Source organism: Pantoea sp. 1B4 (genome assembly GCF_016925765.1).
Classification (GTDB): Bacteria; Pseudomonadota; Gammaproteobacteria; order Enterobacterales; family Enterobacteriaceae; genus Pantoea; species Pantoea agglomerans.
Genome location: NZ_JAEUWZ010000005.1, coordinates 1 through 115,343 on the forward strand (window position 1 = coordinate 1; position 115,343 = coordinate 115,343).

Consider the following 115,343-nt stretch of genomic DNA (forward strand, 5'->3'; position numbering starts at 1 on the left):
TTTGAGACGGAAGATCTCGACCTGGTGAAACGCGCGCTGGTGAAGGGTGAAATTGCCTTTCAGGAGCAGCCCGAGGCGATTGTGGTGGAGTCGGCAGAAGGTTTTAACCTGGCACTGCGTTTTACCTGAGTGCAGATTCAGGAGGTGATGAAAAACGCCTCAAGTGAGGCGTTTCTTCAGAGCACGGACCGATAAAATATAAAGACTTATCGAATCTTAATAGTCCATCGCAGCACGCTTAAATCAGAAAAACAGAGATGGCGACAGGCCAAACCGGGCGCATAATGCCCGGATATGCGACACAGTCAACTGACGTTCACCGCTGAGGATTCGGCTAACCAGCGATTTTTTACCGATCTCATTTTCGAAGTCGCTCAGGCTAAGATTGTGTTGCTCAATAAGCACGCGCAGAATGCCGGGGCCTGTGCTGATTTCATTTTGACGTGCATTAAATTCGGCCAGCTCCGGATCTTTATCTTCATAGTGAGCAATGCGCGCGCAAAGCAGGTCAACCAGCGGATTATCCGGCTCATGTTCAATCAGATATTCGACCAGTTTCAGTGCTTCTTCATAATCCTCGCGCTGGCTGCTGCCAGCCAGCAGCGGTACCGCTTCAGCGAGCTCATTTGACAGCCTGATAGCTTCAGTATTCATTCGGTAACCTCCCGATATTTCGCGGACAACTGTTGATCGCTCTGCACATGCTGTGAAGCCTTTCAGCCGATCGTTTCAGCAGACAAAGGCCATAAAATTAAACTCTCCGATCTTAATATAAAAAAACGCCTCAACTGAGGCGTTTTTCACAGGCTTTACAACGACACAAATCAGAAGGTGTAGCTGGCAGTCACTGAGAAATTACGCGGTTCGCCGTAGACTACGGAGCTGGCCACGTTAGTGTCATACTCTTTGTCGAACAGGTTATTGAGGTTGCCCTGCAGCGACAGATTTTTGTTCACCTGATAACGGGCGAAGAGATCAACCAGCGCATAGCTGCCCTGGCGGGCACGCCAGGTGCCATTGCCTTCCGGGCCACCGACGTCATTCCAGATATGTGTCTGCCAGTTCACACCGCCACCCAGCGTCAGCTGCTGCAACGTCGGCAGGCGATAACTGCTGAACAGGTTAAAGCTGGTCTGCGGCAGTTGCGGGTTAAAGGTGCTGCCATCGCGGTTTTCCGCAATGTAGCGCGTGCCGCCCAGGGTCATCTGCCAGTTGTCGGTCAATGCGCCGTTGACTTCAAACTCCACGCCACGACTCACCACGCCTTTACGGCCAATGTACGCGACATCACCTGACCCCTGAACCGTCTGAGTGGTTGCTTCACCGACATTATCCAGCTCGGTGCGGAACACCGAAATCGAGGTGGTGAAGCGACTATCCATCCAGTCAGATTTCAGGCCTGCCTCGTAGTTTTTACCGATGATCGGCGACAGGTAATCGCTGTTTCGGTCGCGATAGCCCTGTGGCTGGAACACCGAGGTATAGCTGGCGTAAGCCGACCAGTTTTCAGCGAAGTCATAAATCAATCCGCCGTAAGGGGTGGTGTTATTTTCTTCCATTTCACCACCAGGCGTTTCACGGTTCCAGTTGGTGTAACGGGCACCGATAATCAGGTGCAGCGGATCGGCGAGCGACAGACGGGTCGCCATATAAGTCGATTTCTGGCGAACCAGTTGGGTATCGCTGGCTGGCAGACGCGGCGTCCAGGCTGATTCCGGATACTGACCGTTAAACTCGTTGTAGTTGCCCAGCGACTCTGATGAGATATTCTCAAAGGTACTGAAGTACTTGTTATCCTGGCGGGTGTAATTGACGCCGACCATCAGCTCATGCTGACGACCCAGCAGTTCATAAGGACCGCTGGCGAAGGCATCAACGGCATCCACTTTGCGTTTACCGGTGTTGTAACCAGTCCCGCCTACCACCGGATAGTTGGCATAGGAAGAGACGCCCGCCCCGGTGTTACGATCGAAATAGCCATCAAGATAGATCTGCTTACTGTCGAGGCGCATCTCGTTGTGCGCGCCGTTCAGTGTGATGTTCCAGCCGTTGTCGAAGTCCTGTTTCAGGTTCACAAAGACTTTACGGTTCTCTTTATCGTTGTAGGCCCAGTCAGGTGCGGTGTTGTAGCCGCGTCGGGTATGTATCTGCGTGCCGTCTGTGTACCAGCGCGGTGCGCCACCCCACATAGTGGAATCCGTATTGACCTGGCTGAATTCATAGCCGACCGAAAGCGTGGCAGAGTCGGTCAGGTCAGCGTCAACCACGCCATAGATAAACTGTTTTTTGGCGCCGTAGCGCTCTATGAAGCTGTTGTTATCCTGCCAGCCCGCGATCAGCCGGCCACGAACATTGCCGGAGTCACTGAGCGGAGCCGAGAGATCGGCCACGTAACGCTGCTTATTCCAGCTGCCGTAACTGGCGGAGACAGTGCCGCCGAACTCTTTGCTGTCGGCGTGTTTGCGCACCATATTGATGGCAGCTGATGGATTGCCCGGTCCGGTTAACAGACCGGTCGCTCCGCGCACCACTTCAACGCGCTCATACATTGCCATATCGGTCTGCGCATCGCCCAGGTTCCAGCGAGCGGCAAAGGCAGTAGGAATACCATCGACCATGTAGTTGTCGATCATAAAGCCGCGCGCATAGTAGTTGGTGCGATCCATATCACCACTGATACCGCGAATACCGGTGGTATTTGCGAGCACATCATTCAGAGACTGGAGTTGCTGATCGGCCATACGCTGCTTACTGACGATGCTGACTGACTGCGGGACATCACGTACGGTGCCCAGCATTTTAGTGCCCGCACGGGTAACCGGTACGCTGTAATCAGTGGCGGGCGAAGCGGCTACGGCATCATCGGCTGACGCGCTGACCGTCATAGTCTGGTTATCGCTGGCAGCGGGTGCGCCGGTCTCTGCGGCATGAGCAGCGTTATGCGCCAGCGACGAGGCGACGATGACAGCCAGCAAGGAGAAGCGGAATGGACGTTGCAGAGCAGAAGTGTCCGTTGCCCTGGGGTGTTGAAGATCGAAAGCGTTCATTAATTCCTCAATTATCTTTATGTTTTTATGCTGCCACTGTCACGACCATGCTTCCTGCGGACATCGCTGCCCTGCTTTATGGTTTGAGGAACCAGAAACCTTTCCCTGAGCGCCTGCGCGCGGGTGTGATGAACTTCTAAAACAAATGAGAAATATACGCATTGCGATTATCATTGCAAGATTTTGTTAGCAAACAATACGAATTTTTTCAGGGAATTGTCTGCGTGTGAAAGACGGCTGGAAGATGATAAAGACAGGGAGGCGTTTATAGGGTCAGCACGCCTGCTGACTTGTCAGAGCAACAGGGCTGCTGCATCATTATTTGTTAAAGATAAAATCCTGTAATGGCCGTTCATTGAACTGTAGTTGTCACTCCTGATGCCACAATATCTGCCTTAAATCTTTTATCACCTTATTAAACACCAGATATTGCAGGAATTCGTACGTGCGCAAAATTTCAATGCTTAAAGCGCTGATAACGACCACCGTTTTCAGTGTTTTTTCAGCCCACTCCGCCACACTTGTGGAGACCGTGAGTGCGGGCTGGGATAATTTCAGTGATAAAGTCGCCACAACCTAGCAGCAGCCTGAAGGTTACGACTTTTATCTGCCCGCGATTACCTGGCACAACCGTGCCACTTACGATCGTGAACATATCAATAAATATAATGAAAGACCCTGGGGCGCGGGCGGAGGTATCTCCCGCTACGATGAAAAAGGGAACTGGAACGGCATCTACTTAATGGCGTTTAAGGACTCCTTTAATAAATGGGAACCCTTTGGTGGCTATGGCTGGGTGGCAACCTGGCGTCCGCTGGCCGACCAGAATTTTCACTGGGGTGCGGGTTACACGGCGGGCTTTACCGCACGGCACAACTGGGATTATATTCCGGTGCCTGCGCTACTGCCGCTGGCCTCTGTCGGCTATGGCGATCTCGATTTCCAGATGACCTATATTCCCGGCACCCATAACAACGGTAACGTCTATTTTGCCTGGCTGCGCTACCACTTCTGACAGTTGCCGATATAAGCGTTAGCGTGACATCGCCATGAGCGAGAGATCGTCCAGCGTGAGGGTTTCGCCATCATAGCGATGACGCAGCAGATGGTAGCTTTCGCATTCAATAATCTGCTCTACCGCGTCCGAAAAGATAGTCATGGCGCTGCGCATCTGGCTCAGATAGTCATGGGTGTCATAGACCCGATCGATGCCTTCCAGCGCATGGTTCATGATTTTTCGGGCGACGTCATTAGGCGTGTCGAGCGCTGAGAGTTTTGAACGCGCAGTCCTGCGCAGATCGCGCGGGGTAAACGCCTCCAGTCCCAGCCCACGGGGAGCGCGGATCATCCGGCGAAGTGCCTGATTCAAAGCGCCTTTTGACAGCGGCTGTTGCGGATCGCGTGGCGCGGGCACCAGCCAGGGTGAAGCCGGGTCGGCGGCGCGCAGCAACGCTTCGATGCACTGACGCATCAGCGGTGAAATGGGCAGCACATGCTCACGCTGCGACTTATTGCGCGTACCCTGCATCCACAATCCTAATTGCAGATCGAACTCCGCTTTCTGCGCCTGCACAATTTCATCCGGCCGCCGGGCGCTGACCAGGCATAAACGCAGCGCCCAGCGCGCCTGTTCCGAGAGTGCCCAGTTATCCAGCCCGTGCCAGAACACCCAGATTTCTGCATCGGTAAGTTGCCGACTGCGCGGCGGCGTAGCGCGACCCGCGACATCACGCTTTTTCATTGAAGCGATGGGTGAATGATCGAGATAGCCCTGCATCTCGGCCCAGGCAAGAAATTGTTTGGTCAGCGCGAACACCCGCCGCGCCTCCTCTTTTTTACCGTCGGCGATCAGAATGTTATAGAGCCGGTTAAGGCGTAAGCGGTTCAGCGTTTTGAGTGGCTGCGAACCGATGTTCGGCAGGACATGTTTCAGCAATGAGGAGATGGCGATCTCAGGACGACGCCGACTGATCAGCAGCGAGAGTTTTACCCAGACCTTCATCACCTGCTCCACCGTGCCTTCATCGCCAAAATTATCCAGCTCGCTGAGTGAAGCCTTTTTAACCTGCTCCAGCCAGATCAATACATGGCGCCCTACGTGGGCTGAACGCGCAGGGATCTGTGTCAGATCTGGGGTCACATTTATACCTGTTAGACATGAAGAGCGGGCCATTCTATCCATTGTTTATCTATGACTCCAGACCTAATAAGTCTGGAGTCATAAAGACGCGTTCTGATGAAATCTGAGGAAGTTTTCGGGTGATTACCAACAAGTAAAACTAACGTCACTTCTCCCTTCTGGTCACGGTTATGGCGAATAAATAGCCCATTGTTATGGAATGTAAAGGTGGCTTACCGCGATATACAATGATAACTATTATCATTATCATACGCATTTGCTTACATGCCTTAATACTTCAGGGAGATTTTCTAAGTGAATGTAACCATGCGTGTCCATAAGCGCCCTGTTGCGCTACTGCTGGCCGGTTTATTGAGTACCTCTGCTAACGGCGCTAATCAGGAAGAGACAGAAAAGCTGGCTGATGATGAGACGATGCTGGTCACTGCTGAACAGGAGCTGAAACAGCAGCCTGGCGTTTCGGTGATCACCTCGCAGGACATTGAGAAAAACCCGCCGGTCAACGACCTTTCCGACATTATCCGTAAAATGCCAGGCGTTAACCTTACCGGCAACAGCGCCAACGGCGTACGCGGTAACAATCGTCAGATCGATATTCGCGGCATGGGGCCGGAAAATACGCTGATTCTGATCGATGGTGTGCCGACCACCTCGCGCAATTCGGTGCGTTATAGCTGGCGCGGCGAGCGCGATTCCCGCGGTGACTCAAACTGGGTACCACCAGAAATGGTTGAACGGATTGAAGTGATTCGTGGACCGGCGGCAGCGCGTTACGGTTCCGGCGCGGCCGGTGGCGTGGTTAATATCATTACCAAACGCCCGACCAATGACTGGAGCGGATCGCTGTCGCTTTATACCAATCAGCCGGAAGATGATAAAGAAGGCGCAACCCGCCGCGCTAACTTTAACCTGAGTGGTCCGCTGGCGGGCGATGCTCTGACCATGCGGCTCTATGGCAACATCAACAAAACCGACAGCGATGCTTTCGACATTAACCAGTCGCACAATGGCTCCGGCGCCGCCGGTCGCGAAGGCGTTCGCAATAAAGACATCAACAGCGTGCTGTCGTGGAAGATCACGCCATTACAGGTGCTGGATTTCAGCTACGGATACAGCCGTCAGGGCAACATTTACACCGGGGATACCCAGTACAGCAACGGTGCCGGTAATGCCTTGATCGAATCTCTCGATGGTTCAGAAACCAACCGTCTGTATCGTCAGACCTGGGGCCTTGCGCATAATGGCATCTGGGACTGGGGACAATCTAAGCTCACCTTTAACTATGAAAAGACCAATAACACCCGCCTTAATGAAGGCACGGCGGGTGCGGGTGAAGGCCGGATCAACAGCAACACGTTCTCAACCAGTCGCTTTGAAAGTTACCGGGCAGGAGGCGAAGTCAGCTTCCCGCTGGAACTCCTGCGTGAACAGACCGTTACGCTGGGAGCCGAGTGGAACCGTGATGAGCTGAACGATCCAAATTCAATGAACGGCACCAGTGCGCCTGGCGTATCCATCGACGGTGTCAGTGGTGATGCTGGCAGCCGCAACAGTAAAAACAGCGCAACGCTGAGCTCACTCTATTTTGAAGATAATATTGCTGCGACCGATAGCACTGAAGTGATCCCCGGTCTGCGCTTTGATTATCACGACACCTTTGGTGCGAACTGGAGTCCGTCGCTCAATATTTCTCAGGCTCTGGGAGAAAGTTTTACCCTGAAAGCGGGTATCGCCCGTGCGTTTAAAGCCCCTAACCTTTATCAGTCCAGCGAAGGCTATTTACTGGCGACGCGGGGAAATGGCTGTCCGATCAACGTTACCCGTGGCAGTTGCTATCTGCTGGGCAATGAAAATCTCGATCCTGAAGTCAGCGTAAATAAAGAGCTGGGTATCGAGTTCAGCCAGGATGGCTATGTTGCGGGTATCACCTGGTTCCGCAATGACTATAAAAACAAAATCGTCTCCGGGACGGAGGTGCTGGGTTACGCCTCTAATGGTAACAATATCCTGCAATGGAGTAACGGCGGCAAAGCGGTAGTGGAAGGTCTGGAAGGCAATTTCACTATCCCGCTGGTCAGTGACGAGCTGGAGTGGCGGACTAACGCAACTTATATGATTGAGTCGAAGGATAAAAAAGACCGGCAATCCGCTGTCGATTATTCCTGAATACACGATCAATACGATGCTGGACTGGCAGGTGACGCAGGATTTCTCCACTAATCTGAACTGGACAATGTATGGTCGTCAGAAACCACGCCAGTATGCGGAATCCCGCACAGAAAACAATTCTATGTCGAATCGCGAAGTCGGCGCTTATTCAGTATTTGGGGTCAATTTTAATTATGACATCACCAAAAATCTGCGTGCCAATGCCGGGATTAATAACCTGCTGGATAAACAGCTATATCGCGAAGCTGATGGCGCATCAACCTATAACGAACCGGGACGCGCTTATTATGCCGGGCTGACAATGTCCTTCTGATCTGCAGCAGCGCTTCCCGGTGGAAGCGCTGTTTTTTCGTCTTCGTCGAAAAACCTCCTGTTTACACTCCCCCCCGATTTATCTTCTCAGTGCTGATCTCTGGCTGCCGCTTATCGAGCCGGAAAGTATCTGGCTCACGGGTATGGCATTAAATACTTACATTCCCTCTGGAAAGCGTAACGACAGGTAACTAATGTCGTGATTCCTGTATCCCGGCCAGCGAAACACCCCAGAGTACGGCTATGCTCTGTCGGGTTCAACCTGCAACTATAACTAACTATCAGGATATTAAGTGATGAAAAAATCATCAGTTATCGTTATTGCTACCGGACTGTTTTTGTCGGTGAATTTACAGGCTAATGCCCAGGGCTGTCTTAAGGGTGCCGCAGTAGGCGGCGTCGCAGGTCATGTTGCTCATCATGGTGTGGCCGGTGCCGCAGCGGGCTGCGCAGTCGGTCATCATATGGCAAAGAAAAAACAGAAAGAGGCTGAGCAAAATCAGCAGTCTCAAAAATAAGCAGAGGTTGTAGCATCGATGTAAATCAGCCGATTACCGGGCAATGATGATGTCCGGTGATCGCTGAGTGATGAGTGATGAGTGATGAGTGATGAGTGATGAGTGATGAGCATCCTGAGTCTGTTGACTCACAAAAGCACGGCGAATTAAGGGCAGCCGGTTATGCTAATTATATTTATTTGAACCAGATGTCTTTAAAGGTGCAATGATTTAGGTGAGTGACCAGAAATTTGAATAAGGCACGCCTATTTTTAATTCAGACAGTGGAAAACGCCTTTTGAAAAAACGTCCTTTATCGACCCAGCCGCACAATGCCATGCCATCTGAATATTCAATTACCACCATTATTCTTCTTCTTTTTTTCGCCGAACAATGGTGCCCACTTCAATCATGCGGATGCCTTAACCGCACTATTGCCGGTTACGTCATGAGTATCTGTAAGTATCGTTCTGACAATGAAGTCATTACTTTTTCTCAGATCTCCAATCGCTGGCTGGAGTTTTCCATATATCCGCATACCTTCCATCATCATGAAAATGCTTTGAGCCATGACTCGCGCATCTTCATCCTGGCGAAATACCCGCTGATCCTGGCCTCTTTTTTAAGATATTCTCTAACTCGTTAATTAAACGGCTAAATTTAAAGGAAACTTTGCCTTTAACCTCTTCGTCTCCGGGTAAAAGCTCGCTGGCTGCCGCAATAGTAAAGCACCCTTTCTCTCCGGCAGGAGCAGATGATAACTGAGCCACAAATTCGAGCGTTTCTCGCAATGCAGCTTCTGGCGACAATTCTGCATTTCGTTTCACTGACCTTGAAATGCCTTCATCCATGTATCGCTGCAAAGCAGCCAGGTAGATAGCGCGCTTATCGGGATAAAGTTTATAGATGCTGGCACTTGCCAGACCCGATGCTTTCATAAGATCAGCCATAGATGTTGCCTGATATCCCTTCTGCCAGAAGCATTCGAGTGCGGTGTTGAGGAACGCCTCTGGATCGAATTCTCTGGGTCTGCCTGCTGATGCTTTCATAAGGTTCTCCTGTGCTGACGATTGATTGTAGATCGATCAATCTACAATTAAAAGGCTTTATCTAAACCTTGCGTTATAAGTCATGCTTTTTGCCTGGTAAAATTTTATGCTGAGTCAGCGGACAGGTTCAGGTGAGTCATTGGCCGCCTTCTGGCGGCGGCAGGCAAATACTTATAATGGGATTACAGTCTGGACCTGATGCTGAAAAACGTAGGGATCTGATAGCAACTCATATTCTTCATCGTCCGGATAGGTAACAGCAATTTGATACTGTTCGCCTGCAAAGACTTTGATGGCTTCTAAATCTTCCCAGTACGTCGCAAGGAAGAAATGTTACTCACCCTGCGTTTCTCTGCGTACATACGCTCCCAGATTCCCTGGCGTCGCTTCTGAATGTTCAACACCAGTCTTCTGCAAGTGAGTTGCAAAACCTTCGGCGTGCCTGGCCGGTACGCATCCGTGCCATGTTCTGACAATCATGTTGCTATCCTCATGTTGTTGAAGGGTTTTAACCATAACATGACAATGCAGGAACAACGATTCGTTTTCTGGGGTGGAGAATGGGATGTTATGTTACTGCGCACCTGCCAGTTAAGGATTCTCATGCAACAAAAAATGCCGGAGCTCAGTTGTCACTTCTTCTGGTGCTTCTTCAGCCATATGGTGACCGCTGGCTATCGCTTTACTCCGAACATGTGGTGCCCAGGATTTCCAGATGCCCAATAGGTCGCCGTAAATATCTTCCAGATCATCATATTTTGACCATAAACAGAGCGTCGGGCATTCAATCAATCGCCCATTCTGACGATCATAAAGCTCATGCTCTTTGTCTATAGTAAGACCGGCACGATAATCCTCGATCATTCCATGCACAGTCTCCGGATCGTGTATAGCTCGCCTGAATTCAATGTATTCATCATTCCCCATTGTCTCGGGCTGGCCTCCATACCACTTATCTGGATCGGCTAAAATTGCCAGCTCGGGTTTTTCAGGCTGAGCGAAGAAGAACCAGTGATACCACTGTCGGGCAAACTTCTCATTACACCGGTTGAGCGCTTCAAGTATGGGTATACAATCCATTACAGCAAGTCGTGTAATTCGCTCAGGATAATCAAGTGCAGCCCTATATGCTGTATAACTACCTCTGTCATGTCCCACCAGCGCGAATTGATCAAAACCTAACTGGCTCATCAACTCAATACAATCTTTCGCTTTAGCTCGCTTAGAAGAACCAGCATGATTGGGCTCATCTGCAGGTTTAGATGAGCGGCCAAATCCCCTTAAATCGGGACAAACTACGGTAAAAGATTCGGCAAGTTGCGGTGCCACCTTTGACCAGGTTACATGGGTGCGGGGGGTGTCCATGCAACAGCAAAACCGGAGGACCATTACCTCCATAGCGAACATTTAGCACTGCTTCAGAAAGTCTGATTTGTGTATGAGTAAATCCCTCAAACATTTTTTATACCCGCGCCATGAATTTATAAAAATTATAGGCTGATGTCAGCTGATGTATCTTTATTGCAACGGCTGAATACTGTGATGACTGAATCAATTCACTTAAACCAGGGATACTCGTTTGTGTTAAAACAATGTTTCAAGGCAACCAGGCCTGAAACATGACGGAGCAGAAATGAGAACGCAGAAGCGATGTATGGGATATGTGGCCATCGTGGTTGATGACTATGATCGGGCAATTGAGTATTACACCGAAAAGCTGGGTTTTACCCTTGTTGAGGATACACCGCAGCCAGGTAAACGCTGGGTTGTAGTTACACCTGACCCTGAAAGCGACTGCAATCTTCTTCTGGCTCGCGCTTCAAATAACAGACAGGAAGGTTTTATTGGCAATCAGTGCGGCGGAAGAGTATTCCTTTTTCTGCAGACGGATGACTTCTGGCGAGACTACAAAGCCATGAAATTGAAAGGCGTTACATTCTCCCAGGAGCCTCGTGAAGAGGAGTACGGAACCGTGGTGGTTTTTGAAGATCTGTACGGCAACCGCTGGGACCTTTATCAGAACAGGCAGAATTAAACACCAAAGCCAGTTGTGTATCAGGCATCCAGATGAACAATCAAAGCACGAACCCTGCCGGGATATTTCAGATTCAGCGGGGGAGTTTTTTGCAGCATCCCCTGAGCACTCTGCTATCAGTTAAGCGCTCGCGAGCAACAGAGCGCCGTCTGATAGCAGACTTACTTTACTGACAAGTTATAAGCTTCAGATCCGCCAATCAGTATCACTAATCCAGCGATCTATCCGATATTTTTAGCTGCGCCCTGGCATTATAAAAACGACGATAGGATAAATAGACAGCAATGATCGTTGACAGACTGGCAGTTCCTATCAGCATAAACGTAACCATAATCTGATACTTAATCGCCTTAAGCGGATCTATTCCGGCGAAAATCAGTCCGGACATCATCCCTGGCAGGCTTACCAGTCCGACAGTTTTGGCAGCGTCCACCGTCGGCATCATGGCTGTACGAATGCTGTCGGCAATGATGCGGCCCGATGCCAGCTTCACCGATGCGCCAAGGCTCAGCATCTCCATAATTTTCTGCTGGTTGTCGCTGAAGCGCTGGTTCAGGTTGCTGTAACAGAGCCCTACTGCGACCATGGCATTACCGGCGATCATGCCCGTGATGGGGATGACCTGCATCGGAACAAACGCTATCGCCCCGCTCAGCACCAGAATCGTCAGCGTGATAACGGTGCCACTAAAAATAGCGACAAACGATATCGTAAAGGCGTTATCAATATTTCGACCGCGTTTACGGGTGTTGATCGCGGCATTAACGCAGATAAACAGCACCATCAGTACCGTCAGCCAGCTGTTATTAACATCGAAGATCGACTTCAATACAAAGCCGACAATCACCAGCTGAATTATCGCCCGGAATACACTCCAGAGAATATCTTTGCTCATGCCGAGCTTTTCTTTCTGGCTGATAAGCAGCGCTATAGCCACCAGCGTCAGTGACAGTAACAGCGAGGTGTCACTGATATTATGCTGATTCACGCTTATTCTCCTTTTCTGGCGGCTCAAGCCGAAGCACCTGCTCAGCCTGCTGGATATCGTTAACGTCATGGCTAATCCGCACCACGGCTACCTTTTCTTCAGCTGCGATCCGGTTAATCAGTGAAAGTACTGATAGTCTGTTCTCTTCATCAAGGGCGCTGGTGACTTCATCCAGCAACAGCACCTCAGGCATAAACTGCAGATTGCGCAGTAGTCCGACACGCTGTTTTTCTCCGCCTGAAAGTTGTTCAACAGGTTTATTCAGCACATCCCCTGAGAGATTTACGCTTTCCAGCGCAGCAACAAGTTTGTCCCGCTGAGGTTTCTGACGGCGAATCTGCCATGGCAGCGCCAGGTTGTCATATACCGTCTGACCAAACAGTTGCGGCGTCTGAAAACAGTACGACACCTGCTGTCGATAGGCCTCTGCTCTCAGCGTGGTGATATCACTGTTCCTTAAGAAAAGTTGCCCGGAGGTGGGGGTAATCAGCGAAGCAAGGATTTTGAGGAAGGTGCTTTTTCCGCTTCCGGATGGACCGGTCAGCAAGACGAAATCACCCTGATATAACTGCAGGGAGACCGGTTTCAGTAGCTGACGATCCCCGACTGAAAAAGCGACGTCCTGCACATCCAGCAGGAGTGAAACTCTGTCCATATTTACGCCTCAGGACCTGACAAATTGAGTGTTGTCAGTATCAAAAAAAGCAGGAGTTACCCTTCACAGGCACATTACCGGTACTGCATGTTGCAGCGCGATCGCACTGCTGTCGTGGGCGCGGCAAATGTACATCAGACTAGGAAATATAAGGCATTTAATTGCGGCTATGCATCTTCTGAGTAAAAAATCAGTGTGTAAAGGTGTCCGCCAGCCAAAATTAAATATGATCCTGCGCGAGGAAGTGACAGGCACCGGGTTTGAATCAGAGTGGCAGACACGCTGCCACCCGACAATTATTTGTTTTTCCAGCTGGTTGAAACCGGGTTGGTTACGGTGTTTTTTTCCTGAGTATAGGTGCCGTTCTGCTGCGCAATGGCTTCACCGGTATCCACAATGGCATTCTGAATAAAGACGTTTTGCTTGTCACCTTTGATGAAAGTTAACTGATGAAAAGCCGTTTTATTGCCCCAGTCAGCAGAAGGCAGAGAGATAAAACGCACGGTGAAAGTTTCATCATCAAACTTGCCCTGCATAACGTAAACGCCGTAGTGGTTTTCGCCCTGAGAAATGATTTTATAGGTACCGTTGTCGTAATAATAAATCTCCGCATCCGGAAACGGCTTTTTGTCATACATTTTTCGGTAGTGCAGCACCTGTTTGATGGTGGGCTGGCCGAAGCTGACGGCGAGGTTTTTACCATCTGCTGACGTCGTCAGACCTTCAGCGTGAACACTGCTCATCAGCATTAACAGACTTGTAGCGGCCATTGCGGTTGCTTTCACTCTCTTTCTCCTCAGCGGATTACGGGGACAACAAGCGTATGAGACCCCAGAACTTACACGGTGGTGAGTATGTGTTGAAGAGGCAGATAACACATTATTACACAATGTTATAATCACGCCCTGCAACCTGGCGACTTGAGCCGTAGTTGACCGGGTTGCCCGATATCGAAAGCGCTCGGATGCAGAAGGAAGCGGTTATCGCATTGAAAATAAAAAATAATATTCAGGCTGGCGTTTAAAGTTCGCCAGTGACGCTTAATGCCGCAACGCGGTGGAAAGCTGTTTAACTGCTTAAACGAATATCGGTCTGCTGCCGGCCGCTATAACAAAACGGCGCAGACCGATCTTTCGCGGGTAAATCCGGGCTGTATCCTGCTCTTTTACAGAAAGTCAGGCACTAAAAGAGACAGCCAAGGGTAAGGGGACTGTTTATTTCAACGATTCCGGCAGCGTTACGATCCATAACTCGCTGTCCGACTCCGGTTTCTTCAGCGGCTTCACGCCGATCGTCGTTGCAACCGGCTTACCCTCTACAGTAAGTTCCCCCCTTTTCGTTCAGCCGATAATCCTTGCGCTTCTTACCTTCCACCGGATTTTGCATGACCGTTTTCACGCCGAAGTCATTGTCATTGGCGACCGCCAGCGTTTTACTGTCGATCAGCGCCAGTCCTTCGGCCTTCTCCTGCTGCCAGCCGAGTTGACGTAAATCGACCACCAGCGTTTTAGCTGCGAGCTTAATTCCTCGCTGCGCCAGCGCTTTCTCGTCGTCAGACTCCGGATAATCACCAGGCTTATCGAATGCGGCAAGATCGGTAGCCGCACTCAGATCCACCTTATAGATAAGGTTGCGCATCGCGTCATTTTTATCGCTGCCTTGTTCAATCAAGAGAATATGCTGATTATCGAGCGCCACGATATCGCCAATTTTGGCGTCGCTGTTTTTACTATAAGCCTCGCTGTCGATAGGGTATCCATACATCGCGGTTTTCCCGGTCGCCGGATCGAAGCTCACCAGCCGGGTAAAGCGCGCCTGCTTTTTACTTTTACCGTTGATATCCAGCGTACTCTGCACCGCGGCGATGATGCGCCCGTCCGGCATACGGGTAAGCCCTTCAAAACCACGATTAGGCTGACGCCACTTAAGAATATTAGGCAGTCCGCCCGCAATGGATTTTTCCCCTGCCATGGCCTGCGGCCCGTGAATCGCCAGAATCTTTCCGCGTTGATCAACGTTAATCAGAAACGGGCCATATTCGTCGCACAACCAGTACCCGCCCTTCCCGTCCGGCGTAATGCCTTCCGTATCCAGACCACGGTTATCGCCCTTCAGCACTTTCAGTGTGTCGCTTAACGCGACTTCATTGGTTGAGCCGATGACACCATCCTGTAGCGGCAATCCGTTAATATTGCCCTTGTCGTCATGCAGCGGTCGGGCATCCGTGGCTTCTGCTTTGCCGTTCTGCACCCGAATATTCATCAGCAGCGGAGCGAAGTCTGGCGTGACGAAAATTTTTGACTCATGTTTGCCCACATCGGGTGAGTCGGCATTCGGCCCACGATCGGTGACGGTCGCGAAGGTGAGCGCATCCCCCCTGCTTACCGGTAAAAAGCAAACCGGAGCCGATTCCCACCGGCAAACCATCCGGAAACGCACTGGCGAACGCGCCGCTGTAGCTGACGCGCGCACCTTCCGGAAAACTGACGATATAGTGCTCAGCCTGAGGTTGCGCCGCAAGACCAGAAAAAGAGAGCACACAACTGATAATCAAAGAAATCGTTTTTATTTTCATAATATTAAAATCCATGAGGGAAAGCTGACAGCGTAAAGGCAATAAATGACAGGAAAATGATATTTGCGGTAAAAACGGACTGCTAACAGATTGATTTTTCCGCCGTTAGGGCGCCGGTTGATGAGGTGGTGAACGTAGAGTGTACGTTGCCTTGTGCACAACGCTGTCTCCTCAGTGCCAGGAGCTGACAATGGCAGAAAAATGATTGTTATTCATCACCATATTGCTATCGTTATGCACTTCCGGATGTGAACCACAGATGAGAAAGCTTGCGGGCTACTCACTTTTCAAAAAAAGGATTTGATATGTTTATGCGCCATGCTTCTCTGTTTTTAATGTCAATGATGGCTATATCCCAGGCACAGGCTGCTAACCTGCGGGCTGTCGATGTAATCACCTTTGATGTTGCCGGGGTAAAAACCGGTATGGATTATGATGAAGCCGTAAAAGCCATGACTGAGCACTTTCATGTGCCAGCATCATCGTTAGACGTTGATAAATACCCGGCTCTAAATGTGGTAACAGGGGATAAGCAGCCACAGTATATCGCTTACGAAAAAAACGGCGTCAAACTGCTTGTACATTTTGAAGGCCGTGTTCCTGCAGATCCGAAACATGCGCTGGCTGTGTCTCAGATTTCTTACGAGCTCCCATACTCCACTGAGAATAAAAATGCCATGGCCAAAGCCGCCGTTGAAAAATATGGTGTCCAGTCAAATGCACCTTATACACCAATGGTTTGGTGTAAAGCGCCCGGAAAAATGGCAACCATGGCATGCGGCCCGGATCCTGAGCAGCCGGTACTGAAATTATCAGGCACATCCCTGGAGATGAATGACCCATCGTGGACAAATGCCCGTATTAAACTGATGGACAGTAAACAAACCCGCACACCTGGTTTCTAAAGTGACTGATGCCGCCAGATGATCTTCTGGCGGCTAAGTGCCAGACGCTGATCATGGTTTTATGACAAAGGCTGAAGAGCAGCAGGTGATATTCAGGCGAGATGATTATCAAACGTGATGCGGGACAGATCTGCACAAAGCCAGCTCAGATAAGCTTTCAGTCCTTATTGAAAATTTTCATAAACACACACAGAGCCTCAGCCACCAGCAGGCTGACATTCTCTAATGACTTTAACCTGACTCAACGTATGCCTTGCGCCCTTAACAAACCTCTATCAGACACATGATTTCTTAAAGCCCAGGCTGATAAAAGATGACAAGGCCATACTCTCTGCTCTGAGGTGGTGAGTAACTCCCAGAGCAAGTTTGCATACGGAAATGTGTACTCGCTCCGGGAGAATTTTCATAGGGTGAAACTGCGAACTGAACTGATGTTCTGGTTACAGTAAATCAAAGACAGGCTGTACATCCCTGTATTTACCTGTGGTAAGTGTTCATCAATGTGTGATGTTTATTATTCAGGCGATTTTTCTATGCCGCTAGCCGAATTACTTATTCGCATCTGAAGACGAGAAATGTGTCCGGTGATATCTGCCGTCCTTTCTGCTAATCCCCGGATAGCACTGGCGATGACAGAAAACCCACGGCCATGTACACCTGCTCTCGCGGCTTCGATACTGGCGTTCAGTGAAATGAGTTTGATCTGCGCAGCAATAATCCCGTTTTCAGAGACGAGTTCGGCAATTTCTTTTGCGGTTTCGGCGGTCTGAATGTTTCGCCTGACTTCGCTTTCCTCATGTCTGCCACGGTCTTTACGGCCCTGAATATCAATAAGCGCGCCGACGGCACGCAAAGGGGTTCCATCAGGTGCACGTTTAGTCTGCCCGCGGGCCTGAAACCACCGGTACTCACCACTTCGCAGTTTAAGACGATATTCAATATCAAAACCGGTTTTACCACTGAAGTCCATCAGGTGGTTGACGAAAGCATCGAGTGCGTTCTGTTTGTCATCCGGGTGAAGGCGTGATGCCCAGTTGTCCATCACATCAGGAAACTCTTCAATGGTTTCAAAACCCAGCAGCTTCCTGAACTGCGGTGACCACCAGAATACGTTGTCGGGATTCAGGGGATTTCCGCCAATAATATCCAGATCCCAGAGGCCGTCATTAAGCATTTCGCGCGACAGGTCAAAACGGGTGGAGACAATATCAAACTGGCGGGACTGGGACGTTTCTTCTTCTGTATTCTCTATAACGGCAACCAGGCGCGGCGGCGTAAATTCACGACTGTATGATGCACGGATGCAAAACCACTGAAAGGTATTTGCGCCAGTTTTTATCAGACAGCGTAACAGCTTTTCATCACCGCTATGTTTGAGTGTATGACTTATCAAACCTTTGAACGCTTCCCGGAAATCCGCATGGATCATCTGGATCAGCGAAGAGAGCCCGACCTCCTTCTGCAGAGGCAATCCCATAAGCTGGCGTGCTTCAGGTGAAACAAATGCAGGCGCGTCACTTTTAAGATCGGTCGTCTCAACATACCAGTAACCTTTCTGGCTGAGGTTCATAATACATTTCAGCAGAGTGGCATCACTATGATCCACATCCAGCGTTTCATCGATAAATTTCTCAGCGATATCCATCGTTGTCGGCTCTTTGGCGGACTGTTTCCGGAATAAATTCAGCATTATTTCTCCTGGTGAGCATATACAGGCATAAAAATATGCCTGAAAGGGTTATCGGCAGAACTTTCTGGATATTCAGTTAAAGGTCGCTGGTTTGAATTAATACTGTAACAAGATGCTATAGATAGCTCGCCAGCGACAACTACCGGAGCTGAGGTGATGGATGAGCCTCACCGCCAGCGGGCTAAATTTATTTTTTTGAAATCATGTGGCGCGAAATTATCTTTGGTCTATGATATCTGGAAAATTTCAGGCCTTATAATCCCGACGCTCTGACTCCCAACGAAATTTACGTTGAAATGTTACTCTTAGTTTTGATACGCGGTTGTGGATTGATACTAGCTGGCTATCGCGGATATTAAATGAGTGGTTTAGCTGTGGCATGTCACTTCTGCTGACAGGCGAAAACCCGCACATTACTTATTGATATCCATGGGTATACTTCAGAAATTCATAAGAGAAACTGGCTGCTGATCATATTGGATGTATTAACAGGGTTTAATATTTAACTTAAGCGATATTTTTATGAGATTGGTTTCACTTTGTTTCTGGCTTACCATACCAGATACCATCAGCCTCATGCAGACCCGTGAGTTAAATAAGTATGGCATTTTATGTTCATGAACTTTCCCCGCTCACTGACATCATAGCTATGTGTATCGCACTTAATAACCATAGACAATTTAAGGCCTCCGCAAAATGACGTTTGCAAAAGATTAATTTTTCCGCCGCAAACAAAACAGGGTTTTAAAAAAAGGTTTTCTATTCCATTCCCGCTCAGGTCATCAATGCCTTACAGAAATACGTTTCAGGATATTTAAATGAATGAAAAATTGAAAGATGCTGATGCTCGTGCAACTTATCAGCAGCTAATTAAATCGGGCGAGTTTAAACCTTTTTTTCAGCCGATAGTCTCACTTGAGGATCAGCGCGTAGTAGGTTTTGAATTGCTGGCACGGCGTATTTTGCCCGAAGGGATTATCGTATCTCCGGCTGAGTTCATTCCGGCTATGGAACATCATGGGTTACTCAATGAGCTGATGACAAGTCTGGCCGCTCAGGGATTCATGACAGCGAGCACCTGGCCAGAACACCAGTTTCTGTCTTTAAACGTTTCTCCTTCACAACTGAACGGTAAGCACCTTCCCGAAATTTTAAGAAAACTGGCTGAACGTTATCAGTTCAGCCTTTCACGGCTCAGGATAGAAATCACCGAGACAGCATTGATCGATGATATAGAGACGGCTCATGCAGAACTCGAAGCATTGTCTGAAATGGGTTGTATGATTGCTATGGATGACTTTGGCACCGGCTGTTCAAGCCTTGCCTGGCTTATCCAGCTTCCCGCCAGCACGATTAAGATTGATGGCAGTTTTATTCGTTCAATGCTTCAGAAAAAGGATAGCCGGAAAATTATCTCCAGCGTAGTCGGTTTGGGCCGCAGCCTGGATATGGACGTCATTGCTGAGGGTGTTGAAACAGAGGAACAAGCTGAGATGTTGCGGGGTATCGGCTGCGCTTATGCACAAGGCTACTTATTCAGCAGGCCGATCCCGGCTGAAGAAACACATAATTTTCTCACCGCTGGCTCTGGCCGCAAATTTCATAGTCGTGTGGCACGAATGTCTCTTGAGCAGCGCGCGCATCAGATTTCATCGATGTATGCTGCGCCTGACACCTCTATCTGTTTTCTCAGCCCTGAACTGATGATTGTTGACGCAAGTGATACCTTTGCAGCGCGGGTTGGCTGGCCAATGCAGGACATTACCCATCGCCATATTTTTGAAGTGATACCGTCTCAAGCTGAGAAGCTGCTTTGGTTGCAGGATTTCAGGACAAAAGGTCTTCCTTACCCTCCATTTGAGGTAAAGCTGCCCGGCGGTAGCACCGATTTGGTTATGATTACGCGGGTGGAGGATGAGGCAAAAGATTTACTGGGGTTTTGTGTGTTTGGCTTTAACATTGACCGTCAGAACAGCCTTGTTCAGCCTTAGTGCCAGTTTATGACATCAGATGATACTTCCCTGTCGCTAAAATAACCTTAACGGTGCAGGCTTCAGTTTCAGGTTGTTAGCTGAAGATGGGGATAAGTCCGCCTGGTGCCAGAAGCGGACATTACGCATATAGATTTTCAGTTATGTATCGGGTAAAGCCAGACAGATAAAACTGCTGTTATTTTAAGGCAAATACAAAATTTAGTCAGTTAGAGTAAAGTGGCGCGCGAGTTTGTCGAAGTGAGATTTGAATTCTGAATATAATGACCTGGTGGCCGGATTTAGCTGACTACGGTGTGGGCAGATAAAGCTCAGAGGATTACTTTCTCCTTTAAAATGCGGAAGAACCGGAACGAGGGCTTTTCGATCAATGTCTGCATGAACGTCCAGCCAGGACTTGTACCCAATCCCCACTCCCTCAAGAGCAAGCCTGCGTGTGGTTTCGGAGTCATTACAGACAAAACGGCTTTTTACTGATATGGAATGTTTTTTTACCCTTATCATAAAAAGACCATGTCCCATAAGGATGACCATTCAGGGTAAACAGAATGCAGTCCCTGCTGGGGACCTCCTCGAGCGAATGCGGTTCTCCATGACGTTCAAGATAATCGGGGGGATGCGACCAGGATACGTCTGTTGTAATCAGCCAGTGGCAAGGCGACATAACTCTTGTCCGGAAGAATACCGTAGCGCACAGCAACATCAACAGGGTCCCGGTGTATATCACTCACAGCGTCGGTGAATATAAGCTGTACAGAAATACCGGTATGCTTTTTACAAAACGATGAAATTATCGGTAGAAGTGTACTTCTGCCGATATCGGACGGCATCGAAATCTTTATTAGCCCCTTCAGAACACCTGAATGACTATCAAGGCTTTCTCTACCCGCCTTAATCACCTCAAGCATTTCATTGGCATAGGGAAGATACGTGTTTCCTTCCTTTGTTAATCTTATCGTTCGGGTAGTGCGCACAAAAAAGGCTGACGCCGAGCTCTTTTTCCAGTCTCGATATAGCCGCACTGACCTGTGCAGGTAGTAAACCGGCCTCTCTGGCTACACTGGAGAAGCTTTCCAGTTGCGTGGCTCGCACAAACATTCTGACATCCTCAATCCTTAACATTGCGCATACCTTCTTCAACCTTTAACCACGTATAACGAAAAACCACGAGCGGATTTACACTCCTGGAGTGTAAATCTTACTCTATTAAGTCTCTTTTTGTGTAGGAAAGGTTCATTTAAGATTTGCCTGTCAGATAAGCAATCAATACAACTAAATACCCGGAAAGGCGATATGAAAGCAATTGTATATAAAGATAATCAATTACCTATCAGTAACACTGACTCACTTTACGAAACCATTCTTCCAAAACCCGAGCCGGGCAGGTCTGATCTTCTTGTCAGAATTCAGGCAATCGCTGTAAACCCTGTAGATACGAAAGTTCGCCGTAACGTCTCCGTGACAGAACCGCGGATCCTTGGCTGGGATGCTGCTGGTATCGTGGAGGCTGTTGGTGAAGATGTGACCATGTTCAAACCGGGTGACGAAGTTTACTATGCGGGTTCCATCCTGCGAGCCGGATCATATGCTGAGTATGGGCTGGTTGATGAAAAGATTGCTGGCCCTAAAGCTGCCTCTCTTTCAATGGCCGCTGCGGCAGCGTTACCCCTGACCTCACTCACAGCCTGGGAATTGCTGTTTGATCGCCTTGAAGTAAAAACAGGCATAAACGACGTATTGCTTATTATCGGAGCCGGGGGCGGCGTCGGCTCAATCCTTACTCAGCTTGCCACTAGTCTGACCCAGCTTACGGTAGTAGGCACCAGCTCTCGCAGCGAAACAGCTGAATGGATTAAGTCACTTGGCGCCCATCATATTATCGACCATACCAAACCGTTTGGTCCGCAGCTGAAAGCTTTGGGTATTTTGGACGTGCGTTATGTAGCCAGCCTGACGCACACCGATACGCATTATGAACAGATAATCGACGTAATGGCTCCTCAGGGCAGACTCGCTGTCATTGATGATCCTGATATGCTTGATGCCATGCCACTTAAAAACAAATCAATCTCCCTCCACTGGGAGCTGATGTTTACCCGCTCCATGTTCAATACAGCCGATATGCAGCGTCAGAATGAAATATTGTCGGATGTAAGTAATCTTCTGGATAAAGGCATTATCAGCTCAACGCTGGGCGAAAATTATGGAACTATCAACGCTGAAAATTTACGCAGGGCTCATGCAGTTATTGAGGCTGGAACAGCAAAAGGGAAAATTGTTCTGGAAGGATTCTAACTGAATTAAAGATTAAAAAAAAGAATTTAACCTTAACTATTTAAGGTTAAAAAAACTGACTGAGATTTTCTGCCGGGCAGAAAAATTTAGTTAACCGTACCATGCAAACCATAAAGGTAAAAAAATGTTATATCTGGTCTTTAGTGGAAAAATTAAAGAGAATAAAGTTACTGAGTTTTATGAAAAAGTAGCGAAAGTCAGCCAGGATGCGACGCTTCAGCAGGATAAACCCGTTGTCTATCAGTGGCATAAGAACGTTCACGACCCCAGATTGTTCTTCCTGAACGAACAGTGGAAAAGCGTGGAAGACTTACATGCTCACTTCGAAACTCTGTACAAGATTTTTGGAGCAGCTAAGCCAACTGAACGACTGCCTGCTGCAATTCTGGAGTATCTTGATGAAGCAAGTGTAGCCTATTACGATCCTGTTTCTTGATCAAAAAAGCCCCTCTATGAGGGGCATTCAATCCATTATTTAAATCTACAGAATATATGTTACGGGAGTTATGGTTTGCTACTGAATAAAAAAATAGTACTCACTAGCGTTATTTTACTCAGCTGCTTCTGCGCGGCCACTTCGGCCGGACAGTCGGATCTGGCAAAAAAAAACATTCAGCTTACGAGAGATAAATCTACAGGCAAAGCAGAAGTAGTCGCAACGTTTTGGCATGCTATGCCTACAGGCGTGACGGTGACCGAAACCGGCCGTATTTTTGTAAGTTTTCCGCGATGGGGAGATGATGTCCCTTTTACTGTCGCAGAGATTAACAGAGGGGCCGTTGTTCCTTATCCGAATTCGGTTATCAATATCGCGGATATAAATAACCCTGGTAAAAGCTTTCTGAGCGTTCAAAGCGTTGTTGCTGATGGCAGAGGAAAACTCTGGGTGTTAGACACAGCATCGCCAGGGTTCTCAAAACCTATTGCTGGCGGAGCTAAACTTGTTGCAATTGACCTGAACACAAACAAAGTCGTTAAAACCATCGTTTTATCTGAAAACGTTGTGTTACCAGCAACCTATGTTAACGACGTTCGCATTGATTATCGCGCTGGTAAATCCGGTATAGCCTACATCACCGACTCATCGCTTTCCGGAACGGGTGGCATCATAGTAGTTGATCTTTACTCAGGAAGCGCGGTACGTCGTCTGACCGGCGATCTAACCACTTCTCCTGAGAAAGGTTTTGTGCCTGTTGTTGAAGGTGAAACCCTTTTACAACGTCATGCGGACGGTTCAACCACTCCTTTTAGCGTTGCATCTGACGGTATTGCATTGTCTTCAGACGGTAAAACACTTTATTACAGCCCTCTGTCAGGGCGTCACCTGTATTCGGTGGACACAGCGAAACTTAGAGATCCGGATATCAGTGAGAAGGAGCTGTCTGCTTCTGTCAGGGATTTGGGCGAAAAAGGTGCCTCCGATGGTCTTGAATCCGATGCCGCAGGAAATATCTACGCTGGTGATTATGAGCGAAACTCAGTCAGGAAAATGGATAAAAATGGAGTATGGTCAACTATTGTTCATGGGCCTGATATTTTATGGCCGGACACACTTTCTGTCGGCCATGATGGCTATCTGTACTTTATTGTAAATCAGCTGCATCGCCAGCCGGTGTTTCATATGAATAAAGATATGCGCCAGAAACCCTATGCACTTATGCGTGTAAAAATAGATGAAAAGCCGATCATTACCAGATAAAATCGAAATAAAATATCCAGAAAACCAGCAACCTCCATTGCCATTAACCTGTATCTGGTGTGTCAAATTAAACGTTAATTAATCATATTAATGGAATATTTATGAAAAAACTGATTCTTGCTTCACTGCTCCTCTGGCCAGTATCTCAGGTCTGGGCAGCAGACTGTAACAATGCAGATACCCAGCTTGAAATGAACCAGTGCGCAAGTGCAGATTACAAGAAAGCTGATAAGGAATTGAATTCAACCTACCAGCAGGTACTGAAATCCACCGCTGGAGAACAGACAGCACTTTTTCGGAAAGCCCAGAGAAAATGGATTGAATATCGTGATGCTGATTGTCAGTCTCAGACTTTTGCATCGCGTGACGGTTCCATTAGTTCAATGAATTTCGGGCTATGCCTCAAGGCAAAAACCGAACAACGTACCAAAGAACTGAAAGACATGCTTAACTGTCCTGAAGGTGATGTGAGCTGTCCGTTATGAAAAAATTCGCACTGTTCATTGAGTGATATTCGAATTCGACCCGGACAGAGTTAGTGCAATTATGAGTTCCTGTCTTGAAAGTTATGTCCGCCTTTCGCTCTGGCGGACATATTAAACCTTTAGCGTGTCTGCTTCGTCCCAGATGCAAAAATCAGAACATTGCATAACCAGAAAACCGCGCGCGAGCCTCAGAAGTTTGCGGTTCTGGAGCTATAAAAGCTTTACACTTAATGGTCTTTAAGGCGATTATTAATTCTCTATTAACCACACTTGTATGACAAGCGCGACTCAGGAAGACTACAAGGAAGGAGTAATTATTTCTTTGAAAAAATCGCATTGACTATTCTTGCGCACCTATTAATAATTAATAAAATTAACAGATTTGATGGATTATCATGACTAACTCATCTTTTAACAGGCCCGGTGCTATTGCACTTATGCAATTTGATGATGGCAGAACTATCGAGTTCATAATGGGTGTTGAAGATATACTGACGGGTGTGGCTATCAATAAAAATAGCATATTCGATCTTGCTTCAGTATCAAAGCAGTTTACAGCATTCAGCATTCTTCTCCTGGAGAAATACGGATTACTGCATTTAAATGACTATCTCCTCGATTTCATTCCAGAAGTTAAACTCTCCCAAAAAAATATAACACTTGAGAACTTAATTTATCACACCTCTGGACTTCCTTGTCTTTTTGATATTGCTGAAGATAATGGCATTGATTATTATTCAACATTTAAAAATGAGGATATAATTAAAGGAATTAGCAAAAGGAAAAATTTAAATTTCTATCCCGGAACCAGGCACGAGTATAGTAACACTGGATATATTTTACTTGCCCAAATAGTTGAAAAGGCCTCAGGATTAAGCTATCCGGATTTTGTTAAAAGGGAAATATTTTTACCCCTGGATATGCATGATTCCTTTGTTTCTGATGGAGTCTCTATGGAGAAGGAATCTGTAAGCGGATATCAAGAAAAAGATAACAATATATTTTTTCCTGTTCGCAGCCCATGGGGCGTTACCGGAGCAGGCCTTGTGCACTCATCCGCTAATGATTTAATGAAATGGGGCCTGAACTTTTCTTCGGGCCTGGTCGGAGGAAAGGAGTTGATAAGAAAAATGCTTACCCCACTCCCCCCTGATTACTGACACCAACATTATGATTGAAGATCATATTTCATACTGCTTTGGCATTGAACTGGACGAGGATAAATCAGGACAATTTTATTGTCATCAGGGTTCTACATTTGGAAGAGAAACATATTTTGTGCGCTCACAGGAAGCAGCCTATACTCTGGCAGTATTATCAAACATAGAAGGTTATGATGTCTGTTCAATGGCCGTAAGATTGTTTAATGGCATGACTTCAATAACCACATAAAAAATTCTTTCCTTATTTGGCACAATGATAAGGGCATAAGCAGGATGTCCGCTTTTCGCTCATAGCGGACGTGCTCATATAACATTTGCATTTTTGATACTAAGCCACATGAGACATCTACTATTCGCTGACAAGAGTGAATATTTTCTCTTCCAGGCGTTTTGCACTGTCAAAATCGTGGGCGAACTGGGTAATTGTTGGTTTACGTTTACATAATTCGCGCATTCTGCGCGTTGAGTCATGATGTAACGTTGCATCAACTGCAACACCATCAATGCGGCCTTCCAGCATATAGCTTTCCCGGTATGAAGCATCCCCGGCAATCATTATATAGTGAGAGCCAGCATCGACCACTACGGACTGGTGCCCAAGAGTATGTCCCGGGGTTGGAACGATTCTCACCGCGCCGTCTTTCGTTACCGCCATGCTTCTGTCAAAGCTTTCAAACGGACCGTCATCATGGGTAGTGATGGTCGGTTTAAGCCATTTGGGGTAATGCATGTTAAGGAAACCCTGCACTGGCCCATTCCATGCAAGGGCGTCATGCGCCTCTTTTTTTGCTCAGGATTATCTCGCTACCAGGAAAATGCCCGATCCCTCCAGCATGATCGCCGTGCATATGCGTCATTATTACCCATCTCACATCCCGGGGATTAAATCCCAGGGACTGAATTCTCGCGTTAACTTCTTCTTCAGGTTTGACCCACCTTCTCTCACATCTCTGCATAAATGGGTGCCACCAGGGTTGATAGCCAGGATCATTCGCATGTGAGCTTTCACCAGTATCCACTAAGATAAGCCCTTCCGGGTGTTCAATAAGCCAGCATCCAATCGGGAGACGAGGACTCCACTCTTTGTCTATCAGAATATCTACAACCCGGGCAGGACGAGCCTCGTAACGTGCGAGTTGATGACGGTATTTAATCTGAACATCTCCGGTTTGCAGGCAGTGTATTTTCATGTCATCCTATTAAAGCAACAGGTGTTGCGTTAAATCTTAGGCTTTGATCGCGATGAGAGCAACAACTAAAGAAAATGAATCACTCGACGCAGTAACAGAGAGAACAGGTGGGCGTAGTGCAAAAGTCAGAGAGGCAGTGCTGCAGGCTGCCAGACAAGTACTGCTGGAAGAAGGAGCAAATGCCTTAACGCACCGCAACGTGGCGCAAATTGCCGGGGTAAATGCTTCGACGGTCTATCGCCGGTGGCCTGACAGAGCAAGACTAATTGCCGAGGTATTCAGAACTACCGCTGAAAGCATGGTTACAATTCCAGATAGTGGCAGCCTGCATTCTGATTTGTACGAATTTTTAAAGATGATAACCAGTATGCTTTCTTCATCAGAGGGAAGGAAATTGATACAAGCCGCGATCAGCGCCAGCTCGTCAGGTGACGACATGGTTGATACTGCGATTCGGGATGTCTGGGAGCAAAGGTTTCAGCAGGCCGAGGTGATGTTTGAACAGGCAGTCCTTCGTGGCGAAGCTGGCTATAAGGGACAACGCAGAATCATACTTGAGACGCTGATTGCACCTGTCTGGTTCAGAATTTTGATTACTCAGCAGCCTGTGGATGAGAAATATCTGGCTGCCAACATCAACCGAATTTTAAAGCAGATGTCATGAAACCGAGTTCTATTAAGGCTCAATCCCCTGGGGGTCTTAATTGTCTTTTTTCAAAGACACACTTTCTGAGATCTGAGAGCGGATGGAAGTCCGCTCCTCACTCATAGCGGAAAGTCCCTCAGTGGCTGGCGGTCAGGTGCCAGAATTGCCCGAAGCTGTTCAATTCTTTCCAGCGGCTAACGACCACTATTGCCTTATTTTTTCAGGTTATTCGTGTACGCAGCGTCATGTGTCTGGCCTGCCGGGGGATTCCACTGAAAACCTGTCTTTGCCTCGATACCCGGGCGTAGCCGTTGCTCGTCGCTGTAATCTTCCCGCGGATGAAAGAACAATGACGCTTTCTGCTCAATGTGCCGCAACCGGGTAGCCCACTGCTCCAGACAGGCCTCTCTGTTTTCCTGCGACGTATTATCTGCCATCCACGCCATAAAATTGTCTTTACAGCGGTATTTTTAAGTACGCCGTAAAACGACTGCGATTCCGGGTGGGCAAAAACGATTAGAACTTTCAAGGATTTCTCTTCTTTGACCGACGACGACGCGCAGCAGACCGGTCCATCTTAGTGATTAACCACGGCCAACCGCTGACAATAACGATTCCACTCAGGATAAGCAGCGTGCCCCAGATGAAGCCAGGCTGAGGCTGCTCGTCGAGAAACAGCATTCCCGCAAGGACACCGAAAATCGGCGTCATAAACGACAATACGCCGAGCTGTGAGGCCAGATAGGTTTTCATCAGGCTGAACCAGGTCAGGTAGCTGGCAAACCCGACAATAAAAATCTGGAAAAGCAGGCTCAGGCTTCCGGTGACTCCAGGCCTGAAATGAAGCTGTCCGCTGAACAATGCGTATAGAAAGAGTAAAACGCAGGCACCTGCGAGCTGATAAAACAGCGTATGTGTTGCCGGTGCCTGGCTCAGCGCAGTACAGCGCACCACGACAGTGGTGGCTCCCCATGCCAGTCCAGCCAGCAGGCCCATCACATCTCCGGTCAGCATTCTCACTGTGTCGTTGGTGCTGCTGCTCCCGGACAGAAACGCCACCGCAATGCCGAGGAACGCAACAACGATGCCTCCCCATTGTGCAGGCATGAGCCGCTCATCAGGATGAAAAAGCTGCAGACCGACAGCGGCAAAGGCAGGCGCAGTATAGAGAAAAACCGCCATATGGGAGGCAGAGGTATAGCGGAGCCCCTCAGCAACAAACAGGAACTCCAGTGCAAACAGCTGCCCGACCACACATCCAGCCATCAGATAAGGGCGGGACTGACGCAGCGACTCTTTTTTGCAGGTCATTACGAACAGCACAAGCAGAGCGGCAATGCCGGAGCGGAGAGCTACCTGTAACACGGGCGAAATTTCTTCTGCCACGCCTTTGATAGCGACCTGCTGTACTCCCCATATGATGCAGAGCACCGTCATTATTGCGCTTGCGCGCAGATCCGCATTTTTTCGCCTGAACGTCATCTCTGCCTCCTGAAAAAATTCAGTATGGCAGTGACGCGGATAGAGCATATAGTGTGAAAAGGACATCCTGTAGTGTAAAACAGCAGGAAAATACAGGAATCAATCGGGTTCAGTCATGCTAAACAAAAAAGCTTATTTCTCCCCCCTTCACACGTGAACTACCCGGCCCGGCATGGTTCAGGGTAGCTGACATGCCCGCCGGGGCTACCTATCCCGTGCACTCGCACCCCTGGGGTGAGTTTGTCTTTTCCTTCAGCGGAGTTATGGAAGTCAGGCTGGAAGGCGATCACCTCACTGCCCCGGCTAACTATGGTATCTGGCTGCCGCCGGGCGTCGTACATGAAGGGCTGAACCGCTACTCTGCTACCCACTGTTCACTTTACCTGATGCCTGAACTCTGCCTGGGCATGCCTGAAGTGCCCTGCACACTGCAGGTAAATCCTCTTACGATTGCCCTGCTTGAACATCTCCGGCTGCATCCTCTTCTGTCGCCGCTTTCTGAGGAAAACCATCGGCTCCTCGACGTGCTCCGTGACCAGTTGAAAAGCGCACAGCGCTATAAAAATTTTCTGCCCTACACTGATGATCCACTGCTCAAGGGGATTCTGGAAAAACTCGAAAAAACTCTGGCGGATGATACTCCGCTGGCAGAACTGGCTTCTTCATCAGGGACGACAATAAGAACGCTTAACCGGAAATGTCAGGAGGCACTGGGTATGCCGCTGAACGAGTGGCGTCAGCGGATGCGCGTGGTAAAAGCCATGCACCTGCTGGAAAAAGGTGGAAAAGTGGAAAGTGTAGCCTTCGAAGTTGGCTATAACAGCGCGTCGTCGTTTATTGCCATGTTTCAAAGGCAGACGGGGATCACACCCGGGCAGGCGATATGTTCACGATCTTCATTTTGAATGCAGCGTTGTTGCCTGTGAGAAAATAACGGATCCTGATTCGGGTGATGTAATCATATGGGGGCTTCTATTTGCGCTCACAACAGATGCAACAGCCTTGTTGTTTGTCGGCTTTGTGCCAGACGCAGATATTTATTACAACGCGGTGTATTCATCGATTAATTGCAGCCACTTCACTTTCAATCTTTATGCATCAGCCTGATCAGCATCTCGCAGAAGGCTTCGCTTGCTGGATTAACGCGGTGTTTATTCAGGCGTAGCAGGCAATCAACCGACGGCAGAGGCATCAATTTCTCAAGTTCAGGCATGCTAAAAATCGCTTTATCAACGCTGTATTGATTGAGTATTCCCACACCCAGCCCGGTGGTTATCGCCGCAAGCATACCTGTTACTGAAGGACACTCCAGCATCACAGCAAATGGAATGTTTGCCTGGCGAAGTTTCTCCTCAGCCAGGTTACGGTAATAGCAATCCGGTCCCCAGGTAATAAGCTTCAGGCTCTTATCCGAGTCATGTCGCCAGGCAGGCGTTGCATACCAGTATAATTTTTCACTCCACAATACCTTATCTTCCGTCGATGCCGTGCCCGTGAAATCCTGATGTAAAATGATCTCCAGACTTCCTTCAGAAAAATGCTGACGCAGGAGATGACTTTGCTCCACCACCAGTTGTATATCCACCTCTGGATGGTGGTGAGTGAAGGTTGAAATCACCCCGCATATTTCAGTCATTGAGATGTGTTCAGTGACCCCGATTCGCAGCTTGCCACGCAGCGCCGAAGGTGAAAAATAGGCCACGGCATGATCGTGTTCAGTAAGTATTTTTTCCGCATGTTGCAGCAGAACGCTGCCCTTTTCTGTCGGAACAGCTTTTCCGGCGATACGCGTTAGTAGCTGGCATTGAAGTTGATCCTCAAGCCGTCTGAGCTTCCAGCTTACAGCGGACTGGCTCAGGTTGAGGAATAATGCGGCCTTACTCATATTGCCCGTTTGCAGCACGGTCCGGAACACTCTGAGTGAGTCAACGGAGAGTCGTTTATTCATTTTTGTATGACAAAAGTAGGATTGCAGCGGGAAATAATGTCACTGGTGTCATATTCAGTCAACGGATAGCCTGACTGAAACAAACACAACGGAGAAAGCCGATGCCCGCTAATAACCCATTACTGAATGACGACGTTCTGATAAATGGTTGTCGCATTGCGACCGGAGTCCATGGTTCAGGAACACCTCTGGTGCTGGTTCATGGCACGCCCGCACACTCCATAATCTGGCAGTCACTGGTGCCGGTATTTGTCGATGCGGGTTTTCACGTTCATCTGTATGACCTGGCTGGGTTTGGCGCGTCAGAGCGCCCTTTGACGGCTGATACCTCGGTTGCTGGACAAGTGGGTTATCTGATAAAGCTGCTTGAACACTGGCAGCTCGAAAAACAGATCTTTTTGGTCACGATATCGGCGGGGCCATTTCACTCAGACTGGCGTTCGACAACCCATCCCTTCTGAAGACGCTTACGATTGCCGATATTCCCAGCTACGATTCCTGGCCTTCGCCCACATGGAGAGATATGCGGGATAACTATGCGGATTATGCGCTGATTCCCGCCACTGAGCATTACCGCGCGATGAGTCGCCAGTTAAAGATGGCTGTTTTTAATAAGCATCTTATGACAGAGCAGCGGCTGGAAAATTATCTTGCACCGCTTTGTGGTGTGGTAGGGCAGCCTTCATTTTATCAGCATCAGGTTGCGCACTATAATGAATGTTACACCAGTGACTTTGCAGAAAAATTGCCGCAACTCCGGCTGCCAGTACAGATTTTATGGGGCGCCGAAGATGAATGGCAACCCGTTGAGTATGCAAGGCGTTTGCAGCGCGACATCGTCTCTTCCACGCTGCATATCTTTGAACAGGCCGGACACTTTTTTAATGGAAGATGCCCCCCTTGCCAGTCGCCGCACAGGTAATTGATTTTGTTAATCAACATAATATGAGGTAGAGCCATGATCCTGATCGGAATGCTGGATTCACCCTATGTCAGACGGGTTGCTATTTACATGAAAGTATTGGGTATTCAATTCGAGCATCGCCCGCTTTCGGTATTCGGCGATTTTGATGCCTTAACGAAAATTAACCCGGCCGTTAAAGTTCCAACGCTTATCACAGATGATAATCAGGTGCTGATCGATTCCACACTAATTATTCATTACCTTGAGAAATATTGCGGTCATTCGCCTGCACCTACATCAGCGTCCGGAGCGGAAGAACGCCGGGATCTGCATCTTACCGGCTTCGCCCTGGCAGCCTGCGAAAAAGCGGTGCAGATTGTGTACGAACAGCGTCTCAGGCCGGAAGAAAAACAGCATCAGCCCTGGGTGGATCGCGTAACTCAACAACTGCATGGTGCCTGGCAGACGCTGGAGAACGGGCTGCGGGAAAGTCATCCTGACATGCTGTCCGTGGCCGGTATCAGCATCGCAGCGGCCTGGAGTTTTACAGAATTGATGCTGCCGGATACCGTCAGCCGTGAGCGATATCCGGAATTGGCCGGGTTTACATTGCTGGCCGAACAGCGACCGGAATTTCTGGCAACGCCTTTGATTTAATGAGGATGGGTTTTGTATATAAGAGCCCAATGATGCCTTACCTAATGTATAAAGAACTTATAGCTTTAGAATTAGTCGATAGCAAAAGGTTACTCAATGAGCACCAATTGAATATCTTCATATAATATAAATAACTCTTAATAATCTAACAAAGGCAAATAAACGTAACATCCGCTTTTTGCATATAACGGGCAATGCTCTGCTCTATGCCAGAAACGGACGTTTATGATTTTGAATTAAGCATAAAAGTGCATACGATTTCAGAAAGCATTAACTTCCCGATACGGATTACAGAGACAGGCCTGACTCAGCAATAAAAACGATAAAGCAGTGTATTCTCGATGAGAGATAGCGGCTTGCCGGCCAGAGTGCCGAGAAATACCCCTGCCTGGTACAGTAACCGGGCAATACCTCTTTCCGTTGCCCCGAATCCAAAGATTCACGTACGACAAAACCGGGCACATAGCTGATACCCATACTGACTGGTCTGCTACACGGATAACAACAGTATATGAGTCAGCACCTGATGTCATACTGATGGCCTCCGGTTAGACGTGACGGCAGGATTGAGAGATGAGCGATTGAAGAGCGCGAAAAATCTTAAACTTAATCTGATGTTCATCCTGTTAAGTGGCTGAAACACACAGCTAACGCGTCGCGCGTACAGATAAATACATTCCCCACTGGAACGATTAAACTGCCACCTGCGGGCCTTTCCTTAAGTCAAATCCGCACCCCACCGCCATGATCGGGTTACACGTCAGTTATTGATAGTACCAGCGAAAACTGGAGTGAAAATAACGCGCGTTATCGTAACCTTAGAACTCTACATTTTTCATTCAAAAACAGTAACTTCTCCTCTGATTACAGTTCGCCTATGCTGGCTGCTCATTAAATTTCACTTCAGAAGGATCTGTTATGTTTGTTGTGCCCGCATCCTACAGTGCAGAGGCTGTTCAGTGCCTGTATGAAGTTATCGGCATACTCAACCTGAACGGCGTACGCTGCCACGTTATCTTTGACAGTCAGGCATCCCGCGCCGCAGTGATCCAGGCGGACGCAACAGAGGAACATGGCGAAATGCGCCATCCTGTGCTGGCCGTACTGGAAATGGAACGCGTAACGAGTATCAACACCATACTGCGCATCAAATCGTTCTGGACCGATTCCGAGGGCGCTCAATCAGGTGTGGAACCAGGCACGCTGGCAAAAGCGTTGTATAAAGCGCTGACAATAAAGAAACATATCACGCTGGTGGGATTGTAGGCATTCTGAAGCCCGTGAAGTACGGGCTGTTACAGTCAGGTATTGAGAGAGATACACGCCGGGGATGAGCATGATAATTCCACAGGTGCACAAGAGTACTTAATGGTGCTCCGCGCATCCTGCCCGATCGGGCGACCGATGCCCGTGTGAAGATTCGCTTTATTATTGACGTGTTGATACTGCTCTGTGTGAAGACACAGAGAATGCCTTGCTGAAGTCCCGGATGCGTTCCTCACGTCCCACGGCAAGGGCAAACAGCACGCCGCCCACAATAGAGAACAGCCCCAGAACACCCCATGCCAGCGTCATATCACTACCGCCACCCAGATGCTTGAGGTATCCGGCAACAAGGGGGGCCGCCAAACTGTCCAATGAAGTTGCTGCATGCGCCGACAAAAGCCACCGCAGGGACTGCTTTCTTTGTCGGGAGAATTTCAGTCAGCCTGACGTAAACCAGTGGCACCAGCATCTTCATTGTCAGGCCGACAAACATGAACAATCCTATCTGAGCCCAGTAATATTCCAGCGGCACAAAAGCGGCAGCCAGTAATGCCACACCACAGAGGACGGTAGGAATAGCTGCATGCAGTCGTCGCTCCTGGTTGTACTTATCTGAACGCCGGGTGATATACCAGATGCCCAGCATCGTCATCAGGAATGGCATCCCGCTGATAAGACCGACCATAAATTCACTGATCGTGCCATATCCTTTGAGAGCTGTCGGCAGCCAGAGCGTAAAACCGTAAGCGAGCATGCTATGCAGGGAGTAGCCGATCAGCATCAGCCAGAGGGCCGGTATTTTGAGAATGGTCCACCAGGGATCGGATTTCTCATTCCTGTAGTTTGACTGCTCAGCGGCCAGGTCTTTCTGGATATAATCCCGATCTTCGGCACTCAGCCAGCTAGCAGCCTGAATACTTTTAGGAACCAGATAAAACCAGATGATGCAGAACAGCCAGGCCGGAGCACCTTCAATCACCATCATCATGCGCCAGTTATGATGTGCAAGGATCCAGCCAGATATCGGACCGGCCAGAAACGCGCCCGCACCCAGGCTAAGATTCCAGATTCCGAATGCACGCCCCCGCTCAGGCTTCATAAACCACTGGGCCAGGAACATGGCCGTAGCGGCCTGAATTGGACCTTCAGCGATGCCCAGTAAGAAACGGATCGCTACCAGTTCACCGAAGTTACGCGTCAGGCCGGTAAGCATTGCGCAGGCCCCAAACAGAAACAGGCTGATGCCGATTATTTTCCGTGATCCAAAACGGAGAGCCAGCCATCCTGCGGTAAATTGCGTGGCGACGTAACCCCAGGCAAAGGCACCGCCAAGCCAGCCGGCTTTAACAGGACTCAGGCCCATTTCAGCTGTTATATGGGGCAGCGCCATGCCTATATTCACCCGATCAAAAAATGAAATGGTATACATGATGAATACGGCAGGTAATATGATTGTCCAGCGTTTATTTCCGATAAGCACATTACCCTTGAGAGTTTTCTCACTCATGATAACTTCCTCATTTAACACTGTGGCAGGGGGAAGAAATGCTGATTTCAAATCCATCTGAATATCAGTCAAAATGTTTTATTCATTACCCGTAGGATGTAACGGAGAAATGAGCAGTCTGAAAGCTAAAGGCGCGGATAAACAGGCAAGGCGCCAGGACTCATGAGTGGTTCGAAACGATTGATATTTATAATAATTTCCAGTTTATATTTAATCCGTAAAGAATATCTGAATGTCGATAATTCAACGGTTAGCTGATATACCCACAAGAAGATGTTGTGCCTGAATCAAAGTCAGCCCTTCATCCAGAAATCATTAATAATGCTACCGTTAGCCAGTTAAATAACGCCCTCTCCTCTCAGATTCAGATAAATTTATTCTTCCTGAGGCGTCAGGTTAATTAAGAGATTGATATTTTTCCGCAACCCCTCGGCTTAACGAGGGGCGCAGTGACATTAAACATACCGTAATGTAAGCGAAAACTTATTCAGCCAGCGCCCGCATCTCTTTAATAAGGTCTGATTTGCCTTCGAATCCGATACCCGGCAGTTCCGGCATAATAATATGGCCATCTTCAACTTTCACCGAGTCAGGGAAACCGCCGTAAGGCTGGAACAGATCGGGATAGCTTTCGTTACCACCCAGACCGAGGCCGGCGGCGATATTCAGGGACATCTGATGGCCGCCATGAGGTATGCAGCGTGACGGTGACCAGCCAAACTGCTCCAGCACATCCAGTGTGCGTAGATACTCAACCAGCCCATAGGAGAGCGCGCAGTCAAATTGCAGATAGTCGCGATCCGGACGCATACCGCCATAACGCAGCAGGTTTCGCGCGTCCTGATGTGAAAAGAGGTTTTCGCCCGTTGCCATTGCGCCTGGATAGAACTCCGACAGGGCTGCCTGCAGAGAATAATCGAGCGGATCGCCAACCTCTTCGTACCAAAAGAGCGGATATTCACGCAGCATTTTTGCGTAGGCAATACCGGTTTCCAGATCAAAGCGACCATTAGCATCAACGGCGAGGCGCGCTTCGCTGCCGATTTCTTCGAGTACGGCCTCAATACGGCGGCGGTCTTCGTCCAGAGAGGCACCACCGATTTTCATTTTCACAACGTTATAGCCGCGGTTCAGGTAGCCGCGCATTTCCTGTCGCAGTGCGCCAAGGTCTTTACCCGGATAGTAGTAACCCCCCAGCCGCATAGACGAAGACGCGCGGATTAGCCTCAACGCCCTTCATTTCGGCCAGCAGGCGGAACAGCGGCTTGTTTGCAATTTTTGCCGTTGCATCCCAGATGGCCATGTCCAGGGTTCCCACTGCAACTGAACGCTCGCCATGACCGCCAGGTTTTTCGTTGCTCATCATCACGGCCCAGACTTTGTGCGGATCCAGATTGTTACCTTTGGCATTCAGCAGGCTTTCGGGATCGGCTTCAAGAATGCGATCGCGGAAGCGTTCCCGGATCAGGCCACCCTGGCCATAACGGCCGTTAGAGTTAAAGCCGTATCCCACTACACGGCGCCCGTCGACTTCAACATCTGTCACAACGGCGACCAGGCTTGTCGTCATCTTGCTGAAATCGATGTACGCGTTACGAATAGGGGAAGCAATGGGTTTGGTAATTTCTACAACATCAAGGATGCGCATGATCTCTCCGGTAGTTCTCAGTCAAAGACTGTTTTACTAAAATACCTACGTAATCAGTTATGTCATGCCATCTGTTTATCGGCATTCATCGGCACAATGAAGTAGCGTAGTGTTAAGGGACCTGATTGTTCTGTCTGCTATTATCCTAAGCAGTACATGGGTTCCGTTCTAATGCCAAAGAGGCAGCCTGTAATGCAAAATCGGCATCACCTGGAGTTAACCTGGCTTGAAGACTGTATTGCGCTGGCGCAATCACTCAATTTTTCCCGTGCGGCAGCTTCACGATATGTGACACAGCCTGCATTCAGCCGCAGAATCGTCTCGCTAGAAGAGTGGCTTGGCACGCCAATTTTTGAAAGAAATCGTCGGGGCGTCAGCCTGACCCGGGCCGGAGAGGTTTTCGTCAGGCAGGTGCCGGAACTTATTCGTGCGCTTTATACCCTGAGAAGTGAATCTATCGAGGCCGCAGGAGAAGCCCGACCGGATGTTATTTTTTCCGCCACGCACGCGCTGTCATTTTCTTTTTTTCCGGCACTGATGCGTAACAACGAAAAAATTGCCCGCTTCGGATCTTTTCGACTGTTATCAGACTCATTAAGTGCCTGCGAACGCATGATTGAGAAAGGTGACGCGCAATTTCTGCTTTCTTATTACCATCCTCATATGCACATCCATCTCGATCAGTCGAAATATCTCAGCGTCCGGCTTGGACGGGAAGTTTTACAGCCGTATTCACGATGCGATCCGACAACGCGTGAGCCTATATTCCATGCGTCAGGCGGTAAAAAGTTTCCTTTCCTCTCCTATTCTGCTGAATCCGGCCTGGGCCGCATCCTGTCTAATACCTCACAGGTTAACCGGGCCAGACGCGGAATGGATATTGCTTTCACGGCCGATCTTGCTGCCACCTTACTCGCCATGGTCAAAGCCGGAGACGGCATCGCATGGCTGCCGGAAACACTGGCAGCGCCGGATGTTGATGCTGGATCGATTGCCGTAGCATCTAATAAGGAGAGCGCACTCTGGATACCCATAGAGATCCGGCTGTTCAGACCCGCAGCGAGGATGTCCCGGGCGGTAGAAGCGTTGTGGGAAATTTTCTTAGATGGCCAAATCTGAGCGGAAAACCATTTTGAGCTAATCGCGATGTCAGCTGAAAGGAATAAAGAGAGAACACATCAGAACCGCAAACTGACAATATATGCACGCCAGCTTTCCGTTTTTAATTAAAGCGGTCCTGAACTCGCGCGCATGTCCGTTTTTGTCAGATGCGGTCATTTATTTCATGTGAACAACAGGAGAGGTAAACGTTATTTCTGAATCAGAAATTATCCTGCATTCTCAGCAGAGAAGTTTTGGCAATCTTCAGGCGTAATCAGCTTATAAGGCACCCAGTTAAGCGTCTCAACTTTCTTCTTATACAGCAGCGCTTTGGTCACCCGGACCGTACATCTGGCCTCTGGCATCCTCAAAATTAATCAGCGTCGCCTGTTAACTCACAGCAAAATATTTCTCCCTGCTATTATTACATTTTTTAGTTAAAACCTACTGTCGGAGCTGCGTGGTGTAATTAGCGGGCACCCAGCGATAAGCGTTACCTTCATGCTGAACATGGCCCAGGCCAGGGAAGGCGATATGCGCCGCAGCCACCCAGTAGCCCTGATCTGCAGCCTGTTTCAGTACCCTTTCACGTGTAGTGATAGCCTGCTTCTGATTGACATCAAAATGGATGGCCACTTCAGGATCGGGCATTTGCACCGCTTTGGCATGGATAATATCTCCCCACAACACCAGGGTCTGGCCTTCACTCTCTACGCGATAAAGTACGCTACCCGGCGTGTGGCCGGCTGTCGACTCTGCACGGATTCCCCCCCGGTAATGTGGCTGGTGCCATAAAAGTTTTAAGCAGGCCAGCATTGATGACCGGGCGAAGAGTCCGTTCAGATTCTGCAAAGGTATGGGCCTGACTGGTCTCTACCCTGCTGACGTTAGCCGGATTAAGCCAGAAATCGACATCCCGTTTATCCACGAACACTTCGGCCTTTGGAAAAGCAGGCTTGCCCGCGCGTGATACACCGCCTGAATGATCGGCATGAATATGGGTTAAGAGTACGGCATCGATCGACTCTGCCGGATAGCCAGCGGCGGCCAGATTAGTCAGCAGATGTCCGCCATTGTGTCCAAAAAAGCTCACCGGCCCCGGTGTCGATTAAAATTCGCTTTTTTACCATCATCGATAACGAAGGCATTGATTGATGTTTCGGCCTGCGGCGTCATCGAATCTCTGGCCATTGCATGGTTTAGTTTTTCAGGCGAAATGTTAGTCAGTAATTTATTCAGGGGAACGGTTACCGTGCCGTCGGAAACCGCGGTAATGCGTAATTTCCCCAATGTCATCCGGTAATAACCCGGAGCTTGCTGATCCCCCGCAGAGGTCTGTTCGGCAGCATAGACCGGACTGAACGCGATAAGAGAAGCCACCAGCATCAGTAAAATTTTCATAAATATCTCTCCAGAAAGTTTCATCACAACGTGGTGGGCAGTATCCTTACTCAACCTGTATCACTCAAATTGATTAAACTGATGCTCACTATCAGAGAAAATGATTTTCATCGAATCGACCTGAATTTACTGACGGTGCTGTTGGTTCTGAAGCGGGAAGGCAGCGTGTCGCGTGCGGCAGAAAAGCTGCATCTGGGTCAGCCAGCAGTCAGTAATGCACTGGCGCGGTTGCGGGTCATGTTCAGCGATCCACTGTTTGTGCGCACGGCGAAAGGCATGGAGCCTACCCCGCGTGCTGAAGCGCTGATCGCTGAGCTGGGCCCGTTAATGGCACAGATGCAGAACGTATTGTTTCAGCCAGCATCCTTCACGCCTTCTGAGGCGACACATGTTTTTCGGCTTGGGATGAGCGACTGGGTTGAACGCTGGCTGATGCCGGGACTGTATGCGCGCATCACGCGCACCGCTCCCGGCGTGACGCTTCAGGTCACGGCCAGCGATCCCTTCCGGGATGCAGAACTGGTCGCGCGTGGCGAGATCGATCTTGCCATTTCGGTTGGCGAGAGCACACCCGCCACGCTCCAGCGCGAGAAGATTGTGTCACACAACTTTTGTACGTTGTGGCACCCGGAACAGCTTTCGTTGCATGCACCGCTGACGCTGGAGGATTATGTGGCGCATGATCATCTGCTGGTTTCCTATCGAGGGGCGAACTGGAGCGCCATCGATGACCAGCTTGCGGCATCAGGAAAGGCACGTTCGATTCGCTACGTGACGCCGCATTTTTCTTCCCTGCCTCCGCTGCTGGCGTGCGCACCCGCGTTAGCCACCGTTCCCGCCGGGCTGTCGGTTGAGTGGGTGACGCATTACGGCTTATGCTGTAGCCCGGTACCCATTGAAACACCGGAAATAGCCCTGTCACTGCTCTGGCATAAACGGCTTGATAACGATTTGTCACTGCGCTGGCTCAGGGAAGAACTGCGTAGCGTGATGACAGAACGAACCTGAATAAATTACGGCCTAATTATTTGCTCAATAATCCATTCGCGAAATATTTCCATCGACTGGGTCATCTTTCTGGCTCTCTGCCAAGTTAACCAGTACCCATCATGACCAGAATAAATATTAAATGGTCTGGCGAGCAAACCTTGCTTTATTTCCGTTTGAAACATGATATCAGGTGCCAGTGCCAGGCCGCCAGTGATCATCACAGCATCAATAATAAGGCGTGAAGAATCGAATACAGGTCCATTAATTCTGAATGGGGAAATACCCGCCGCAGCAAACCAGTTATCCCACTCTTCAAGACGGTAAGAACGTAATAACGTCTCGCCGGATATATCGCCAGGTTTTGTCAGTCTCTTCGCCGTTTCAGGCCGGCATAACAGGGTCAGCGGCGCATCCAGCAATAGCTGGTTATGCGATGACGCCCATTTACCCGAACCATATCTTATAGCAAAATCCACTCCCTCTCCGGCAATGCTTACGACATTGTTGTTCGTCTGAATACTCAGTTCGATAGCGGGATGTCTCTGCTGAAAATCTTCAATTTTTGGTAAAAGCCAGCCCAGCGCAAAGGTGCCCACACAGGATATCGTCAGTGCCTCCCTGACTTTACCTCCTTCAAACTGACGATAAGCCTTCTCAATACGATGAAATTCTTCTGAAATTTTTGAGAATAGCAACCGCGCCTCATCGGTTAACTCCAGGCCCCGGGAAAGCCTTTTGAACAAAATCACCCCTAATTTCTCTTCCAGCAGCCTGACCTGCTGACTGACCGCAGCCTGAGAGACAAAGAGTTCCATGCCTGCCCTGGTAAAGTTGAGGTGGCGGGCAGATGCTTCAAATGCACGCAGCGCATTGAGTGGGATATCACTTTTCAAATCAGCCCCCAGAAAAACTTATGACTGGCATCAATTTATACCGTTTTTTCTTACAAGGAAATTGATTTATTTTGGGGCAAATAATTTAAGGGATGCATTTTTTCTGCGTGACTTAAAAGATCCCATGATTTTACTAATGCCAGAATAAGGTAATGCAAGATGATAAACTTTAAAGGAAGCCTGACCGGCATGTTACTGATGGCCGCAACAGGTTGTTCAGTGTCAGCCCATGCTGCTTTTGACCAGCTAACGCTAAAGAGCCAGTTTGAGACACTGGAAAATAAATCTGGTGGCAGACTCGGCGTTACGGTCGTTGACACATCCGATGGTTCTGAATATTCATGGCGGGGCAATGAAAGATTCCCGCTGTGCAGCACAAGTAAAGTAATGGCAGTAGCAGCGATATTAAAGAAAAATGAAAGTGACCATAGTTTGCTTGATAAGAAAATTCATATAAATAAAAGCGACATGGTTAATTATAATCCCATCACCCAGAAACATATCGGCTCATCAATGACTGTTGCTGAACTGAGTGCTGCGGCGTTGCAATACAGCGATAATGCCGCGATGAATAAATTACTTGCGTATCTGGGTGGCCCGCAACAGGCTACGCATTTTGCCCGAACAATCGGCGATAAGGCTTTTCGCCTGGACAGAAAGGAACCAGAACTCAATACAGCAATCCCGGATGATGTGCGTGACACTACGACTCCTTCAGCGATGGCTGACACGCTTAATAAGCTTGTTCTCGGCACCGCCCTCAAAGGAGAGCAGCGAGCCAAACTGTCAGAATGGATGAAGGGCAATACAACAGGTGCAAACAGTATTAAAGCAGGCCTGCCGGCTGACTGGATAGTGGCTGATAAAACCGGCAGTGGTGACTATGGCACAACTAATGATATTGCCGTCATCTGGCCGAAGGATCAGGCACCCATCATCCTGACGACCTACTTCACCCAGAAGGACAAAGACGCGGTCGCGCGCAAAGACGTACTGGCCAGTGCGGCAAAACTAGTTGTGGACGCAATCAGTAAATAATTAGCTTCAGCTTCAGATAATCGGCTCAGAGTGGGCCGATTATCTGGCTTTCGCCCCGCTAACCCGCGCACCAGCGAAATACCACTTCAACTCAAAAACTCAGTACCTCGCCCGGCTACTGCTCAGGTGCGGAAAAAAGGCAGGCGACGGCAAGGCTTCCGGGGCAGTTGGCTCAGCGTTCAGCATGCGCAAAAATGACTCAGCCCAGTGATGGCTGTTCTGCATATGCAGTCCCTTCATCAGACGGGCATGCAGAGACCGCCGTTCGTGTAACGGCATCTGCAATGCGCGATGTACCGCACTGGCCATTGCATCAGGATCATAAGGATTGACGATGATGGCACCCTCCATCTGCTCGGCTGCACCGGCAAACTGCGAGAGGATAAGCACCCCGGGATTTTTCGGGTCCTGTAAGGCGATATACATTTTGGCCATCAGGCTCATGCCTGCCATCAACGGCGTCACCAGCGCAACGCGTGAGGCACGATAGATGCCGGCCTGCTCTTCGCGGCTGTAGCCATGAGTCAGATAGTTCACCGGATACCAGTTCATTGTGCCATGCACGCCATTAAGCTCCCCGCACAACGCCTCCAGAGCGTGACCGAGTTCTGACGCATCATGTGCGTGTCCGGCTGCCGGAGGCGCCAGCTGCAACAGCGTGATATTTTTCTGGTAGCAATAATGTTTTCGCAGCAGCACCTCCAGGGTGCTGATTCGGTAAGGCAGCCCTGAGCTCTCATCAAGATGGCCGCCGCTTAGCACGGTATTTTCGGGCAGGCTTTCGCGGCACTGCATTTCCATGTAAGCACAGCTGTTGCTATCACGCAGAGACTGGACATCGTCAAGGTCAATTCCGACAGGAAACACACCCACCCTGATAATCCGGCCATGAACACGAAAGCTTTGCGCCTCCAGCCGTTCTATACGGAATTCGCTCTCCAGCCAGACAAGGAAGTTATTCATATCCTGCACGGTCTGAAAGCCAATCAGATCACAACATAACAGTGAGCCAGTGAACCAGCGCCATTCGGGTATGGTTTCAAACATTCTGCCAGCCGGGAAAGGCTGATGCAGAAAAATACCCACTAAGTTGGTCAATCCTTCTTCACGGATATAGGTGGCACAGCCTAGCAGATGGTAATCCTGAATCCAGATAACATCGTCGGGTGTGGCATTTTCGCAGATGGCGCGCGCATAGGCTTTATTGATGTTTTTATATTCCTGATAGCCGCTTGTAGAAAAACGGGCCATGTCCGGACGCTGATGAAAAACAGGCCAGAGCCCTTTGTGAATATAATTGTGGTACCCCTCATTAAGCTCGCCAGGCGTATAGGGGAAGGTCACGGTTTCATACTGGCCCATCTGCTGCACGGCGTAGGGTCTTGGCGCATCCTGAGGCATCACCTTGCTTTCACCATCCCAGCTAATCCAGACGCCTCCCTGACGGGAAAGGATGCCGTCATAAATTGCAGTAAGCGTCGAACGTTGACATTGATTATGCGAAACAAGAATAAGGCCTGACATGCTGTATTCCTTAAGAACCCGCTGCGGAGAGGCACCAGTGCCTGGCAGCGAGCCGCTATTAATAGGAGGTCGGAGAATAAACTGGAGAAAACCACTCATGAATGTGCACCCCGTCCACTAAATGCCCACAGACGCTTTTTGCAAAATCGGGTTGTGACTGCCATCGTGTAACGTTGTCACGTAAACGCCCGGTGCCGTTAATTAAACCGAACGGCCTGTAAAAAAAGGCGTAAAAAAGAGTCTGATGAAGTGTAAAAACGCTGCAAATCACGCGCCCGATATAGCATTAGCGGACAGCGATGGCGCAAAAAGTCAGTGAGTTGAAGACAGGGAATATACGCGGGTATAAATAAGGCGGGTTGGCCCGGTTCCGCTCACCCTCAAAGCTGGTTTGATAAATGCGTGGCCGGGCCGTTTTATTGCGGAAACAGAGAACCTAAAAATCTCTTTGTTAATTCAGAGCTGAGCGCTCATTGTCTGGAAAGATACGCCGTTAAAAAATTTTACCTCCCCGACTTTTTTTAAATCCCCTTTTCTCATAAAAAAGGGACGGCAAGGAGTGAAGACCGTACGCTAATTTCTGAACGCAGTTCGGGAATCGCCTGCTGCCAGAGAGCCCTCGCTACCCCTTTACGCTGAAATTTCGGATGTACAAAAAAGGTATTTAACTAAATTGCCTTCGAAAAGGGTGAGTACGCCTGTCACTTCACCTCTTTCCACGGCAATCAGCCAGAGATAGTCATCTGAAACAATCAACGGCTGAAGCACATCGGGCTTTGTGCTGTCGATGAACCATTGCGGACAGGGCTCTGTCTCTGAAAAATTACATTGCACAGACACAAGCTGTATCAGCTCACTGATGCCTGCCGCATCAGACTCCAAAGCGGTTCTGATTTCCATTCTTTTGTCATTCCCCCCCTGATTTGATTAAGGCAAGGGGATGAGGTTTGCCATTTGAAAAGCCATCCACTCCCCTTTTCCGCTGAATCCCGGTCCGTGGACCCGCGTCCTGATGATTAAAGCACCGTGACTTTGCCCTGGAATATCACCGGACCGGACGGCCCGCTGAGCGTAGATCCCCCCCACCGGCTCCAGACTTACCGCCAGTACCGTCTGATTATCTAACTCGCCAGGCGGTAAGCGGAAAACATTACTGTCGCTATGATTGATCAATCCCAGAGATTGTGGTGGAGCACTGCCCCTGATCAGCCAGAGCTGCAGGTTTTTATTCTCTGGCAGCGTGATGTTCAGCGCCGAAACCTGAAGGAGTGAAGCTGACTTATCCAGATTCACCACAAACTGTGCATCGGGCTGTGCGCCGCTGAGTACCGCAATCGGCTGCAGGGATTGTGGGGCATCAGGCTTGCTTAAATGGGTGAAAATGAGGATGCCAGCCATTGCCGCCGCCAGGCCCCAGCCGAGCCAGAAGCCAGGATGCCTGTGGATTGATATCGTGCCAGAGAAGCCTGCATTCCGGCCAAGATCCTGCTCAATCTGCTGCCAGACCGCAGAAGACGGGATAACGGCGTGAGTGAGCAGGTCAATGCCGCTGAACGCTTTCTGCCAGTGCAGCACCTCTGCAGCAAATAATGAATCGTCATTGAGGCGTTTATCCAGCCGATGACGTGTCACATCGTCGGTAAGGCCAAGCACATATTCGGCCGCAGTGAGATCATGTTGTTCCTGCCCAGTCATAAGCCTATGCACTCCCGAAGATGGGTTAACGCGCGACGGATCCAGCTTTTCACCGTTCCTTCAGGCTGACTCATTGAGAGCGCAATCTCACTCTGTGAGAGGCCACGATAATAGGCGAGCGAAATGCTTTGTCGCTGCTCAGAGGGTAAGTGCGCCATGCAGTGCTGAAGGCGACGCGCTTCCGCATGACTCGCATCGGCAGGAAGTGGCGTCTGGAAACCCGCTTCCGCTTCGCTGACCTCCTCCACGGAACAGCTTCTGTTTTCATGTTTACGAAGGAAATCAATCGCCCGATTTCTGGCAATGTGGCTGAGCCAGATATGCGGCTCACTGCGCTTATCGTCGTAATAGTTAGCCGACTGCCAGATTTGAATAAACGTATCGTGCAGGATCTCTTCTGCCCAGTCCCGGCGTCTCACAATCCGCAGGATGATCCCATAGAGTCGGGGCGACAGAACGCGGTAAAGCTGCTCAAGAGCAGCTTTATCACCGACGGCTATCTGGTTCATTAAACCGGCCTGAATATGGGGCACATTTTTTGTCATCGGCTTCCCTGTGAAAGATGTAGCCACGCGATAAGTGGCTACACACAGTATAGGTAACGCCTTACGGCATCAGCACGGTATCAATAACGTCAATCACACCGTTACTCTGGTTCACATCATACGTGGTGATACTGGCAATATTGCCCTGAGCATCCTTAAGCTGAATATTGTGCGGGCCATTTGCCATCACCCACAGTGATTCGCCATTCACCGTTTTCAGCTCGGCTTTACCGCCACCCGCTTTGATTTTTTTCTCCAGCGCTTTCATGTCCAGTTTTCCTGCAACCACGTGATAGGTCAGGATGCTGGTGAGTTTTTGTTTATTTTCTGGCTTAAGCAGTGAGTCGACGGTGCCCTTAGGCAGTTTTTCAAATGCGGCATTGGTGGGCGCGAAAACGGTAAACGGCCCCTTCCCTTCAAGTGTCGGGACCAGACCGGCGGCTTTAACAGCCGCCACCAGCGTGGTGTGGTCTTTCGAGTTAACAGCATTCTCAACAATATTTTTCGATGGGTACATGGCGGCACCGCCGACCATCACCGTGTCGCTGTCCATGCTCGCCGCATAAGTGGCGCCGCTGAAGACTAATGCAGAAAAAATCAGAGTTGGCAGGAATGGTTTCATTTTCACTTCCCTCATTGAGTTAACGGACAGGGCGAGAGCGCCCTTATCTGTTAATACGAATGAGCAGCGAAAACGGATGCAAAAAATTTTAATTTTTTTTAGCTGGGGGGTTCAGGCTGATGCGATATGCAATAAGCCCACCAGAGGTGGGCTTATCATAACGAGTCCATACTGCGTCAACGTCTGCTTTTCACGCACAGCAGACAGCCGTCATTACTGGCAAGAAATAGCTCCCGGTCATACAAATCAGCAATGTGAAAAAGGCATTGCCCCGGACAGCTCAGATGCTCTCAACCCACGTCTTTCGCCGTGAGTTATGCGCATGAACCTAAATGCGAAAAGCATTCACGGCTTCACGTAAAGCGTGTGCCTGGGCTGAAAGCGACTGTGATGCCGAAGAGGACTCCTCAACCAGCGCGGCGTTATTCTGCGTGACGCCATCCATCTCGTTCACTGCGATGCTGACCTGTGAAATGCCCTGCATCTGTTCAGCTGAGGCGAGTGAGATGTTATCCATCGCGACGGCGAGTTTTCCAACCATCGCATTGATATCAAGAATGCTCTTGCCGGTGCCGGTTGCCACGACAACACCACTTTCGACCTGCGCCACAGCCTCTTCAATCAGATGTTTAATATCTCTGGCTGCGGTTGCACTGCGCTGCGCCAGCGTCCTGACTTCACCCGCGACAACGGCGAAACCTCGACCCTGTTCGCCCGCTCGCGCTGCTTCGACTGCCGCGTTAAGCGCCAGAATGTTGGTCTGAAATGCAATTCCTTCGATAACGGATGTGATATCCCGGACTTTCACCGCGCTTTTTGAAATATCATTCATCGTCTCTGACATGCGCTGCATATCGTGTTCACCCGAACGCGCCAGCGCAGCGGTTTCACGGGCTGAATCCGCGGTCTGCTGCGCGCCCGCTGCATTGCTTTTCACTGTAACCGTGAGCTGTTCAATACTGGCGGCGGTTTCCTGCAAAGCGGCGGCCTGCTGCTCTGTACGGGAAGAGAGTTCGGTATTGCCCTGAGAAATTTCATCAGCCGCCATGGCGACCGAAGCGGAAGAATCTTTAATCTGGGAGACCAAGTCACGCAGATTGCTCTGCATGCTATCCAGAGAAGCCATCATGCTGAGGGTATCCCCCCTGACGAAGGGTCACTTTTGTCGTCAGATCGCCCGCCGCAATCGCAGCGGCCAGGCCCTGCGCATGAGAAGGTTCGCCACCCAGCCGAGTCTTGATCCAGCGGGTAATCAGCCCACTCATCACAAATCCCATCACAACAAACAGGGTGGTCAGGCCTGCCAGCGTCATATAAACACCGGAGAGCGCCTGAGTCGACGTTTCCGCCGTTTTACTCGTTACCCGCGCCTGATAATCAACCATCCCATCTACCGCACTGCGGTAGTGCGAAAGCGCAGGGATCAGTTCACCACGGAGTTTTTCCGGGAACGGAGTGGCGTTCTGCATAAACAGGTTTTGCTCTGCCTGATGAAGCGGACCCGCTGCCACTTCGATTTTATTTAATTGCGTGGAAGCCTCTTCTACTTCAGCAAGATTGATCCCCGGAATGCTTTTGGCACCGTTGATCAGTTCGCGAAAATGCGCGGTGGTATTATCACTGTTGGTCTGCAACGCAGAGAACTGGGTTTTTATAGTGGCCTCTGCCTGAGGCTGAGTGTCTGAAGCCACGGACAGTAAAAGGACAGTTTGCTGAGTTAAATTATCTTTTAGCGTCTGCAGGGCCTGGAGATCGCCCAGCCGCGCGCGCGTCAATTCCTGCTGATCGCTGGCCGTATTGAGTTTAAACCCGGCAAATCCTGTCACAAAAACGCCCGTTAAGATGACTGTGAGGAATGCCGCAGTGAGCATGACGCTTAATTTTATTTTTTTGTTCCGATACATAGGAGACCCCGATGTTTGAATTAATAGGTTATCACCGACGTTCCGCTTCTATGGCTCGCTGGTACTGGATCTGTTATCGGCAGCGGGGAAAGAAATTACAGTAATGAAAGGGGTAAGAAGCGATGATTCCTGGGCTGAGTAAAAGGGTAAATCCCTGACGGATGCCATTAAGGCAGTGAGTGTTATTCTCGTAACTTGTCGCCTGAATGCGGATAAAACTATTCCAGCTTCGCTTGTGGCACCACGGATTTAACAGACTCTTCAGCGTCATTTGAGATGACTGACAATAGAAGTGTCCTCGTGGTGAGAACGGAATCTCAGGCCGCAGATATTTTATTAAGGGTGGAGAAAGGCGTAGCCATCAGGTGCATGCGTTTGCAGCTGGAGACGAACAGATAATAAGGCACCTTGCTTTCCGTGATTACCTCAGAGAAAACAGAGATATCGCAGCATCCTATGCTGAGATAAAGCGTGAAGCAGCATCACTCTGTAACAACGATGCTCAACGCTACAGCGCGCTGAAAGCGAACTTTATAGCGCATCATCTACAGCTCGCACTGATTGACCTGAAACGATAGGTACTGAGCAGGACAGGATATATCCTCCTCACCCCCGTTTTTGATTCCATTCATACTGACTCAGGGTAAACAGCATGCTTGCGGGCGCATTTTCCACATCATAAATATCCCGGGTATGCCGGAGGCCGGCGTTAATCAGAACCTTTTGTGAAGCCAGATGATTCGCTCTTACGACTGCAGAAATCTCAGCCAGTTTTACTTCTTCGAATCCATAACTAACCGCATAGTTCGCAAATTCCGTCGCCAGTCCTTTCCCCCAGGATTCCGGAGAGAAACGATATCCCAGATTATTGATCGTGATATCGGCAAAGCTTCTGATGTTCAATCCCCCAAAACCGATGATTCTTTCTGGATTATCCTGAAGCGAGATAGCCCAACTGCCGAAGCCATTCAATTCCCAGTGACGGATAGAGCGCGATAGCACTTCCCGTGAATGATGGATATCCGGATGTGGGCCCGCGGGATTAAACGTATTCGTCGCAGGGTCGCCGTAGATCCTGAAAAGATCATCGGCATCTGATGGGGTGACTGGCCGAAGAAACAACCGCATAGTGTCTGCCTGCAAAATAAACGCTCTCAGATTAAGAAACGAGTGATCCTGTTTTTATAACGGGAAACGGTGCGGGAAACTATGTAAATCTCTCACCTCATCGGTCTGTTCAGTCAGGCTTGATCTCTTTAATAAGCGCTTCACCCTGATTGTGGATGTTGCCGACTTTGGCTGTAACAGGATGCCAGGTAAAGTCCTTTTCCGGCAATGCGGCTTCATGTGCAATTTCCTGAGCACGTTCTGACGTGGTTTCGGCACTGAGCCATTCGCGTACAGCATCCGCACTTAAAACCAGCGGGCGTCGGTCATGGATATCAACCATGCCTTTATTGCTCGCTGCCGTTACGATAACAAAACCCTCATGCCCATGATCCTTACCATAAGGAGCTTTGCCGATAGCGGCGAAGAACAGCGGTTCTTTCTCTTTGTGGCAGATAAAGTAAGGCTGTTTTTTGTCGCCCTCTCGCTTCCATTCATACCAGCCATTGGCAGGAACAATGGCGCGACCATGCTCCCACAGCGGTTTGAACATGCGTCCCGTCGCAGCGGTTTCACCACGCGCATTGATAAGCGGTTGTTTGTCCCACCACTCCGGACCGTAACCCCAGTAAACCGGATCAAAGTGCAGTTCATTATCCCGCTCATTGAGCAAGAGCACTTTGGTGCCTGGCGCTACGTTAAAGCGGTCTATCGGCTCCGGATCATAAATAATTTCATCGGGCTTCATCCCCAGGGATGCAAAGTAATCGTCTCTGCTGCTGTACTGCGCAAACCGTCCACACATGGGCACCTCCTCTCATAAGGATAGCGCAGCGTTGAACGAGTTAAATAAATCTAAAAAAAATTGTTCTTCTGGCTGAAGATATCGTGATTTTTGACGAGAACATGATTAATGAATATGAATAAACTGGAGTAGTAATGAAGGGAATTATTTTAAGTCTGACTATGGCGTCACTGATGGCTGCCTCGTTTACAGCTGATGCGCGCGGCCATCGTGGTGGGGGGTGGGCATAGAAGCTACAGCCATAGTTTTAGTTCAGCTTACTCATCACAAACAACGACACCCAGAATCAAGAAGAGATATTCCAGCAGCAAGCGAACGGCCAGATATGCTACTGCGGGCGTGGCGGGTTATGGCGCATACCAGGCCCATAACTACACGTCATCCTACGTGCGTGAGAAGGGCCGTCAGGCCGCAAGAAAACCCTCAACGAACAGCTATGACAACCAGTATCCAAATCAGCCCCAGGCTCAGCCAGTTAGCCAGAATATGGCACCGACATGTTCACCCTTATCTATGGTAAGCCAGCCGGGCTATACAAACCTGCCTGTATGCCTGGGCAGTGTTAATTGATTTCAAGCCTTGTAGCGATGAAACGACGATGAATTGATATTTTTCAGGAAGACACATTTTACAGAATGCCACTTACCGCACCCCGGAGAGGTCATATTTTAGTGACTTCGTAGGGACACGAACCTTTAATAATATGAGATATAACTCATGACCATAGTTTTTATACCTGCCCTCATCCCATTACTGATGAGAATTGAGAATGAGAAAGGAAGCCCGCTTACTGAGCAGGAAGTCAGTAGCATCCGTGATAATGCCACAACTATCGAAGTGCCGCGTGATGTTGCTCTCGCCATGGCTGAATGCCGCGGTTACTTCGATATCAACCCTGAAAGTTGCTGGGCTGAATGGAGCTTGTACCGGAGTAAGAGTTTGCTGTCTGTTGCTGACAACGGATAACTGCATCGCGGTGCACAGTTTTAGCAGCCGGTATCTGACGGCATAGCTTCAGAGCAGCACGGTGCCTTATGGGATTGTGAGTTTAGACATTTAAGTGCAACGCTTAACACTTTCCTTAGCTATGTAATCTTATTGCGGAGCAAAATGTATCGGGATTTCATCCTTCATAAAGGCGGGTCTCATTGGAAAAGTGTGGGCATCTGCAGCTTGTTTGATTGCTTTAATTGCAGCAGCGCACAGAGCTGGATCTCCGCCCTGAACGTTGATGCTTACCGGAGGCTCGCCTTCCGGCTGCCTGATCCTTACATCACATGTTTTACCGCGATAATTATCTGCATCGAAAAACCGATATTGTATTGCTGTAACAGCCTGGCAGAGCCAAAGCTGAGTTTCACGCTCTTGAGTTTGCTGTGGTGTCTGAGATTCACACTGACTTTTAATCTCTGACGCGTCGGGAGTCTTAATTCCCTTTTGTCGGATGTGATTTGTGCTCATATGGCATCCTGAAACTGCCAATGCGGCAGTCAAAGCAATTATTCTTTTCATGATTACATCCCTGATCTTTGCCCATATTTTATACCATTAATTCTACTGACTTAATATCCACAGCCACCAGAACAACCCAGTACTTCATCTGCTCAGTCATCAGCTACGTTTTCAAAAAAAGACAGTGTTTCGGCGCTTTTTCGGCGGGGCTGCCCTACTGTTACCTGGCAATACACACCTCTCTAATATCTATAAATTTTTCTGTTCCGATCGAAATGTGTGGCCGTGGGTCATCATTCTGTACCCTGCTTCAGACGCGCAACAATCTCCCCCCCTCTTTTCAAATCACGCCGATAACGTTAAGCTATACGAAACATATACGTTTCATATAAGGCTTGCATGGGTATCGTAAAAATCTCCGACCTGATGCATGAGAATCTGCGCATCGCCAGTCAGGCGATGAGCCGCTCAATTAATGCACAGGCAGAACACTGGCTAAAACTCGGTATGCTGGCAGAACTCTATCCGCAGCAGACCCAACATCAACTGGCGCAGATGCTAATCCGGCTTGAACTGGAAGGCAGCGCTGATATACGCAATATGCTCCCTAAAGAGAGCCTCACCACACAAGGAGACGTGTCATGAACAGCGTTAAAATTCATACCGCAGCGGAAATCGAAATGGCACGGGCAGCCGGACAGGCTGCGGCTCAGGTGCTGGCGATGATTACACCTCACGTCCGTCCCGGCATCACCACGGAAGAACTGGATGATATCTGTCACGACTTCATCGTGAATGAGCTTAAAGTGACGCCAGCAAACATCGGTTACCACGGTTATACCCGCACCACCTGCACGTCGGTCAATCATGTGGTCTGCCACGGCATCCCGGCCAGCAAAAAACTCAAGGATGGCGATATCGTTAATATCGATGTAGCGATCATTAAAGATGGCTGGTATGGCGATACCAGCCGGATGTACTTTGTCGGCACACCGTCAGTCCGTGCAAAACGTCTGGTCGAGATCACCTATCAGTCGATGGTCGCAGGTATCAAAAACGTACGTCCTGGCGCGACGCTGGGCGATGTGGGCGCGGCTATCCAGCGTGTCGCTGAATCGGCTGGCTTCTCGGTGGTGCGTGAATATTGCGGTCACGGTGTCGGCGAAATTTACCACACCGATCCACAGGTGCTGCACTACGGCACGCCGGGCGAAGGGATGCCACTGAAATCAGGCATGATTTTCACTATCGAACCGATGATTAATGCCGGTAAAGCCGGAACCAGCGTGCTGTCAGATGGCTGGACGGTGGTCACCAAAGATCGCTCGCTCTCGGCGCAATGGGAACATACCGTCGCCGTCACCGATGAGGGTTTTGATTTGCTCACGCCCTGGCCTGAAGGCACCGGCGACTACCCGGCGATTTAATCTCTCAGCCTGAGACAGGGGTCTCAGGCTGCATTGTTAACTGCCCCTGACTTCACTCAGCGTTTCCAGCGTGCCGGAATGCCACACCTGCACATCGTTACGTCCGGCGCGCTTGACCTGATACAGCGCCTCATCGGCGCATCTCAGCCATTCATGAATTGTCGCCGCATCGCATGCCGGTGCAATCCCGATACTCACCGAGCACTGAAAGGTAGATGAAGCCGGCAGCCGCAGCAGGGCAATCCCCTGTCTGATCTGCTCTGCCAGCAACATGATGCTGGTTTCATCCGCATCCCGCACAATCACACACAGCTCATCGCCGCCAAAGCGGGCAGGTATATCTTTCAGGCCGACGCTGTCACGCAGCAGTGCCGAAATTTCTGCCAGCAGGAAGTCGCCGGCTTCATGCCCGAAGGTGTCGTTAACCTGTTTGAAGTGATCGACATCCAGCAGCATCAGCCAGGCTTTACCCTCACCTCGCTGTGTACGTAAAAACTCGCTTTCAAGCCGCCGCTCAAAGAGACGTCGGTTAGGTATTTTCAGACCAGGATCCATCAGCGCAATGCGTTCCAGCTCCTGATTCTTCTTTCGCAGACTCAGGGTCAGATTGTGTGAAACCACGCTGAGCGCCAGCAGATAGCCGCTGGCGAGCGGCAGAGTCAGCCAGACGGTACGGGTAGAGAAGGTCAGCTGCAAAGGCGCCTTTTCGGCTAACCAGGCCAGTAAAAAAGGTCAACAGAAAGGCCTGCAGAGCAGACTTCAGCTGAACCCAACCGCCCGCCGAGTAACGATCAGAGATCAGTACCGCCATGATAATAATCGAGGGAAGCGGACTCAGCGCCATGGTTGCCACCCAGAAACCGCCGAAAGCGGCATCCAGCGTCAGATTCTTACGTTCAAAACCCGTGGGATCGCGCGATCGCAATGCCAGTCTGAAAGCGGCATAGGGCCAGACAAACGCATTAGTAAATAGCAGTGCGCAGAGTTCCAGGCTTTTTCCCAGCTCCATCAATACTGACAGAATGGGCAGGAAACAGAGAAAGGTGCCGAGCTGGCGCATCATGAACATGCGGCGCACAAATCGCGTTGATCGGCGCTTCAGCTGAATATCGTCAGGAGTGTAGTAATTCATATGCAGACTGAAGCAGCAACAGGTTATGGCAGTTTATCGGCAATTAATGAATTAAGGTAAACTATTTACAGAATATTCTTATTGCGGGCCGCGAAAGGCATCTCGCCAGGCTGTGACTTGTGTGCCGGGGCCGATGGCCGTCAGGGGACATTAGCAGTAATGTGAGAAGATACCGCGCGCCATGAATACGCGCGGAAGCTTTTTTATCGGCGGCCTTTAACCACTGAGGCAGACCAGTTGAAATCGCTGACTTCACTGGCGGTCATTGAAGAAGGTTTTTTCTTACGCAGCGGTTTTTTCTTCTCCTTCTCAGCCTGCGCCCTCTCCTTCTCCAGTTTGCTGGTCATGATGACCTGACGAGCTTCACTATTGAATTCTTTCTCTTTTTTTGCTATCAGGCTCTTTACCGGTTCGTTGACGGTACTTCTCGGCCAGGCCCTTATAGGTTTGCTCGACGGCCAGTCGTTCATCAGCGTTGAACTGATCAATGGAAATCATCTTTTTTATCGTTCATAGCGGCGTGTCCTGTGGCGAGTTATTCCGGCAAGTGTACCGCATTTGCGGTCCGTTAACGCAGGGAATGGCATTAATCCGGTGAGCTGCTGATTCCATCAGCACATGCAGCCCGGTAATTTCTCTGAAACCTGCGCTTAGCCCTGTAAAAAATAGGGTTATCTCTTAATATAAAACTAATGTTCATCAGGTTTACTGGCAGTGACCACGTACTGCCGAGGAGCTGAAGGAATGATAAAAGAGACCGATCGCCTGTCACAGGCACTATTACGGCGGCATGGGATTGGCGTTAAACAGAAACGTATACACTTCCGTGGCAGGGATTTGCTGTTTCAGCTGCACAACGCCCGCTATGAGGTGTTCAACGGCGATCGCTGTATTGCAACCGTCGATACCAACAATATCAATGAAGCCATTAAGCAGTTTAAAGCGCTGGACCAGCCTGGGGAGAAATAGCCATGCCAGACTATCGTCTGTTTCAGAAAGAGCAAACAGTCAGAGCCGTGAACACTGAGCGGCAGGATCAGCAGGACGCGTTAATGGCTGATGGCTATAAGATGGTGTGGGACGTGGTGCATGCCGATAACGCCGATGCCGCGCTGCTGCGCTATCAGCAACTGCGTCACGAAGAGGATAATGCTGAGCAGAGTTTCGCAAACGATTCAGTTTTAAGTAGTCTGATGAACCTGATATCCCGCTGAGTCAGTGCGGGGCTGAAGGTATAAAACCAAAGTTACTGTTAATTCATGCTGTGCTGATTAGAATAAAGAAAATTTCCCGAATACAGGTTTCTGATGAAAATCACCATTCATAAAGAAGATGAGCTGTTTATGCACAACTTCTTTGCTGCGCCATGCCACACCGTTGAAACAGACTCACCACAGGCACAACAGATTCAGCAATCGCTTCAGCTGGCCATCCAGCAAAAAGGTGCAGAGGCTGATGGCGACTGGAAACGTAGTCTGACTTTTCTGATTCTGTTTCTCTTTTTATATGCTGCGCTGGGTGCCTCGCTGACGCTTGATCTCAGCACCACTGGCACGCCTCATAAGAGTATTGAATATGCGCTGGAAGCGATTCCGGTGCTGATCGCTTTCTCCGGCTTCTTCATCTCTATTCTCTATCTGTTCCTGACCCGCGCCAGCGCGCGTAAACAGCGTAACTGGGAAAGGACTATCCTGGTGCTGGAGAAATACTCCATCGGAAATCTGTTTAAAGCGACGCATACCCAGGGCGGTGGTACCAGCAACTACTCCGTGCCCAACCTTTCTATTTCGCTTGCGCTGTTTATCTGCCTGACCTGGCTGGTGATTTATAACTATCTGACATTTACCACCAGCGGAGTGTTTGGCAGTGTCATCTCCCTGTTTATCAGCACCATGGTTTATGTGATTCTGGATATTCAGCTGCTTAAGCCTTTTACCCATGTTGTTGAGAAAGAAGAAGCGGAAAAGAGTGACACGGATAAAGAGCAGGATTAAATGCACCCCGTAAACGTCAAAACAGATACCCGGTCAATGAGCCGGGTATTTTTTTTTCTAATCAGAACGATCTTGCTGCAAGACCCCTGCTGCACGGAGTTCACTGAGGTGGGTTGATATTAAAGTATTTAAGTATGTTGTAACTATAGGCAGGACTTAATCCTCTGGGTTCAGCCCGTGTAAAAGTCATACGGCCCGCTTTCACAGCGGGCCGTATTCATCACCAGTTGGTTTTCTGCATATCGATGACAAAACGATATTTCACATCGCTGGTCAGCATACGTTCAAAGGCAGTTTCGACCTCTTCACCGGTGATCATCTCAACATCAGCCGTGATGTTGTGCTGACCACAGAAGTCGAGCATCTGCTGCGTCTCCTGAATACTGCCAATCGAGGTGCCACTGATGCTCAGGCGACGAAACACCATCGGTGTCACATTCGGTGACGGATGGGGTTGATCGGGAATGCCCACCAGCACCAGCTGACCATTGGTTTTCAGCGCACTGAGATAAGGATCGAGGTCGTGTGGTGCAGCGACACAGTCCAGAATGATATCCAGTGACGCCTGGCAGTCAGCCATTTGTGCGGCGTCTCGCGAGATCACCACGTTCTTAGCACCGAGCCGGCGTGCATCTTCCCCTTTCGCCGGAGAAGTCGTAAACAGGGTGACTTCTGCGCCCAGTGCACTGGCCAGTTTAACCGCCATATGACCCAGTCCCCCGAGCCCGACCACACCCACACGATCACCTGCTTTGACTTTAAAATGCTGCAACGGTGACCAGACGGTCACGCCAGCGCACAGCAGCGGTGCCACCGCATTCAGCGCCAGATTGTCGGGCACCGTGACAACAAAATGCTGGTCGGCGATGACATGCTGCGCATAGCCACCAAATGTCGTATTGCCGGTGTATTTATCCGTGCCGTTGTAGGTCGGCGTGAAACCCGCCTCACAATATTGCTCTTCCTGCTGCTGACAGAAATGGCATTCACCGCACGAGTCGACCATCACGCCAACGCCAACCGTATCCCCGGCGGAAAATTTAGTGACGTTGCCGCCCACTGCCACTACGCGTCCGACAATTTCGTGACCGGGAACCAGCGGATAGCGGCTGACTCCCCATTCATTACGGGCCATATGCAGATCGGAGTGACAGACACCGCAGTAAAGAATTTCGATTTTCACATCGTCAGCCTGCAGCTCGCGTAACTCTACCTGGCCTGCCCGCAGCGGCTGATCTGCATGGGACGCTATCAGCGCGTTAATTTTCATCTGTTGCCTCTTCTCCCCTGGTGGTCGTAAAGAAAGCGGCCCACTATAGACACACGGAACCCTATTTGGTAGTAGTTACCTTTTGGTTACCATACTATCTGGGAAGTCACTATGCCGGTCTGGGTCGAAGGAAAACTTTGCTTTTATGCGGATTCACCGCCACGCCGCCTGCTGGAACTCTTTTCGGTGAAGTGGAGCACGATGGTGCTGCATGCGCTCTATCACTGGCCGGAAAACCGGGCGCGTACAGGCGAACTGGAGCGCAGCCTGCAGGGTATTTCGAAGAAGATGCTGATTCAGACGCTGCGTGAGCTGGAGCAGCGCGGACTGGTGTCGCGTCAGGTGTGGCAGGTGGTGCCACCAAAAGTGGAATACAGCCTCACGCCGTTGGGGCATACCTTTGCCAAGCCGATTGAGCAGATGTATCAGTGGGGACTGGAGAATCAGGCTGCGCTGGATGAAATGGAACATCACGCGCGCAGCCATCAGGAGAGTGGCGGATAGAAGGCCGCCAGTTCTCACGCAGTGCAGGCTTAATCGAACGGGAATTCGCGCGCCAGCACGCGGGAAATGACATTCAGCGCGCCTTCATCATTGTTGCTCTGAGTCTGATAGCGCGCCACGGCAGCGACCGAATCAGCGGCATTGGCCATTGAGAAACTGAAGCAGGCCTGACGCAGCATCTCAATATCATTGGCGCTGTCACCAATCGCCAGCACTTCGCAATCGCTGATGCCCCACTTTTCCTGCAGCAGCGCAATGCCGTGTGCCTTATGGCAGCCGGGAATAATGAGATCAATAAAGCCAAAACCGCTGGATACCGGATGCATGATGTTTTCCAGCTCGCCCAGACGGGAATGCAGTCTTTGCAGCAGTGCATCCACCCCTTCGTGCTCCAGCTTCAGCGAGAATTTGAAAATGGTGTCGTCGATGGCATAGAGGTCATCGCGTTTTTCCAGCCGGTGATAGTGGTTTGCAAGCATTGCCATCACCTCGTCAGAGGTGGATGAATGCATATAGGCGCCGTTGCGTCCACAGACCACGACCGCAATGTCAGGTTCATGCGCCAGGATATCGAGGATCTTATGCACTTTCTCCTGAGCTAACTCTCCGCAGAAGATCTCTTCATTACAGTCAGAAACCCATGCGCCATTTTCCGCCACGAAAGCGATCTCATCTTTGATGTCGGGAAAATAGCGCTGCAGCTGGTAATACTGATTACCACTGGCCACCACAAAACGGATGCCCTTCTGCTTCAGCAGCGCATACTGACGTGAAAACCGCTGAACGTTGTACTGCTTATTGTCGTCCAGAAAGGTGCCGTCCATATCCACCGCAATCATCTTAACCGCCATCTCGCCTGCCCCTATACGTTCGCCGTTCTGTCCTTTCGGCTGATTGATTTGATTCATAAAGCTTACTCGCTGTGTGGATTAATGAGAATGCAAATAGTGACTTTGCTAACGGCTTTCAGAGCGTTCCGGTTCCGGAGTTGTGTTATCACGCACGTTTTTTTTCGTTAAAAGGATGTTAACCTCAGTCGAATATTACGAATGAAGGTTATTTCAATTACATTCGTAACTCAACCCCCAGATATTCAGGAGCACGAGATGCGTGAAGATTCCCGATCAACCCCTTTACCTGACGACGTCAAAACCGCTATTCGCGAGATGAAACAGCAGTTACGCCAACAGATTGGTGATGTCGATGCCCTTTTCCGTCAGGTTTGCGACAACATCACTGCTGCGATTGCTGAAGCAAAAGCAGATGAAAAGCGCACGGGCAGTGCCTGGCCGGTAGTGCCCATGCAGGACATTGCAGCGGGAAAGGTTTCGGATGAAACCCGGGCGATGATTAAACGTCGCGGCTGTGTGGTAATTAAGCAGCACTTCGCGCGTGAGCAGGCGCTGGCATGGGATAAGTCGATGCTCGACTATCTGGATCACAACCGGTTTGACGAACACTATCGCGGCCCCGGAGATGACTTTTTTGGATCGCTGGCCGCCTCCCGCCCCGAAATCTATCCGATTTACTGGTCACAGGCGCAAATGCAGGCGCGGCAGAGCGCGGCAATGGCTGACGCGCAATCTTTTCTGAACCGGTTATGGAAGTCTGAATCGCAGGGCAGGCAGTGGTTTGACCCGGATGTCAGCGTTATCTATCCCGATCGCATCCGTCGCCGCTTGCCGGGCACCACCTCGAAGGGATTAGGCGCCCATACCGATTCCGGCGCGCTGGAACGCTGGTTACTCCCCGCGTATCAGCAGGTTTTCAGTAAGCTGTTTCACGGTGATTTTGCCGCTTACGACCCCTGGGATGCAGCTCACCGCACCGAAGTGGATGAGTATGATCTGCCGGGTACCACCAAATGTTCCGTGTTCCGGACCTTTCAGGGCTGGACCGCACTCTCAGATATGATCCCCGGTCAGGGCCTGCTGCACGTGGTGCCGGTGCCGCAGGCGATGGCCTATGTTCTGCTGCGCCCGCTGCTTTCAGACGTACCTGAAGATGAACTGTGCGGCGTCGCGCCGGGCCGGGTGTTGCCCGTTAATGAACAGTGGCATCCGCACCTGATTGCAGGACTCTGTTCGATACCGGCCTTAGAGGCGGGCGATTCGGTATGGTGGCACTGTGATGTGATCCACGCCGTTGCACCGGTTGAAGATCAGCAGGGCTGGGGCAATGTGATGTATATCCCCGCTGCACCTATGTGTGACAAAAACCGCGCCTATGCCCGGCGGGTTGCACAGGCCCTGGAGCAGGGACGTTCGCCGGGAGATTTTCCGCCAGAAGATTATGAAACAGAGTGGGACCAGCGTTTTACGCTGCAGGATCTCAATCTTAACGGACGCCGGTCGCTGGATTTGTCCTGATCCCAATCCCGCGTTGTACACCAGCGCGGGATATCCCTGTTACACTGGAGCTTCTTTTTTTCTGCGAAACGCAATTATGAACCCGCGACATCATCAGATTATTCAACTGGTTAATAGCCGGGGCAGCGTAACGGTCAGCGAACTGGCGCAGCTTACCGGGGTTTCTGAAGTGACGGTGCGTCAGGATCTCACACTGCTGGAACGCGACCGGTTGCTGCGGCGGGTTCACGGTTCCGCGCTGGCGCTGGACAGCGATAACGTCGGCACCCGCATGAATACCCGCTATCTCACTAAGCAGGCGCTGGCACGACATGCGGCCAGCCTGGTTCAGGCGGGTGAATCGGTCTTCATCGAAGGCGGCAGCACCAATGCGCTGCTGGCGCGTGCGCTGGCTGACCGCGCCGATCTTACGCTGATTACCGTCAGTCACTATATTGCCCAGCTTCTTCGGGAAGCCACCTGTGAGGTGATTGTACTCGGTGGCCTGCTGCAGAAAAGCAGTGAGTCGGTAGTCGGCCCGCTGACGCGGTATTCCATCCAGCAGGTCCATTTTCACCGGGCATTTGTTGGCGTGGATGGCTGGCATCCCGAAACTGGTTTTACTGGCCGCAACATGCTGCGCTGTGATGTGGTGGATGCCGTGCTGGCGAAAGGCGCTGAGAGCTATGCCCTGACCGACGCCTCCAAGTTTGGTCAGATTCACCCTTATCCGCTTTCATCCGGTTATCAGGTCGGGCACGTGATTACCGATGAGACGCTGGATGCGGCGACGGCAGCGCAGCTCAGGGAACAGGCGATAGAGGTGATACAGATCTCCGCAGGTTAAGCAGAACGGTCGGGGCCTTTAGTAACGGAGTCCCGCAGCATCAGGCTGGCCGTGAAAGGAGCCTGAGTATGCCAGTCTCCGCCATCCAGCATGGTCAGCAGGCGGTTAATCGTCTCATCGATCATCTCGGTGACCGGCAGTTTCATGCTGGATAACGACGGCGTGATGAAGGGCGCCAGCGGAATATCATCGAAGCCAATCACCGAAACCTGCCCGGGTACCGCGATGTTGCATTCAGTCAGACGCTTGATTGCGCCAATCGCCATCTCATCATTACTCGCCACCAGCGCGCTGAATGTCACCCTGCGTTCCAGCAGCTGGTCCACGGCCGCCATACCGCTCTGCGCCGTCCATTTGCCCGTCACGATTCGCCGGGAATCGGCTTCAATGCCCTGCGCGGCCAGCGCAGCGTGATAGCCGGAAAGCCGCTCCACGCCGGTCGGCGAATCGAGCGAACCGGTGATAAACGCGATCTCGCGATGCCCCTGATTCAACAGATGGCTCACCGCCGCAGCGCTGCTGGCGTGCTGATCGCTGTAAATGCAGTAGCTATGGTTGACGCGCAGCCGCCGGTTGATCACCAGTATCGGCTGTTTATGGCGGGAGATAATCGCATCCAGCGCGTCAATGCTCAGGAAGCGCGGATAGATAATGATGCCGTCACAGCGCAGATCGAGCAGAAACTGTATCGCCGCCTCTTCCTGCTCAGCGGTGTGTTTGCCGTCCGCCAGAATCAGCTGGCGGCCCTGCTGCTCCAGTATGCGCGCGGAGTGTGCCATTAGTTCAGTGAAGTAGCTGCCGCTGTAGAGCGTATTGGTGATCACCAGTCCAATGGTCTGAGACGTTTTTGTCGCCAGGTTGCGCGCCAGCAGATTGGGCCGGTATCCGGTTTCGGCAATCGCCTTCAGTACTTTTTCACGCTTTTCCTGCCCGACATAGCCATTGCCCGAGAGCACACGTGACACTGTCGCTTTAGAGACGCCCGCCCTGTTTGCCACTTCCTGAATCGTTGCCATGGTGATGCTCCTTTGCTGCGTCGTCCTGCAGTCTACCTAAGCCTCTCAATGTTGGAAATATTTACCCCGCCTTAGTATGAGGTTACCTGGCAGCATCAGGTGATGGAGTTCACAAAAAAGAGATCTGGATGATTTTGGCGCTTGTCGGCGCTGTGAAAGCACTTCATGATTTTGTGAAACCGGTTTCCTATTTGCCTGCCCGCAGGCGCAAAAACATAAAAACTTTGACCGATTTACCCTACAGAGAAGAGCGATCATGCCCAGAAATTATGCCGAGGTGTCACGCGCCATCGTTGATGCGCTAGGCGGCCTCACCAATATCGAAGCCGTAACCCACTGCATGACCCGCCTGCGGTTTGTGTTGAAAGATGAAGCTCAGGTCGACTATCCCCGGCTCAAGGCGATCAATGGTGTTATGGGCGTGGTGCACAACGACACTCAGTGCCAGGTGATCATTGGTAACAACGTTTCACAGGCTTATCAGGCGGTGCTGGAGCTGGGCTCGCCCGCAGCGACATCGGCTGCACCCATGAAACGTAAAATCACGCTGCGAGGCATCGGTGCAGGGATTCTTGATGCGCTGGTGGGCACCATGTCGCCGCTGATTCCGGCCATTATTGGCGGGTCAATGGTTAAGCTGCTGGCGATGATCCTGGATATGGCGGGCGTGTTTGAGAAAGGCTCATCAACGCTGGTCATCCTCAACGTGATTGGCGATGGCGCATTCTTCTTCCTGCCGATCATGGTGGCCGCCTCTGCGGCGCTGAAATTCAAAACGAACATGTCGCTGGCGATCGCCATTGCCGGTGTACTGGTTCATCCCAACTTTGTAGAACTGATGGCGAAAGCGGCACAGGGTCAGGCGGTGGAATTTGCTTACATCCCGGTGACCGCGGTGAAATATACCTACACCGTAATCCCGGCGCTGGTGATGACCTGGATCCTGTCGCACATCGAGCGCGGCGTGGATCGTATTACCCCTGCCGTCACTAAAAACTTCCTGAAACCGATGCTGATTGTGCTGATTGCGGCACCCATCGCGATTGTGCTGATTGGTCCGATTGGTATCTGGATCGGCAGCGGCATCTCCGCGCTGGTCTACACCGTGCATGGCTATCTTGGCTGGCTTTCCGTCGCGATTATGGGCGCAATCTGGCCGCTGCTGGTGATGACCGGGATGCATCGGGTGTTCACCCCCACCATCATCCAGACCATTGCCGAAACCGGCAAAGAGGGCATGGTGATGCCGTCAGAGATTGGTGCCAACCTCTCGCTGGGGGGGATCGTCGCTGGCGGTGGCGTTCCGGACCAAAAACCGTGAACTGCGCCAGACCGCGCTGGCAGCGGCGGCATCAGCGATTATTGCCGGCATTTCAGAACCGGCGCTCTATGGCGTTGCGGTCCGTTTAAAACGACCGCTGATCGCCTGTCTGATCAGTGGTTTTATCTGTGGCGCGGTCGCGGGCATTGGCGGGCTGGCCAGCCACTCCATGGCCTCACCCGGCCTGTTTACCAGCGTACAGTTCTTCGATCCTACCAATCCCATGAGTATTGTCTGGGTCGGTGCGGTCATGGTGTTGTCTGTGGTGCTGTCATTTGTGCTGACGCTGCTGTTAGGTTTTGAAGATATTCCCGAAACCGAGCCTGAAACCAACACCGCACCCGAAAGCGCAACGCAACCTGCGCCCGTTACCGAACGCGCTAACGCGATTAATAGCCACTAAAGGAAAGGGTCACGCTGACCCGGAAAAGAGGATTGCATGTCTGATTCAAGGTTTCCGCAAGGATTTTTATGGGGCGGCGCACTGGCCGCCAACCAGAGTGAAGGCGGCTTTCGTGAAGGCGGAAAGGGCTTAACCACCGTCGACATGATTCCACATGGCACGCACCGTATGCCGGTCAAACTCGGTCTGGAAAAGCGTTTTACCCTGCGTGACGATGAATTTTATCCCAGCCATGGAGCCATCGATTTCTATCACCGTTATCCGGAGGACATTGCGCTGATGGCGGAGATGGGGTTCAGCGTGTTCCGCACGTCGATTGCCTGGAGCCGTCTCTATCCCAATGGCGATGAACTGACGCCCAATCCGCAAGGCATCGCCTTTTACCGCGCGGTCTTTGAGGAGTGCCGGAAATATAATATCGAACCGCTGGTCACGCTCTGTCACTTTGATGTGCCGATGCATCTGGTGACTGAATATGGCTCGTGGCGCAATCGCAAAATGGTCGACTTTTTTGCCCGCTATGCCCGCAGCTGCTTTGAGGCGTTTGATGGCCTGGTGAAATACTGGCTGACCTTCAATGAGATTAATATCCTGCTGCACAGCCCCTTTTCCGGCGCCGGTCTGGTGTTCGAACCCGGTGAGAACAAGGATCAGGTAAAGTATCAGGCGGCCCATCATGAACTGGTCGCCAGCGCGCTGGTGACGCGCATCGCGCATGAAGTGAATCCGATGAACCAGGTCGGCTGCATGCTGGCAGGCGGCAACTTCTATCCCTGGTCGAGCAAGCCGGAAGATGTCTGGGCTGCGCTGGAAAAGGATCGCGAAAACCTGTTCTTTATTGATGTGCAGGCGCGCGGGGCCTATCCGGCCTACGCCGCCCGCGTGTTCCGTGAAAAAGGGGTGACGCTTGAGATCGCTGACGGCGATGCCGACATCCTGAAAAACAGCGTCGATTTTGTCTCGTTCAGCTACTACGCCTCACGTTGCGCCTCGGCAGAAATGAACGAGCAGAACAGCAGCGCCGCCAATGTGGTGAAATCCCTGACCAATCCCCATGTACCGCGCAGTGAGTGGGGCTGGGGTATCGATCCGCTAGGCTTACGCATCACGATGAATATGATGTATGACCGCTATCAGAAGCCGCTGTTTCTGGTGGAGAATGGCCTGGGCGCGCGCGATGAGATCGAATCAAATGGCGAGATCAACGATGATTACCGCATCAGCTATCTGCGCGAACATATCCGCGCCATGGGCGACGCGATCGAGGATGGCGTGCCAGTGATGGGTTACACCAGCTGGGGCTGTATCGATCTGGTTGCCGCCTCAACGGGTGAAATGAGCAAGCGCTACGGATTTGTCTATGTTGACCGCGACGACCTGGGTAACGGCACGCTGGCGCGCACGCGGAAGAAATCGTTCTGGTGGTACAAAAAAGTCATTGCCAGTAATGGTGCGGATCTTGAGTGACAACGTCACTTAAGATCTATCGTCATGCTGTTACTGGCGCGACAACCACACCGGAACAGAACGCTTATTTCTGCCGTTGTACTCCGGCAGTAATTATCGTATAACCAATGTCTCCGAGGGGTGTCCTGTAATGGGCTGAGATGGCGTAAGCCGAACCCTTTGAACCTGATCTGGGTCATGCCAGCGAAGGGACGGGTCGGCAGATTTTCTGCGTCATCTCCTGCAATATTCCCTGTTCCAGACCGTATGCCCGGATCTCCCTGTTACTGGAGATCCTATGTCACATCCGCTTTTCGACACCGGCTTTTATGGTCGTCTGCGCCTGCATGCGGGCAGTCAATGGCACGCCTATATCGGGCACGATTTTGTGCGGCAACTCGGTCAGGGCAACCTGCCACCCGCCGCCTTCCGCCACTATCTCACCCAGGATTATCTGTTTCTGCTGCACTTCGCCCGTGCCTGGGGCTTGCTGATCAGCAAACTTTCCGAGCCAGCAGCCTTACGCAGCGCAACGGCATCGCTTAACGCCATCGTCAGCGAACTGCCACTTCACCTGGCTTACTGCCAGCAATGGGGTATCAGCGAGGCGGCTATGGCGAGTGAACCCGAGGCAGTGGAAACGCTCAACTACACCCGCTACGTGCTGGACGTGGGTCACACCGGGGATGCGCTGGAGCTGCTGACCGCGCTGATGCCGTGCGTTGCCGGTTACGCTGAAATTGGCCTGACACTATTGCATGATCCCGCAACCCGCTTTGAGGGGAACCCTTACGCGGCATGGATAGAAAATTACGGCGACGAAGCCTATCTGGCTGGCGTTCGCTCCTCACTTTCACTGTTTGAAACCCTGGCCCGGCAGCGCGCCGGTGAACACCGGTTTAACCCGCTGGCGGAGATCTTTACCACTGCAACCCGGCTGGAAGCCGCTTTCTGGCAGATGGGTCTCAACCATGCTGCCGCCCAGCGGATCAGCTCATGAACCTGCCGTGCAGTCCGGTGCCGCCAGGCATTTCAATTCGCCAGCTCAGCCTGAATTATGGCCAGCAGCCACTCTTCAGCCAGCTTGATCTGGAGATCGCGGGCGGTGCTTTTACTGCTTTACTGGGTGCCAGCGGCGTCGGAAAAAGCAGCCTGATGCGGGTCATTGCTGGTCTGACGCCACCCACCGCCGGGCAGGTCAGCGGCAGCGACGGCCTGCCACTGACCGGACGCATCGCCTGGATGGGGCAACAGGATCTGCTCTATCCGTGGCTGACGGTTGAACAAAATGTCTGCCTCGCCAGTCGCCTGAAAGGTGAAAGGGCCGATCGCGACTGGGCGCAGCATCTGCTGATGCGGGTAGGTCTGAGCCATTCTGCAAATGCGCGACCCGCGACTCTTTCCGGCGGGATGCGTCAGCGCGCCGCGCTGGCCCGCACCCTCTACACCCGTCAGCCCGTTGTGCTGATGGATGAGCCCTTCTCCGCACTGGATGCACTCACCCGCGCTCAGATCCAGACGCTGGCCGCAGAAGTGCTGGTCGGACACACCGTGCTGCTGATTACCCATGACGCCGCTGAAGCCAGTCGGCTCAGTCACCACATGCTGGTGATCGGTTCTGCGGGAATTGAAACCTGCCCGCCCCTGGCGGGCCAGCCACCGCGGGCTGCAGACGACATACAGGTAATGCAGAGTCAGGCCGCATTGCTGAAGCAGCTGAGCAGGATAGCGGGATGAGATTACACAAAGGTTTTGCCAGTTTTCACCGTGGAGTGATGCTGTTTGCCGGACTGATTGCGCTGTGGTGGCTCGCCACGCTGACTTCGGTTCCGGCCTTTCTGCTGCCCTCACCCGCTGCAGTCGCCATCGAACTGTGGCAAAACGCAGGTTATCTCGGCCATCACACCCTGATTACTCTGACCGAGATCGTCAGCGGCATGGCTCTCGGCGTGCTGCTGGGGAGTGTGCTGGCGCTGGGCATGACCTTTTCGCCGTGGCTGCAGCGCTGGATGATGCCGCTGGTGATCACCAGCCAGGCGATTCCGGTTTTTGCCCTGGCGCTGCTGCTGGTGCTCTGGTTTGGTTTCGGCATGGGCGCAAAGGTCGCGATGGCCGTCCTCGTAATCTTCTTCCCGGTGACCTCCGCCTTTTTTTGATGGCCTGCGTCGCGTCACGCCCGGCTATCTCGATCTGGCTCGCACGCTGGGCGCATCGCCTGCAGCGCAACTGCGCCATGTCCGGCTGTTAGCCGCGCTGCCCGCCCTGGGCTCAGGATTGCGGATGGCGGCAGCCGTCGCGCCAATAGGCGCAATCATCGGCGAATGGGTCGGCTCGGCCGAAGGGCTGGGCTACGTGATGCTGAATGCCAACGCCCGGATGCAGAGCGACCTCTGTTTCGCCGCCTTGTTTATTCTGGTGCTGATGACGCTGGCCCTGTGGCTGACCCTCGACATCCTGCTGCGCCGCCTGATTACCTGGGCACCCGAGACACATTAATAACCATACCAATGAGAAAACCCATGACAAAAATGCCTCTGTTTACCCTGCTGTTCAGCGCCACCTTAGCCACACAGGCTCAGGCGATGGAGAAACTGACACTGGTGCTCGACTGGTATATCAACCCCGATCACGCACCCATTATGGTGGCCCAGCAGACCGGCGCGTTTGCGGCAGAAGGGCTGGAGGTTAACATTGTGCCGCCTTCTGATCCGGCGCTGCCGCCGCGTCTGGTGGCAGCAAAGCAGGCGGACTTAGCGATTACCTATCAGCCGCAGCTCCATTTCTTCGCCGATCAGGGATTGCCCTTGATGCGGGTGGGGACGTTGATTAACAGTCCGCTGAATACGCTGATGACGTTAGACGAAACGGTAAAAAAACCAGCCGATTTAAAAGGGAAACGCATCGGCTATTCCGTCAGCGGCATTGAACAGGCGACGCTGGCGACCATGCTGAACCATGATGGCGTTAAAGCCGATCAGGTTAAGCTGGTTAACGTCAATTTCCAGCTCACCAGCGCCCTGATGACCGGGCAGGTGGATGCGGTTATCGGCGGCTATCGCAATATCGAAGCGCTGGAGATGAAACAGCACGGTAAAAAACCGGTAGTCTTCAACGTCGAGGATTATGGTGTTCCGGCCTATGACGAACTGATCATCGTCGCCAACCTTGATGAGGCACACTCGGAGAAAATCAAAAAGTTTTTGCGGGCACTAAAGAAAGGTAATGCGCAGTTGCAGGCGCACCCGGAGGAGAGCTGGCAGGCCTTTGCCCGCGCACATCCGGAGCTGAACACGCCGCTGAATCATCAGGCATGGCGTGCCACCCTGCCGCTGTTCGCTGCCGATCCGGCAAAACTGGATCGCGCACGCTATCAGGCTTACGAGCAATTTCTGTTTGATAACAAACTGATTAAAAGCATCACGCCGGTTGAGCGCTACGCCACCGGCAGTGAGTAATAAGAGAGCCCGCAACGATCGCTGCGGGCCATTTGCCTGGCATCACTTCTGATAAAGCCAGTGTTCAATATCGCTGGCTGGCAGCGGTTTTGAAAAGAAGTAGCCCTGGATTTGATCGCAACCGTAAGTTTTCAGCAACGTCAGGGTGGCTTCCGTCTCAACGCCCTCGGCCAGCACGGTGTAGTTCAGCTCTTTCAGCATCTGAATAATGCATCTGACGATGATTTTTGATGCGTCATCTTCACCCATACGCGAGATCAGGGATCGGTCGATCTTGATCACATCCAGCGGGATATCCTGCAGATAGCTGATGTTGCTGTAGCCAGTGCCGAAATCATCCAGCGAGATCACAAAGCCGTGTGATTTCAGCGCTTCCAGCCCGCTGATCGCCACATTGGTTTTGGTGATCAGTTCATTCTCCAGGCACTCAATGCCCAGAATAGAATTGGGTAACTGAGCCGCCGCTAATTTTGCCACCAGCCGATCGGCAAAATCGGGCTTTGCGAAGTCGCGTTCGCTGACGTTGATCGAAACCGGAATCAGATCGTATTCGCGATCCCAGCGCGCAAGCTGCTCAATGGTGTGATCGATAACCCAGTTGGTCAGATCGGAAATCAGGTTGGTTTTACCCGCTAACGGAATGAATTCTGAAGGGAAAAGCTCGCCCCGCTCAGGATGATTCCAGCGGATAAGCGCCTCCAGCCCGACCGTTTTACCGCTTTTGAGACACACTTTAGGCTGCCAGGCCAGGTAAAGCTCTTCGTCTTTATTCAGCGCCTGAGCCAGATCGTTCATGATCATAAAGTCATCGGTGCGCCGCGAGTCGTAACTCTCTTCAAAACACATTGCACTGATGTTCTCATCAACCGCCTCATGCAGCGCGCTCACGGCCTGACGCACCGTTTCATTGGCATCCATCTGGCCCGGTACAAACTCTGTTTCACCGGTAAAGACATCCAGGTCGAGCGTGATATTTTCCGCCAGATCGGCCTTCATGCCCTTAAACAGGTCGATCATGTTATGTGCGGTATAACGACCCGAGTAGGGCTGAACAATAGCAAAACGGCCCGGAGCGAAAGTATAGAGCGTTTCATTCTCCGGAAGATTGAGCCGGTGAGCGACATCCTGCGCCATCTGCTTTAGCAGTTTCTCCATCGGCGCAATGCCCACTGCACGGGAAAGCTCATAGGCGCGAATGATGTCGAGGCAGTCGATAAGAATCAGGCGAAAGCGGCTCTGTGGTGCGACAAGAGTCAGCTGCTGAATATCACGAATCAGGCGTGGGCGATTCGGCAGGTGCGTAATGACGTCGGCAAAACCCGCATTGTTCCAGGCATCCAGAAATGAGGTGACCAGCGTAGCCAGTGAGCGCAGCGTGGCGAGTTTCTCATCCGTAAAAGGATGTGGCTGGGTGTCGGTTACGCAGAGCGTGCCCAGCACCGCGCCGTCGAGGTTCTGCAGCGAGACACCGGCGTAGAAACGAATATGCGGATCGCCTTTCACAAATGGGTGCGTGACAAAGCGCTCATCCAGTAAGGTGTCATACACCACCAGATGTCCCTCCCCATCAATGACGTGGCGGCAAAGAGATTCATCACGGGTCGATTGCTTAAGATCGAAGTTGCGGGACGCTTTAATATATTGGTTATGATCGTCAATAATTGAAATGAAGCTGCCAGAAATACCCAGCACCTGGCTGGCGAGATTAACGAATCTTTCCAGCACCTTATCCCGGGCTTCATCCGGGGACAAAAGTGCCTTGATCGCACTCAGACGTTTTACGTCGCTGCCATTTTGCTCGTTATGCACTGAAACCTCTCCTATGCAGGCGCAAAAATCGAAAATAATTTAGCTCAGGAATGCTCAATTAGCGCCCAATTATCAGATAAATAGCGGCTCAATCTGACAGTACTTTCACAGTGAAACAGTGTCGCATGATATCTGATCGCTGTCGAAATCATTTAACGCTCTTCTTTCATGTGCGCAACCTGCGGCGACTCCGTCCTGAAGCCCAGACCGATCAGGCGTCCCAGTACAAAACGCAGAAACGGCAGGCGCTGGATAATCGCGGGAACCTTGCTGCTTCCCGAAGGTTTTCTTCTGGCTTTATTACGGCTCATCTTGATCTGCAAAAACTGCGTGGCGACGGTAGGGAACTGACGGCGCTTCTGCACTTTTTCCAGGTCGCGCAGCTGCAGCTCTCCCCGCTTCAGAGGATCGGTCAAAAGATTCGCCGTCGCTACCGCATCCTGAATCGCCAGATTTACGCCAACCCCACCAATCGGCGACATGGCATGCGCCGCATCACCAATGCAGATCACACCAGGTTTCGCCCACTTGTCCAGGCGGTCGATACGTATCGACAACAGTTTAAACGCTTCCCAGCTCTCGATTTCCGCCATGCGCGCAGGCCCGAACGGCGACAGTGCGGCAACTTCCGCTTTAAACGCGTCGAGTCCGGCGGCCTGTTTCGCTTCAAACTCCCCTTTCGGAATGGTCAGTCCGCACTGCCAGTAGTCGCCGCGATCGATAACAATAAAGTTCTGGCGTGGCCCTTTATGCCCCATACCCACATCGGGATCCTGCGGCTGTTTACTTAAGCGGAACCAGATGACATCGCGTGCTGCGCCGAACTCCTGTCCGGTCAGTCCCGCCGCTTCGCGTACGCGTGAATGGCGGCCATCTGCACCGACCACCAGTTTACAGCGGATGTGCAGTTGCTGATTCCCGCGGGAAGCTATCACACCACTGACCTTGCCATTTTCAACATTCAGCGACTCAAAAGAGGTCGACTGCAGCAGGCTGAAGCCCGAATACCGGGCGCTCTGTTCAGCCATATAGTTCAGGAAATCCCACTGCGGCATAAAGGCGATAAAACGGCACTGAACCGGCAGGCGTGAGAAATCGGCCATCGTAATACTCTGTCCGCCGATTTCCGCCTCCAGCTTTTCGGCACGCTGATGCGGCAGCGTCAGGAAAGATTCCAGCAGGCCGAGCTGATGCATAATTTCCAGCGTCGAGGGATGGATGGTGTCACCGCGAAAATCGTGGAGAAAATCGGCGTGCTTTTCGATCACCACCACGCGCAGGCCTGCGCGGGCGAACAGATAACCCAGCATTAATCCGGCCGGGCCACCGCCGACGATACAACAGTCAGCGGTGAGAATTTCAGTGGAATGTGGCTGCATGTCAGCTCCCTGTCACGCCAGTATTGCTATGATTATTGCGTCGACCGTGGCGACATTGCCGCAGTCGGTCGGGGATATTGTGCTCAGGCTAATCACTCAATGCGATTAATATCAACTGAAAACTGCCGAAGACCCGATCCTGTCCTCAGCAGTCAGGAGACCATCATGAACGTGATCCGCAACACGCTGTTTATTCTGCCGCTGTTAAGCCCGCTGATTGTGGCAGCCGCACCCTACGACACGCTGAAGTTTGCGCTGCGTCAGCAGCAGATAACTGACGATCTGCGCCAGAAGTGCCAGTTATCACCAGCCATCTCCGATGAAAAACTGCGTCAGACGTTTCTTAACGATAAGCATAACCAGAAGCAGAATCAGGTCACGCTGACTGCGGCGGCTCAGGCGCTGAAAAACCAGGATGATCCAGCCTACCGCGAACGCATGGCGCAAGTGGTTTGTCCACCACAGACGAATTAACCCTTTACCCCGATGAAATTGATCCTGACGTTTGTTTTCACCCTATCACTCAGTAAACTGGCCCGCTGGTCTGGTTGAACAAGAATGTCTCTCAATGAATGAAGAATCACCGCAGCCGGTTTATGTTCCCCGCTCCATCGCGGCGCGCAGTCGGATGTTTCGCGCCCTGCTCTATCGTGATAAAACGCCGCTGGCGATGCTGTTCTGTGCCGCGCTGGTCGGTACGCTGGTTGGCCTGGCGGGCGTGGCGTTTGCCCGGGCCGTTGAAACAATACAGCAGTGGCGTGCTGACACGCTTATACCATCGCAGTTTCAGGGCTGGATGCTCTACGCCGCCGCCTTTGCCATCTCGGCTCTGCTGGCGATGGTGGGCTATTTTCTCGTCAGGCGCTTTGCTCCCGAAGCGGGTGGCTCCGGTATCCCTGAAATTGAAGGGGCGCTGGAAGAGCTGAGGCCTGTGCGCTGGTGGCGGGTGATTCCGGTGAAGTTCTTTGGCGGCATGGGCACGCTGGGTGCTGGTATGGTGCTGGGCCGGGAAGGCCCGACAGTGCAGCTCGGCGGGAACATTGGCCGCATGGTCATTGATATTCTGGGGATGCGCAGCAATGAGGCACGTCATACGCTGCTGGCAACCGGCGCGGCGGCCGGTCTGGCGGCGGCGTTTAATGCGCCGCTGGCAGGCATCCTGTTTATCATCGAGGAGATGCGTCCGCAATTCCGCTATAACCTGATTTCAATTAAAGCCGTGTTTACCGGTGTGATTATGGCCAGCATTGTGTTCCGCTGTTTCAACGGCGAACAGGCGGTGATCTCCGTCGGCAAGCTGGCTGATGCGCCGGTGCAGACGCTGTGGCTCTATCTGGTGCTCGGGATGATTATCGGTATGGTCGGCGTCCTGTTTAATCGCCTGATATTTATCACGCAGGACATTTTTGCGCGTTTTTATGCCGGTAAAACGGCACGCGTGGTGCTGGCCGGTGCATTGCTGGGCGGCGGCTGCGGTATTCTGGCTCTGCTGTTTGCACCTGGCGCAGGCGGCGGTTCAGAACTGATTCCACAGGCGGTCCATGGCGTCTTTCCGTTCACCCTGCTGCTGATCATCTTTCTGGTCAGGCTGGTGACCACCCTGCTCTGTTTTGGCTCAGGTGCGCCGGGCGGTATTTTTGCGCCGATGCTGGCGCTGGGTACGCTGCTCGGCACAGCCTTTGGGATGGCCATGTCGGACCTCTTCCCGTTTTATCATCTGGAAGCGGGCACCTTTGCTATCGCGGGGATGGGAGCACTGTTTGCGGCGTCGGTAAGGGCACCGCTGACCGGTATCGTACTGGTGCTGGAGATGACCGATAACTATCAGCTGATATTGCCGATGATTATTACCTGTCTGGGCGCTACGCTACTGGCGCAGTTTCTGGGAGGGAAACCACTCTACTCATCAATCCTCGCCCGCACGCTGGCGCGTCAGGCAGAAGCTACCCGCCCGTAGGGGCGGGTGACCGGCTTAATTACTTACCATCAAAGTAGTCAGCAGGCATCTGTCCAGGTGCCTGATTGATCACTTCATCGTTATCTGGACCTTCATTCTTCATATAGGTCACTTTCGCAAACTCTGGAATGATCACATACGGATAGGCCGGCCCTTCATCGCGGAAGCGGTGCATATCTTCAATGAAATCATTCTGATAACAGATAGTTTTTTCCGGATGCTGACCTTCACCGGCAATCCACTGCGGGAAGAAAATTGTGCCGTGAACCAGGGTGCGATTCAGATCAAACAGCAGGCTGACGCAGGTGCCGGTGGGCTCATGCCAGTCTACTTTGTAGATGCCAGGGGCGAACTGAATCGCATGCATTTTCTGGTTGGTCACCCAGCGGCCACCTACCAATCCCTGATGAATGCGGTAGTCGCAGGTGGTTTCGTTGCGAGCATACCACTCATATTTCCAGCCATTATCATAGGTATAGACAAAATGCGTACCGACGAACTGAGAAAGATCGCTGGAGATATTCTCTGGAGATTCTGCAGACATTTTAACCTCTGTTTGAATAGCGCACGTTACAGGCGCCGATGGTTTCAAAACAAGCTATAGCGCAATTAATCGGTGAATATTGACTATGACGCAGATTGATTTTTTTGCCATCTGAAAACGGAAATTTTCCGCGATGGATAAATAATAATGTCAATAAAAAACCCTTCTCACTTCCTTCAGGTCAATAGATGCCGGAAAAGCGTTCTTTTTTTATATTACCCCTTGAAATATTGGAGAATAGAATGTTCTAAAATGGGATATTTGCCATCGTAAATCACACAACAAAAAGATGATTCATTATCAGAATTTAATATACTTTCAATAGATTCAACAGCCTATAAGATTATTGATTATGCATTTCAGCTCTTTTTTTATTTGTTTAAATTTCCAAATTTTTCTGTCAGATGGACGAGTGAATAATAATAATCTGGTATTTTAACTTATTTGATTTAAATCAATAAGTTAATCTTAATAACTTCAACTTTAATCTTCCACCGACTTCAAATGAGGATAGATTTATTTTTGCTGACTTAGTGGGAATTTTTTGACATCTTTGCGCACGATTTATGCTCAGGCATTCATCAGGTGTCAGAATGGCGAGTAGCGCGATACCACTAAAGGCTCTGCTCCTGTGAGGTACAAATCGTCGATCTAGAAAAGGCGCCTCAAACCCGGCAGGTAAACCCTTTTATTATTATCAATCCCGTCAGGCTTAAACGGCGCACACTATTGCTGATATTAAACACATAAGGAGGTAGCGTTATGTGAAGGTCACGTTAATGTTAAACCCGGCCAGAACAGGCAACCGACGCGCCGATAACGCGCCGGTCATAAATTGTCAACCTGTTCGCCAGTCAGCGTTTAATTGATCTTGCCGCATCGACAAGTCCATCCAGCCACTCCTGATGCCCATTAATCATCGGATTAGGTTTAGCGACAGCCAGCTCTTTCGCCGGATTTCCGTTTTGCGTCTCCTGCGTCAGAATGCGCAGCCGGTTTCCTGGCAGCGCTTCAATCAACCAGGCATGAAGAACATCAAGCCGGTCGGCAGCCCCTTCCTCACCCGACCAACCGTGCCAGGCCAGACGTGCCGCTTCGCCATTTAGTGGCGGAACACATTCCATCACCTTTGCCTCAACCCGGAAGCCAAAAGTCTCAAAGCAGAAACGCACGTCCTGCTCCAGTACAGGCCCTTTATTATCATAAAACTGTGCGTTAGCGGAGTTAGCATAATATTCAGGCCAGCAAGCGGGGGGTGGCCAGCAACGGCCAGACGGCTTCTGGCGTCAGGTCAGTGACAATCACCTCGTTTGAACAGAAATTATCAGTCAGACCCGGGATAAATCCATCTGGCCAGTGAATCGCGTTCATTTTCATTCTACGTTTTCCTGCCTTATAACGGTTGCACCGGTAATCAGTGCCGTGGAAAACGCAGTATCTGATCCCTCCACATATAAGGCCAATCGTTATAATTTATCTGTGATATTATTTAGATTAATATCACGATTCAACCTCGTGCCACAGGGGAAAGATGAACAATCATCTGCTTAACGTTGACCTGAATTTATTAAAAACGCTGGACGTGCTGCTGGATGAACGCAGCGTGACCCGAGCGGCTGAACGTCTGTCCCTGACGCAACCTGCGGTAAGCGGTATGCTGACACGACTGCGTGAAAGTTTTGATGATCCGCTGTTTATCCGGGCTCAACGCGGCATCGTGCCGACTCTGCGGGCGCTGGAACTGGCCGGGCCGGTAAAAGCGATACTGGCGGAGGTGGGAGAACTGCTTCAGCCGCAACAGTTTGATCCGGCCCTGTCACAGATGACGTTACATGTTGCTGCAACGGATTATGCGCTTAGTGCGGTGATTGTGCCGTTTATCGCACATTTACGACGTGAAGCGCCAGGTATACGTGTCGCGGTGGTACCCGTGAACAGCGAGACCCTGTCAGGACAATTTGAACATGGGCAAGTTGATGTGGCGTTGCTGACGCCAGAGACCACGCCACCGACATTGCATAAGCGGCAACTGTTCAATGAAGAATATGTTTGTCTGCTGAGTGAAAATCATCCTCTGGCGGGCAGTGCGACGCTGTCGCTGGATGAGTTCTGTGCGCAGGATCATGCGCTGGTTTCGTGGCCCGGCGGAAATTTTAATGGGGTTACCGACCAGGCTTTGGCTGCGATTGGCCGGGCCCGCCGGGTAACGCTCTCAGTTTGCAGTTTTCAGGTGCTCCCGGAAATTTTGCGCGTCACTGATTTGGTAAGCGTGGTACCGAAACGACTGGCGATCGACACTACGGGTCTGGTCATGTTGCCAGCACCGCTGATCATCCCTGGCTTCAGTAAAATCATGGCCTGGCATAACCGAACCCATCATCACAAAGGGCATGAGTGGCTGCGTGAACGACTGGCGTCCGTGGCTAAAACGGTGGTGTATTAACAGGGATAGCGGACTGCGGCTCACTGTTTTGCGATTTTGTTTAAGCAACAGACAGGATAACGGGGCGTTATATCGCATTCTGTCCGACGTCGAAAAGGCAAAATCGCGCTTTACTATGTCGATAGCGGGGTAAAAATTGATGCTGGGGAGATCAGGAAAGAGAGTGTTGAACTGAGGAAACAATAGCAGGAGAATAAATCGCGCGTGAATCACTTTAAATATTATCGATAAAAGCTGCTTTGATAATGTTAATTACTCATATTTACGTTCTGAAAAGAACTGACAGACATCGTAAAAAAGATAAAAGCCCTGACTGAAATAGCCAGGGCTTTTAAGGTACTACAGATTTTACGTTTACCATTAACTAACTTAATTGATAGGTACTACTTCGGTACTGCTATTTATGAACAGATCCTGCGGATAATAATGATCACGATACTGAAATGTCACTATTATTAGCGGTTTCAACCACCTGATAGTCTTTCAGGAGACAAAGACAGGTCAGGCCCGTATAAATCTGCACACCCCCATCGCGATATATACTCTTTGATGCGTTGCCTTACTTTCATTACGACGTTTAAACCGCAATCGTATCCTGTCGTAACGTAACGTTCAGAACTACGAGGCCTTACATCATCGCGACGCGATACTACATACTTCTTACAGACTTACTTCGACTCCATTTAACAGGGTTATTTTAACTAACGAACAGTTTTAAAGAACAATGTTTAACAGAACCACCGACAAGTTCAACTCACAAATTTGTCGGACCTTTTTTACTTTACTCGTAACGCTTTTGTTTCCGGTTTATCAGGGCAACTGCACGCCGCTGATGAGTCCTACTTTACGGATATAAAAAAACGATGTCAACACTGGTTTTAAAAACATGTTTATATTTTCAGTGAATTTTTCAGGCAATAATTTAGCTCTGAAAACGCCCGTAAATTTATTATCAATGTTAAGAAAAATTGAGCTCTAATCTATTCAACCTGAATAATTAAGCAGGTCACTATCTGCCCTGGCACTTAACGGTAGGAATAAAAAAAGGCGCCCGCAGGCGCCCTCAAAACTCAGCATGCTGTAAAGAGCTTTATTTCGCCAGACTTGCCAGTAAAACCTTCGCGGTCTCGGCTGATGAACCTGGGTTCTGACCGGTAATCAGCAAGCCATCCTGAACCGTATAGGACTGCCAGTCATCACCGCGTGAGTAAAGGCCGCCGTTCTGTTTTAGCACATCTTCAACCAGGAACGGCACCACGTCAGTCAGGCCAACGCCCTCTTCTTCACTGTTCGTAAAGCCAGTAACTTTCTTTCCTTTGACCAGAGGCGTGCCATCAGCATTTTTCACATCACGCAGGACACCTGGAGCATGACAGACCAGCGCAACCGGTTTGCCCGCCTGCAGGGTTTGCTCAATCAGCGAAATGGAGTGTTTGTCGTTTGCCAGATCCCATAAAGGACCATGGCCGCCTGGATAGAAAACGGCATCAAACGCTGCCTGATCAACAGTATCAAGTTTGACGGTCGAGGCCAGTACTGCCTGAGCAGCAGAGTCGGCATGGAAGCGGCGGGTCTCATCAGTCTGAGAATCGGGTTCATCACTTTTTTGGATCGAGTGGAGGCTGTCCGCCCTTCGGTGAAGCCAGGGTAATCTCTGCGCCCGCATCAAGAAATGCATAGTAAGGTGCCGCAAGCTCTTCCAGCCAGAAACCGGTCTTCTTGCCAGTGGTGCCCAACTCATCATGTGAGGTCAAAACCATTAAAATTTTCATTTCCGCTCCATATAACAGTTAGTCGGTTTCAGGTGTAAGGATAGTCAGAACCAGCGTCTAAGCCGCTATCTTCTGCGTTGACCCGTTAATCATGGCGGGGTTACGAATATTTATGAAATTTATTTCTTCAATTTCAGTTATTCACATAGCATTATAGCTTAATGAAATACGATCTGAATTTACTGCCAGTTTTGCTGGTCATGATGGAGGAGCGCAAAGTTACCCGCGCAGCGGAACGGCTTGGCATAACCCAGCCGGCGCTTTCTAATGCATTAAACCGGCTGCGTGAAACGCTCAACGATCCGCTATTTATCCGCGAACGTTACGGGATGCGACCGACGCCGAAAGCGGAACAGCTGGCTCAGGTGGTCGGTGCTGCGCTGTCATCGATCGACAAGGTTATTCTTGGCCAGCAGGACTTTGATCCGCTTCATGCCACCCGGCTCTTCACGCTTGCGCCTAACAGCTATGTCGAATTCATCATGATGCCTGCCATCGTGGCCCGCCTGAGGAGCTGTGCGCCCGGCATCCGACTCCGCCTCACTCCTTTTGGCAATGACGTCACTGAAACCGGTGTGATTTCAGGTAATACCGATATGGTGCTGGGTCGTATCGTGGAGCCGCCCGACAATCTCGTCGTTCAGCACCTGATGAATGAAGGTCTGGCCTGCGTGATACGCGCCGATCATCCGCTGGTGGGCGAAAACCTCAGCGCGGAGCAATATGAGCAGCTAAAGCACGTCAACGTTCTGCCACCTGGCCGTATGCGCGCTGGGTTATATCAGGCGCTTGAGCAGCGCGGCCTGCGTCGTCAGGTTGCAGTCTCCGTCACACACTTTCTGGCCGTGCCGGAAATGATTGCGGTCACGGACTACTGCGCGACCCTGCCGCGTTTGATCTGTCAGCATCTTTCACGCGATGAGCGGCTCAGAATCGTTCCCGCGCCGGTTGACCTGGGCACCTTCCCGGTTGAAATGGGCTGGCATGCACGCTATCGCGACGATCCTGCCCATCGCTGGTTCAGGACGTTGATTACAGAGACGGCACAGTCGCTGTCTGATCCCCAGATAAACAATTAGCACGATCACCATTGCCGCACTAATAGTTAATATTGATATCATAACCTGAGTTACTATTCTTCCCATCGGAGGCAAACATCCTCCCAATTCATAACTCAGGAATATGACCATGAAAAACGTAAAAGCACTTTCAATCGCCGCACTCGCAGCTTTTTCTCTAATCTCTTTTGGCAGCTTTGCCGAGAGCGTTTCTGTCACCTCATCCACACTGGATGGCGCAGAATCAAAAATTGCAGCTCAGGCTCAGGAACAGGGTGCGCAGTATAAAATTACGGAAGCGAACACCAACAACCGTGTTCACATGACCGCAGAACTGTATAAATAACGGATGGTCGCAAACGGATTTGCCAGAACAGGCTGCCCAATGGGCAGCCTTTTTTTGTATTTGATCAGGCCAGACGGGCGGCTGGGGCGCTACTGGTGCGCCACCATAGAATCAGCGCTGCCAGCGCAATTGCGCCGAGTACCGCAAACGCGGTGCTGTAGGAATAACGTGCGGCGATTATGCCCGTCATGGCGGGACTCAGCGCTGCACCTGCGCCCTGCATCAGCATAATAACGCTTTGCCCGGCGTTAACATGCCCCGTACCCCGCAGCAGGGAGACAATATAGCCTGGCACTGCCACACCGAGAATCCCAGCCGCAATACCATCCAGAACCTGAACCGGAATGACAAAAATCGGCCCGGCAAAGCCGGCGGCGAGAACCGCGCGCAGCGGTAATATCATCAGGGCGATCATGATAAACAGGCGATAGCCGTGCGTATCAACGCGTTTAGATACCCACAGCGCGACCGGGATCATCACCAGTTGGGAAATCACCACCGTTGCCGCCGCGTAAAGGCCCGGACTGATCGCCGCCTGGCCGCCTGCCGAGGCGACGCGCATGCTCAGCATCGGCAGCAGCGCGGCATTGGCAAGATGAAACAGCAGCAGCGTCAAACCGGCGATCATCAGCGCCGGGTTTCGCAACAACATTGATAAGTGCAGCGCTGGCTGACGCTCTTCATGCGGTTCATAACCGCGCGCCACATCGTTATCGATCTCATTTCCGCGAATTGCCAGCGTAGCGAAAGCAGCGAAAACCGCCATTACCGTCATAAGAATGAAAACGGCACCCATGCCCCAGTACCAGGCTGAAAAACCGGCCAGCAATGCAGCAATCGTATTCCCGCCATGATTAAACGCCTCGTTGCGTCCCATCTGCTGGTTAAAGCCGCGCTGACCCGTGAGCCCTAAGGTGATCCCCGCCACAGTCGGGCCGATAAACGCCGCAGCCAGGCCTGCTACAACCTGCGAGACCATCGCCGTCCAGGTCTGATTGCTGTACCACAGCAGCAGTGTGGCAACGGTAATCACCAGACAGCCCAGCAGCACAATGATTTTTTTATGACGGGTCGCATCGGCGGCGATCCCTGCCGGTAGCGTGGCAAGTAATCCGGCGATACCGCCACAGGTCATTACCAGACCGATTTCGTCGGGTTGCCAGTGTCGCTCCGTAAGAAAGATGCCCAGAAATGGCCCCAGGCCGTCGCGGACATCGGCCAGAAAAAAGCTCATTAAACAGAGCGCGTAGAGTGAACGCTGAGACATGTTATTTCCCTGGAAGGTAAGTTTTAGAGGCAGTTGCGCTTCGGTTAAAAGGGAAATTATGTGTTACGCCGTGGAAAGTCACCTTTCGTTATAGTAACAAAATGAAAAAGGCCACCCGTAAACGCTACGGATGGCCTTTTTCTATTCACTCAATAACGAGAGCGAACTATTTATCTGTGCCAAAACCCTGCTTCAGCAGTGCTGGCAGTACATTCGGGAAGTAGATGTTTTTATAGTAACCGCTGACGCTTTCGCTCCAGCTCTCACCGTCATTACGACCAATCGTCTTCCAGTGCTGAACCATCTCATCGTTGTAGGCCGCAATCTGCTGCTCCAGACCCTGCGTCTGGTAAGTCTCATCATGGCGGAACGTCGCCAGAGGCAGACGTGGTTTCTGATGAGCCGGTTCGTCTACGTGACCGATTACCACACCCGCTACCGGGAAGGTCAGTGGCGGCAGCTTCAGCAGTGAAATCATCGCCTGCGGGTCGCGACGGATACCGCCAATTGGCACAATCCCCAGACCTTCCGCACGCGCAGCCGCCATTACCGATCCCAGCGCGATACCGATATCAGTAGAACCCGACACGATACTCTCAATGCTCTGATGGGCGATCTGCTGCTGATCGACAGCGGCCATTCCCACGGCTGATTTATGCATATCCAGCACAAAGGTGATAAACACCGGTGCTTTGGCAATCCACGGCTGACCGCCTGCAATGGCGGCGATCTGTGCGCGACGGCCGGCATCACGCGTGATCACCACAGAAACCTGCTGCGAGTTTACTGATGTCGGTGCGCGATAAGCGGTACTGATAATCCGATCCAGTACAGCTTCATCGACAGGTTGCTCAGTGAAACTGCGTTCACTTTTGTGACTTGTAAAAATATCAATCAGTTCGCTCATGGTTCCTCCCATATAAAGCGCAAGAATAGCAGCAAGTCACAGGGAAAAACTTAACCGCACTGGTCATGCTGTCGCGGCGTTTCTCAGCCTCCCCAGCGGCTTTTAAGATAGCTTACCGCCTGCTGAGTCTGCGGCTGATTCAGATAGTTCTCTCTGAACAGAATCGTGCCATCAATATTGGGGTTCGATTCATTAAGGTCGAGCTGCTTTTTCAGCTCCGGTACGCCGCCCTGCTGTGTCCAGTCAGGCTCAACTTTTGACGGCTCGCCCACTTTATAGAGAGCAAGGCCGATGTAGAGCCGGGTTTTGGTCGGTTTCACGACCTCTGCCCACCAGTTTGCCAGCACGTCGTATCGGGCCGCCTGACGGGAAAATGGCCAGTAGAGCTGAGGTGCAATGTAATCCAGCAAGCCCTGCTGCACCCAGCGGCGGGTATCGGCAAAAGCTTCATCATACGCCGCCGCTCCGCGGGTATCGGAACCGGCAGGATCATGCGACAGATTACGCCAGACGCCCGCCGGGCTGACACCAAACTCCACGTCCGGCTTCAGTTGTTTGATGGTACGTGACACCTGCTCAATCAGCTGCTGAGTATTGTGACGCCGCCAGTCCGCTTTGCTGGCAAACCCCTGACCGTAGCGGCTGAAGGTCTGATTATCGTTGAGCAGTGAACCGGCAGATTCCGCATAGAAGTAGTCATCGAACTGCACACCGTCGATGGGATAACGCGTCACCACCTCGGCCACAATACTGGTGATCCAGTCACGCGCCTCAGGGATACCCGGATCGAGTACATAGCGATCGCCTGCAGTGCGGATCCAGTCGCGATGCAGCACAAAAACGCTGGCCGGATGCAGTGACAGCGTGCGGTTGAGTTCGCTGACGGTAGACGATTTAGTGTTTACCGACACCCGGTAAGGGTTGAACCAGGCATGGACTTTGATACCGCGCTTATGCGCCTCATCCAGCATAAACTGCAGCGGATCATAGCCCGGATCTTCACCAATTTTTCCTGTCAGCATATCTGACCAGGGGAGGATTTTTGAGGGCCAGAGCGCAGTGGCATCAGGCTTAACCTGGAAAAACACCGTGTTGATGCCCAGGCTTTTCAGCTTATCCAGCTTGTCGATCAGTGATTGCTGCTGCTGGCGGATACGCTGCGCCGGACTGGTGCCATTTACCGACGCAACGGGCGGCCAGTCAAGGCGCGAAACCGTGGCTAACCAGACACCCCGCATTGGTTCCTGCGCATGAGGATGTGCTGGCTTGCCAGGCGTCGGTAGCGGCTGTTTCGTCACGGGCGGAAAAGGTGTGACCAGCGATTTCGGCGGCTCAGATGCGCAACTGACCAGCAACAACGCGGCAGCCAGCGCGGCGCCTCGCTTAATAGCCGCACGGGCCGGTGCAGTAAAGGGTTTAAAGGCGATGATAGACTCCAGTATTGTCTGGTCGGGGCGCAAAGAGGAGTATTCTCGGTGACTCTGATTAAATGTCAATGCGTTAGCACAGAGGCGGAAGTAAAACCGCCCTCCTTCAAAACAAGTGTCCCTGAACCCGCTAGCGCTGCGGAGTGAATACCATTCCGGCGGACGCAAGACAGGCTTTGAGTGTGCCAAACGCATCCTGACACTGCCGCTCATTGACGCAGGCGTAACCCAGCAGCAATCCGCGCGCCTCCTGAGGGTGCATATAATATTGCGAAAGTGGCCGTACTTTGACGCCGCGCTTTAGCGCCTCCGCGGCTATCGCCACGTCATCCGCGCCTGCTGGCAGCGGGATCACCAGATGCAGTCCCGCTTCATGATTGAATGCCGGTAAAAAAGGCTGGCCCCAGATAGCACTCGATCAGCCTGCATAGAAACTGCCGCCGCTGGCGGTAAAGCAGGCGCATCCGGCGGATATGCTCCATGTAATGGCCCAGCCGGATAAACTCCGCCAGCGCACGCTGAATCAGCAGATGTCCGCCGCGATAGAGTTCTGCCGCGGCGATGCGTAACGGCTGTGCCAGCGGTTTCGGCACCACCATGTAGCCAATGCGCAGCGCGGGATAGAGCGTTTTGCTGAACGTTCCCATGTAAATGACCGGCGCATCCGCTTCCAGCCCCTGCAGTGAGGGATGAGGCTGGCCGGAAAAACGAAATTCGCTGTCGTAGTCATCTTCCACAATCCAGCTCTGATGGCGACGTGCAAGGGTGAGCAATGCCTGACGACGGGCCAGGCTTAGATGCACACCCAGCGGATATTGATGAGAGGGCGTCACAAACACCATCTTTGGTGCCGGGCCGCTGTCCGGCACCAGTCCCTGCTCATCCACGGGCATCGCCCGAATCTTCAGGCCATTCATGCGCAGCAGATTGCGTGTTCCCCAGTAGCCGGGCTCCTCCATCCAGACCCGATCGCCAGGATCGCACAACACCCGCGTCACCAGATCAACCGCCTGATGAACCCCTTCGGTGATCAGGATCTGGTCAGCATCGGCCCGCACTGAGCGTGCCACCCGCAGATAATCCACCAGCGCATGGCGCAGATCGGGACAGCCACCGCCGCTGCTGTAGACCAGGCGGTGAACGTCAGGTTCGCGATTCAGACGCGCCTGAATCTGACTAAACAGCTTGTGGGGGGAATTCGGTCACATCGGGCGCGCCGGGGACAAACGCGCCCCACTGGTAAGGCGATGCTGTCGCGTTACCCAGCAGACTGGCGCCACGCTTCGACAGGGTTGCCGGTCGTTGCGCCTTCACCGCCTGAAGGTCGGCAATTGCATCACTCTGCAGAGAGTTTTCCGGCAGCGTTTCTGCAATCCAGGTGCCGCTGCCGGTCCGCGCGTTAACATAGCCTTGCGCCATCAGGCTCTCATAAACATGCATAACCGTGTTTCGCGATACGCCCAGTTCGCGTGCCAGATCGCGGGTTGGCGGTAAACGGCTTCCGCGCGGAAACACCTCTTCAGCGATCGCGGCCTGCATGCAGTTCAGCAGCCGCTGATGTAATGAGCCAGTTCTTAAAAACTGTAACCGCGCTAATAGATGATCTGCGTATAAGAGTCGCAATTGGCTCCACCTTTCCTCTGACAATTGGCTCTGGCAACTCACCACGCCTCAGGCATAAATAAACGTGTTTGTCGGGAATTGTAAACACGCATATTAACGAGGTGGAATAAATGAGCGAAAAAAATAACCTGTTGCAGCAGCGCAAAGCACAGGCTCTCCCCAAAGGTATCGGTACGCTGTGCGACTGGTACGTTGCCCGGGCAGAGAACGCCACCTTATGGGATCAGGAGGGTAATAGCTGGATCGACTTCGCGGGCGGCATCGCGGTACTGAACACCGGCCACCGCCATCCACGCATTGAACAGGCGATTGCCGATCAATTAACAAAGTTTACCCATACGGCCTTCCAGATCACCCCTTACGAAAGCTACATCGCACTGGCCGAGCGTATTAATCAGCGGGTTCCCATCGCCGGTGCGGCGAAAACGGCCTTCTTCACCACCGGGGCGGAAGCGGTAGAAAATGCCGTAAAAGTGGCGCGTGCCTATACCCGCCGCCACGGCATCATCACCTTTGGTAACGCATTCCATGGCCGCACCTTTATGACCATGGCGATGACCGGAAAAGTGGCGCCTTACAAGCGAGATTTCGGCCCGATGCCGCCGTCAGTCTTCCATGCACGCTATCCCAGCGCGGTTCAGGGGATCAGCATCGAGGCGGCACTGACCAGCCTTGAAGAAATTTTTACGCAGGACATTGCGCCCCATGACGTCGCCGCGATCGTGCTGGAGCCGGTGCAGGGCGAAGGTGGATTCCATGCGGCACCTGCAGAGTTTATGGTGCAGTTGCGGGAGCTGGCTGACCGTCACGGCATTCTGCTGATCGCGGATGAAGTCCAGAGTGGATTTGCCCGTACCGGCAAGCTGTTTGCCATGGAACACTACCCGGTGAAGGCCGATATCATCACCATGGCGAAAAGCCTGGCAGGCGGGATGCCGCTCTCCGCGGTCGCCGGTCGTGCAGAGGTGATGGATGCACCTGCACCAGGTGGTCTGGGCGGAACCTATGCCGGAAACCCGCTGGCTATCGCCTCGGCCCATGCGGTGCTGGATGTAATAGAAGAGGAGCAGCTCTGCCAGCGCGCCGTTGATCTCGGTGCCCGGCTTGAAGCAGAACTCCAGGAACATCAACGCAAACATCCGGACATTGCTGAAGTGCGTGCGCTGGGTTCGATGGTGGCGATGGAGTTCTATCAGGCCAGCACCGCGCAGGCGGTTCAGAAGATGGCGATGGAACAGGGCTTGCTGCTGCTGACCTGCGGAGCCAAAGGCAACGTTATCCGCTTCCTCTACCCGCTCACCATTCCGGATGCGCAGTTCAGCCAGGCGCTGACCATTCTCTCTACGGTGATCAATCACTGTGTCGCACCCGCCGGACATCCCGTCGTCCCGGCCTGATTTCGCTGATGCGTTAACGCAAGTTCATCCCCGTTCGTCCGGCCATCCAGGCCGGACGTCGACAGGAGACGTTTACATGACGATGACTCAGAGTGCGAATGCAGATTCGCTGGCTCAAAACCTGAAACCGCGCCACGTGCGTATGCTCTCAATTGCGGGCGTGATTGGCGCCGGGCTGTTTGTTGGCTCCGGCCATGCTATTTCTGAAGCGGGCCCCGCGGTGTTGATCTCTTATGCCGCTGCCGGTGCGCTGGTGGTCCTGATTATGCGGATGCTGGCCGAGATGGCCGTCGCCTCACCCGATTCAGGCTCGTTCTCAACCTACGCCGATAAAGCGCTGGGACGCTGGGCCGGATTTACCATCGGCTGGCTCTACTGGTGGTTCTGGGTGCTGGTGATCCCACTGGAAGCCAACGCAGCGGGAACCATTCTTCATGCCTGGTTCCCCGATGTCGCCATCTGGCAGTTCACGTTTGCTATCACCCTGTTGCTGACCATTACTAATCTGCTCAGCGTGAAAAATTATGGTGAGTTTGAGTTCTGGTTTGCATTGATTAAGGTCGTTGCCATCATCCTGTTCCTGGGCGTGGCAGGTGCGGCAGTGTTTGGTTTGCTGCCTGACAGCAATACCAGCGGCCTGTCGCATCTCTATGACACTCACGGATTTATGCCGAATGGTATCGGCGCGGTCGTGGCTGCCATCCTGACCACCATGTTCTCTTTTATGGGCACAGAAATTGTCACGATTGCCGCCGCAGAGTCGAAGAATCCCGGCAAGCAGATTACTCAGGCGACTAACTCCGTCATCTGGCGTATTGCGCTGTTCTATCTGCTGTCGATTTTCTTTGTAGTGGCGCTGGTGCCGTGGAATGCGCCAGGACTGGTCGAACAGGGTTCATGGCAGACGGTGTTACAGGCGATGAACATCCCGCACGCCCGGCTGATTGTCGATCTGGTGGTGCTGATGGCGGTGTGCAGTTGTCTTAACTCTGCGCTTTATACCTCATCGCGCATGCTCTACTCTCTGTCACGCCGCAAAGATGCACCGTCGGCTGCCTCACGTACCAATCGCAGCGGCACGCCGTGGATTGCTGTGCTGCTCTCTACCGCGGCTGCATTTCTGGCGGTGATCGCCAATTATCTGGCGCCCAGCGTGGTGTTTGAATTTTTACTGGCCACGTCGGGAGCGATTGCACTGCTGGTCTATCTGGTGATCGCTGCGTCCCACCTGGTGCTGCGTAAAAAAGCGCGAGAAAGCGGGTGAAGTCCTGAGTTACCGGATGTGGTTATTTCCTGGCCTGACGTGGGTCACTATCCTGTTTATCGTCACGGTGCTGGTAATCATGTTGTTTGATGCGAAACATCAGGCTGAATTACTGGCAACCGGCGGTTTAACGCTGCTGATTATTACCACCAGCCTGGTGCTGCGTCGTAAAAAGGAGAAGCGTCAGAACACGAAATATTTTACTCAGCGCTCTTCTGACTCTTACTGATCTTCACGCAAGCTTTTTGTAAATTAAACCCACCTTTGACAGCAAAGGTGGTTTTTTTTGCATATCAATAGATGCAACGCGTATTAACCCTCGATTATGAAAGGGATTAATAAGATGCACACATTATCTGCTGATGATGAATACGGTAAACTGAATTCCCCGATGCTGACTTAAAAATTTCAAAAAAAGATACTTCACTGGCTCTTAGTGACTTAATGATAAACCCTGTATTGGCTATGGGTTTATATCTTTAGGTTCCATGTCACCGTTGCTGCTAAGGCATTGCACTGTCGTTCAGAATAAAACTTCAGGAGAAGCATTAAAGATAGGTAACGTAAAGTATCCCTTTGCTCTTTTCAGGATTAAACCAGTGCATTTTTAATTCCAGGGGTAATTTGGTCAGCAATTCGGGATTCATCAGGTCAGCAGTAGTGGCCACAGCCTTACCACTGGCGGGATCAAAACAGTCAAACACGACAGGATTTTGTCCGACATTCATATTACATGAACCATTGGTAATGGCTCCGCTGAAGGTAATAGTGCCTGAATTTGAATCCGCAATAACCGGTCCGGCCAGGGCAATCAGCAACGTGCTAATGCAGACAGATAAAAAAGATTTCATTGTGCGTCCTCCTGAGTATGTATCACCTGTTATCGGCTCACATTCCCAAAGATTAAGTGCTGAGTGAACGAATAAATGTAAATGTACGAACGCTTAGCCCAATGAAATCCCTTAAAAACCTTTGTTGAGAATAATCCTAATCCAGCCAGCTAACGAGAGTGTAGACCATCGCTGGATAAATTTTCTTTCTTACATTCATTTTTTATTATGGCTTTGTAGCAGCAAATCACGGCCGCCTGTGACTTAATGACGCTTTGCAATAGTTAACACGCTATGCATAGCGCCTTCCGTTAGCGGAAAAGGTCATGATTAATGTGACGGTGGTAAACAGCAGGCGACTCTTCGCGCTTTAGATGACTTCACTACGCTGCTATCAAAGGCTTCCGTTGATCATGATTGAACAGTCAATATAAAATATCCGAAGAGAATGTTTATTTTACTCAAGCCATTCTCCTGCTGATTAATATTGCCAAAACACGTTCAGCTTATTCCAGATACTGGCTGAAACGCAGCAGATAACCATCGGGGTCCTGCACCAGAAACTCCCGCTGACAGGCGGTGGTCTCACCGGTGTCATAGTGGTTGTCCCGAAGCGGCCGATAGAGCGGAACAGCATGCTGCTGCAAACGCGTCAGCACAGCCTGAACATCATCAATTTCAATCTGGAAATTAATACCCCGCCCCAGCGGCCAGCGCAGATCGGCTATGTTCCAGCCCTGCGGATGGAACTGCTCAATCATCAATTGCACCTCTCCATAGCAGAGGTAAGCAAAATCAGGCTGCTGGCGCTGAATTCTCACACTGAAACCCAGCACCACGGTGTAAAAATGCAGCGAAGCGGCAAAGTCAGTGACGGTCAGTTCTGGCACCATAGGGTTCCAGTAAAGGGTTTGATTATCACTCATAGTAAGGTTCCATTTTGATCGGTTACTCTCCCCTCTGATCACCGGCTCTGGATTGTGCTTTGCAGCTCATCCAGCATCAGCCGCAGTGCAGCAGACTGGTGCTCACGCGACAGGTAAAGCCCCCATATGCCGATACGTTGCGGCTCATAATCGGGCAGTAATTTTACCAGCTTCCCTGTTTCCAGTGCGTGGCGAGCCTCCTGCTCAGGCACCATCGCTATCCCGCAATGCGCTATCGCCGCGTCACACAACAGTGAAGAGATACCCGCACTGAAATTTCCTCTGACGGCAACCGCGATTTTCTCCCCGCCAGACGCCGTAAAATGCCAGCTCTGTCCGGCAAAGCGACTGTAGTAGAGGCAGTTATGCTGAGCCAGATCGTCCGGGGTTTCCGGGTTACCCCGCGCCTTAAGATACTCAGGTGAGGCGCAGAGTACCGAGTGGCATTCGCCGAGACGGCGCGCGATCGCCCCCGGCTCTGGCGAGTCGGTGATGCGGATAGCGAGATCGATGCGCTCACCAATCAGGCTTACTGGCTGATTGTTAATTTCCAGCTCAATGCGCAGAGCCGGATAACGCGCCAGAAAATCGGGGATCACCGGGCCGACAAGATGAAGAGCCGTAAAGTGGGCGCAGGCGATGCGAAGCGTTCCGGCCGGGACGCCCTGGGTAGTTTCCTGCTGGATCGCCTCTGAGAGCAGGGCCAGCTGACGGGTTTTTTGCAGGATCGCCTCTCCGGCAGGCGTAAGGGTCAGCTGGCGCGAAGAGCGATGCAGCAGACGCGTTCCCGCCCACTTTTCCATTTCCTCCAGATAACGGCTGACCATCGGGCGAGAGATCCCCAGCGATCGTGAGGCGGCACTCAGGCTGCCCAGTTCACATATCCGGTTGAAAACGGCTGCCGCCGTGACTCTGTCCATCCACTCCACCTGTTCGGATTATGAAACTCAGCATCTCTGATTGCGGGAATTCTAACAGATAGCCAGATGCGTAGAATAGCGCCACTGATACTGAACATCGCCCGTTACGCCTGCCTGAGTAGGGCATTTATCTCTGAGGATCCTCAATGAAAACTACGCTGTTACCTGTGATGCTGGTGCTGGCCTCGGCCTCCACCAGCGCGGCCACCCTGCAACTGCAAACCTATAATCCGCAGGAAAAGGGCATCTTTGCCGTCTCCTCAACGCTGGTTAGTGGGCCAACCGAAGCGATTCTGTTTGATGCCCAGTTCAGCACCCAGGACGGTGAAAAACTGGCAGAGATGATTAAAAAGAGCGGTAAAACGCTAAAGGAAATTGTGATTACCTCTGGCGATCCCGATTTCTACTTTGGTCTGGAGCCAATTGTTAAAGCCTGGCCGGACGTGAAGGTGGTTGCCGCGCCGGCGGTGGTGAAGCATATCCAGCAGACGCATGACGCCAAGCTGAAATACTGGGGTCCACAGATGAAGCAGGGCGCGCCGGATAAGGTGTTTGTGCCTGAAGTGACCCATCAGACCCGCTTTAGCGTCGACGGCGAGGTGCTGGAGCTGCGTCATCCGGAGCAATACGCCGCTTATATCTGGATCCCGTCTGCGAGCACCATTCTGGGCGGCACCGCCCTCTCCTCTGGCATTCATGTCTGGACGGCTGACACTCAGACCGTTCAGAGCCGCGCTGAATGGCGTCATATCCTGACCGAAATGCAGACGCTGAACGCGAAGAACGTGATTCCGGGTCACTATCTTGGTGCCCGTCCGGCCGGTTCACAGGCGGTGGATTTCACCCTGAATTATCTGAAGAGTTTTGAAGCGGCGCTGGCGCAACATAAAACCTCAGCGCAGGTGATTACCGCCATGAAAGCCGCCTGGCCGAAACTGGCAGAACCGGCTTCACTGGAACTCAGCGCCAAAGTCAATACCGGCGAGATGAAGTGGTAAACCCCGCTGAGAGGTCAGCTGACCACCGGGTTTGCAACGTTTAAGCAGACCCGGCTGAACCCATTGACCTGATCTAAAGATGCCCGGGCGCTATCTTTTCGCCAGATAGCGCCTGTCATCGCGTGCCTGTAACCGCGCCTCCGCTGGTGTGGGGAAGATATAGTGAAACAGATCGCGGTAAAAACTCAGGTGCTTCAGCAATCCTTCCTGTATGGATCTACTGATGTCTTTGATCAGAAATTCCTGAGTGGTGCTGAAGTTAGTCACGCTAAAAAAGGTTTTGTCATAGACGTTGACCACACCTTCCCATTTCATCACCTGCTCTTCCGGGGAAGCCCCTTCTGAGGCGACAAATATCCCTTTATGGGATTTCACACCCTGCTTGCTGATATAGGTAGTTAACGCATCATAGCCGCGCTTGTTACGCCAGCGGCAGAATTCGTAGGGCACATCATAATGGGGCAGCACAAAGTTCGGACTCCGAAAATGTTCATCACCAATTAACCCATCCAGCGTAACCGTGAAATGCAGAAAGTCCTGCAGGAAGTCGAACTGGCGGGTTTTAGTCAGTGTGACATTAATGGTGTAGTGACCTGCATGCACATACCAGTAATTGGTAAAGCCGGTGACCAGAATACAGAACGCCTGCCAGTCACTGAGTCTTCGATCCCCCCGCCAGCCCCCTGAAACGGCTGATCATCATCCGTGATTTGGGATGCTGATACGCTTTCAGCAGCGGATCGTTCATACCTTTCAGTAACATCAGGCACACTCCTTGATAGATTGCGCTTATCCTGCCACGCCCTGATCAGGGTGAAAAGTGTCGTTGGTCTGAATGTGACCCCCCATTAAAATCTGGCGGGTGGCGTGGAACGGACTATCGGATTGGGGAGAGGGGTTAGCGTTTTAAATTCGTCAGAGAGGGGAAACCGGAGGCATCAATAATGAAACAGGATGCCAGCCTTACAGGCTGGCCTGTCAGAGCTTCGCGAGCGTCTTCAGCGTTTCTGGGTTCTGCTGCACCATGCGGATCAGTAAAACTGCCTGGGCGTTAGGTCTGGCCCTGCCCTGTTCCCAGTTTTGATATGTCGTTTCACCAGTATGAAGATAATGGGCGAATACGGCCTGGGAAAGGTTCAGTTTTTCGCGTACGTCGCGTAACTCCTGCGGCGCAATAGTTACAGGGGCACGCTTAGTGAACTTATGACTCTTAAGCGTAATTTTGCCCTCCTGATGATCCTTAAGCTCCTGCATACCCGTCATCAGTTCACTGAAAATATCGCGTTCAGTCATGTCTCAGCCCTTTTTTTGATCACATTCAGCGCGGTAGCCAGGACATCACGCTGTTGCCCGGTCAAATCGTCGCGTTGATCTTTATCGATGAATAGTGCGTCCATGTGCTGAGTATTTCCCTGTCCCCAACCTGGGCATACTTTACCCCTGAGTTGGGTGCATTTCAATCAGACCTGATTTTTTCTTCACCACATCAGATGAGTTTCTGCCCTGTTCCCTGCAACCGCACCAGCTCCTGAGTTAACAACGTGACCAGCTTCCGCACTTTATCCGGGATAAAGCGGGCATCGGGGAACACAGCATAAAGATAGCGGTCGGGAAGCCGCCAGTCCGGTAAAACCCGCACCAGTCGGCCGGATGCCAGCGCGTCTGCGCCGATAAGTGTTTGTAACCCACCGATCCCTAGCCCCGCTTCAAGGGCCTGCATCAATGCATCACTGTTGTTAGAACGAAATGCACTTTCCACCGGCACAGACACCCTCGTGGTCGCGGACACCAGCTGCAGCGGCGCATCGGGCGACACGCCGCTAAAACGTATGTGGGGATGGTACTGCAGGTCACCGGGAGTTTGCGGCGTGCCGTTTCGCGCGATCCACTCAGGGGAAGCCACCAGCACGGTTTCAACCGTGGTGAGTGAACGGGCAGCCAGTGTGGCGGGCGGCGATTCGCTGAGGCGGATTGCCACATCAACGCCTTCACCAATGAGATCCGACAGGCGATCCTCCAGCGCAATATTCAGACGCAGCGCGGGATGCGCCTGCTGGAATGCAATCAGATGCGGCATAAGCCGCTGCCCGATGCCGCTCGGTAGTTGCATATAGAGTTTGCCGTGAAGAGGCTGCGACTCAGGCCGTAGTTGCTGCTCCAGCTCTTCCATCGCGCTGAGCAGCTGCCTGACCTGCTGCAGATAATGCTGACCCTGCTCCGTCAGCGCCATTTTGCGGGTGGTGCGGTGCAGCAACACAACCCCCAGCGCCTCTTCAAGCGCGGCAATCTGCTGGCTTATCGCCGACTGCTTCATGCCGTTTTGCCGGGCCGCCGCCGAAAAAGATCCCGCTTCCGCCACCCGGATGAAGGTCTGAATCGCATTCAGTTTGTTCTGCATTTATTGATTTTCCTGATAAGTGACATCCGGTTCAGGGGATTTAATCAGAAATAAACGCAGGTGAGAATGCAGCTTCTCTCTTAACAGGGCAATGATCATGAAAACGACGCAGGATAAGAAGGTTGCGCTGGTGGCGGGTGCCAGCGGGATTGTCGGTCAGCAACTGAGTCAGGCGCTGGTAGCAGACCACTGGCAGGTCAAAGCACTGACGCATCGGTCAGACTATGCAGTCAGCGGCACAGAGGTGATTGCGGTTGATCTGCGCGATAGCCAGCAGTGCCAGCAACGGCTGGCATCACTCACCGACGTCACGCATATCTTTTACAGCGCCTGGCTGAACGCTTCTGACTGGGGAACGATGGTCGGGCCAAATCTTGCCATGCTGCAAAATCTGGTTCAGACCATGGAGGATGTCGCCCCACTTGAGCATGTCAGCCTGATGCAGGGATACAAGGTGTATGGTGCCCATCTCGGACGCTTTAAAACGCCGGCGCGGGAAAGCGATCCTGGTGTACCGGGTGCTGAGTTTAACGCCGCGCAGCTGAACTGGCTGACCGCACAACAGCAAGGTAAAGCCTGGCACTGGAGTGCGCTGCGGCCCGGTGTGGTCGGCAGTGACAGGCCGGGCAACAGCATGAACCTGGCGCTGAGCCTGGCGCTGTACGCTTCAATCTGTCGCGCGGCGCGGCTGCCCTTACGCTTTCCCGGTTCGCCGGAAACCTGGCACAGTATGGTCGATTTTACCGATGCCACTCTGCTGGCCGACGCGACGATCTGGGCCGCGCGTACTCCAGACGCACGCAATCAGGCCTTTAATATCAATAATGGCGATCTCTGGCGCTGGAGTGAGCTATGGCCGGTCATTGCAGCGTGGTTTGAACTGGAGATCGCGCCGCCGGTTTCGCTGTCGTTCCGGCAACTATTTCAGGATTATCGTGCGCTGTGGCGGGAAATCGCCGCTGCCGACGCGCTGCTCCAGCCCGATATTCTGGCGCTCAGTGATGGTGTCTTCGCTGATTTTGTTTTTGGCTGGGATTACGACATGTTTGGCGACGGCAGCAAACTGCGGCGGGCGGGATTCCACGGTTATCGCGCAACGGATAAGATGTTCTGCGATCTGTTTGCCCGCTTCCGGGCGGCCCGGATCATTCCGTGATGATCCGTTGAATACCGATGCAGAGAGCAGGAAAGTCGCTCTCTGCATCGGGCCATTATTAGCGCCCTTTCTTCTTACGTCCCGGCTGGACAAAGCGCTTGCGTGAGGCACCGTTAGCATCCGCTTTTTCAGCGGGTTTCGCCGCACTCTTCTGCGGTTTTTTGGCGGCGGCCGGTTTCGCCGGGGCTTTAGCTTTCTTCGCAGGTTTATCTTCTGAAGAGGAGTTCTCCAGCAGTTTAAACAGCTCAACGAGTTCGTCGTCAGTGAGATCGCGCCATTCCCCCCAGCGGCAATCCCTTGAGATTGACGTTCATGATGCGGGTGCGCTCAAGCTTCGTCACTTCAAAGCCAAAATGCTTACACATGCGGCGGATCTGGCGATTCAGCCCCTGGACCAGCGTGATGCGGAAGACAAACGGCGCTTCTTTCTTCACTTTGCACTTTTTGGTCACCGTGCCCAGCATCGGCACGCCTGCGCTCATTCCGGCAATAAACTCATCGGTGATCGGCTTGTCGACCGTAACGACATACTCTTTTTCGTGGTTGTTACCGGCCCGCAGGATCTTGTTGACCAGATCACCGTGGTTGGTCAGGAAAATCAGGCCCTGAGAATCTTTGTCGAGTCGGCCAATCGGGAAGACGCGCTTGCTGTGATTGACGAAATCGCTGATGTTATCGCGCTCGCCCTCTTCCATGGTGGTGATAATCCCCACCGGCTTATTCAGGGCAATCAGCACCAGATCGTCTTCATCGCGCGGCTCGATAAGCTGACCATTGACCTTCACCACATCGCCTGCAAATACCTGCGCGCCTACAGTGGCGCGTTTGCCGTTAATGAAAACGTTGCCCTGCTCGATGTAACGATCGGCGTCACGACGGGAGCAGATGCCGCTCTCGCTGATGTATTTATTAAGACGAGTTGATGAGTCAGTCAGCATGATTCCTCCAAAAAACGCGGACTATACCTTACCGGCGGGGGCTTGCGAAGTCTTTGCACCGGAAACTTTTGCCCTGCTTCGCCAGCCTGACGGCGGCGGGCATTCACAGATCAATCGCCATCTCAGTACAGCGCAAATCGCTGCCCGCCAGCTTTGACGGATAGAAACTTTCGCCCAGCGGCCGGAAGCCATGCTGCTGGTAAAAACCCACGGCGTTCGGCGTCGAAGCGAGCGTCAACCGGCGGTAGCCACGCTGCAGCGCCTCCGCTTTGATGGTGTTGATGATTAGGCCCGCCATTCCCTGTCCGGTGAACCCAGGCAGGGTAAAAATGGCTTCCACGCTGGCGGCGGCAAGGTCCAGCGATCCCATAGCAACCGGTACGTCGTCCGGACCATCAATCACGAAGAAGGGATTCATGCGGATCATTGCGGGAAAGCTGGCGGGCATGCGGTCTGGCGTCCAGGCGGCGAGCACGTCGGGTGGATAAGCATGCTGGCAGCCATGACGGATGGCCAGATTTCTGATGTTCCATAAATGGTGCGCCTCTTCGGGCGATGCCTGTCTGACAATCATAGTGCCCTCCGGCTCTGCAACAGAACCGCTACGTTATCACATCGCTTTGCGGCTATCTGCGAATACCGCCGGGTTCAGTGCCCCTGGCCTCGCCGCAGTTACGCGCGGTCATGAAGCGCTGCTGCATCAGCAACCGTGCTGTTTCTGTGTTGCTGCATTTGCAACAGCTCGCTTATGCAAAACTGGATTTTAATCCTTTAACTTCAATTATTTAATCTCTGGCATGGTTACTGCTTGGTCTTTTCTTTTATATCTGAAAGTTTGGAAGATTTAACTTTTCCATTAATCCAGCTATATGCCAGGAGAAAACCATGTCACTGAACCAACCTTTACAGTTCGCCTACTGGGTGCCGAATGTCTCGGGCGGACTGGTGATCAGTCAGATAGAGCAGCGTACCCGCTGGGATGCCGAATACAACCGCAAACTGGCGCAGATCGCTGAACAGGCGGGTTTTGATTACGCGCTGACGCAGATTCGCTTTACTGCAGGATATGGCGCAGATAATCAGCATGAATCGGTCACATTCTCGCAGGATTTACTTAGTCACACCTCGAAATTAAAAGTGATTGCCGCTCTGCTTCCCGGCCCGTGGAATCCGGTATTGGCGGCAAAGCAGATTGCCACTATCAGCCATCTTTATGGTCCACGCATCGCCGTTAATATTGTCAGCGGCTGGTTCCGGGGTGAGTTCAAGGCAATTGGTGAACCCTGGCTCGATCATGAAGAGCGCTATCTGCGTTCAGAAGAGTTTATTCGCTGCCTGCACGGCATCTGGCGTGAAGAGAGTTTTAGCTTTGCCGGCGATTTTTATCGCTTCCGCGATTACGTGATGAAACCCAAGCCGTTGTCACCGCTCCCGGAAATTTTCCAGGGTGGCAGTTCACGCGCGGCGCGCGACATGGCCGCCAGGGTGTCAGACTGGTATTTTACCAACGGTAATACCCCGGACGGTGTCCGTCTGCAGGTCGCGGATATCCGTGAAAAAGCCGGACGTAATCAGCATCAGGTCAGAATCGGGCTGAACGGTTTTGTGATTGCCCGCGAGAGCGAACAGCAGGCGCAGGCGGTGCTTCATGAGATCATCAGCAAAGCCAACCCGGATGCGGTAAAAGGCTTTCAGCATGAGGTCAAAAATGCTGGCAGTGCCTCACCCGAAGGAGAGGGGAACTGGGCGAAATCGTCGTTTGAGGATCTGGTGCAGTACAACGACGGCTTTAAAACCAATCTGATTGGCACACCGCAGCAGATTGCTGAACGCATTATCGAACTGAAGCAGGCCGGTGTGGATCTGCTGCTGCTGGCATTTCTGCACTTTCATGAAGAGGTCGAATTCTTTGGCCGCGAAGTGATACCGCGGGTCCGCGAGCTGGAGGCGCAGGCTTTGATCGAAGCGTGAAAAAGGTACGCCGCAGAAGAGAGTTATACCCGACTGCATCCGGGGCGTGATGAACGCTCAGATCTGCTGCAACGTCGCCCGCCGCTATCATTTTCAGATAGCGACAGACGACGTTCACCTTGCTTTTCACTACGCAAAACAGATCGGTTAAAAGCGAGCGTTAAGCCCGACGTTCCATGTCACCTGATGCATGTCGCTGTTGCCTGTGACCGCCGAGACGCCCGCAAAGGCATTCACCGAGGTGCCAAGCGGCACGCTCGCACCCACCGCCATATCGATCCAGTTATCATCACTGGAATCGCTGCTGCGGGTAAAGGCGGTGCGGGTCGATTTCAGTCCGGCGGTGACCGCCGAATCGCTGTCACCAAACTGGTGGTTGTAGCTGACCTGCGCCCAGGGATTGATCAGCAAATCTTTGCTGTCGATACGCCAGCCCACTGCGCCTATTTGAGAGTGCAGCGTCTGGTCGCCAAAGCGCATTGAGGTGCTGCTGTTGCCTTCCTCTTTATAGCCATCGACCTGGGTGTAGTCGAGCGCATAGCTGGCCACTGGGCCAGTAGAAACATAGCTACCCAGCGGCAAATCCCAGCCGGTCTGCAGCCGCATTCCCAGCACCTTACCATTGCTGTTGCCCTTTTCCGTGCGGGTCGCCGGTCCCAGCCTGACCTGACGCTCAATATCATCAAAGTCGAGATCCGCATAATGGGCGTCCGCATTAATCCATCCCCGATCGAGATAATTCAACTGACTCCAGAGCGCCACCAGATTGCCGCGTAAACGGTAATCAAAGCGCGACGAGGGATCCTGACGTTGCGAGGTCGTAGAGAGCATGGCACCGGCCTGCCAGTGATCGGTCAGCTGATAGCCCACACCCACGGTGCCGCTGGCGCTGGTCGCATCGCCATCCTGCAGGCTGTCGCCGCGGAATTCACGCTGCTGCCCGGCATAACCGCCGAAAACCGTAAATTCCCCGGCGTTAGCGGACTGCTGACGCTGCTGCTGCAGATGTCCATCCAGCGTATTATGCGCATCGCCCACCAGCATCGACGGTGCCTGACTCAGTGCAGCTACCTGCAGCGGCGCATTCAGCACCGACTGAATGTAATCGGCGATCAGCGCATGGACCGCCGGGCTGGGATGCAGTCTGTCTGCAAACAGATACTGCTGTGACTGCGAAAATCCTGTCGTCGAGGAGGTACAGTCCATCGCCGAGACACCGGGTGGACAGGCCATTCCGGCCGTATTCGTGAGTCCATACAGGCCCGGATTATCGATCACCTCATTAAACAGGCCATTGATATCCACCCGCGCGATGTTCCCGCGTGCGGTCACCAGCCCCTGCTCTTCAGCCTGGTTGTAACGGTCGGTGAGTGTCGCCGCCTCCTGACTCAGTAACTGCCAGGCGGCAATCAGCTGCTGTGCAATGGCATCCCGAATCAGCGGAATTGAAGAGATTTGTCCGGCCGCCTCGCCAAGCGCGGTTTCAATCGCCTGCTCTCTTGCGGCACGGTCAGGCGTAGTGGTGGTGCTCAGCGACTGAAACAGCGCCGCCGTGGCAGGTTGTGCCGCTGGACCAAGCACCTGCAGAATCGCCTGCAGCAGGGCGGGCGTTGCACCTACATTAGGCACCGTCGGAACAATCACCGTTCCGGCTCCGGCATCCAGCAACCGGCTGACCTGTGAGGCCGCTGCACTGGCGCTGTTATCCACTATCTGCCGGGCAGCGAGGGGGGGCAAGAGCCGCCGCCGCTAAATCATTGCCGCCAATCCAGTGAATATAGAGACCGTCCGGATCAGCCTGTCCGCCCCGCGCCGCAAGGTAGTTATCAAGCTGATCCTGAGTGTTAAACAGGGGATTAATCGCAGGTACCGCAACTGCGCCACCTTCGGCATAGTTGCTTCCGCCCTGCGATGAAGGGCGCAGGTTATCACCCAGCGACTGCGCTACGATCTCGTCATAGAGCGGATGGGTCGCGCCATCATAGGTAAAGCGCCCGACGTTCCCGCCATCACTCAGGCTATCGCCAAAGACGGTGAGGTCGCTCCAGGCCATCGCAGGGAGCGGCGACAGCAGGCTCAGGGTGGCACAGCAGAAAAGGTATTGCGCGTGAAGGGGTTTCATCAGCAGCTCCGCACAAATCAAATGAAAGTCAGTATGAGTAAGAACCGCACCGGCTGGCGCAGCAAGCTGTAAGCGTAGACGGCTGAGGAAAGGGGTGGCAGAAAATACGGGATCGCGCTCGCAAAGCGGAGAAATTTGACTTAAAGATCAGCCGTGCCGGTTCAGGTGAAATACCGGGAATCCACCACGGCGTCGTTACACTGGCTACTTTTTGCTGGCGGGCTTCAGCCCGCGATTAAGATCCTGTAAACGTTTCATCGTCTTAACGGTACGCTGTGGCAGCGTTGAGGCAACGGACAGGATCAGCATCTCCAGACAGACCATAATCGTGCCGTGCAGGGGAATGCGTCCCTTCTCGCCGCCGCGCGGCACATTGATTACGACATCTGCCTCGCGGGCGAAAAAGGAGTCGGTGGCGTTGGTCAGCAGAATAATCGGAATATCCAGCCGCTTCGCTTCACGCACCACGGTTGTCCCTTCCCGGTGCGCCGACTGTTGCGCCATCATGATCAACACGTCGCCACGCTGTAGCGCCAGCATCTGCTCTGCCAGCGCAATTCCGGCACGGTTAAGGGAAAAGGCGGGCAGACCGATACGGTTCAGCAGCCGCACGCTGTAGTCCGCCAGAATACCAGAGGCGTTGATGCCGAAAATAGCGACCTGCCGCGCTTCGCCCAGCAGCGCCACGCTATCCGCTACCGCCACCCGATTCTGCGGCTGCGACAGCACCTCACAGGCGTGACGGTGGCCCTCCAGCACAAAGTCGATGGCGCTGTTCACATCACTGGTCACCTCACTGACGGTGGTGATCATCTTATCTTCAGAGGTCAGCGAGGGACCAAACCAGGTCTTAAGTGTCTGTTTGAGGTCACGCAGTCCGCTAAAGCCCAGCGCCTGAATCGCGCGGATTACAGTGGCATCAGAGGTGTGATTCGCCACAGCGATCTCCATCGCGGTGCTCTCCAGCACCGTTTCCCGCTGTTGATCGATATAGCGCGCCACCGCCAGCAGGCGGGGTGAAAGCTGCTTTTCACGGGCGCGAAGACGTTCTGCCACCACATCCACTCTGTTTTTAACGGTCCTGCTCTGTTTCATGCTGCACCTGCAACTGGGGTTAAATGTGTGAAAGACTCATTGCTAGTCTGGCTAAATAGATAGTTTCAGGGCCGGGAGATGTAGTAAAAGCGTCACACTGTTTTATATTTCACCTGCAGAAGATGTGGATTTAACCAAACCCCTCACCTCCATATAAAAATATATTAATTATTTTCAATAAGTTAAAACTGCCAGCCAATCTATTTGCAGCGATAAACGACACGGCAATAATGTAGTCATTTCTATTCAAATTATGTTTACTACTACAATAGCGGATGTTTGAATGATTCTCAATTACAGATGAGAAAGGTTGTCGTCCGGGAGACGAAATAATGTCTGATCCCTGATGCGATTCTCCGCTGCTTAAAGCGCTGCATATTGCAGACCACCTCCAGGGAAGCCCTGAGTGACAGACCGTCATGCAGGGCGTATTTGCTTCAGAAACTGTCAGTAACAGACACCAAAAGAAAAATGATAAACAAAGACTCACGATATCCGGCCCGGCACCCCGCTCTGGTCGTGGCGATCTGCAGCAGCATCATGCTGCCACAGGTCAATGCAGCAACCGACAGCGCCCCGGATATGACCGTGACCGCGGATGCCAGTTCAGAGGGAAATTACAGCGCCAGCCAGAGTAGCGTTGCCAGTAAAATGCCGACCGCGCGGATCGATGAGGCGCAGTCGGTCAGCGTGGTCACGCAGCAGCAACTGGACGATTACCAGGCAAGCTCACTGGCGGATGCGATACGCTTTGTCAGTGGTGTGACCGAAGCGAACACGCTGGCTGGCACCGAAGATGGCTTTGTACGACGCGGATTTGGCAGCAACGCCGATGGCTCCATCTACCGGGATGGCATCCGCAGCAGTCAGGGATTGAATTTCGATGCCACGACCGAGCGGGTTGAGGTGCTGAAAGGCTCCTCCTCGCTGCTGTATGGCATTCAGAATCCGGGCGGCATTATCAATGTGGTCAGCAAAAAGCCGCAATACAGCTGGCACTCCAGCGTCAGCGGACGTTACGCCAGTGAAGGTGGCGGTGCGGGCACGCTGGATGTCACCGGCCCGCTGGGCAACGGCTTCGCCTTCCGGCTGATCGCCGAAAAGCAGAATCAGGATTACTGGCGCAACTTTGGCAGTGAAGAGCACACACTGCTGGCACCCTCTCTGCAATGGTATGGCGAGCAGGCAAGTTTTCTGATCAGCTATGCCGACTACCGCTATGACATTCCCTACGATCGCGGCACGGCCTTTATCGACGGCAAGCCGATCGACATCGGTTATAAAGATCGGCTGGATGACAAAGCCAATCACGCCTGGGGCCATAACAAAACCCTGAATGCTCATTATGACTGGCAGTTTAATGATGAGTGGCGCACCCGGTTAACCCTGGGCTGGAACCAGCGGCGCTATGACAACAATGAAGTGCGCGTGACGGCGGTGAACGCCAGCAGCGGCGTGGTCACACGTCGCGCCGATGCCAATCGCGGGTTTAACCACAAAACCAAATATCTGAGCTGGGATCTGCTGGGTAATCCCGAAATTCTGGGTATGCAGCACGCGCTGGTGGTGGGCACCGACTATGAGATGAACCAGACTTATCGCGCCCATCAGTATCAGGGCAAGGTCAACCGCCAGTTCAACTATTTCACGCCTGAATATGACCTGCTGTCACCGGTCACGGACGCCAGCACGGAAAATAGCGCAGCAGCCAATAACCTGAACCGCATTCATAGCCGGTCGCTCTACGCCAAAGACAGCATTTCTCTGTCACCCGACTGGATTGTGGTGCTGGGCGGTCGTTATCAGCATTATGAACAGCGCGCCTCGCGCGGATTTAATCCGCAGGTGGAAACCCTGAATGATGAGGGTAATAAGTTTCTGCCGCAGGCGGGGGGTGATCTACAAACTCACACCTGACCTCTCTTTCTACACCAGCGTCAGTAAGTCGTTCACTCCGTCAACCGACGTGGATGATGAGGGCAATGTCGGCAAACCGGAACAGGGCACCAGCTGGGAGGTTGGCAGTAAATGGCAACTCTCGCCGAAACTGTTCGCCACCGTCGCGCTCTATCGGATAGACGAAAAAGCGATGTCGCTAAATATTAATGGCAGCACGCGGGCCATTGATAAAGCCCGATCGACCGGCGCTGAGTTTGAGCTGAACGGCGAAATTGCACCCGGCTGGGATTTAAGTGCGAACTACAGCTATGATCAGGCAGAGATCGTTAATGACCGGGTTAATCCGGATAACAACGGCAATCGGCTGCAGAATGCGCCGCGTCATGCCGGTGCGCTCTATCTCAGTCATGAGATGCAGATCAGCAGCCTGCCCGGCTCGTTCCGGCTCGGCGGAGGCGCACGCTATGTCGGCAGCCGTGCGGGCGATCCCGATAACAGTTTCAACCTGCCCGACTATGTGGTGGCAGACAGTTTTGTGGCATGGAACAACCGCCTGTTCGGTGAAAAAACGCAGCTGCGTCTGAACATCAATAACCTGTTTAACCAGCACTATTACAGTTCAAGCGGCGGCAACCTGCGCGTCCGTGAAGGTGAAACCCGCAACCTGATGGTACAGGCCCGTGTTGAATTTTAAATCGCTGCGCTGTGCGTTATTAATGCTGAGCGTGATACTGGTCAGCGCTGGCGCGACCGCCCGCACGCTGACCGACATCACCGGCCGTGAGGTCACCCTCCCCGACCATCCGCAGCGTATTGTGCTGGGTGAAAGCCGGATGCTCTACAGCGTCGCGCTGCTGACACCCGGCAATCCGCTGCAGCATATCGCTGGCTGGCCACAGGATCTGAAAAAGTATGATCCCCAGACCTGGCAGATTTTTGCCAGTAAGTTTCCGCAGATGGAGGAAATTCCGGTACTGGGTCTGGATGGCGTCAATGACATGAATCCCGAACAGGTGATCGCACTGAAACCGGACCTGGTGATCCTGCCGCAGCTGGCGCGCGGCAGTGAAAGCGGAGCAGTGCTGGAGAAGATGCTCAGCGCGGCGCATATTCCGGTGGTGAAGATCGATCTGCGGGTTGAGCTGCTGAAAAATACCGAGCGCAGCATGACCCTGCTGGGCGAGGTGCTGAATCAGCCCCAGCGGGCTGCTGACTTCAATCGCTTTTACCGCAGCCACATGCAGCGCATTGAGAGCCGACTGGCGGGCTATCACGGTGCTAAACCTAAAGTTCTTTTGCAGCTGCATCTCGGGCGGCGCAGTGAATGCTGCGTGACGTCGGTGAATGGCAACCTGGGTGAGCTGCTGCGCTTTGCCGGGGGGCGACAACATCGCCAGTCAGCAGATCAAAGGCGTGTTCGGGCGGCTGAGTGAGGAGAGTGTAATTGCTGCACAGCCAGACTTTTACTTCGCCACCGGCACCGGGAGCGCCGATGAAGCGGGAGCCTTAAAACTCGGCCCCGCCGTCACAACAGCGCAGACCCGGCAGAGCCTGCTGGCGCTGACCGGTCAGCAGAATGCGCTGAAGCAGCTGACGGCATTGCGGGACGGTCATGCCGGGGCAATCTGGCACAACTTTTACCTCAGTCCGTGGCACGTGGTAGCGACAGAGTTCTTCGCCACCACGCTCTACCCGCAACTGTTCCGCGATGTCGATCCTGAACAGACATTGCGGCAGCTGTTCCGTGATTTCCTGCCGATCCCCTATTCGGGCAGCTACCTCTATCGGCTCGCACCGGAGGCGACGCCGGACTCAGGCGGCTGACAGCCCGCGATTTTTCACCCGGACGATATCGGCCATCACCGACAGCGCAATCTCCGCCGGAGTTTTGCTGCCGATGGGCAGGCCGATGGGCGCATGGATGCGGTCCAGTTCAGCACGATCCATGCCGGCGATCTGTTGCAGTCGCGCCCGTCTTTTCTCGCTGTTTTTCGCCGAGCCCATGATGCCGATATAGAACGCGGGTGTCGCGATCGCCTCCATCATCGTCAGGTCGTCAATGCGAGGATCGTGGGTCAGTGCCACAATCGCCACCGCTGCATGCGCGCCGTTCAGCTCCAGCCAGCGCGCCGGATGCTGTGACACCAGCGTCACGTTGTCCGCAGCGCTGAAGTGGCTCTCCAGCTCCGTCAGCATCTCCGGTCGGTGCTCACAGACCCGCACGTGAAATCCCAGCATCTGCCCGAGCCGGATGCACTCATATGCCACAGTCGAGTAGCCCGCGATCAGCAGTTCCGGTATCGCACCAACCGGCAGTAACATCTGCTGCTCACTGGCATCCAGCGCAGGCAACACCCTGTCCGGGGCGAGCACTTCCCACTGCGCACGTTCGCCGGGTCGTATCATTTTCACCATCGGCTGCTGTCCGCTCAGCCCGCGCTGCATGGCCGTCAGCAGCGCCAGCGTGGCATCATCGGGCGGCAGAAACTCAATGACGATCTCCAGGCTGCCGCCGCACGGCAGGCTGACGTCAGGACGCATTCCGCCTTCACCGTACCGCACCCGCTGACTGCTGGCGCGATAGGCTCCTGCCGCCAGTTGCGCCAGAAAATCCTCTTCAATGCAGCCGCCCGACAGCGATCCGCAGTAAGCACCCGTTTCGTTGATCGTCATCAGGGTGCCAGGCGCGCGCGGCGAAGATCCATAAGTGCGCAGCACCGTGCAGAGCCAGACCTGCTGACCCGCCTGGCAGCTGCTCAGTGCCGCATTAATCACACGTTGATCCAGCGTAATCATGAAAATTCCTTTATTAACTGCAGATCAGCAGGGAGATCGATATCACACAAACAGCCGCGATCCTGAAGCGGCAGCCGGACGGCGAATGACTTCACCGCTGCCTGCGGCCCGGCATCGCCCTGTAGCGTGCTCAGCATCGGGTAGCAGGGGTTCTGAAAGCCCACCGGATGGCCCGGCCTGCCGTCAATCCACGGCCTGACGATCGGCGCGTCAGCCAGCGCGGCGCTGACGGCGCGGTAACTTTCAGGCGTGACAAACGGCATATCGCCCAGCGCAATCAGCCAGCCGTCATAGTCACGGCTGGCTTTGACACCTGCGGCGATTGATTCGCCCAGCCCGCCGCTGTCACACAGCACCAGGGTAGCCTGCGAGCAGAGCGCCTTAAGCGCAGCGGCGTCCGGGCGCGTGACCACAAACAGGTCAAGACCACTGGCAGCGGCCTGCTCCAGCGTGCGTTGCAGCACCGGTTTGCCATTCAGATCGGCCAGCAGCTTATGCTCACCCGCCTGCTGGCGAAAACGGCGACTCAGCCCGGCGGCCAGCACAATCAACGCTATCTTCACTCTTTCTCTCCGCTAAGCGTGAAAAACGGGCGCAGGTTTCAGCCCGCGCCCGCATATCCTCACATCGACCTGCTGGCAGCAGGTCAGGAACAGGCTCAGATAATCTTATCGAGAGTAATAGGTAAGTCGCGCACCCGCTTACCGGTGGCATGGAACACCGCATTACTGATCGCTGCCGCCACGCCCACGATACCCAGCTCACCCACGGCTTTACCGCCCATGGTGGTCGCCTCAAAATCGGGCTCGCCAACGTTGATGGTGGTAATGCTCGGGATGTCACCGTTAACCGGCACCAGATAGTCCGCCAGGTTGTTGTTGATCACCCGACCATTGCGTAGATCGACGATGCCCTCTTCCATCAGCGCCTGACCGACGCCCATGATCATGCCGCCAATCCACTGGCTGCGCGCCAGTTTAGGGTTGTAGAGACGACCGCTGTCGAGCGCCGCCACCATCCGTTTGACCCGGATAGTGCCGAAATCTTCATCGACCCGCACTTCCACAAACTGCGCGCTCCAGCTGTGGGCCGAGAATTTTTCAGGGCGGCTCATGTCATTAAGGTTGCGCACCATCTTGTCGCGCTCGCTCTGTGACAGATCGTCCGGGAAAGTGCCGCCTTTCACCGTCAGACTCTCCGCCGGTGCCAGGCTTGCCAGCCGGGCAAATGAGACCGCCAGACCGCTGCGCAGATTATGCTGAACCCCGTCGCCTTTCAGCGTGAGCTGAGATGCCGGAGTGCCATTCAGTGGCGACTGTGGCAGCTCGCTGGCGAGTTTCAGCAGCTGGTCGCGCATTCGTCTGGCGGTATCGTTCACCGCCGCGGTCACGTTGCCCGCAAGCTGCGATCCACCTGCGACACCGGCACGCGGCAGCTCAGTATCACCCAGCTGAACCTCAATGGTGGTGGAGGCGACGCCAAGAATGTCGGCAGCGGTCTGCGCCAGGATGGTATAGGTCCCGGTGCCGATATCCGCACCGGCGCACTGCACCACAAATTTACCCTGTGGGGTCAGGATGATTTTTGCCTCAGCAGGCAGTTTGTTGACCGGATAGGTGCCAGAGGCCATGCCCCAGCCAATCAATTCACGCCCTTCGCGCATCGACCGCGGCGTCATAATGCGCTTATCCCAGCCAAAGGCCTCAGCCCCTTTCTGATAGGCTTCTTTCAGGCGACGCGAACTCCACGGCAGATCGAGCTGATAATCTTTGTCCGCCCAGTTGCGCAGACGCAGTTCCAGCGGATCGATATTCAGGGCATAGGCCATCTCGTCCATCGCCACTTCCAAGCCAAAGGCGCTGGGGTTTTCACCTGGCGCCCGCATCCAGCCTGGCGTCACGGTATTGATCGGCCTGACCTGATGCTGGGCGGAGACGTTGCCCACCGCATACATGCGGGCGGTGACTTTGCTGCAGTTCTCAGCAAATACATCGATTAATGAGGTTTCACTGAAGCTGCGCTGGATAATCGCCTGGATTTTACCGTCACGCGAGGCACCCAGTTCCAGCTGCTGCGAGGTGGCGGGACGTCCGCCCAGACCAGTAAAGGTCTGCGGTCGGGTCAGCGACACTTTGATAGGACGCTTCAGCGCTCGTGATGCCACACTGGCCAGTGCGACGTGGGTGTAAGGCACCGGCTTGGACCCAAATCCCCCGCCGACATAGGGCGAAATAATCCGCACATCTTCAACGTCAATGCCCATCCACTCGGCGATTTCCACCTGCGCGCCTGCCACCCACTGACTCGGCTCCCAGACGGTCATGCGTCCATCCTGCCACTCAGCGACACAGGCGTGCGGTTCCATCGGCATGTTGTATTCGCGCGGCGTGGTATAGCGCTGGCTCAGACGCACCTCGGCCTGCTGCATCGCCGCCTGTGCATCGCCCATATCGATATCCTGTTTCGATACCGGTTTCGGTTCGACACCCTCATCGGTGGCAAAAATCAGTGCAGGCGAGGTTTCATAGTCGATCTCCACCAGCGAGGCGGCATACGTCGCCTGCTCAAACGTCTCTGCCACCACCAGACCGATGTTCTGGCCGTTGTGAATAATCACATCGTCCTGAATCGGGGTATAGGTTGACTGCGCCGCGCCGCCGTCTGCAATCGCGGTGGGTTTGTTGATCTTCAGGCTATTCAGATGGGTATAAACTGCCACCACACCCGAGGCCTGCTGCGCCTTTTCCGTCGACATCCGGCTGATACGGCCGCTGGCAACAGTAGACTGGATCACCGCGCCATAGAGCGGATTTTCCGGCTGATGTTCTACCGCATACCGCGCCTCACCGGTGACTTTTACTTTGCCGTCACCCCGCGAGCGCCCGGCGCCCAGTCCCTCAATCGGATCGGTGGTTTCTGGTTCCGCCGTGGCAGTATCGCTGGCACTGGCGCTTTGCATACTCAGCCCCAGGCTGCCCGCCGCTGAGATCGCCGCCGTCGCCTTCAGTAACTCCCGACGTGCTTTGTCATTTACGTCACTCATGCGGTTTCTCCTGCTGCCATCAGCGCACGTGCAATCACACGCGGCGCCAGTTTTACTTTATAGGCGTTGTGGGTCAGCGCCTGCGTCTCCTGAATAATCAGTTCTGCCGCCTGGAAGACCGTCTCTTCATTAAACGGCTGGCCCTCCAGCGCCTGCTCCACCGACTTGACCCGCCAGGGTTTGGTGGCGACGCCGCCCAGCGCAATATGCACCTGACGCATCACGCCGTTCTCCAGCGTGAAGCCTGCGGCCGCGCTGGCTGCAGCAAACTCATAAGAGCTGCGATCACGGACTTTAAGGTAGTGTGAGTGTCGCAGTGACTCGGTTTGCGGCACTTCAATGGCCACAATAATTTCGTCATCGCGCAGATCGTGCTCACGATCAGGTGTGTCACCCGGCAGCAGGAAGAAATCATCAATCGCGATGCGACGGGTTTCGCCCTGCTGATTCTGCAGGACCACGATGGCGTCAAACGCCACCAGCGCCACCGCCAGATCGCCGGGATAGACCGCGATGCAGCTGTCGCTGGCGCCCAGGATGGCATGATTGCTGTTAACGCCATCCAGTGCGGCGCAGCCGGAACCCGGATTGCGTTTGTTGCAGGCGGAAAAGGTCGCCGGATCGCGGTAATAGGCGCAACGGGTGCGCTGGCGTAAATTACCGCCCAGCGTGGCCATGTTACGAATCTGCGGTGACGCGGCCTGCCACAGGCTGCCGTAGATGGCTGGCGCGTTCTGCTGGCAGGCGGGATGATCTGCCAGGCCGCTCATGGTGACCAGCGCGCCGGCCGTGATCTTATCGTCGTCAAACTGCAGGTTTTTAAGCCCGGTCAATCCAGTGATGCCGATGAGCTGCGGCGGCGTGAAGACCCCACACTTCATCAGATCGAGTTGTGTGGTGCCCCCCTGCCAGAAACTGGCTGCCAGACTGCTGTTTCAGGGCTGCGGCTTCCTCAGGCGACTGCGCGACTTTCCAGCTGAATTCATTCATGCGGACTCCTTCGCCATCTCTGCTGCGGCCTGTTTAATCGCATCCACAATGTGCGGATATGCTCCACAGCGGCAAAGGTTGCCGCTCATATACTCACGGATCTCATCTTCTGAACCCGCATGGCCCTCTTTGATGCAGGCGACGGCGGACATAATCTGACCCGGTGTACAGTAGCCACACTGGAAGGCGTCATTCTCCATAAAGCAGCGCTGCACCGGGTGCAGCTCACCTTCGGTGGAAGCCAGCCCTTCAATGCTGGTCACTTCGGCGCCATCCACCTGAGCCGCCAGCGTCAGGCAGCTCAGCACCCGCTGGCCATTAATCAGTACCGTGCAGGCACCGCACTGCCCCTGATCGCACCCTTTTTTGGTGCCGGTCAGGTTAAGATGCTCACGCAGCGCATCAAGCAGGGTGACACGGGGATCGACCTGCATCTGCTGCGACTGACCATTAACCTGCATTGTTAGCGATATTTTTTCCGACATTGTCTGCTTCCCATTGTTGGGGGCCAAAAGATGTAATTTTTTATAGGTTTATTTCTGACGGGGTTCGAATCGGGGGAAAAGCGTGATAACCCTAATCTTTACGCGCGTATCTCTGCTTTAAGGTTTAGCAGCTTTTTTGGCAATTTTGCGGGGAAGCAGGGAAAAGTAAGTGTTATCTGAATGGCGGAGCGAGGTTGAATCGGGATAAATATGTGTTCATACAACGCTCATCTAAATGATTTTATTAATTTTATTGAAAAAAGCTTTTATAGCCGTCGTTCATAGGGTTTATCTGTGCGCCTCATTAATCCTGCCGCGAAATGTGTAACCCTGACAGGCAATTTCGGGTCTGATAGCAGGTCGGGTAGCGAAGCTGTAGTTAACGTCGATAAATCGGCCTGTCCCGACCGGGATAACCGATCAAACAGGTCAGAGGGCCTATGCTGAAAGAAAATTTTAACGATCTGATCTATCTGGTGGTGGTAGCAGAAGAGCGCAGCTTCACCCGGGCAGCGGCGAAGCTGGGTGTGTCGCAGTCGGCACTGAGCCACGCGATTCGCGCTCTTGAAGAGCGTCTTAGCGTCCGGTTGCTGACGCGCACTACACGCAGCGTTGCCCCGACAGAAGCGGGTGAACGGCTGATCACTACCCTCGCCCCGCTGTTCAGCGAGATTGAGTCTGAACTGGTCAATGTCACTGACAGTCAGGGTAAAATCTCCGGCAACATTCGTATCACCGCAGGCGAACATGCGCTCACCTCTACACTCTGGCCGCTGCTCAGGCCCTTTCTTCAGCAATACCCCGATGTCCATGTTGAAGTGTCGGTGGATAACAGTCTGACCGATATTGTCAGCGGCCGTTTCGATGCGGGCGTGCGACTGGGTGAGCAGGTCGAAAAGGATATGGTGGCGGTGCGCATCGGGCCGGACTGGAATATGTGCGTGGTGGCAGCCAGCAGCTATTTTGATCAGCACGGCAGACCTGAGACTCCCTATGATTTACAGCATCATAACTGCATCAACCTGCGGCTGCCGACGCTGGGTGGCCTCTATAACTGGGAGTTTATGCGTGATGGCAAGGAGATCAGGGTCAAAACGCAGGGTCAGTTAATTTTTAATCATCTCGCATCGCGCATTGATGCGGCACTGAGCGGGATGGGGATCTGCTATGTGCCGCAGGATAGCGTTGCGGAACACCTTAAAAGTGGCCGTCTGGTTCAGGTGCTGGCTGACTGGTGTGAGCCTTTTCCGGGTTATTATCTTTACTATCCCAGCCGCAGACAGCACACCAGCGCCTTTACACGTTTGATTGATGCGGTGCGCTATCGCGGTTGAGAGACAGCCGCAATAGCCAGTCAGCTCGCATTAAGCCGCTGGCGTTCAAGCTGTCGCGTTTGCGGCCTGAAATCACCATCGCCACGATAAACACCAGTGCAAACAGCACCACGATCGTTGGTGCTGGCGCGCTGTCGATAAAGAACGAGAGATAGACCCCGCTCAGCGACACCAGCACCGACACCACGACCGCCATCAGCAGCGCATGTGAAAAGCGGCGGGTGAGCAGAACTGCGATAGCACAAGCCAAAGATGACTTTTGGTTACGTAAAAGCAGATGTACTGGCAGACAAGGATGCCCAGTTCAAACTGATTAACTTCTGCAGCATTGTCCGCCAGTCGCAGTGGCAGAGCTGATATCAGACGGTGTAAAAAGGCAGATCACATGAAAGCGCCACATTTGGCAGAAACCCTGCCATTTTCAGTAGCGCTTTTCAGGGAGAGCTTGAATAATTTTTGTTTTATACCCCTTTGCTGAACAGTTTAGTGAGCGGTGAGATCCCCATCGGCTGATCGCTCATAGTTTCTTTAACGTGACGAACTTACAGGTATACTCGCAGATGTGAAAAAAGTAATGAACGTGCATCATCCTTTTCGGCTGACTGAAAATTTAGATTTTGAGATTTTATTCACCAGATGATGATCTCTATCCTTTACAGTGTGTAGGACAGGGACTTCAGGATAAAAAATGGCAATAGTTTGCCGCCGGGATTACACCTTAAGCCAGAAGCTCCTCGATTAACGGCCAAAACCATATTTGAGACAACTCCCGTCTTTTTTTGCTAAAATCCATCACCAGTCGTGGGATTCAGATAAGTTAACTATAGGTGCATTGAGTCGGAACACTCTATTCATTGATTAAAATCAAGAGATTAAGGAGGATTTCATGAGTGATAATGAAGGGAGTCAAAGACTCCTGACACTTGGCGAAATAGCGTTAGCAAAATCAGTATTCGGAAACTCAATCGTCTATCCTCGCGTGTGGATTCATCATGCAAGTTACTTTCCCTTCAAACTTCAGGGTAGAAATACCGCAATGAGCCCCAATGGCGAATTATATTTCCGGGACTGGTATTGCGAGAACTTTTCAATTCAATCTTTTCAGTTTCAACATCTTTTCATCCATGAAATGTCTCATGTCTGGCAGTATCAAAGGGGCATATGGGTACGTATGAGAGGCCTTGTTAGTGGCTTTGTTAGCTACGAATACTCTTTTGAAGAAAATAAAAAGCTGTTTGATTATAGATTAGAACAACAAGCACAAATTATTGCTGATTACTTTTTGCTTTCTAAATTTGGGCTTAATATGTGGCTGGCAAGACGTGGTAAAGATGGCGAAGTTTCTTATGTTGGATCAGTAGACAATAAGATTCATTCAAAATATCAAAAAGTTCTTGAGGGGTTCCCGTTCTAATGAATATTTTAACTAAGACCTTAATCCCTGTAATTTTTCTCTTGAGTGGTTGCACGCTGGGCGAAAACCTGGATAATCGATATACAAAAGAAACACCTGTTCTGGCCCATGTCCAGAATAGTGATGTATGTGTTTCTATACCAATACAAAGTGATGAAAAGGTTGTATCCGCGTTAACTTATAATATGAAAAACCCCTCAGAACAGGTTATTTTCCCTGCTGACAAACAACCCAAAGCTGGCCTTTTTTTGCATTCAGCCAGAAGAAATAAAACTTGAAAATGGACAAACATACCTCATTTATATTGAAGTGAATAAAAAAGCAGGCGGTGAGAATAAAAAAGGCGACAAGAAAGGCCTATGTCTCTACCTTCCAGGCTGTACAACAAGGCAACAACCTGACAATCACTCCAGCAATGAAAAAATAAATTAAAAGCCCGCATACTTTGTATGCGGGTTAATTTACCAGATTGCAGCCAATCAATTTCCACCCCAAATCAGTCAACGCAACCAAAATTATTATTATATTTTTCCAAATGGTGATAAAAATATCTTTCATATTCTTCAGCTGATTCAATTAAAATCGTCACTTCTGTGAGCTTTTCATCAATTTGCTCGGAGCTATCCACAATAGTTATAAACTTCGTATGAATATGCAGACTCCCATCTCGCTTAAAAAGTGCAAGTTCAGTCATTGAATCATTTCTTTGATAAAAAGTGGTAGGCTTAAATTCTCCATAAACAAACCCCATCGGAGGATCACCGAACTCCAGTTCAGTGAGACCAATCACATTACTTCCTTTTCTGATCTCAAATGTCATTACCATTTCCTTTGAGTCATGTTCATAGGTTTAGAATACTCTGAACATCCGTTTGCACATAAAATCCCAACTTACCGCATTCATGCTGGTCATCACTCTACTCATGCCTGCCGCTCTCGCGAAGTTTCAGACGCTCCAGCTGTCGCGTTTTGCGGCCTGAAATCACCATCGCCACGATAAACACCAGTGCAAACAGCACCACGATCGTGGGTGCTGGCGCGCTGTCGATAAAGAACGAGAGATAGACCCCACTCAGCGACACCAGCACCGACACCACGACCGCCACCAGCAGCGCATGTGAAAAGCGGCGGGTAAGCAGAACTGCGATAGCACCGGGCGCGATCAGCAGGGAAATCGACAGGATGATCCCTACTGCTTTCAGCGTCGCCACAATGGTCAGCGAGACCATGCAGAGCAGCCCATAATGCAGCCAGCGTGCGGGTAAGCCAGAGACCTGCGCCTGCTGCGGATCAAAACTGAATAGCATAAAATCACGCCATTTCACCGCAATGACCCCAACGATCACCGCTGCGATAAGCGAGGTCTGAATTATGTCAGCGCCCGTAATGCCGAGCATGTCACCAAACAGAATGTGATCAAGATGCACCTCCGGCTTCACGGCGATATAGAGGATCAATCCCACCGCGAACATGCCGGAAAAGACGATTCCCAGCACCGTATCCTGCTTGATGCGACTGTTGTCCTGCAGAAATCCACTGGCAACGGCACAGAACAGACCGGCGACAAACGCGCCCACCGCCAGCGGCAGCCCGGCCATCCAGGCGAGGACGATGCCAGGGAATACCGCATGGCTCATGGCATCGCCCATCAG

91 protein-coding genes, 26 pseudogenes and 1 riboswitch (1 of these 118 running past the window's edge) are annotated in these 115,343 nt (G+C 52.1%); of the genes and pseudogenes, 50 read left to right on the plus strand and 67 right to left on the minus strand.

Translation table 11 applies throughout. The annotated features are described in order from the left end of the window. Positions 1-243: 243 nt before the first annotated feature. The 3 genes from JNO11_RS21395 to JNO11_RS21405 form a co-directional block, all read right to left on the minus strand. Positions 244-654 (minus strand): helix-turn-helix domain-containing protein, encoded by a 411-nt coding sequence (locus JNO11_RS21395; RefSeq protein ID WP_010247048.1) that lies wholly within the window; start codon positions 652-654, stop codon positions 244-246. 170 nt (positions 655-824) lie between these two features. Continuing rightward, on the minus strand, positions 825-3,047 hold the full coding sequence (fhuE, locus tag JNO11_RS21400; protein ID WP_325177873.1) for a ferric-rhodotorulic acid/ferric-coprogen receptor FhuE: 2,223 nt from the start codon (positions 3,045-3,047) through the stop codon (positions 825-827). 369 nt (positions 3,048-3,416) lie between these two features. Continuing rightward, positions 3,417-3,620, minus strand: a complete 204-nt coding sequence (locus JNO11_RS21405) for a hypothetical protein (RefSeq protein WP_325178068.1) — start codon at positions 3,618-3,620, stop codon at positions 3,417-3,419. On the opposite strand from JNO11_RS21405, the pseudogene pagP reads away from it, so the two are divergent. Then, a pseudogene (gene pagP, locus JNO11_RS21410) lies at positions 3,523-4,062 on the plus strand (lipid IV(A) palmitoyltransferase PagP). The gene JNO11_RS21405 and the pseudogene pagP overlap by 98 nt on opposite strands. Positions 4,063-4,080: 18 nt before the next feature. Here the strand turns inward: pagP and JNO11_RS21415 are convergent. Next, a complete protein-coding gene (locus JNO11_RS21415) occupies positions 4,081-5,187 on the minus strand; it encodes a site-specific integrase (RefSeq protein WP_187505825.1) in 1,107 nt (368 codons plus the stop codon). Between the two features lie 306 nt (positions 5,188-5,493). Between JNO11_RS21415 and JNO11_RS21420 the strand changes: the two are divergent. Then, a pseudogene (locus tag JNO11_RS21420) lies at positions 5,494-7,669 on the plus strand (TonB-dependent siderophore receptor). A gap of 295 nt (positions 7,670-7,964) precedes the next feature. Beyond that, complete coding sequence (locus JNO11_RS21425; RefSeq protein WP_325178055.1) at positions 7,965-8,186, plus strand: hypothetical protein; 222 nt, start codon at positions 7,965-7,967, stop codon at positions 8,184-8,186. A 388-nt stretch (positions 8,187-8,574) separates the two neighbouring features. Here the strand turns inward: JNO11_RS21425 and JNO11_RS21430 are convergent. The 3 genes and pseudogenes from JNO11_RS21430 to JNO11_RS21440 form a co-directional block, all read right to left on the minus strand. Continuing rightward, a pseudogene (locus JNO11_RS21430) lies at positions 8,575-9,214 on the minus strand (TetR/AcrR family transcriptional regulator). 171 nt (positions 9,215-9,385) lie between these two features. Next, positions 9,386-9,694, minus strand: a pseudogene (locus JNO11_RS21435) (antibiotic biosynthesis monooxygenase). A gap of 111 nt (positions 9,695-9,805) precedes the next feature. Next, entirely contained in the window at positions 9,806-10,579 is a 774-nt protein-coding gene (locus JNO11_RS21440; protein ID WP_325177874.1) for an alpha/beta hydrolase, read from the minus strand. 268 nt (positions 10,580-10,847) lie between these two features. Here JNO11_RS21440 and JNO11_RS21445 point away from each other — a divergent pair, with 268 nt between their 5' ends. Then, positions 10,848-11,249, plus strand: coding sequence for a VOC family protein (locus JNO11_RS21445; RefSeq protein WP_033773415.1), 402 nt, complete (start codon positions 10,848-10,850; stop codon positions 11,247-11,249). Positions 11,250-11,457: 208 nt separating this feature from the next. Here the strand turns inward: JNO11_RS21445 and fetB are convergent, their stop codons facing one another. From fetB to JNO11_RS21465, 4 genes and pseudogenes are all read right to left on the minus strand, one after another. Continuing rightward, positions 11,458-12,237, minus strand: coding sequence for an iron export ABC transporter permease subunit FetB (gene fetB, locus JNO11_RS21450; protein ID WP_111534218.1), 780 nt, complete (start codon positions 12,235-12,237; stop codon positions 11,458-11,460). Beyond that, positions 12,224-12,892 carry an iron ABC transporter ATP-binding protein FetA gene (gene fetA, locus JNO11_RS21455; RefSeq protein WP_325177875.1) on the minus strand — a complete coding sequence of 223 codons (669 nt, stop codon included), beginning with the start codon at positions 12,890-12,892 and terminating at the stop codon, positions 12,224-12,226. Before fetA ends, fetB begins: the two co-directional genes overlap by 14 nt. A 296-nt stretch (positions 12,893-13,188) precedes the next feature. Beyond that, positions 13,189-13,677 (minus strand): hypothetical protein, encoded by a 489-nt coding sequence (locus JNO11_RS21460; protein WP_325177876.1) that lies wholly within the window; start codon positions 13,675-13,677, stop codon positions 13,189-13,191. 429 nt (positions 13,678-14,106) lie between these two features. Then, a pseudogene (locus JNO11_RS21465) lies at positions 14,107-15,467 on the minus strand (esterase-like activity of phytase family protein). A 305-nt stretch (positions 15,468-15,772) separates the two neighbouring features. Here JNO11_RS21465 and JNO11_RS21470 point away from each other — a divergent pair. Continuing rightward, positions 15,773-16,372 carry a hypothetical protein gene (locus JNO11_RS21470; RefSeq protein WP_346267510.1) on the plus strand — a complete coding sequence of 200 codons (600 nt, stop codon included), beginning with the start codon at positions 15,773-15,775 and terminating at the stop codon, positions 16,370-16,372. A 514-nt stretch (positions 16,373-16,886) separates the two neighbouring features. Here JNO11_RS21470 and JNO11_RS21475 read toward each other — a convergent pair. Next, positions 16,887-18,062, minus strand: a complete 1,176-nt coding sequence (locus JNO11_RS21475; RefSeq protein ID WP_325177878.1) for a PAS domain-containing methyl-accepting chemotaxis protein — start codon at positions 18,060-18,062, stop codon at positions 16,887-16,889. Between the two features lie 818 nt (positions 18,063-18,880). Here JNO11_RS21475 and JNO11_RS21480 point away from each other — a divergent pair. Then, entirely contained in the window at positions 18,881-20,053 is a 1,173-nt protein-coding gene (locus JNO11_RS21480) for an EAL domain-containing protein (RefSeq protein WP_325177879.1), read from the plus strand. 201 nt (positions 20,054-20,254) lie between these two features. On the opposite strand, the gene JNO11_RS21485 is transcribed toward JNO11_RS21480, so the two are convergent. The 3 genes from JNO11_RS21485 to JNO11_RS21495 all read right to left on the minus strand — a co-directional run bounded on the left by JNO11_RS21485 (position 20,255) and on the right by JNO11_RS21495 (position 21,175). After that, positions 20,255-20,587: a LysR substrate-binding domain-containing protein gene (locus tag JNO11_RS21485; protein WP_346267504.1), complete on the minus strand. Its 333-nt coding sequence runs from the start codon at positions 20,585-20,587 to the stop codon at positions 20,255-20,257. Positions 20,588-20,652: 65 nt separating this feature from the next. Next, positions 20,653-20,961, minus strand: a complete 309-nt coding sequence (locus tag JNO11_RS21490) for a LysR substrate-binding domain-containing protein (protein WP_346267505.1) — start codon at positions 20,959-20,961, stop codon at positions 20,653-20,655. Between the two features lies 1 nt (position 20,962). Then, the gene (locus tag JNO11_RS21495; protein WP_325177880.1) at positions 20,963-21,175 is read right to left on the minus strand and encodes a LysR family transcriptional regulator; all 213 of its coding nucleotides are present in this window, start codon (positions 21,173-21,175) and stop codon (positions 20,963-20,965) included. Positions 21,176-21,346: 171 nt separating this feature from the next. On the opposite strand from JNO11_RS21495, the gene JNO11_RS21500 reads away from it, so the two are divergent. The 5 genes from JNO11_RS21500 (at position 21,347) to JNO11_RS21520 (ending at position 25,692) form a co-directional block, all read left to right on the plus strand. Beyond that, complete coding sequence (locus tag JNO11_RS21500) at positions 21,347-22,348, plus strand: zinc-binding alcohol dehydrogenase family protein (protein ID WP_325177881.1); 1,002 nt, start codon at positions 21,347-21,349, stop codon at positions 22,346-22,348. A 124-nt stretch (positions 22,349-22,472) separates the two neighbouring features. Further along, positions 22,473-22,784 (plus strand): antibiotic biosynthesis monooxygenase, encoded by a 312-nt coding sequence (locus tag JNO11_RS21505; protein WP_061703181.1) that lies wholly within the window; start codon positions 22,473-22,475, stop codon positions 22,782-22,784. Between the two features lie 75 nt (positions 22,785-22,859). After that, positions 22,860-24,047: a major royal jelly family protein gene (locus JNO11_RS21510; protein ID WP_238697640.1), complete on the plus strand. Its 1,188-nt coding sequence runs from the start codon at positions 22,860-22,862 to the stop codon at positions 24,045-24,047. A 101-nt stretch (positions 24,048-24,148) separates the two neighbouring features. Further along, the gene (locus JNO11_RS21515) at positions 24,149-24,532 is read left to right on the plus strand and encodes a lysozyme inhibitor LprI family protein (RefSeq protein ID WP_325177882.1); all 384 of its coding nucleotides are present in this window, start codon (positions 24,149-24,151) and stop codon (positions 24,530-24,532) included. 395 nt (positions 24,533-24,927) lie between these two features. Then, complete coding sequence (locus JNO11_RS21520; RefSeq protein WP_325177883.1) at positions 24,928-25,692, plus strand: serine hydrolase; 765 nt, start codon at positions 24,928-24,930, stop codon at positions 25,690-25,692. A 352-nt stretch (positions 25,693-26,044) separates the two neighbouring features. Here the strand turns inward: JNO11_RS21520 and JNO11_RS21525 are convergent, their stop codons facing one another. Further along, positions 26,045-26,425, minus strand: coding sequence for an MBL fold metallo-hydrolase (locus JNO11_RS21525; RefSeq protein ID WP_325177884.1), 381 nt, complete (start codon positions 26,423-26,425; stop codon positions 26,045-26,047). A 512-nt stretch (positions 26,426-26,937) separates the two neighbouring features. On the opposite strand from JNO11_RS21525, the gene JNO11_RS21530 reads away from it, so the two are divergent. Then, the gene (locus JNO11_RS21530; RefSeq protein WP_325177885.1) at positions 26,938-27,549 is read left to right on the plus strand and encodes a TetR/AcrR family transcriptional regulator C-terminal ligand-binding domain-containing protein; all 612 of its coding nucleotides are present in this window, start codon (positions 26,938-26,940) and stop codon (positions 27,547-27,549) included. Between the two features lie 194 nt (positions 27,550-27,743). Here JNO11_RS21530 and JNO11_RS21535 read toward each other — a convergent pair whose 3' ends face one another. Together JNO11_RS21535 and JNO11_RS21540 are read right to left on the minus strand one after the other, a co-directional pair. Further along, a complete protein-coding gene (locus tag JNO11_RS21535) occupies positions 27,744-27,977 on the minus strand; it encodes a hypothetical protein (RefSeq protein ID WP_325177886.1) in 234 nt (77 codons plus the stop codon). Positions 27,978-28,056: 79 nt separating this feature from the next. Further along, positions 28,057-29,013: a DMT family transporter gene (locus tag JNO11_RS21540; RefSeq protein WP_325177887.1), complete on the minus strand. Its 957-nt coding sequence runs from the start codon at positions 29,011-29,013 to the stop codon at positions 28,057-28,059. A gap of 407 nt (positions 29,014-29,420) precedes the next feature. Here JNO11_RS21540 and JNO11_RS21545 point away from each other — a divergent pair, with 407 nt between their 5' ends. Further along, a complete protein-coding gene (locus JNO11_RS21545) occupies positions 29,421-29,918 on the plus strand; it encodes a helix-turn-helix domain-containing protein (protein ID WP_325177888.1) in 498 nt (165 codons plus the stop codon). A gap of 179 nt (positions 29,919-30,097) precedes the next feature. Here the strand turns inward: JNO11_RS21545 and JNO11_RS21550 are convergent, their stop codons facing one another. Continuing rightward, positions 30,098-30,961 (minus strand): LysR family transcriptional regulator, encoded by an 864-nt coding sequence (locus JNO11_RS21550; protein WP_325177889.1) that lies wholly within the window; start codon positions 30,959-30,961, stop codon positions 30,098-30,100. A gap of 101 nt (positions 30,962-31,062) precedes the next feature. Here JNO11_RS21550 and JNO11_RS21555 point away from each other — a divergent pair. After that, positions 31,063-31,883: pseudogene (locus tag JNO11_RS21555) on the plus strand (alpha/beta hydrolase). A 36-nt stretch (positions 31,884-31,919) separates the two neighbouring features. Then, on the plus strand, positions 31,920-32,522 hold the full coding sequence (locus tag JNO11_RS21560) for a glutathione S-transferase (RefSeq protein WP_325177890.1): 603 nt from the start codon (positions 31,920-31,922) through the stop codon (positions 32,520-32,522). 288 nt (positions 32,523-32,810) lie between these two features. On the opposite strand, the pseudogene JNO11_RS21565 reads toward JNO11_RS21560, so the two are convergent. Next, positions 32,811-32,999 (minus strand): annotated as a pseudogene (locus JNO11_RS21565) (LysR family transcriptional regulator); the annotation flags it as partial. Between the two features lie 441 nt (positions 33,000-33,440). Here JNO11_RS21565 and JNO11_RS21570 point away from each other — a divergent pair. Continuing rightward, complete coding sequence (locus JNO11_RS21570) at positions 33,441-33,788, plus strand: hypothetical protein (protein ID WP_010247026.1); 348 nt, start codon at positions 33,441-33,443, stop codon at positions 33,786-33,788. Between the two features lie 313 nt (positions 33,789-34,101). On the opposite strand, the gene JNO11_RS21575 is transcribed toward JNO11_RS21570, so the two are convergent. Both JNO11_RS21575 and JNO11_RS21580 read right to left on the minus strand, forming a co-directional pair. Next, a complete protein-coding gene (locus JNO11_RS21575; RefSeq protein ID WP_325177891.1) occupies positions 34,102-35,367 on the minus strand; it encodes an MFS transporter in 1,266 nt (421 codons plus the stop codon). Positions 35,368-35,778: 411 nt separating this feature from the next. After that, a pseudogene (locus JNO11_RS21580) lies at positions 35,779-36,943 on the minus strand (mandelate racemase/muconate lactonizing enzyme family protein). A gap of 192 nt (positions 36,944-37,135) precedes the next feature. Between JNO11_RS21580 and JNO11_RS21585 the strand changes: the two are divergent. Next, positions 37,136-38,062 carry a LysR family transcriptional regulator gene (locus tag JNO11_RS21585; RefSeq protein WP_325178058.1) on the plus strand — a complete coding sequence of 309 codons (927 nt, stop codon included), beginning with the start codon at positions 37,136-37,138 and terminating at the stop codon, positions 38,060-38,062. Between the two features lie 426 nt (positions 38,063-38,488). On the opposite strand, the pseudogene JNO11_RS21590 reads toward JNO11_RS21585, so the two are convergent. Beyond that, positions 38,489-39,445, minus strand: a pseudogene (locus tag JNO11_RS21590) (MBL fold metallo-hydrolase). A gap of 81 nt (positions 39,446-39,526) precedes the next feature. On the opposite strand from JNO11_RS21590, the gene JNO11_RS21595 reads away from it, so the two are divergent. Continuing rightward, the gene (locus JNO11_RS21595) at positions 39,527-40,453 is read left to right on the plus strand and encodes a LysR family transcriptional regulator (RefSeq protein WP_325177892.1); all 927 of its coding nucleotides are present in this window, start codon (positions 39,527-39,529) and stop codon (positions 40,451-40,453) included. A gap of 5 nt (positions 40,454-40,458) precedes the next feature. On the opposite strand, the gene JNO11_RS21600 is transcribed toward JNO11_RS21595, so the two are convergent. Next, the gene (locus JNO11_RS21600) at positions 40,459-41,328 is read right to left on the minus strand and encodes a LysR substrate-binding domain-containing protein (RefSeq protein WP_325177893.1); all 870 of its coding nucleotides are present in this window, start codon (positions 41,326-41,328) and stop codon (positions 40,459-40,461) included. 189 nt (positions 41,329-41,517) lie between these two features. On the opposite strand from JNO11_RS21600, the gene bla reads away from it, so the two are divergent. Then, positions 41,518-42,366: a class A beta-lactamase gene (gene bla / locus JNO11_RS21605; RefSeq protein ID WP_223564484.1), complete on the plus strand. Its 849-nt coding sequence runs from the start codon at positions 41,518-41,520 to the stop codon at positions 42,364-42,366. A gap of 99 nt (positions 42,367-42,465) precedes the next feature. Here the strand turns inward: bla and JNO11_RS21610 are convergent, their stop codons facing one another. The 7 genes and pseudogenes from JNO11_RS21610 to JNO11_RS21640 all read right to left on the minus strand — a co-directional run bounded on the left by JNO11_RS21610 (position 42,466) and on the right by JNO11_RS21640 (position 48,656). After that, a complete protein-coding gene (locus JNO11_RS21610; protein ID WP_325177894.1) occupies positions 42,466-43,890 on the minus strand; it encodes a trehalose-6-phosphate synthase in 1,425 nt (474 codons plus the stop codon). A gap of 536 nt (positions 43,891-44,426) precedes the next feature. Then, positions 44,427-44,510, minus strand: a pseudogene (locus JNO11_RS21615) (GNAT family N-acetyltransferase); the annotation flags it as partial. A gap of 10 nt (positions 44,511-44,520) precedes the next feature. Further along, positions 44,521-44,790, minus strand: a complete 270-nt coding sequence (locus tag JNO11_RS21620) for a hypothetical protein (protein WP_325177895.1) — start codon at positions 44,788-44,790, stop codon at positions 44,521-44,523. A gap of 27 nt (positions 44,791-44,817) precedes the next feature. Then, a complete protein-coding gene (locus tag JNO11_RS21625; RefSeq protein WP_325177896.1) occupies positions 44,818-45,585 on the minus strand; it encodes an anti-sigma factor in 768 nt (255 codons plus the stop codon). Beyond that, positions 45,582-46,130 carry a sigma-70 family RNA polymerase sigma factor gene (locus JNO11_RS21630; protein WP_325177897.1) on the minus strand — a complete coding sequence of 183 codons (549 nt, stop codon included), beginning with the start codon at positions 46,128-46,130 and terminating at the stop codon, positions 45,582-45,584. The genes JNO11_RS21625 and JNO11_RS21630 overlap by 4 nt, the downstream gene beginning before the upstream one ends. Before the next feature lie 61 nt (positions 46,131-46,191). Further along, complete coding sequence (locus tag JNO11_RS21635) at positions 46,192-46,752, minus strand: fasciclin domain-containing protein (RefSeq protein ID WP_033773464.1); 561 nt, start codon at positions 46,750-46,752, stop codon at positions 46,192-46,194. A 328-nt stretch (positions 46,753-47,080) separates the two neighbouring features. Continuing rightward, positions 47,081-48,656, minus strand: a pseudogene (locus tag JNO11_RS21640) (methyl-accepting chemotaxis protein). A gap of 299 nt (positions 48,657-48,955) precedes the next feature. On the opposite strand from JNO11_RS21640, the pseudogene JNO11_RS21645 reads away from it, so the two are divergent. Beyond that, positions 48,956-49,234: pseudogene (locus JNO11_RS21645) on the plus strand (GrpB family protein); the annotation flags it as partial. 28 nt (positions 49,235-49,262) lie between these two features. On the opposite strand, the gene JNO11_RS21650 reads toward JNO11_RS21645, so the two are convergent. Further along, positions 49,263-49,799, minus strand: a complete 537-nt coding sequence (locus JNO11_RS21650; protein ID WP_325177898.1) for a GNAT family N-acetyltransferase — start codon at positions 49,797-49,799, stop codon at positions 49,263-49,265. A gap of 94 nt (positions 49,800-49,893) precedes the next feature. Beyond that, complete coding sequence (locus JNO11_RS21655; RefSeq protein ID WP_033780319.1) at positions 49,894-50,568, minus strand: SOS response-associated peptidase family protein; 675 nt, start codon at positions 50,566-50,568, stop codon at positions 49,894-49,896. A gap of 717 nt (positions 50,569-51,285) precedes the next feature. Between JNO11_RS21655 and JNO11_RS21660 the strand changes: the two genes are divergently transcribed. Further along, positions 51,286-51,534, plus strand: coding sequence for a hypothetical protein (locus tag JNO11_RS21660; protein WP_022624409.1), 249 nt, complete (start codon positions 51,286-51,288; stop codon positions 51,532-51,534). A gap of 129 nt (positions 51,535-51,663) precedes the next feature. On the opposite strand, the gene JNO11_RS21665 is transcribed toward JNO11_RS21660, so the two are convergent. After that, entirely contained in the window at positions 51,664-52,080 is a 417-nt protein-coding gene (locus tag JNO11_RS21665; protein ID WP_033743904.1) for a cell envelope integrity TolA C-terminal domain-containing protein, read from the minus strand. A gap of 339 nt (positions 52,081-52,419) precedes the next feature. Between JNO11_RS21665 and JNO11_RS21670 the strand changes: the two genes are divergently transcribed. Both JNO11_RS21670 and map read left to right on the plus strand, forming a co-directional pair. After that, positions 52,420-52,665, plus strand: coding sequence for a ParD-like family protein (locus JNO11_RS21670; RefSeq protein ID WP_010247005.1), 246 nt, complete (start codon positions 52,420-52,422; stop codon positions 52,663-52,665). Further along, the gene (gene map, locus JNO11_RS21675; protein WP_323170509.1) at positions 52,662-53,447 is read left to right on the plus strand and encodes a type I methionyl aminopeptidase; all 786 of its coding nucleotides are present in this window, start codon (positions 52,662-52,664) and stop codon (positions 53,445-53,447) included. The genes JNO11_RS21670 and map overlap by 4 nt, the downstream gene beginning before the upstream one ends. Positions 53,448-53,483: 36 nt before the next feature. Here map and JNO11_RS21680 read toward each other — a convergent pair. Next, a pseudogene (locus JNO11_RS21680) lies at positions 53,484-54,579 on the minus strand (diguanylate cyclase). A gap of 203 nt (positions 54,580-54,782) precedes the next feature. Then, positions 54,783-55,077: pseudogene (locus JNO11_RS21685) on the minus strand (hypothetical protein). Positions 55,078-55,323: 246 nt separating this feature from the next. Between JNO11_RS21685 and JNO11_RS21690 the strand changes: the two are divergent. From JNO11_RS21690 to JNO11_RS21700, 3 genes are all read left to right on the plus strand, one after another. After that, positions 55,324-55,548 (plus strand): hypothetical protein, encoded by a 225-nt coding sequence (locus tag JNO11_RS21690; protein WP_010670434.1) that lies wholly within the window; start codon positions 55,324-55,326, stop codon positions 55,546-55,548. 2 nt (positions 55,549-55,550) lie between these two features. Then, positions 55,551-55,793 carry a hypothetical protein gene (locus tag JNO11_RS21695; RefSeq protein WP_033768865.1) on the plus strand — a complete coding sequence of 81 codons (243 nt, stop codon included), beginning with the start codon at positions 55,551-55,553 and terminating at the stop codon, positions 55,791-55,793. A gap of 93 nt (positions 55,794-55,886) precedes the next feature. Continuing rightward, complete coding sequence (locus JNO11_RS21700; RefSeq protein WP_010246994.1) at positions 55,887-56,573, plus strand: hypothetical protein; 687 nt, start codon at positions 55,887-55,889, stop codon at positions 56,571-56,573. A gap of 220 nt (positions 56,574-56,793) precedes the next feature. Here JNO11_RS21700 and JNO11_RS21705 read toward each other — a convergent pair whose 3' ends face one another. After that, on the minus strand, positions 56,794-57,843 hold the full coding sequence (locus JNO11_RS21705) for an NAD(P)-dependent alcohol dehydrogenase (RefSeq protein WP_325177899.1): 1,050 nt from the start codon (positions 57,841-57,843) through the stop codon (positions 56,794-56,796). 111 nt (positions 57,844-57,954) lie between these two features. Here JNO11_RS21705 and JNO11_RS21710 point away from each other — a divergent pair, with 111 nt between their 5' ends. After that, entirely contained in the window at positions 57,955-58,347 is a 393-nt protein-coding gene (locus tag JNO11_RS21710; RefSeq protein ID WP_325177900.1) for a helix-turn-helix domain-containing protein, read from the plus strand. Between the two features lie 29 nt (positions 58,348-58,376). Here the strand turns inward: JNO11_RS21710 and JNO11_RS21715 are convergent, their stop codons facing one another. After that, complete coding sequence (locus JNO11_RS21715) at positions 58,377-59,198, minus strand: Cof-type HAD-IIB family hydrolase (protein WP_139016403.1); 822 nt, start codon at positions 59,196-59,198, stop codon at positions 58,377-58,379. 255 nt (positions 59,199-59,453) lie between these two features. Between JNO11_RS21715 and JNO11_RS21720 the strand changes: the two genes are divergently transcribed. Together JNO11_RS21720 and JNO11_RS21725 are read left to right on the plus strand one after the other, a co-directional pair. After that, positions 59,454-60,716, plus strand: coding sequence for a DUF1479 domain-containing protein (locus tag JNO11_RS21720; protein ID WP_325177901.1), 1,263 nt, complete (start codon positions 59,454-59,456; stop codon positions 60,714-60,716). Positions 60,717-60,792: 76 nt separating this feature from the next. Then, positions 60,793-61,542 carry a DNA-binding transcriptional regulator YciT gene (locus JNO11_RS21725; RefSeq protein WP_325177902.1) on the plus strand — a complete coding sequence of 250 codons (750 nt, stop codon included), beginning with the start codon at positions 60,793-60,795 and terminating at the stop codon, positions 61,540-61,542. Here the strand turns inward: JNO11_RS21725 and JNO11_RS21730 are convergent. Continuing rightward, complete coding sequence (locus JNO11_RS21730) at positions 61,539-62,558, minus strand: LacI family DNA-binding transcriptional regulator (protein ID WP_325177903.1); 1,020 nt, start codon at positions 62,556-62,558, stop codon at positions 61,539-61,541. The two genes, JNO11_RS21725 and JNO11_RS21730, sit on opposite strands and share 4 nt — an antisense overlap. Before the next feature lie 256 nt (positions 62,559-62,814). Between JNO11_RS21730 and ascF the strand changes: the two are divergent. The 6 genes and pseudogenes from ascF to JNO11_RS21760 all read left to right on the plus strand — a co-directional run bounded on the left by ascF (position 62,815) and on the right by JNO11_RS21760 (position 69,183). Continuing rightward, a pseudogene (gene ascF / locus JNO11_RS21735) lies at positions 62,815-64,282 on the plus strand (PTS cellobiose/arbutin/salicin transporter subunit IIBC). 36 nt (positions 64,283-64,318) lie between these two features. After that, positions 64,319-65,749 carry a 6-phospho-beta-glucosidase gene (locus JNO11_RS21740; protein WP_325177904.1) on the plus strand — a complete coding sequence of 477 codons (1,431 nt, stop codon included), beginning with the start codon at positions 64,319-64,321 and terminating at the stop codon, positions 65,747-65,749. 106 nt (positions 65,750-65,855) lie between these two features. Continuing rightward, positions 65,856-65,958, plus strand: a riboswitch (TPP riboswitch). 68 nt (positions 65,959-66,026) lie between these two features. Further along, positions 66,027-66,728, plus strand: coding sequence for a TenA family protein (locus JNO11_RS21745; protein WP_172608617.1), 702 nt, complete (start codon positions 66,027-66,029; stop codon positions 66,726-66,728). Next, complete coding sequence (locus JNO11_RS21750) at positions 66,725-67,465, plus strand: ABC transporter ATP-binding protein (protein ID WP_022624420.1); 741 nt, start codon at positions 66,725-66,727, stop codon at positions 67,463-67,465. The genes JNO11_RS21745 and JNO11_RS21750 overlap by 4 nt, the downstream gene beginning before the upstream one ends. Beyond that, positions 67,462-68,224, plus strand: a pseudogene (locus JNO11_RS21755) (ABC transporter permease). Before JNO11_RS21750 ends, JNO11_RS21755 begins: the two are co-directional and overlap by 4 nt. A gap of 23 nt (positions 68,225-68,247) precedes the next feature. Continuing rightward, positions 68,248-69,183 carry an ABC transporter substrate-binding protein gene (locus tag JNO11_RS21760; RefSeq protein ID WP_325177905.1) on the plus strand — a complete coding sequence of 312 codons (936 nt, stop codon included), beginning with the start codon at positions 68,248-68,250 and terminating at the stop codon, positions 69,181-69,183. 42 nt (positions 69,184-69,225) lie between these two features. Here the strand turns inward: JNO11_RS21760 and JNO11_RS21765 are convergent, their stop codons facing one another. Continuing rightward, positions 69,226-70,992 (minus strand): EAL domain-containing protein, encoded by a 1,767-nt coding sequence (locus JNO11_RS21765; RefSeq protein WP_033760659.1) that lies wholly within the window; start codon positions 70,990-70,992, stop codon positions 69,226-69,228. Between the two features lie 152 nt (positions 70,993-71,144). Then, positions 71,145-72,371, minus strand: a complete 1,227-nt coding sequence (locus JNO11_RS21770) for an FAD-dependent oxidoreductase (RefSeq protein ID WP_325177906.1) — start codon at positions 72,369-72,371, stop codon at positions 71,145-71,147. Between the two features lie 165 nt (positions 72,372-72,536). Here JNO11_RS21770 and JNO11_RS21775 point away from each other — a divergent pair, with 165 nt between their 5' ends. Together JNO11_RS21775 and clcA are read left to right on the plus strand one after the other, a co-directional pair. After that, positions 72,537-72,845 (plus strand): YicS family protein, encoded by a 309-nt coding sequence (locus JNO11_RS21775; protein WP_033780336.1) that lies wholly within the window; start codon positions 72,537-72,539, stop codon positions 72,843-72,845. A 94-nt stretch (positions 72,846-72,939) separates the two neighbouring features. Continuing rightward, the gene (clcA, locus tag JNO11_RS21780; RefSeq protein WP_033780337.1) at positions 72,940-74,328 is read left to right on the plus strand and encodes a H(+)/Cl(-) exchange transporter ClcA; all 1,389 of its coding nucleotides are present in this window, start codon (positions 72,940-72,942) and stop codon (positions 74,326-74,328) included. A 19-nt stretch (positions 74,329-74,347) separates the two neighbouring features. Here the strand turns inward: clcA and JNO11_RS21785 are convergent, their stop codons facing one another. Next, on the minus strand, positions 74,348-74,872 hold the full coding sequence (locus tag JNO11_RS21785) for a phenolic acid decarboxylase (protein ID WP_010246964.1): 525 nt from the start codon (positions 74,870-74,872) through the stop codon (positions 74,348-74,350). 854 nt (positions 74,873-75,726) lie between these two features. Next, a pseudogene (locus tag JNO11_RS21790) lies at positions 75,727-76,243 on the minus strand (SRPBCC domain-containing protein). A 160-nt stretch (positions 76,244-76,403) separates the two neighbouring features. On the opposite strand from JNO11_RS21790, the gene JNO11_RS21795 reads away from it, so the two are divergent. Further along, positions 76,404-77,315: a LysR family transcriptional regulator gene (locus JNO11_RS21795; protein WP_325177907.1), complete on the plus strand. Its 912-nt coding sequence runs from the start codon at positions 76,404-76,406 to the stop codon at positions 77,313-77,315. Between the two features lie 1,090 nt (positions 77,316-78,405). On the opposite strand, the pseudogene JNO11_RS21800 reads toward JNO11_RS21795, so the two are convergent. Further along, positions 78,406-79,087: pseudogene (locus JNO11_RS21800) on the minus strand (type 1 glutamine amidotransferase domain-containing protein). A 161-nt stretch (positions 79,088-79,248) separates the two neighbouring features. Between JNO11_RS21800 and JNO11_RS21805 the strand changes: the two are divergent. Beyond that, a complete protein-coding gene (locus tag JNO11_RS21805; protein WP_325177908.1) occupies positions 79,249-80,166 on the plus strand; it encodes a LysR substrate-binding domain-containing protein in 918 nt (305 codons plus the stop codon). Between the two features lie 109 nt (positions 80,167-80,275). Further along, entirely contained in the window at positions 80,276-80,491 is a 216-nt protein-coding gene (locus JNO11_RS21810; protein ID WP_325177909.1) for a YdgH/BhsA/McbA-like domain containing protein, read from the plus strand. A gap of 64 nt (positions 80,492-80,555) precedes the next feature. Here JNO11_RS21810 and JNO11_RS21815 read toward each other — a convergent pair whose 3' ends face one another. The 4 genes and pseudogenes from JNO11_RS21815 to JNO11_RS21830 form a co-directional block, all read right to left on the minus strand. Beyond that, positions 80,556-81,758: an MFS transporter gene (locus JNO11_RS21815; RefSeq protein ID WP_325177910.1), complete on the minus strand. Its 1,203-nt coding sequence runs from the start codon at positions 81,756-81,758 to the stop codon at positions 80,556-80,558. A 166-nt stretch (positions 81,759-81,924) separates the two neighbouring features. Next, complete coding sequence (locus JNO11_RS21820) at positions 81,925-82,665, minus strand: nitroreductase family protein (protein WP_250489611.1); 741 nt, start codon at positions 82,663-82,665, stop codon at positions 81,925-81,927. 83 nt (positions 82,666-82,748) lie between these two features. Next, positions 82,749-84,053 (minus strand): glycoside hydrolase family 10 protein, encoded by a 1,305-nt coding sequence (locus tag JNO11_RS21825; RefSeq protein ID WP_325178059.1) that lies wholly within the window; start codon positions 84,051-84,053, stop codon positions 82,749-82,751. A 169-nt stretch (positions 84,054-84,222) separates the two neighbouring features. After that, positions 84,223-85,715, minus strand: a pseudogene (locus JNO11_RS21830) (PLP-dependent aminotransferase family protein). A 110-nt stretch (positions 85,716-85,825) separates the two neighbouring features. Between JNO11_RS21830 and gabT the strand changes: the two are divergent. Further along, positions 85,826-87,112, plus strand: a complete 1,287-nt coding sequence (gene gabT / locus JNO11_RS21835; RefSeq protein ID WP_163641182.1) for a 4-aminobutyrate--2-oxoglutarate transaminase — start codon at positions 85,826-85,828, stop codon at positions 87,110-87,112. Positions 87,113-87,188: 76 nt separating this feature from the next. Continuing rightward, positions 87,189-88,605 (plus strand): annotated as a pseudogene (gene gabP, locus JNO11_RS21840) (GABA permease). A 319-nt stretch (positions 88,606-88,924) separates the two neighbouring features. On the opposite strand, the gene JNO11_RS21845 reads toward gabP, so the two are convergent. The 3 genes from JNO11_RS21845 to JNO11_RS21855 form a co-directional block, all read right to left on the minus strand. Then, positions 88,925-89,227, minus strand: a complete 303-nt coding sequence (locus tag JNO11_RS21845) for a type 1 fimbrial protein (protein ID WP_325177911.1) — start codon at positions 89,225-89,227, stop codon at positions 88,925-88,927. A 485-nt stretch (positions 89,228-89,712) separates the two neighbouring features. Next, positions 89,713-90,132 (minus strand): VOC family protein, encoded by a 420-nt coding sequence (locus JNO11_RS21850; protein ID WP_010246939.1) that lies wholly within the window; start codon positions 90,130-90,132, stop codon positions 89,713-89,715. Between the two features lie 38 nt (positions 90,133-90,170). After that, a complete protein-coding gene (locus JNO11_RS21855; RefSeq protein WP_325177912.1) occupies positions 90,171-91,052 on the minus strand; it encodes a LysR family transcriptional regulator in 882 nt (293 codons plus the stop codon). Between the two features lie 146 nt (positions 91,053-91,198). On the opposite strand from JNO11_RS21855, the gene JNO11_RS21860 reads away from it, so the two are divergent. Further along, on the plus strand, positions 91,199-92,050 hold the full coding sequence (locus JNO11_RS21860) for a Vmh family MBL fold metallo-hydrolase (RefSeq protein WP_187495386.1): 852 nt from the start codon (positions 91,199-91,201) through the stop codon (positions 92,048-92,050). A 90-nt stretch (positions 92,051-92,140) separates the two neighbouring features. On the opposite strand, the pseudogene JNO11_RS21865 reads toward JNO11_RS21860, so the two are convergent. From JNO11_RS21865 to JNO11_RS21875, 3 genes and pseudogenes are all read right to left on the minus strand, one after another. Next, positions 92,141-92,813 (minus strand): annotated as a pseudogene (locus JNO11_RS21865) (hypothetical protein). 215 nt (positions 92,814-93,028) lie between these two features. Further along, complete coding sequence (locus tag JNO11_RS21870; protein WP_325177914.1) at positions 93,029-93,343, minus strand: type II toxin-antitoxin system MqsA family antitoxin; 315 nt, start codon at positions 93,341-93,343, stop codon at positions 93,029-93,031. A 193-nt stretch (positions 93,344-93,536) separates the two neighbouring features. Next, on the minus strand, positions 93,537-94,448 hold the full coding sequence (locus JNO11_RS21875; protein WP_325177915.1) for a LysR family transcriptional regulator: 912 nt from the start codon (positions 94,446-94,448) through the stop codon (positions 93,537-93,539). A 97-nt stretch (positions 94,449-94,545) separates the two neighbouring features. Between JNO11_RS21875 and JNO11_RS21880 the strand changes: the two genes are divergently transcribed. Further along, on the plus strand, positions 94,546-95,604 hold the full coding sequence (locus JNO11_RS21880; protein ID WP_033761113.1) for an SDR family oxidoreductase: 1,059 nt from the start codon (positions 94,546-94,548) through the stop codon (positions 95,602-95,604). A 58-nt stretch (positions 95,605-95,662) separates the two neighbouring features. Here JNO11_RS21880 and rluF read toward each other — a convergent pair. Both rluF and JNO11_RS21890 read right to left on the minus strand, forming a co-directional pair. Further along, positions 95,663-96,542, minus strand: a pseudogene (gene rluF, locus JNO11_RS21885) (23S rRNA pseudouridine(2604) synthase RluF). Positions 96,543-96,645: 103 nt separating this feature from the next. Next, complete coding sequence (locus JNO11_RS21890; RefSeq protein WP_010670550.1) at positions 96,646-97,116, minus strand: GNAT family N-acetyltransferase; 471 nt, start codon at positions 97,114-97,116, stop codon at positions 96,646-96,648. Positions 97,117-97,427: 311 nt separating this feature from the next. Between JNO11_RS21890 and sfnG the strand changes: the two genes are divergently transcribed. Next, positions 97,428-98,513, plus strand: coding sequence for a dimethylsulfone monooxygenase SfnG (gene sfnG, locus JNO11_RS21895; protein WP_325177916.1), 1,086 nt, complete (start codon positions 97,428-97,430; stop codon positions 98,511-98,513). Between the two features lie 147 nt (positions 98,514-98,660). On the opposite strand, the pseudogene JNO11_RS21900 reads toward sfnG, so the two are convergent. Continuing rightward, positions 98,661-100,635: pseudogene (locus tag JNO11_RS21900) on the minus strand (autotransporter domain-containing protein). A 204-nt stretch (positions 100,636-100,839) separates the two neighbouring features. Next, positions 100,840-101,730: a MurR/RpiR family transcriptional regulator gene (locus JNO11_RS21905; RefSeq protein ID WP_033773535.1), complete on the minus strand. Its 891-nt coding sequence runs from the start codon at positions 101,728-101,730 to the stop codon at positions 100,840-100,842. 471 nt (positions 101,731-102,201) lie between these two features. Here JNO11_RS21905 and JNO11_RS21910 point away from each other — a divergent pair. Both JNO11_RS21910 and JNO11_RS21915 read left to right on the plus strand, forming a co-directional pair. Further along, positions 102,202-104,323 (plus strand): annotated as a pseudogene (locus JNO11_RS21910) (TonB-dependent siderophore receptor). Positions 104,324-104,345: 22 nt separating this feature from the next. After that, positions 104,346-105,453 (plus strand): annotated as a pseudogene (locus JNO11_RS21915) (ABC transporter substrate-binding protein). On the opposite strand, the gene JNO11_RS21920 reads toward JNO11_RS21915, so the two are convergent. The 6 genes from JNO11_RS21920 to JNO11_RS21945 form a co-directional block, all read right to left on the minus strand. Beyond that, positions 105,442-106,425, minus strand: coding sequence for an XdhC family protein (locus JNO11_RS21920; protein ID WP_325177917.1), 984 nt, complete (start codon positions 106,423-106,425; stop codon positions 105,442-105,444). The pseudogene JNO11_RS21915 and the gene JNO11_RS21920 overlap by 12 nt on opposite strands. Then, positions 106,422-106,988, minus strand: a complete 567-nt coding sequence (locus JNO11_RS21925; RefSeq protein WP_325177918.1) for a nucleotidyltransferase family protein — start codon at positions 106,986-106,988, stop codon at positions 106,422-106,424. The genes JNO11_RS21920 and JNO11_RS21925 overlap by 4 nt, the downstream gene beginning before the upstream one ends. A 95-nt stretch (positions 106,989-107,083) precedes the next feature. Continuing rightward, positions 107,084-109,468, minus strand: a complete 2,385-nt coding sequence (locus JNO11_RS21930) for a xanthine dehydrogenase family protein molybdopterin-binding subunit (RefSeq protein ID WP_325177919.1) — start codon at positions 109,466-109,468, stop codon at positions 107,084-107,086. Beyond that, positions 109,465-110,349 (minus strand): xanthine dehydrogenase family protein subunit M, encoded by an 885-nt coding sequence (locus JNO11_RS21935; protein ID WP_325177920.1) that lies wholly within the window; start codon positions 110,347-110,349, stop codon positions 109,465-109,467. Before JNO11_RS21935 ends, JNO11_RS21930 begins: the two co-directional genes overlap by 4 nt. Further along, positions 110,288-110,458: a hypothetical protein gene (locus JNO11_RS21940; protein WP_325178069.1), complete on the minus strand. Its 171-nt coding sequence runs from the start codon at positions 110,456-110,458 to the stop codon at positions 110,288-110,290. Before JNO11_RS21940 ends, JNO11_RS21935 begins: the two co-directional genes overlap by 62 nt. Continuing rightward, entirely contained in the window at positions 110,455-110,919 is a 465-nt protein-coding gene (locus JNO11_RS21945) for a (2Fe-2S)-binding protein (protein ID WP_320513682.1), read from the minus strand. The genes JNO11_RS21940 and JNO11_RS21945 overlap by 4 nt, the downstream gene beginning before the upstream one ends. Before the next feature lie 464 nt (positions 110,920-111,383). On the opposite strand from JNO11_RS21945, the gene JNO11_RS21950 reads away from it, so the two are divergent. Continuing rightward, positions 111,384-112,277, plus strand: a complete 894-nt coding sequence (locus tag JNO11_RS21950) for a LysR family transcriptional regulator (protein WP_010246903.1) — start codon at positions 111,384-111,386, stop codon at positions 112,275-112,277. On the opposite strand, the pseudogene JNO11_RS21955 reads toward JNO11_RS21950, so the two are convergent. Then, positions 112,240-112,518 (minus strand): annotated as a pseudogene (locus tag JNO11_RS21955) (metal ABC transporter permease); the annotation flags it as partial. The gene JNO11_RS21950 and the pseudogene JNO11_RS21955 sit on opposite strands and share 38 nt — an antisense overlap. A gap of 645 nt (positions 112,519-113,163) precedes the next feature. Between JNO11_RS21955 and JNO11_RS21965 the strand changes: the two are divergent. Next, entirely contained in the window at positions 113,164-113,691 is a 528-nt protein-coding gene (locus JNO11_RS21965; protein ID WP_325177921.1) for a type IV secretion protein Rhs, read from the plus strand. Beyond that, the gene (locus tag JNO11_RS21970; RefSeq protein ID WP_325177922.1) at positions 113,691-113,969 is read left to right on the plus strand and encodes a hypothetical protein; all 279 of its coding nucleotides are present in this window, start codon (positions 113,691-113,693) and stop codon (positions 113,967-113,969) included. The genes JNO11_RS21965 and JNO11_RS21970 overlap by 1 nt, the downstream gene beginning before the upstream one ends. A 218-nt stretch (positions 113,970-114,187) precedes the next feature. On the opposite strand, the gene JNO11_RS21975 is transcribed toward JNO11_RS21970, so the two are convergent. Then, on the minus strand, positions 114,188-114,511 hold the full coding sequence (locus tag JNO11_RS21975) for a hypothetical protein (protein ID WP_033768791.1): 324 nt from the start codon (positions 114,509-114,511) through the stop codon (positions 114,188-114,190). 97 nt (positions 114,512-114,608) lie between these two features. Continuing rightward, positions 114,609-115,343: the 3' portion of a metal ABC transporter permease gene (locus JNO11_RS21980; RefSeq protein WP_245115056.1), read on the minus strand. 117 nt of this gene lie beyond the right edge of the window; 735 of the gene's 852 nt are visible here — the last part of the coding sequence; the start codon falls outside the window, past its right edge — the gene reads right to left on this strand; it ends in the stop codon at positions 114,609-114,611.

Bases quoted from the DNA above. Each gene is read 5' to 3' on its own strand.
- JNO11_RS21395 (WP_010247048.1), bottom strand. From the start codon at position 654: ATGAATACTGAAGCTATCAGGCTGTCAAATGAGCTCGCTGAAGCGGTA.
- fhuE (WP_325177873.1), bottom strand. From the start codon at position 3,047: ATGAACGCTTTCGATCTTCAACACCCCAGGGCAACGGACACTTCTGCT.
- JNO11_RS21425 (WP_325178055.1), top strand. From the start codon at position 7,965: ATGAAAAAATCATCAGTTATCGTTATTGCTACCGGACTGTTTTTGTCG.
- JNO11_RS21440 (WP_325177874.1), bottom strand. From the start codon at position 10,579: ATGGACACCCCCCGCACCCATGTAACCTGGTCAAAGGTGGCACCGCAA.
- JNO11_RS21445 (WP_033773415.1), top strand. From the start codon at position 10,848: ATGAGAACGCAGAAGCGATGTATGGGATATGTGGCCATCGTGGTTGAT.
- fetA (WP_325177875.1), bottom strand. From the start codon at position 12,892: ATGGACAGAGTTTCACTCCTGCTGGATGTGCAGGACGTCGCTTTTTCA.
- JNO11_RS21470 (WP_346267510.1), top strand. From the start codon at position 15,773: ATGTTTATGCGCCATGCTTCTCTGTTTTTAATGTCAATGATGGCTATA.
- JNO11_RS21475 (WP_325177878.1), bottom strand. From the start codon at position 18,062: ATGCTGAATTTATTCCGGAAACAGTCCGCCAAAGAGCCGACAACGATG.
- JNO11_RS21480 (WP_325177879.1), top strand. From the start codon at position 18,881: ATGAATGAAAAATTGAAAGATGCTGATGCTCGTGCAACTTATCAGCAG.
- JNO11_RS21485 (WP_346267504.1), bottom strand. From the start codon at position 20,587: ATGGTCATCCTTATGGGACATGGTCTTTTTATGATAAGGGTAAAAAAA.
- JNO11_RS21490 (WP_346267505.1), bottom strand. From the start codon at position 20,961: ATGCTTGAGGTGATTAAGGCGGGTAGAGAAAGCCTTGATAGTCATTCA.
- JNO11_RS21495 (WP_325177880.1), bottom strand. From the start codon at position 21,175: ATGTTAAGGATTGAGGATGTCAGAATGTTTGTGCGAGCCACGCAACTG.
- JNO11_RS21500 (WP_325177881.1), top strand. From the start codon at position 21,347: ATGAAAGCAATTGTATATAAAGATAATCAATTACCTATCAGTAACACT.
- JNO11_RS21505 (WP_061703181.1), top strand. From the start codon at position 22,473: ATGTTATATCTGGTCTTTAGTGGAAAAATTAAAGAGAATAAAGTTACT.
- JNO11_RS21515 (WP_325177882.1), top strand. From the start codon at position 24,149: ATGAAAAAACTGATTCTTGCTTCACTGCTCCTCTGGCCAGTATCTCAG.
- JNO11_RS21520 (WP_325177883.1), top strand. From the start codon at position 24,928: ATGACTAACTCATCTTTTAACAGGCCCGGTGCTATTGCACTTATGCAA.
- JNO11_RS21525 (WP_325177884.1), bottom strand. From the start codon at position 26,425: ATGCATTACCCCAAATGGCTTAAACCGACCATCACTACCCATGATGAC.
- JNO11_RS21530 (WP_325177885.1), top strand. From the start codon at position 26,938: ATGAGAGCAACAACTAAAGAAAATGAATCACTCGACGCAGTAACAGAG.
- JNO11_RS21535 (WP_325177886.1), bottom strand. From the start codon at position 27,977: ATGGCGTGGATGGCAGATAATACGTCGCAGGAAAACAGAGAGGCCTGT.
- JNO11_RS21540 (WP_325177887.1), bottom strand. From the start codon at position 29,013: ATGACGTTCAGGCGAAAAAATGCGGATCTGCGCGCAAGCGCAATAATG.
- JNO11_RS21545 (WP_325177888.1), top strand. From the start codon at position 29,421: ATGCCTGAAGTGCCCTGCACACTGCAGGTAAATCCTCTTACGATTGCC.
- JNO11_RS21550 (WP_325177889.1), bottom strand. From the start codon at position 30,961: ATGAATAAACGACTCTCCGTTGACTCACTCAGAGTGTTCCGGACCGTG.
- JNO11_RS21560 (WP_325177890.1), top strand. From the start codon at position 31,920: ATGATCCTGATCGGAATGCTGGATTCACCCTATGTCAGACGGGTTGCT.
- JNO11_RS21570 (WP_010247026.1), top strand. From the start codon at position 33,441: ATGTTTGTTGTGCCCGCATCCTACAGTGCAGAGGCTGTTCAGTGCCTG.
- JNO11_RS21585 (WP_325178058.1), top strand. From the start codon at position 37,136: ATGCAAAATCGGCATCACCTGGAGTTAACCTGGCTTGAAGACTGTATT.
- JNO11_RS21595 (WP_325177892.1), top strand. From the start codon at position 39,527: ATGCTCACTATCAGAGAAAATGATTTTCATCGAATCGACCTGAATTTA.
- bla (WP_223564484.1), top strand. From the start codon at position 41,518: ATGTTACTGATGGCCGCAACAGGTTGTTCAGTGTCAGCCCATGCTGCT.
- JNO11_RS21610 (WP_325177894.1), bottom strand. From the start codon at position 43,890: ATGTCAGGCCTTATTCTTGTTTCGCATAATCAATGTCAACGTTCGACG.
- JNO11_RS21620 (WP_325177895.1), bottom strand. From the start codon at position 44,790: ATGGAAATCAGAACCGCTTTGGAGTCTGATGCGGCAGGCATCAGTGAG.
- JNO11_RS21625 (WP_325177896.1), bottom strand. From the start codon at position 45,585: ATGACTGGGCAGGAACAACATGATCTCACTGCGGCCGAATATGTGCTT.
- JNO11_RS21630 (WP_325177897.1), bottom strand. From the start codon at position 46,130: ATGACAAAAAATGTGCCCCATATTCAGGCCGGTTTAATGAACCAGATA.
- JNO11_RS21635 (WP_033773464.1), bottom strand. From the start codon at position 46,752: ATGAAACCATTCCTGCCAACTCTGATTTTTTCTGCATTAGTCTTCAGC.
- JNO11_RS21655 (WP_033780319.1), bottom strand. From the start codon at position 50,568: ATGTGTGGACGGTTTGCGCAGTACAGCAGCAGAGACGATTACTTTGCA.
- JNO11_RS21660 (WP_022624409.1), top strand. From the start codon at position 51,286: ATGACCATAGTTTTTATACCTGCCCTCATCCCATTACTGATGAGAATT.
- JNO11_RS21665 (WP_033743904.1), bottom strand. From the start codon at position 52,080: ATGAAAAGAATAATTGCTTTGACTGCCGCATTGGCAGTTTCAGGATGC.
- JNO11_RS21670 (WP_010247005.1), top strand. From the start codon at position 52,420: ATGGGTATCGTAAAAATCTCCGACCTGATGCATGAGAATCTGCGCATC.
- map (WP_323170509.1), top strand. From the start codon at position 52,662: ATGAACAGCGTTAAAATTCATACCGCAGCGGAAATCGAAATGGCACGG.
- JNO11_RS21690 (WP_010670434.1), top strand. From the start codon at position 55,324: ATGATAAAAGAGACCGATCGCCTGTCACAGGCACTATTACGGCGGCAT.
- JNO11_RS21695 (WP_033768865.1), top strand. From the start codon at position 55,551: ATGCCAGACTATCGTCTGTTTCAGAAAGAGCAAACAGTCAGAGCCGTG.
- JNO11_RS21700 (WP_010246994.1), top strand. From the start codon at position 55,887: ATGAAAATCACCATTCATAAAGAAGATGAGCTGTTTATGCACAACTTC.
- JNO11_RS21705 (WP_325177899.1), bottom strand. From the start codon at position 57,843: ATGAAAATTAACGCGCTGATAGCGTCCCATGCAGATCAGCCGCTGCGG.
- JNO11_RS21710 (WP_325177900.1), top strand. From the start codon at position 57,955: ATGCCGGTCTGGGTCGAAGGAAAACTTTGCTTTTATGCGGATTCACCG.
- JNO11_RS21715 (WP_139016403.1), bottom strand. From the start codon at position 59,198: ATGGCGGTTAAGATGATTGCGGTGGATATGGACGGCACCTTTCTGGAC.
- JNO11_RS21720 (WP_325177901.1), top strand. From the start codon at position 59,454: ATGCGTGAAGATTCCCGATCAACCCCTTTACCTGACGACGTCAAAACC.
- JNO11_RS21725 (WP_325177902.1), top strand. From the start codon at position 60,793: ATGAACCCGCGACATCATCAGATTATTCAACTGGTTAATAGCCGGGGC.
- JNO11_RS21730 (WP_325177903.1), bottom strand. From the start codon at position 62,558: ATGGCAACGATTCAGGAAGTGGCAAACAGGGCGGGCGTCTCTAAAGCG.
- JNO11_RS21740 (WP_325177904.1), top strand. From the start codon at position 64,319: ATGTCTGATTCAAGGTTTCCGCAAGGATTTTTATGGGGCGGCGCACTG.
- JNO11_RS21745 (WP_172608617.1), top strand. From the start codon at position 66,027: ATGTCACATCCGCTTTTCGACACCGGCTTTTATGGTCGTCTGCGCCTG.
- JNO11_RS21750 (WP_022624420.1), top strand. From the start codon at position 66,725: ATGAACCTGCCGTGCAGTCCGGTGCCGCCAGGCATTTCAATTCGCCAG.
- JNO11_RS21760 (WP_325177905.1), top strand. From the start codon at position 68,248: ATGACAAAAATGCCTCTGTTTACCCTGCTGTTCAGCGCCACCTTAGCC.
- JNO11_RS21770 (WP_325177906.1), bottom strand. From the start codon at position 72,371: ATGCAGCCACATTCCACTGAAATTCTCACCGCTGACTGTTGTATCGTC.
- JNO11_RS21775 (WP_033780336.1), top strand. From the start codon at position 72,537: ATGAACGTGATCCGCAACACGCTGTTTATTCTGCCGCTGTTAAGCCCG.
- clcA (WP_033780337.1), top strand. From the start codon at position 72,940: ATGAATGAAGAATCACCGCAGCCGGTTTATGTTCCCCGCTCCATCGCG.
- JNO11_RS21785 (WP_010246964.1), bottom strand. From the start codon at position 74,872: ATGTCTGCAGAATCTCCAGAGAATATCTCCAGCGATCTTTCTCAGTTC.
- JNO11_RS21795 (WP_325177907.1), top strand. From the start codon at position 76,404: ATGAACAATCATCTGCTTAACGTTGACCTGAATTTATTAAAAACGCTG.
- JNO11_RS21805 (WP_325177908.1), top strand. From the start codon at position 79,249: ATGAAATACGATCTGAATTTACTGCCAGTTTTGCTGGTCATGATGGAG.
- JNO11_RS21810 (WP_325177909.1), top strand. From the start codon at position 80,276: ATGAAAAACGTAAAAGCACTTTCAATCGCCGCACTCGCAGCTTTTTCT.
- JNO11_RS21815 (WP_325177910.1), bottom strand. From the start codon at position 81,758: ATGTCTCAGCGTTCACTCTACGCGCTCTGTTTAATGAGCTTTTTTCTG.
- JNO11_RS21820 (WP_250489611.1), bottom strand. From the start codon at position 82,665: ATGAGCGAACTGATTGATATTTTTACAAGTCACAAAAGTGAACGCAGT.
- gabT (WP_163641182.1), top strand. From the start codon at position 85,826: ATGAGCGAAAAAAATAACCTGTTGCAGCAGCGCAAAGCACAGGCTCTC.
- JNO11_RS21845 (WP_325177911.1), bottom strand. From the start codon at position 89,227: ATGAAATCTTTTTTATCTGTCTGCATTAGCACGTTGCTGATTGCCCTG.
- JNO11_RS21850 (WP_010246939.1), bottom strand. From the start codon at position 90,132: ATGAGTGATAATCAAACCCTTTACTGGAACCCTATGGTGCCAGAACTG.
- JNO11_RS21855 (WP_325177912.1), bottom strand. From the start codon at position 91,052: ATGGACAGAGTCACGGCGGCAGCCGTTTTCAACCGGATATGTGAACTG.
- JNO11_RS21860 (WP_187495386.1), top strand. From the start codon at position 91,199: ATGAAAACTACGCTGTTACCTGTGATGCTGGTGCTGGCCTCGGCCTCC.
- JNO11_RS21870 (WP_325177914.1), bottom strand. From the start codon at position 93,343: ATGACTGAACGCGATATTTTCAGTGAACTGATGACGGGTATGCAGGAG.
- JNO11_RS21875 (WP_325177915.1), bottom strand. From the start codon at position 94,448: ATGCAGAACAAACTGAATGCGATTCAGACCTTCATCCGGGTGGCGGAA.
- JNO11_RS21880 (WP_033761113.1), top strand. From the start codon at position 94,546: ATGAAAACGACGCAGGATAAGAAGGTTGCGCTGGTGGCGGGTGCCAGC.
- JNO11_RS21890 (WP_010670550.1), bottom strand. From the start codon at position 97,116: ATGATTGTCAGACAGGCATCGCCCGAAGAGGCGCACCATTTATGGAAC.
- sfnG (WP_325177916.1), top strand. From the start codon at position 97,428: ATGTCACTGAACCAACCTTTACAGTTCGCCTACTGGGTGCCGAATGTC.
- JNO11_RS21905 (WP_033773535.1), bottom strand. From the start codon at position 101,730: ATGAAACAGAGCAGGACCGTTAAAAACAGAGTGGATGTGGTGGCAGAA.
- JNO11_RS21920 (WP_325177917.1), bottom strand. From the start codon at position 106,425: ATGATTACGCTGGATCAACGTGTGATTAATGCGGCACTGAGCAGCTGC.
- JNO11_RS21930 (WP_325177919.1), bottom strand. From the start codon at position 109,468: ATGAGTGACGTAAATGACAAAGCACGTCGGGAGTTACTGAAGGCGACG.
- JNO11_RS21935 (WP_325177920.1), bottom strand. From the start codon at position 110,349: ATGAAGTGTGGGGTCTTCACGCCGCCGCAGCTCATCGGCATCACTGGA.
- JNO11_RS21940 (WP_325178069.1), bottom strand. From the start codon at position 110,458: ATGAATGAATTCAGCTGGAAAGTCGCGCAGTCGCCTGAGGAAGCCGCA.
- JNO11_RS21945 (WP_320513682.1), bottom strand. From the start codon at position 110,919: ATGCAGGTTAATGGTCAGTCGCAGCAGATGCAGGTCGATCCCCGTGTC.
- JNO11_RS21950 (WP_010246903.1), top strand. From the start codon at position 111,384: ATGCTGAAAGAAAATTTTAACGATCTGATCTATCTGGTGGTGGTAGCA.
- JNO11_RS21965 (WP_325177921.1), top strand. From the start codon at position 113,164: ATGAGTGATAATGAAGGGAGTCAAAGACTCCTGACACTTGGCGAAATA.
- JNO11_RS21970 (WP_325177922.1), top strand. From the start codon at position 113,691: ATGAATATTTTAACTAAGACCTTAATCCCTGTAATTTTTCTCTTGAGT.
- JNO11_RS21975 (WP_033768791.1), bottom strand. From the start codon at position 114,511: ATGACATTTGAGATCAGAAAAGGAAGTAATGTGATTGGTCTCACTGAA.